Source organism: Collinsella sp. LCP19S3_A6, assembly GCF_052122015.1.
GTDB lineage: Bacteria > Actinomycetota > Coriobacteriia > Coriobacteriales > Coriobacteriaceae > Collinsella.
Genome location: NZ_JBQKDD010000007.1, coordinates 1 through 115,343, shown reverse-complemented (window position 1 = coordinate 115,343; position 115,343 = coordinate 1). Strand labels below are relative to the sequence as shown.

Genomic DNA, 115,343 nt, shown 5'->3' with positions numbered 1-115,343 from the left:
AATAGAGTGCGATGTCTTTGGCGCCTGCGGCGGCGTCGATAACCGATGTCGAGGCGACGCCATGGGACGCCGCCCGTGCAGCCAACGCCGCCAAGCGTCCGTCGGTGCCGGCGCGCCAAAGCCCCGCAATCGCCAGCACGATGGAAAGCAGCGCCATGGTGACGATGGCGTACTCAACGGTCGATTGGGCAGACTCCTCGCGCAAAACGTCAAGCATTTCACGATCCCTCCTTTGACCCCGATGCTTGCGGAACCAAGCGCACCGCGCGTAAGCGGCACGAGGCGTCGCCGGCATCCGCGGCAACCGTCACCATGTCGACCCAGCCGCGCCCATCGCGCACGATGGCGCCCCATACGTTGCCCTTGATGTCGAGGTAACCGCTTAGAGCGAGCTGGGCTGTGGGCACCTCGCGATAAACACGCAACAGGTCCGCGGCAGCCTCGGTCATCGGTCGCTCCTCGGCCCATGTCAGCCGGGCTGCGACTGCGTTGTCCGCAGATGGACCCGCCGCAGCATCCGCCCGTTCGTCGAGGGCGCGCAGAAAAGTTTGTGCCGTGACGGCGGCATCCCTGTCGGCCGTGTCCCGCGCTTTGTCATCGGGAGGCGCCACCGCGCCCGAGCTCCCATCCGCGACGGCCCCAGAACGCTGCTGTCGCACGGCATTCAGCCCCCAGAGCGTCGCCGCAATCGCCACAATCAGGCAAGCGAGCACCAGCAGCACGCCAACAGAATGCCCGCCTTCTACAGGCTGTTGATGCCGTCTTTGATCGCGTTCCATAGCTTTTCGACGTTGCCCTTAAATGCAACGATGGCAATGATCGCGATTACCACGAGCACGCCGACCAAGATGGCGTACTCGGTGGTACCCTGCGCGCTTTCCTCCTGCACCAGCGCCTTGGCACGTTGACAGGAACGCATTGCACGGTAAAGCGTCCGACTCCAAACCCTACCCATAACGTCAGCCATTTTGTTCATGTATTCCTCCCTACATCATCCCGCCTGCTCCCAGCAGCGGGCCCAATATGGATAACAGCAGTGCCGGCAAGATGAGCGTGCCGGTGGGAATCAGCAGCTTGACGGGCGCTCGTTCAATCTCGCGCTCGACCGCGGCACGATGGGCGGCGCGGATCTCGCGACTTTGGGCAGCAAGGGTCTCGGCAAGCGGGGCACCCAGGGCGAGCGCTTGACCCACCGTAATGGCAAAGGTCTCGAGCGCCCGCACGTCCAGGTCCTGCGCGGCCGCCAACAACTCGTCCTCGCGCGCTCCCACGCCCACCTGCCACGCCATGCATGCCCGTTCAAGCCGAACAGTCAGCGCCGATCGACGATTGGCGCAAAAGATCTCGAGCGCCGCATCGAACGAAAGGCCGGCGGAAAGCCCCAGACGCACCACATCAATCATCTCGGATACCTCACCGAGCGAAACCTGCGCTGAGTTGTCCACGCCAAATGCGCCCCTCACCCGCGCAATAGCGGCATCGATCATCGAATGGGCCGCAGCAACGACCAGCACCGCCTCGCCCCTGAAAATCTCCATGGTCTTGCGCACATCCGAGCGCTCCAGGCCCGTCGCGACAAATACGCCGAAGGCGCACAGGCAAGCCGCGGCGGCAACCAGGGCGCTCACAGCTCCACCCGCATAATGCGCCGGATAACCACCAGGGCGACGCCGTTAAGGGCAAGCCCCAGAACCACGGCGCCGGCGCCTACCGGCGTTGCGAGACCGTAGCGAAAATCTGCCGAAAGCAGGGCCAGCACCGCGCACATACCCGCCGGCATCGCCGCGACCATATGCGCCGACATGCGCGCCTGCGACGTTTTGACATCCAGGCGGCGCTTGAGCTCGATACGCTCCCCCACCATGCTCGACGCCTCGGACAGCAGATCGGCAAGCGGGGCACCGGTCCGCTGCGACACCTTGAGCGCCAACGCGACAAGCGAAAGCCCGGGGGCGTCGATGCGGACAAGCAGGTCGTCGAGCGCATCGGCAGCCGAAATGCCGCAGTCGATCGCCGCCGCTACCCGCAGAAACTCGGTATGCACCGGCTCTTGCACGTGAGCGCCCACAAACCGCATGCCCTGGGCCAGCGAATGTCCCGAGGCAAGCGACATGGAAAGTGCCGTAAAGGCCTCGGGCATGGCTTCCTCCACATCGCGCTGCTCGCGTCGGTGGTCAAAGATGTCGCGTGCGGCGCCCGCGGCAAAGGGCGCAACCGCCCCCAAAACAAAGCCGATGGGCGATAGCGACACCACGGCAAGTGCAAGGCAGCAGACGCCACTCGATAGCAACAGGAACGCCAAGCGTGAAGCATCATCCTCAACGACAAGACCGATGCGGCGCACGGGAACCAACGATACCCAGGAGCGGGCGATCTTTTTTAGCAGATCATTTTTCACCAGCTCGCGTGGCAGCTTCTCGGCCACCGATTCAAACATATGGCGCACCAGCTCCGCCGGCGGCACCCTCGGCACATGAGGCTCCACTCCGCATACCGTCGCGACCGAAAACCCGGCAAGGCCCCCTACGACGAGGGGCACAACGACCTCCATTCGTCCACCTCCTCCTGCGTAAGCGTTCCCGAGCGCAAGCCCTCTGCGATAAACGGCGGCTCGCGGTTGAGGGTCCAGGTGCGCTCGGCGGCATCGAAGGTCACGTAGCGCTCGAGTTCCACGCCACCCGACGCGCCGCGTCGCACCCCCGAATAGGAGGACACAAAACGCCGGCCGTCCGCATGGCGCTCGGACATCACGATGCCGTCGAGCGCCATAGCGATTTGTTCCTCGATGAGCTCGCTCGGCAGATCGATGCCATAGCGCGCAAGCAGCGTCAAACGCACCACGGTCTCTTGCTCGGTGCCCGCATGAAGCGTGGTGAGTACCAAGTGTTGGTTTTCCCTATTAAGTGAACTGTTAATCCGCAATATGCATTCTTGCAGGCAAAGGACTAAATCTCGCTTCTTGCCCCGTCTAACGGGGCAAGAAGCGCGCCCGCCGAAGCGAGCGCCATTTCACATTACGCCGACAAAAGATTCGGCTCACTTTCCCTCCCGATTCGTTCGCTCCCATACTTCGCCCGAATCTGCTTCATGCTCGTTTTGCCCCGGCTCCATTTGCAATCATCCTCCGCATGACGCCAATACCACTTGCGCTTGCTCCTGCTCCACATGCAGCCTACGGATTTCAGGATTTCGCGGCTCTCGTAGGTATCGCCGCCAATCCACAGCCAAGCGCCGCACAGCTCGACTTCAACGCCTTCGATACCGAGCAGAACATCGACGACAGCGCGGAACTCCTCGGGCGTCTCGGTCGTTCTGCGGACATCGCTGCCAGGCCTATCAGCCTCTTCGTTCTGCATATCGCGCAGAACCTCGAAAACGCGGTCGTGCTCGGCGTTAACCGCCTTCATGGTCGCCTCGTCGCCTCCCATATCGGGATGGTGCTTCATGGCGAGCTTCTTGTAGGCGGATTTGAGTTCGTTGAGGTTCTGGCAGTGGTCGAAGTACATTTCCGGCTCCCGTCTCTCTTGGGTTCGCTGCTTGCGAATCAAGCGGCTGCTTGATTCGCTTTCTTAAGGCGAATCCCTCGGGGAGGTTCGGGGTCAACTTCCGTCACAGGCGAAGCGCAAACCTCCACCAATCGGCCCCGGCCGATTTGTGCGAGGTTCTGTGACGCGTTGTTGACGTCGAGGCGACACGAGGAATGCACGGGTAAGCCTTCGCGGCATAGGGTGCCTTCACCCTATTGAGCGATGGGGTGAGCACAGCGGCAGGGGCAACGCCCCTATTGAGCTGACCCGGGTAAGCCGTCGGCTAGGGGCTAGCCCCTGTTGAGACCGGGAAGGCCCAGCGGCCCGGGCGGAGCCTGTTGAGTGTGGCAAGGAGCGCAGCGACGCGCAGCGCTTCGAATCGCAACGCGAGACGAAGCGCGGAGGGCCCCGCAGGGCAGGTGGCGGGACGAAGTCTCGCCTAACCTGCTACGCGAGACTTCGTCCCGCGTAGACCTTTCTCGATATGGGCGCAGATTGGTCGCTATGACCCCCTATGAGCTGGGATTTTTTCTTATTCTTGCCGTCAAGAAATCGAAGGACCTCGATTGAATTGGAGGCGAATCTTATGGCGAATCTGCAAGGCTACACTCAGGGCGCGGTCGGTCACATGCTCAACCACTACTCCCGGCACGACGGGGACCCGCATCAGGAGCACTACCGCTACGGCAATCAGAAGATTGACCCTTCGAGGACTCACCTGAACTACGCCCTCTACGAACGACCCGACCCGAGGGAGTTCATCAGCAGGAAGGTCGAGGAGGCCGACACCAAGCCGAACAAGACCACCAACGTCATCAGCGACTGGGTGGTGACGCTGCCGAAGAATCCCCGCCTGAAAGGGCGCGAGCGGGAGTTCTTCGAGCAGGCGTATGAGTTTCTTGGGGTCAAGGTCGGCGGAATCGGGAACGTCGTGGGAGCTTACGTGCACATGGACGAGACCTCCCCTCACATGCATTTCTGCTTCGTCCCCTCTTGCGAGACGGTCAAGATGACCAATGACAAATCTCGCCCCCTTCGCTGGACCAAGCGCGACGAGATGAAAAATCCCGAGCACAAGGCGGGCGAGGTCAAGCGCGACAAGAAGGGTACCGTCCGCTACAAGCGCGTCGCGGCGACCGATGATAACGGGAACCCCATCACGAGCAAGACCATTTCCCAGTCCAAGATGTTCAGCCGTTCCGACATGCAGGATTTCCACCCGGCCCTTTCAGCCCACATGGAGCGTCATTTCGGGTTCGATATTGGCATCGAGCTTGAGGACGAAGGCGACAAGCTGCTCTCCAAACTCGCCCACGGGGAGTACATCGAGGCGAAAACCAAGCTTGTGGCAATCCGAAGCGAGGTCAGTAAAGAGTGCGAGGAAATCTCCCGCCTCAGGGACCGACGAGAGGAAATCAAGGCGCTCGCCGACGAGGAGTCTTCGCGATTGGAGTCCCTTCAGCGCTCGCGAGAAGGAGCTGAGGAGCGCGTTGGGGTCTTGGAGGCCGTCCGTTCCGAATGCGGCGCCGCCGACGCTGCGCCTCTCAGCAGAAAGGGCTCGCTCCTCGGTCGCGTCGCTTCTCTCTGCTCTGGATTCATCGAGCAGCTAGGGGCGCGGGCGGGCAAGCTCGGCGCGGGCATCCGCGAGAGATTCGGCCAAGCCTCAAGGCGAAATGCCCCGGAGGCATCCGGGAGGAGCTTCGAACCTGCCAGCCGGCGCGCCTTCGCACAGCGCGCTCCATCGGCTCGGCAGACGCAGGCAGTTATTCAACCCCAGTTTTAGGGAGGCAAACAATGGCTCGTATTGAAATCATGTACGAAAACGGCTGTGTCTGGCAGTGTGACACGAGTGGCATCGGCGAGGGCGACGTAGGCAAAGTGGTCGCTTGTAGCGAGGCTGTCTGGGTGCGCGGCGGTCGGCTCCTCTACGCCGCCTGGGTCCTTCCATGGAACGGCACGAGGTGGCGCAAGCCCCTCGCCGTGACGAAAGAATGGTCGAGCAGCACGACGGATTTCATCCAGAGCGGCAAGCAACGCATCGAGAGCAAGGACGGCTCGATGCGCACCGAGCGTCTGAAGGACCTTGAGCAGTACCCGCAAACCTTCTATACGCTCCGCACGAACAAGCAGCTGGAAAATGCTCTCTCAATCACCGTCAACGGCGTTCTCGCGTACGTCCGCGAGGACGGCGAGCTTGTTCCAGCAGCACGCATCGGGATGGAAGACAATGAGCCCGAGGCAACCACATCCGAGACGAGCGAGGATGAGCGATGAGCGTCCTGTTGCCCTTGAGGTCGGCAAGCTCGACACGCGAGCACGACTCCCTGTGGGAGGATGCAACGCTCGCGCTGGCGTCCCGCCAGCTCATTGGTCGAGTGCGCCGCGCTGAACGACGCAAGGCCTCGACCGAGGGCCTAAAGCGCGAATATGATGGCAGGGAGGCCTCCCAGAACCGCAAATCAAGGCTAAGGAGCATTGAACTGCGCTACCGTGACCTCCTCAACCCCACGATAGCGGACGATTACCAATACGAATAGAGAAGCGCCCGCGATGCGGGCGCTTCTTCGTTTACTCGGATATTTTATCGGCTCCAAACGACCAGAGAAGAAGCTCGTAATCCTTTTCATCTTTCGGATACGAGTCCGGGTCCAGACCGGCGGTAAGCTCGGTCCACGTCCGAACTTTTCCATCATCGCATCTGTAGGCCTCATCAGGTTTCGGCTCAGACCATTTCCTCGATTCCATGACGCCTCCTCTCATGAGCTAACATCGCAGATTCTATCGCCATATGGGAGGGATTTCATATAAGCATCCATCCACGTCCAATCGGGTCGGCCCTTGCCATCAACCGGGAGATGCAGATTGAGTGTCGGCAGCGTTTTGTTGGCCTGCCTCCCGTAATTAAAGCGGTATTTCTCAGCCCGAAGGACAGTTACAACAAACAACTTCGCATGGTCACTTATCTCCTCCTTTGGATAGAGAAGATAGAGGTCTCGACCGCTATAGAATGGCCTAATCTGCAAGAAGGTTGACAGCACGCTCCCGCCACCAGCAACAGTAATGGTATGAGCGGGCTGAGGGCTTTTTCCTTCAACAGGTTTGACGTAAGCGCTAATCCCGTTGTTTTCGGCAGTTCTAGCAACAAATGCAATGCCTTCCGGGTCGGTCTGCGACGTTTCATCGCAGGCATTCAGCTCCATGTTGATACCGTATTTAACATCAAACAAGCTAGATACAGGAAAATTGCCCCACTCCTTACTCCCAAGTGAAGGAGATTCGGACCCCCCCCGTTTTGTTGTAATCGGCTTTGAGTGCAGGGATTTGACGAACGATTCAATCCACTGCCAATCAGGTTTTCCCCCATCTGTAACAGGCAGGCGAATAACCGTTGCCTCCATAACCTCTTTCGTCCACTTTCTACCGTAAGAGTAACGGTACTTCTCTAAGCGTAGAATAGTGCAGAGGAAGAGACCGACTGCGGGAGTCAACACCCCAACCTCAGGACGCATGTACAGGACGTTCACATCATCAGTAGCCCAAAATGGCTCCGGCTGATAGAAGGCCTCTGCAATCGACCCGTTATAGCTCAGAGAAATGGTGTTTCCCTCATGGATGGGGGTTTGGCCGATATGATTGGCGACACCGTTATTTGAGTCAATTGCGCCGATATAAGGTGTGGAGCCATCCGTCTGCTGTTCGGAAGTCAGGCGTTTTCCCTTTTTTACCTCGAATAGGCTGCCCAAGACGAATCTGCACCAATTGCTGGTATCAAGCTTCATAGATATTCCCCTCCTTTACAAGGTAGGCGAGGTAATCATTTATGGTGTGCTGAAAATCTTCTTCCGTTAGAACCGAATAGTCAGTCTCCATGTAGGCCTCTGCAAGCCACTCGTCACAACCCTTAACCGCCTGCATGGCAGAATAACCTGCCTCAACCGTCCGATTCCTGAATAAGTCGAGCCATTTCGCCTCTATAGCCTTCCAAAGACTATGACCCTCTGAATCGAATTGCTCCACTCTCCCCAGATTCTTTTTCTTGATGAATCCATCATCTTTGTAGTAACCGAAAAAAGTCTTTTTGCGAGGCGTTACACCGTCTGCATCATAATGAGAACGATTCAGAGTAAACAGCATACAGCACGCTTGAACAGCCGCACCGGGATAGAAAATCTCTGCGGGTAGAGAAAAAACCGCTTCAAGGGTGTTATCGCGGAGCAAGTCCTCTTTTATCCCGGACAGGCGCGAACCCGTGCCAATCGCAGCAGCCATAGGCAAGAGAACGGCGAGCCGGACGCCATCCCAGTCTTCTTTATTAGCAATATCAGATAGATACTTTACAAAGACCGTTCCCTTGGTAGGGTCAGACTTGCCGCTCTTTTCTGAGTCAGACCAATCCCTTTTGTACGATTCAGGTATGGTTCTCGGCTTCGCATTGTAGGGAGGGTTCATCAGAATGACCGAGGGTTTAGCGTTGACAATGAATCTCCTTTTGTCAAAGCACGAACCCAGCTCGACATTACTGTTGCCGTCTCCATGAATGAGCATATTTGTAGTGGAAAGGCCGTAAGCCTTTTCCTCGCTCTCAATACCGAAGATATGATGCTGCTTGATTTCATCGGCAAGCTCTTTGAACTCTGCATCCGTACGCCCTCTACGGGCATCCGCGAGCTCCTTCACCATAGCCTGCACTAGGAACGAGCCCGAGCCACAGCATTCATCAAGCACGACATCCTTGAACGACACCTCGGTGAGCTGCGTCATAAAGTCGGTGATATGGTCAGGTGTAAACGCCTGGTTCTTATCGGCTTTGCCGACGTATTTATTGAAGGTAATGAAAAACAGGTTCAGGATATCCTGTCCCTCGGAAGAATCTGCGTCGATGAACCGGTAGATGTTCATGAGGATATAGGAAAGAACCTCGACCCAATCATCCTTAGTGAGCGCACGCACTTTCTGGTCACCTAGAACGTCTCGATTGAGAAGCTTCACCTTCGTATCTTTGTTTTTCGACCCGTCTAGAAGGCTTTCGAGGACTTCGCCGATTCCATCGCGGATTTGCTTTGCAGAAAACTGCTCCCATCGGGCCTTAAGCTTTGCGTTCATCAATTCGTTCACGCGACCGCCGCGGCACTGAGTAGCGACCTCATCCTTCACGTACAGAAGGCATGTTCCAACGAACTGGCTGCGATTGCGCTCATCGATATCTTTTCTATGCAAAAGCTCGTTAAGCGCATAGGTATTGCGCATGACGGCCTCACGGTCGTTTTGGCGGTCAACGGAGAAAAGACGCTTGTAGTGGCCCATCGAATCAAGCACCGTCTCTTCCGGCAGAAGATGCTCCTCATTGACCTCCGACTTCCAAACCCTGATGCGGTCGTTGGAAGTGTTGGCGAGAATAGCTATTACTTTTGCGCCTTTATGGAGGGCATACTCCTCCTCCACGTATGCAGCCAGCTGCCTAGCATCATCGTCGGTAAAGTTTTGCTTCGTCTCCACGAGGACGGCATACGAACCAGTCTCGTCCACATCCGTAAAACGACGGTCTAGCTTAAAGTGTTGCGGGCGCTTGCCTCCAAGCGCATCGGATAGCTTTCCCAGATTGCCCGCATCCTTAGCATAGCTCCATTCATCCTCTTCGATATTTGCTCGTAGATACTGCGGTCCAATCACTTCAACGATTCTATGGCGATTCACTGTTCTTAGTCCTCCTGCTCGGCAGCGTCCAGCACCTCGCGCAGGAGCGCCTCGGTTTTTAGAGTGGGAAGGGGCTCAACGTACAGGCAGACGAGTTCGTTTTCGACAGTTCCGTCAGAGGCCATGCTCCCACGAACCTCACAATCGAACCTGCAATCCATACCGCGCCGCAAATCCTGCCAAGGGTCGTAATTGGAGGATGCATAACACTTCAGATTGATGAAGGCCCTTCGCCTGTCCTCGCGCTTCACGGCAACGCGCACGTTGTAGTAAGTCCCACCATCGTCAGAGGTCTCGCTGGTAATTTTGCTGATGCTCCCCTGAAGGTGGAGACGATTGAAGAGCGACATGCGAGCTCTCCTTCTACTATCATCGGAAAAGATACAGTGTTTCATTTTAATTCATAGAGAACCGTTGCGCCCAATCTGAGGCCTGTGCTATCTTGTCTTCAACATATAAGCCAAGACGGCTCTCTATGAAGATTTCCCCCTCGGCGCACAAAGGCGTGAGAACGTCGGGGGTGCGACCAATCGGCTTGCAAAGGCGCAGGTGTCAATGGTCGATAGGAGGCACGAAGCGGACAGCCCGCATCGTGTCGGCTATCGGCCATTTTTTATGGCTCTAAGCCGCCGTCAGTATCCGAAAGGTACTGACGATGCAAGTCAATCTCACGCCCGACCCCCGACACCTCCTCACCATCGAGCAGGCAGCGAAACGCGCCTTCAGCTCGGCTTCGACCATCAAGCGCCGCATCAAGGCAGGAAAGCTCCCGGCGGTTCGAAACGGTCGCAAGCTCTATGTCAGCGAGGAAGACCTCGCCAAGCTCTTTGACGTCGTTCCCGTCTCCGAGGAGGAGCGCTTCGAGGAGCTTGCCAAGCAGCTGGCAGCTCAGGCACCCACCCTCTCGGCCGAGCGCAAGGCCCGCCTTGCGGCCCTGCTCTCCTAGGGGGCGGTGGACATGCCGTTCGACTTCCGCACCCCCGTCAACGCCTCACAAGGCCTCTTCAACGATTCCGCGAGCCTTCGGGCACTCATCAACGCCGGCTGGGACAACGACACCCTGACCAACACCAAGGGCAATCCCGAGTTCGGCGTCCTCCACCGTTCTTGGGTCTGGACGGCCCAAGGGGCGTCAACCTCCCCCATGGGGTTGACGGCGGGCCAGAGCATCGCCCCAGCTCAGGGCACGGGGTCGAAACCCGCTATTGGCACCCAAAGCGTTGTTTCGACCCCGACCCCCGCCCTCGACGTGACCGCCCTCCCCACCCTCGCCCGCATCCGCAGGAAGGAGACCCGCCTTGTGGTCGCAGTGGACACCGAGTTCTACTACCCCGGCGGCTCCCGGTCCCGCGAGCGCGAGGTCCTGACATGGCAGCTCACCTTCGCCGAGCCCGCCGACCCCGCCTCCGTCCACAGCCTCGTGTTCTACTCCGCCACCGGCGCTCGCCTCGGCCTCGGCAGGGCGCTTTCCTACTGCATCTCCCGCTTCGGCCTCGCCCAGCAGATGCAGGACGAGCGCGCGACGTGCTGCGAACCCAACGGCTACCGCTTCTCCGACTCCCGCCGCTGGGTCGTCCCCACCTACGACACGAAGGGCGCTCACTGGAACGACTACGCCCTTGGCGGCTCGAACCCCGATTGGGTCTCCTGCACCAGCATCGATGACGCCCTCGGTGCATGTGCTGACCCCGACTTTCTCCGGGAATACAAAATGTTGAAGTCCTCCCGCAAGCAGCCCGGGCGCGTCCGGCTCAACCGCGAGGACCCCTCCCAGCTCGCGGGGTACGTCAACGACTTCTCCGAGTACCACCGCGAGAAGCGTGCCATCCCCGTTACCGTGCTCTGCCACGCAGGCAAGGCCGACCTCTCCGCCTTCTCCTTCGGTTACGGCGAGAAGGACGTGCTCCGTCAGGTGAGCGAGGTGCAGGGCGGTCTCGTGAGCATGCGCGACTTCACCATGAACCCCTCAATCGCCTCTTCCATCGCCACCAATGGCGAGTGGTGGCGCTTCTTCCCGCTCAATGTCTCCGTGAGGGACACCATGTGCTTCGCTCCGGCTGGCCACAAGTCCCTCGGCGAACTTGGCGAGGCCGTGGGCTTCTCCAAGCTCTCGCTCAAGCATGGCTACACCAAGGACGCCATGCAGGACTACCTTGCCAACGAGCCGGTTGCATTCATGGACTATGCCTCCCGCGACTCCGAGGTCACTCTCCGCTTTGCGGGAACCCTCTTCGACTACAACCGCGCGATGCCCGTCACCGCCTCAGCTGCCGCCGTTTCCTCAATCGTGCAGACCATCTCCTCGGAATGGGGAATTAAGGGCTCCCGCGAGTTCGACGAGGAATGGCGTGGCCTCTGCCGCGTGCCCGACGGCAAACACGTTTCTCCCAGTGGCAAGCTCGTTCAGGACTACCGCGAGGACGTTCCCGTCAGCGCCGAGGCCGAGATGATTCAGCGCTTCGCCCGGAACTCCTACAAGGGCGGTGCCAACGGGTGCTCTTTCGTGGGCTGGGTTGACGGCCTGACCTACGACCTCGACCTGTGCAGCGCCTACCCGACCGCCATGTCCTGCGTCTTCGACGTGGATTGGAAGGCCCCCAAGCTCATCACCCGCGAGTGGGTCCGCGAGGAGGCCCTGCTTCAGGACTTCCACACTCCGTTCGACCCCGTGTGGGCGTACGTGGACGAATTCGAGTTCCCCGAGACTGTGCCCTACCCCTGCATCGCGGTGAACGTCGATGGCTGCATCACTTTCCCCCGCACCCTCGGCGAACGCGACGGAATCTACGTCACGGGCGTGGAAATCTGGCTCGCCCTCAAGCTCGGTGCCCGCGTGCACATACAGCACGGGTATCAAGCCCGCTACCGACTCGACGAGAACGGAAACCCCACCCGCTCTCTCTTCCTCGGAGTCCGCGAGTTCGTGAACGACCGTACCGAAATCAAGCGCGCCATGAAGGCTGGGCAGCCCGGCCTTGAGGTCTTCGAGCAGCTTGAGAAGACGATGGTCAACTCCTCCTACGGGAAGACCGCACAGAACGTAGTCGAGAAGACCACTTGGGACGCCAAGGCCCAAGAGATGGTTGACCTCGGCATGTCCCGCATCACCTCGCCCACCCACTCCTCGATGACCACCGCAATCGTCCGTTGCGTCCTGATGGCCGCGATGAACGAGCTTGCCTACGCCGGATACCCCTCCTACAGCTTCACCACCGACGGCTTCATCACCGACGCCACGGAGGACCTCGTCAACGGCCTCGACCTGTGCGGCATGGCCCCCTACCTCCGCCAGGTGAGGTCGAACCTCTCCGGGTCCCCCAAGGTCTGGGAGGAGAAGCACCGTCAGGACGGCTTCTACAACGTCACCACGCGCGGGAACATCTCCCCCGACCCCAAGGGCGTCTGCGCCCACAACAGCTACGTTTCCCCCTACCCCTCGAAGAGCGTCGAGGACAGGCTCTACTGTCTGGACGTCTGGCTCCGCAGGACTCTGAAGGTGGACTGCACCGTGGGGGTGTGGGCTCGCTTCAAGGACATGGCCGACTCGACGCTCCGCGATGACTTCTACGTGGAGGACAGGCCTCGAAGCCTCTCGATGGACTTCGACCTGAAGCGCAAGCCCCTGAAGGACTCCCTCAGGACCGCCCACCCCACCATCGGCGGCACCACCTACGAGGTGTGCAACGTAGAGACCGCCCCGTACGAGTCCCCTGAGGAGTACGAACTCTACAAGCGCAAGGGGCGCGACAGCAAGTGCCTGAGGACCGAGAACGATTGGAGGGCCTTCTTCGTCAAGGTCTCCTCCTCCGCATCCGGGATTCGCCGCCATGTCGCAGACTATGACTGGTCGCGCATCTTCACCTGCGTCATGGGCCACCGGCTCGGGGTATGGAACATCCCGACCCTCGATGACCCGGCCCTCACGGTCGACGACAAGTGCCGCTGGATTGACCAGTTCAATGAGTCCGGAAAGCCCTTCAAGGCTTCCCACTGGAAGAACGCCCGGAGGCAGGAGCGCCAGACCCAGATGCTCGAACGTTCCGAGGTGGATGATTTGCTCACCTCCATGGGGGCAATTCTTCCGTAGGCCCTCACTTCCACTCGATTTTGACGTCCTCCGCCATGCTCTCCGCCGTGACCCTCGTTCCCGCCTTGTGCGGGTAGAGGGTCACAGTGCACAGCTCGTCAATCACCCTGGAAATCTGTGCAGGGTCCGTCAGAGCGTCGAATGCCTTGGCCGGGTCGGGCGAGCTAATGATGCCCGAAGAAGCGTTGCGGGGCATAAGCTCCTCGCGCTCGTCTTCGAGCTTCATGATTTTCGACGTGAGCTTGCCGATTTTGCGCTTCCTCGTGGATGCGTCTATAAGGTCCTCGTCGTAATCGTGCTCGGTCTGCTTGACTCGGGCCTGAAGGGACGCAATCTCGTCTTGAATCTCCTTAAGCCTAGGAGTGGAGTCTGCCTTCGCGCACAACAGGTCCCTGAGGTCCTCCCTCGCCAAGCGCTCGCGGACCACGGCGCACACGAACTCGTCTATCTTCCCGCCCATGCGGTTGACGTGCCCGTCGCATCTATAGGTGTGGGTGTGGGTGTAGCCCGCTCTCTTGTCTGTCGCCCCGCTCTTCACCTTGCCGCCGCAAATCCCGCAGCGGTAGACGCCCGCGCCTATATGCTTCTTCTGATTGCCCTTCTTCTCTATGTGAGTGCCGTCGGCGCGGCTCAGGTTGGAATCCCTGCGCTCCTGACACTCCCACCAGACATCCTCCGCCACTATCGGCTCCCAAGTGGTCCCCCTGACGATTTCGCCGTTCTCGTCCCGGACGATATAATCCCTCCACGTCGAGTTGTAGCTCCTGCATTTCCCCCGAGAGTCAACCGGCGCGTAATAGGCGTACCCGGCGTACTTCGGGTTCCTAAGGATGCTTTGCGTGGTTGAGAGTGACCATTTCTTGTTGGGTGGGGTCTTGCCACGCTCACGAGCCACGATGACCGACGGTGCCTCGGAGGTCGGCATGTCGGGAAGAGTGCCGTCATCATCGCCCGCAATGGCGCGAGTGATAGCCCCCATGCTGCTTCCCTTTCTATAGGCGTCGTAGATGGCCCTCACCACCTCGGCCTCGGGTTCGATAATCCTGTTCTGCCTGTCGTAGCCGAAGCATCGCGAGCCTCGCCTCATGATGCCTTCTTGGGCACGTTGCAGATTCGCCCGCCTTGTACGCTCACCCTTCCTCGACGCCTCGAACTGAGCAAACGAGGCCATAATTTGCGCTAGCATGACCGCGTCAGCCGTGCTGAGGTCCAGCTCGCTACCGCCAAGGTCGGTGGTGCATATGCGCAGCTTCTGAGATGCAAGCTCCTTGAGCATTTCCTCCAAGCCGGAAACTGAGCGAGTAAGACGGTCGAGCTTCCAAGCCACGATGACGTCGAATTTTCCGCGTTTGAAATCCGAAAGCATTTTTTCGTACTTCGGGCGCTCCTTGCCGTGCTTTGTTGCGGTAGCGTGAGCAGAAATCGAGTTGTCCTCGTAGACCTCATAGACCTCATAGCCGTTCAGGCGGCACATCATCTGGCAATCCTCGTACTGCCTCTCAACGCCTTCGCGCTTGCCGGTCGAATCGCGGCTAATGCGGCAGTAAATCGCCGCTTTCTTCTTTCTCTCCACGGAAGCCCCTTGAATGCTGTTGGATAATCTGCTTTACACGAATTGTATCAGCATATAGGGATTATCAGCATGTAGTGAGCGACCCATCGTGCCCGGTGTTCATGGCCTGCAGCATGTCGCAACATTCCGCACCGCGTACCTCACCCACCACAATACGGTCGGGACGCATACGCAGGGCGTTGGTCACCAGGTCGCGGATTGTCACCGCGCCCTCGCCCTCAATTGAAGCCTCGCGCGCCTCCAGGCGAACCACATGCGGGTGATGCGCGAACTTGAGCTCGGCGGAATCCTCGATCGTCACGATGCGCTCGCCGGTAGATATCTCGCACGATAGCGCGTTGAGCAGCGTAGTCTTGCCCGACCCCGTACCGCCCGCAACCGCCAAATCTTGGCGCAGCGACACCGCACACGAAAGCAGTTGCGCATACCAAAGCGGCAGCGACCCCAGGCCCACAAGCTCATCCAACGAACAGATGCGATCCGAGAACTTGCGGATAGTGAGGATCGGCCCATCGATCGCCACGGGCGGAATCACCGCGTTGACGCGATAACCTGTCTTGAGGCGGGCGTTGACGATGGGACTGCGCTCGTCGATACGCCTGCCCAGCGGTGAGATGATGCGGTCGATGAGCACGCGGATCTGCTCGTCATCCTCAAACGCATGCTCGATGGGGTATAAGACCCCGTCGCGCTCAAAGAAAGCCGAGCGGCAACCGTTGATCATAATCTCGGTGACGGTGTCGTCCTCGATGAGCGGCTGCAGCGGGCCCAAGCCCACCACGTCATCCAAGATCTCGTTGATGATGGTCTCACGCTCGGGCGTCGCCAGGTCGGTCGGTTCTTCCACGTTGAGTGCCGCCTCCACCGCAGGACGCAATTCCGAGCGGGCAAGAACCGGATCGACGTAGGCACTGATGCGTGCCACCTCGTCGTAGCCCACGCGGTCCATCACGGCCCGCTTGGTGCGGCGCTTGACCGCACGGCGCCGTCCCACATCGATAGGTGCCGTCGCCGCTGCCGCACCGGCTGCTTTGATTCTCGTTTGCAGGCTCATCGCTGATCACCCTCACGCGACCAGGGAAGGCGAATGCGCGGGCGTTCGGCACGCGTCGCGCGGTCGATGACCGTGTCGCTCCAAGGCCCAACGGCGCAGCCCAGCTCCACGAGCATCTCGCGCGTGGCTTCGCGCACACTGGTCGCGAAGGCGCTGGCCTGGCCCACGGCCTCGTCGGCACGACCAAACGCCATGAGTGCAGCCAAATCCTGCCCGCCATCGGCAATTCGAATTTTGGAACTGAGCGAGCACGCGATCTCAAAACGAATGGCGACATCCTCGTCGGCCCCACGCGCGCCAAATCGGTTGAATACGGCGCTCATGCGCGTGCGCGGCACGCCCACACGGCTCGCCAGCTCAATGACGCGCGCTGCAGACGTCGCGGAAGAAACTGCCGCATCACCCACGACGAGGCAACGGTCGCACGCCGCCACCGCAGCCGCCACCGCATCGCCCCAAAAGACCGAGGTATCGATAAGGACCACGTCGGACTCACGACGCAAGATGTCGAGCAGCAGCTCTACCGGACGTGCCATGAGCTCGGCGCGCTCGGGCGCTGCGACAGGCCCCCAAAGCGTAACGCCTGGGGCAACGCGCATCGATGCAGCGACCACGTCTGGCTCCGCAAGGGCGCCCGCGACCGACGGCTCGATAAGTGTCGCCATGTCATGCGGGGCATCGGCGCCCAGCAGGTCGTAGAGATTTCCAAACATTAGGTCCAAATCGAGTACGGCAGCTCGCAGACCCAGCAACGAAGCGGCATGCGCCATCGTGGCGACAATCGTCGATTTGCCACAGCCGCCCGATCCCGAGACGGCGCAGATGACCGGAGCTCGATGCGACGTCGACGCAGTGTCTGCCAGCGGCGCAGGGGCTGACGACGTGGGCGGCAACGTCCCCGTCTCGCCAGCCGCACCCAAGTGCTGCGTCCACGCCGGCACGGCAGGCTGCTCAAACTGTAGGGGCGGAACTGGGGATTCCGCTGTCACGTCGACGTGCGGACCATCACCCGCGACAAGGCCCTCGACCTCATCGAGTCCATCGGCCAGGCTCACGCCGTGCACGTATCCCATATCTACGGCCAGGAGGTCTTCGCCATACGGCGCCGACGCTCCGGCGTCATCACATGCAAGGGGGCCCGGGGGGCGCCGAACATGCTCGGCTTCCGCTTTCCCATAGTCATCAACACGCGGGCCTCTTGTAGCGCGAGGCGCCCCGGGTTCCCTATCAACAAAAACATCGGGCTCAGGCGACACGCCCCAATCGGAATCAACCGCTCCCTCGCCCACATGTCCGCTGCCGCATATGCTGTGCGCAGCGATGACCTCGGTCGCCCCCGCGCGAAACAGCCCCTCGATATCCGACGGATCGAGCGCCTCTATCAACACGACGACGCGGCTCACGCGTCCTTCGGCAGTCAGGCGCGCAACGGTCTCTCGCACATCTTTAGTATCAAACAGGGATGCCGCGATAATGGCAGCGCCACGGCGCGAAGGAAACGCCCGAGCCATAGACACCAACCCGTCTAGGTCGCCCACGCGAAGCACCTGCGCGCCCGCATCGCGGCCCTCGACTTCCTGCTGCAGCAGTCCGTAATCGCCACACGCGCAGCACGCAAGCCAGATCGCTTTCATCACTCGTCGCCTCCGCTCTTTTTGCCGCGTGCCGTGGCGGGAATCGTCAAGCTGACCGTTCCCTTGCCCGAGGCTCCCAGCAATTCCTTGACGTCTTTGGGGTCGGCCGCCAGCGTCACCCACTCGACCTTGCCTTCGCGCGTGGCACCGGCCTCGTCGCTGGTATCGATCACATACGCGCCGCACAGCCGGTCGGTCACGCCGTCTTTTTGCACGTACACATCCACGTAGCTGCCCACGCCTGCGGCTCCGCCCACCGAATGCTCGGCATCGACCGCCACCGAAACGGCAACCTTGCCCTTGGGCACCTCGAGCGTATGGCTCTCGGCTTTGGTGTAGACATCGCAGACCACGGCATTTTTGGGAATACGCGAGGTCGTCACGTCGCCACGCACCTGGCGCAGCTCGGTCGCCGCATCACGCGGAAGCAGGCTCGCGAGCCACTCTTGGGTTACGACATTGGTCTCGTCGAGGGTCTCACCCACATCGATATCACGTGCGGCAACGCAAACTTCGACGCGATCGCCGCCGTATTTGGCCAAGGTTTTGGCCTGGGCCTGCTCAGCCCGCGAACGAACCGATGACCCGTAAACCATGCAGAGTGCCGCGGCGAGCACGCCCGCTGCCAGACTGATGGCGATGCGCTTGCTCTTGTTCACGGCAGCTCCTCTCAAGACAGCACTGGGCGGATGGGATGCCCGTACCACTATTGTCCGAGCGGCCAAGCAACAAAACAGCGCGATCACCATCTTGGTTTTAAGTGTCAAACCAATTACCAGCCAAGAGCTGACCAACCCGTCAAGCCCGCGGCAAGGTTTTGGTCAGCGCGTCGGCAAAACGCTCATTTAAGGGCGCATCGCCAGTAAAAAAGCCGCCTCCCGCACAGTTGGAAGACGGCTGTCATAGATAAATTCAATTACAGATGGATATCGGGATCGAGCATTTGGGCACTCACACGCATGGATGACGCCAAGTTTTGGAACGTTTCCAGGCGCAGGCCATCGATCTGCCCGGCATCGGCGGCCTCGCGAACGGCGCAGCCCGGTTCGTGGGTATGCGTGCAGTCGCCAAACCGACACGCACGCGACGCCTCGACGATCTCGGGGAAGGCACGCGCTAGGCCCCGCTCGTGACCAACGAGTGGCAAACTGCGCAGGCCCGGAGCGTCGGCAATGACGCCGGCGTCGCCCGGCAGCGCCACCATCACGCGCGCGACCGTGGTATGGCGGCCTTGGTCGTCGCGCTCGCGCACGCCACCGGTAGCCAGCGCATCGTGGCCCAGCAGCGCATTGAGCAGCGTCGACTTTCCGGCCCCCGACTCACCCAGGATCATGGCGCACGTTCCCGCCGGCACACAGGCGCGCACCTCGTCCAAACCACGGCCTTCGGCAGAGGACGTCACGATCACGCGCACGTCCGGACCCACCAGACGGCGCACGCGATCCAGATCGCGCTCGAGTTCCGCGGCCTCACAGCGGTCGGCCTTGGTAAGCACCACCACCGGCTCGGCATCGCAGTCGAGCGCCAACACCAGCGAGCGCGCCACGCGGTCGAGCAGCACTTCGCCGGCGCCAAGTGCCTGCACGATCAGCACGCTATCCACGTTGGAACAAAGCACCTGACGCTCGCCGCGGGCGCGGCCACGCCAACGCTCAAAACTCGTGCGTCGCGGCAGGACGCATTCGATTACGCCCATGTCGTGCCCGGGTGCACGACGCACCGCCACACGGTCGCCCACAGCCGGCAGCAGTACCTCGTCCTCGCCGCGCGACTTGGCAAACCCCACGGCATGCTCGGCACGAAAGGTATCGTCGGCCGTCGCCACCAGCGGAAACCCGCGATCTAAGCGCACCACGGCGCCCAGTTGCATCTGCTCGGGCTCCTCGGCTTGGGCGCAAAAATCGTCAAATGCTGCCTGCTGAGCCGCGGCGACCGGCAGATCGCCAAACGCCGGAACATCCTGCAGCGCATCGAGTCCCGGCACGCTCGCCAGCAGCTCCTCAGCAGACGCGGGGGCTTCGGTCGCAAGCTTCCGACGACGATCACGCTTGGCCCGCGCCCCCGTCGTCTTTTTCTTCGCCTTAGCCCTAGCCTTGCCCACAAGCGCCTCCCAGCACCACAAATCACAACTGAGCAGGTATTTTAATCAAAAAGAGCTGGCCGGGCAAAGCCCGACCAGCTCACACACTTTCCCTCAGCCCTTTATCATCCGCGCGGGAGAAAAGCCAGCAAGGATACCGCAGGGCCCGCCCCGGAAGCCCTTTCTCCCGAACGATCCCGCAGCGCGAAGCGCGAGGACCAGTGAGGGAGAAAGGGCGTGGGGCGGACCCGGACAGGTACGTTACTCCTTCTCGACTGCGCGCATGATCGCCTTGTAGATCTCCATCAGCGGAATGATCAGGAAGGCAAGGCCCAGCGCGGCGATAACGCCCTTGAGCTCAAGCGTCACGGGGCCAAAGAACATCTCGGCAAGCGTCGGCTGCACGGTTACGATCACCGTCAGCACCAGCGCCAGCGCGGCAGAGGCCCACAGCCACTTGTTCTGCTTCTTCATCTTAAACAGCGACGTGCGGCGGCTACGCATGTTAAAGCAGTGGAAGATCTCGACCATGTTGAGCGTGATGAAGGCCATCATCACGCCTTCCTCGTCGGCGACGCCGGCGATCATATCGGAGATGTGGATGTAGCCCATGTCAAAGTACACGCCCACAAAGAAGCTCGCCAGCACCAGCGCGGCAATGATCAAGCCCTGGACCACGCAGTCCAGGCCCATATTGCCGGCAAAGACACCGTCCTTGGCGTTGCGCGGCTTGCGCTTCATGATGTCGCCCTCGGCATCCTCCATGCCCAGCGCGAGCGCGGGGAAGCAGTCGGTGACCAAGTTCACCCACAGCAGCTGCACCGGCTGGAAGATGGTAAAGCCGATGAGCGTGGCGATAAACACCGAGAACACCTCGGCAAGGTTGGCCGAAAGCAGGAACTGGATGACCTTGCGGATGTTGTCGTAGATGCGGCGACCCTCTTCGCAGGCACCGATGATGGTGGCGAAGTTGTCGTCGGCAAGCACCATGTCGGCAACGTTCTTGGTAACGTCGGTACCGGTGATGCCCATGCCAACGCCGATGTCGGCACGCTTGATGGACGGGGCGTCGTTGACGCCGTCGCCCGTCATGGCCACGATCTGGTCGCGCGACTTCCAAGCCTCGACGATACGGGTCTTGTGCTCGGGCTGGACGCGGGCGTACACGCCGTAGTCCTCGATGTGCGCGTCGAGTTCCTCGTCGCTCATGCGATCGAGGTCGGCACCGGTGATGGCATGGCTGCGATCGGTGACGATGCCCAGCTGCTTGGCGATGGCCACGGCGGTGTCGATGTGGTCGCCCGTGATCATGACGGTGCGGATACCGGCATCGTGGGCCTCGCGGATGGCGTCGGCGACCTCGGGGCGGACCGGATCAATCATGCCGGACAGGCCGCAGAAGACCAGGTCGTGCTCGAGCGCGGCGGGGCTGCAGTCGCTCGGGACCTCGGTGTAGGTGCGGCTTGCCAGCGCCAGCACGCGCAGGGCCTCGTCGGCCATGGCCTTGTTGGCGGCCACGAGCTCGGCACGACGCTCCTCGGTCAGGGGGACGACCTTATCGCCCTCGTAGATGTGGGTGCACAGGCCGATCACCACGTCGGGCGCGCCCTTGGTGTATTGCTCGTACTCGCCGTCCAGGGTCTCAACGACCACGGACATCATCTTGCGGCCCGAGTCAAACGGGGCCTCGCCCACGCGCGGGTGCTCGGCAGTCAGACCAGTGAGGCCCGCCTTTCCGGCATCGTTGACGAGCGCGCACTCGGTCGGCTCGCCCACGGCCTCGCCCAGTTCCTCGTCCCACTGGGCATCGGAGCACAGCGCCATACCTGCCAGGAACTTCTCCTTAGGCGCAGCGAGCTCGTGCTTGACGACGGTCATCTTGTTTTGGGTAAGGGTACCGGTCTTGTCGGAGCAGATGGTCTGCGTGCAGCCGAGAGTCTCGACGGCAGAGAGCTTGCGGATAATTGCCTGGCGCTTGGCCATCTTGGTCACGCCAAGCGACAGCACGATGGTCACGACGGCGACCAGGCCCTCGGGGATGGCGGCGACGGCGAGCGAGACGGCGACCATAAAGGTGTCGAGCAGGGCAGTCGGGTCGGTAAGGACGTTGCCCACGCCGTGGCGGACGATGTCGACGCCAAAGATCACGACGCAGATGACGATCACCATAATGGTGAGGATACGGCTGAGCTCGGCGAGCTTCACCTGCAGCGGCGTGAGCTCTTCCTTGGCCTCGGCCAGGGCACCGGCGATCTTGCCCATCTCGGTATCCATGCCGGTGCCGACCACGACGGCGCGGCCACGGCCGTACACAACGGTGGAGCCCATGTAGCACATGTTCTTGCGGTCGCCGAGCGGCACGTCATCGGTGCCCGCGGCAAGCTCGATCACGTTGGCGTGCTTCTCGACCGGCACGGACTCGCCGGTGAGCGCGGCCTCTTCGATCTTCATCGTGGCGCTCTCGATCACGCGGCAGTCGGCCGGGACGGAGTCACCCGCCTCGAGCATGATCACGTCGCCGGGTACGAGCTCGGCGCTCGGCAGGTGCACGAGTTTGCCGTCGCGTAGAACCTTGGACTGCGCCGCGCTCATCTCCTGAAGGGCCTCGAGGGCCTCCTCGCTCTTGGCTTCCTGGACCACGCCCAGCACCGAGTTGACGATAACGACGAACATGATGATGGCGACATCGGCAAAGTCCGCCTCGCCCTTAACCATGCCCGTGAGCGCGCTGATAACGGCGGCAACGATCAACATGATGACCATGGGGTCGGCCATCTGCTCAAAGAAACGCTTCCACAGCGGCGTCTTCTCGGCTTCCTCAAGCTTGTTAGGGCCTGTCTTGGCGAGGCGCGACGACGCCTCGTCGTTGCTCAGGCCGAGGTTCTCATCGACACCTTGGTCGCTGAGCACCTCCGCCGCGGCGGACAGGTATTCCTTTTGCATATAGAGTCCCCTCCTGGGATTCGGGCCACTCAGCAGATTGATGCCCGATCATAATTCCCAGGAGAAGGGCAAGGGCTCATCAAGGCTGCCGTGCTGAGCGGCAGTTGATAGTGGAGCTATGGTACCCCAAAGCGACGCGTCTAGCCAAAACAATCCATTTGGAAATATGGTCCATATGCAACGATGCGGACCGTGTGATGCTCAATACTGGTAAAACGTTTTTTCTTTGGCGCGTCGCCAAACTAAAATATCGCCCAGATAGCAGCGGTTAGAGCGGTTGGTAAAGTTTTTTCATATACCGTTTTTCCCGTAAAAAATGAACTTCTAATTCGACATACGGTCGATTTTTTGGGGTATTCGGTCGGCATTTCGTTATAATCAACTCAGTTTTATTTCTTATGGTTTATCTATCAGCGCAAGACGATGTCAGATGGAGGTCTGAATGTACAAGCGCACTAAGATTGTATGCACCATGGGTCCCGCCTGCGATAGCGACGAGACCATCCGCGAGATGATCAAGGCGGGCATGAACGTCGCCCGTTTTAACTTCTCGCACGGCTCCTACGACGAGCACCACGGTCGCATCGAACGCGTCCGTCGTATTTCCAAGGAGCTCGGTATGCCCGTCGGCATCCTGCTCGACACCAAGGGCCCCGAGGTCCGCACCGGCCTTCTGGTCGACGGCAAGAAGGTTGCCGTCAAGACCGGCGACAAGATCGTCGTCACCGCTCAGCCCACGTCCGAGGATTTCCACGGCACCGCTGAGCACATCTCCCTTGACTACCTGGCTCTGCCCTCCGAGGTCGAGAAGGGCTCCCTCATCCTGATCGATGACGGCCTGGTTGCTCTCGAGGTCGAGTCCGTCGACGGCCAGGACATGACCTGCGTCGTCAAGAACGACGGCCTGATCGGCGAGCGCAAGGGCGTCAACATGCCCAACGTCAACATCTCGCTGCCCGCCATCACCGAGCGCGATCGTCAGGACATCCTCTTTGGCCTGACCGAGAACATCGACTACATCGCCGCTTCCTTCATCCGCGATGGCGAGTCTGTCCGCGGCATCCGCGAGCTTTGCCGCGAGAACGGCGGCGAGCACGTGACGATCTTCCCGAAGATCGAGTGCGCCCTGGGCGTCGAGAACTTCGACGAGATCCTCGAGGCTTCCGACGGCATCATGGTCGCCCGTGGCGACCTGGGCATCGAGATCAAGCCCGAGCTCGTTCCGCACATCCAGAAGGAGATCATCGCCAAGTGCAACGCGGCCTACAAGCCCGTTATCACCGCTACGCAGATGCTCGACTCCATGCAGCAGAACCCGCGCCCGACGCGCGCCGAGGTTGCCGACGTTGCTAACGCCATTTACGACGGTACCGACGCCGTCATGCTGTCCGGCGAGTCCGCTGCCGGTAAGTACCCGGTCGAGGCCGTCAAGATGCAGGCCAGCATCGCTCTCGAGACCGAGAAGTACCTCCCGGCTCACGCTCCGCTCGAGGTTCCGACCGATGCTCACGGCACCCGCGTCGTCAACAACGTTGTGGGTATGTCCGCTGTGAACATGGCCACCACCGTTGGCGCCAAGTGCATCACCGTGCCGACGACCACCGGCCGTACCGCTCGCCTGATCTCGCACTTCCGTCCCAACATGCCGATCTGCGCGTTCTCCCGCCACGAGTGGGCCGTCCAGCAGATGATCATGTACTGGGGCGTTATCCCGCACAAGGCCGAGATTACCCAGGGCACCGTCAACGGCACGATCGTCAAGGCGATTGAGACCGCTAAGGAGCTCGGCTACGTCGAGGCCGGCGATTTGACCGTCGCTACCGCCGGCGATCCCCGCATGAGCGTCCAGCTTGAGGACAAGGTCTCCTCGACCAACGTCGCTTACGTCGCTCAGGTGCGCTAAATCGCACTTGCAAGCACATTTGCATTGCAAAGGGCACGGAAGGCGAAGCCTTCCGTGCCCTTTTTAAGACCTACTTTATATGCCGCTTCATCGATTTGTGTTCGGTCGCGAACCTTTCCGATGCCGAGCACACCACCGAAGATGCCCTGCGGCGGGGAGCTGTTGGTCGATTGGAATGAACTGTTCACCGTTAAGTCAGCCGGCTAGCAGCTAGCGATCAGAGGGACTGCGGGGACGTCAGAAGCGGCAACGCGGGCGGCAAAACCCGCCTCAGTTAGCTCGACGACCTCGGTAAACGTTGCGTCAAAGAACCCTTCGGTCAGCAGACGGTACGGCGGATGATCCGGATCGCCGGGGTTTTCGCGCACAATCTCGTGCATAACGCCAATGGTCTTGAGCACATACTCTTGTGGAATCGAATACTGACCAAACTGGGCCGCCGCGGTATAGAGGCGATCGGTCGCACGCGGGATAGAAACGATGCCGAGCGTCTTGCCAAACCAGTCAAAGTCTCCCTGCTTCTTAATGCGGAACTCCTCGCACGGCTTGCCGCCGCGCGCCTCGAGATATTGGTTCACTCGCGTGTTCCACACGGTATCGGCCACCAGATGCGACCAAACGCCCAGCGTCAAATCGAGCAGCGACTGCGCCACGTCATCGGGCGCGAGCGAAAACTCGGCGGCGCCGGGGCCGTCAACCGGCTCGGCGTCTTTGTAGCGCTGCGGATAGTGCACCCGATTGAGCCTTTCACGCTCTTCGACAATCGAGGTCGCTGCAGCCGGCGCACCCGCCGGCGCACCTTTAAGCAACGGCGCCACATAGGTGTCCCAAAACTCATGCTCGCGTGGCTTAGGAATGGGCTCGGGCTTGGCAAAGTGCGTGATGCGATACGGGATGGGGTCGGCAATACCGGGAACCATGTACCCCACAAAAATGTCCGGAACCACGCTGCCAAACAAAAAGGCATTGCGGTCGCGCACGTTATCGGCAAGCGCGCCGGCACGCGCCAGAAGTCGTTCCGTCTGAGCGATATGAATATTCCAACTTGGCATAGCTACCCCCGTAAAAATCCGGATAACTATACCATTCGCAGCAAGTCACGTGCGCGGCCGCAACCCCACTATGCGGCAACTATTCTGCTGCACCGTTTTCGGTTCCATATGACGGCACGGGAGCCTCGACCACGTGGTGATATCGATCGATATAAATCGCACGGGCCCCAAGACGTCGTACTAAATCCTGATGATGCGTGCTCATCAAGACCGTCTTACCGGCAGCAACATAAGCCAGTAGAAAGTTGACCACGATGTCGCAAGAGTCCTCGTCAAGTCCGTTGGTAGGCTCGTCGAGCACCAGAATATCGGGGTTCATCGACACGACGGCAGCCAGCGCCACACGCTTCTTTTGCCCACCCGAAAGCTGATAGGGCGAGGCATCGACCAGATCGGCAACCTGAAACAGCTCCATGGCATCACGGACGCGGCGCCCAAGCTCGTCCGCCGAAAGCCCCATTTGAGCCGGGCCAAACGCGACCTCCTCGCCGACCGTGGCGCAAAAGAGCTGTGCATCGGCGTTTTGGAACACGAAGCCCACGCGCTGATGGAACCGCTGGGCCGTCGCGGAATCCTTGAGATATGCCGCATCGACCACATGTCCATCAAACAGGTACGTACCCGCATCCGCAAGCTCAAGGCCGTTGATAAGCCGCATGATCGTCGTCTTGCCGCAGCCGTTGGGTCCAAGCAGCGCAACCAGCTCACCGCGATTAACCTGCAGCGACACGCTATCGACCACCGTATGGCCCGCATAGGAAAACACCACGTCGCGAAACTCGATGAGCGGCGTGGCCTTGGCACCGGCAGCACCGCTCGCACCCATCGCACCATTTGTATCGTTTGCCAAAACGTCGCCCTTCCCTATTCACATCGACGGCTTGACCGCCCGCGCTACAGCACCGCGCACAACACGGCGAGCAGCACCACAACGGCCGCATAGACCGCGTCGCGCCAGCCAAATCCGTTCCGTGCAGGCGCCGGATATGCGCCGGCAAAACCGCGGCAAAGCATAGCCTCGTCCATCGCGCGGCTGCATTCCATCGCCTTGATAAAGGTCATGCCCATGATACCCGCGATCGAATCGGTACGCGAAAATCCTGCAGGCGCGCGGCCCACACTGCGAAGCATGACCGATTCGCACAGGTCGTGCGCCGTGCGACCCAGCACCTCGATGTGTTTGAGCGCCATATCAAACGTAAAGATAACCTCGTCGGGCAGGTGCAGCATCTTAAGCGCCGCCGACATGCGACTCCAGGTAAGCGTCCACGAAACGCCCAACACCAATGACACATTAACAAAGGTCTTGAGCGCAATCTTGAGCATGGCGCCCGTGGCAGAAGCACCCAGCAGCAGGGCAGGCAGCGCCAAAACCACGGCAAACCCCGCGGCAGCCAACGCCGGCACAAGGGTCGCGCGCAGCCCGCGTACGGGGCGCACCGCAACGAGCACCAACGCGATCGCTGTCATCAGCATCAAGTACAGCGGGCTCTGCGTCAGGCATACGCACAGGACGCAGACGAACATCCCCACCAAACGCACTGGCGCCGAAACGGAAGAAAGAGCGCGGTCGATAATCGACCCGCCCTTATGTGCGCCGCCACCTAGGCGAACCCGCTCAAGCAGGCTCGCCAGGTGCAGGACATTCTTTTGCATCACACGATGCCGAGCCCCCGCGGGCTCATAACGCTGCTCGGCCGCAAGCCAGCTAGGCAGCTCGACCGTCGCCATGGGCTCCGCTTTCCTTGACCGTTAGCGAGACCAGACGGAATGCGATGGTGAGCACCGCCACGCCAATCACGCCCGAAAGAATATACATCGCGGCCTGGCCGGCAAAGCCAAGGCCCTGCTCCTCGGAATAGGCCTGCAGATAATCGCCTGTGGGCAGGGTATCGGCAAAGGTCGGGGTATCGAGACCGACCGAAGTCTGCAGACTGTCGTCACCAGCCTCCTGAACGGCGGTCGCGGCGCCCTCAGCGTCCCACTCGCCCCAGGCGTCACCGGTGGCCAGCAAGCCGAGCGGCGTGGCCACGACAAGCACGGCGACCAGGATGAGCGTGGGGACCAGCGAGGTCTTCTTGGCAGTAGCGCCCTCGGCAGCAAGCTGGCCATCGGCGGCCTCGGGCCCGACGATAACGCTCGGCGCCGTCTTCTTAATGAAACCGTAGATGGCGGCCGTCGCCACGCCCTCGACCACGCCGGCTACCAACATGTGCGGGATCATCATGGCCGGAATGGCAATAGAGAGCGGGAAGGGGCAGTACAGCGGCGCGCCCGAAGCGTTGGTAAAGAACATCGGCTGAATACCAAACTCGATCGCCGTGCACAGGGCCGCCAGGCACAGGCCGACCCAACCGCTTACGACGGCCGAAACCGAGGTGCCCCAGCTCTTGTCGTGCAAACGGCTGTTGAGCGCACGGAACACGATAGCGGCGGCAAACGGCAGCACGAAGGCCATGTTAAAGCAGTTGGCGCCAAAGGACAGGATGCCGCCGTCGCCAAACAGCAGCGCCTGCAGCGCCAGCGCGACCGAAACCGCGATGGCCGCGGCCTCCGGGCCCAGCAGCAGCGCGATGAGCGCGCCGCCGACGGCGTGACCCGTGGTACCGCCGGGCAGCGGCACGTTGAACATCATGAGCAAGAAAGAGAATGCGGCGCAGATGCCCAGGAACGCCATGTGCTCGCGGTCGAGCGTGGCGCGCACCTTTTTGATGCAGTGAACCCAAACGGGCACCATCGCCACTGCCATGACGACATCGGTCTGCGGGGACAGATAATTATCTGGAATGTGCATGTACGCCTCCCGGTTATCGGCGCACAGAATTACAACGCCGCTTAAATCACCTTGCCAGTGTTACGTATTGTCAGATTCGTAACACGCCACGGGCTATCATAGCAAAACGGCGCACTGCCGACAAAGCAGCACGCCGTTATGCAATGCGCGTGTCATATATGCAGGCTCAGCAGTGCCTTATACCGAGGATAGCAGTCACGTAAGGCTCGGCAGCAGCCACCGCTGAACCATACCCCAGTGCAGGACCTAGCCGCGGACCTCGCCGTTTACGCCCTTGCACACCTTGGTGACGATCTTCTGGTGCGCTTTTTCGACCTCTTCGCTGGTAAGCGTGTGGTCGTCGGAGCGATACGTAAGCGCAAAGGCCATGGACTTCTTGCCCACGCCCACGCGGACCGGATCGCGGTAGACGTCGAACAGACGCACACCCTCGAGCAGCTTGCCACCGGCGCTGGTAATGCGGCGCTCAAGGTCCTCGCAAGTCACGGAGTTGTCGACCACGATAGCAAGATCGTGCTCAACAGCCGGGTACTGCGAGAACTCGCGGTAGTTCTCCTGGTTGCGGGCGCCCTTGATCAGCTTGTCCAGGTCGAGCTCAAAGGCAACGACGACCTCGTCGATGCCCATGGCTTCGCGCGCCTCGGGGTGGATCTCGCCGACCCAGCCCAGCACGGTGCCGCCAGACAGAACCTCGGCGGCACGGCCCGGCTGCAAGAAGGCATAGCCCTCGCCCTCGACGGGACGGAAGCGAACCTTCTCGATGCGCAGCTGGGCGAGCAGCTCCTCGACAATGCCCTTGCCAAAGAAGAAACGCAGCTTGCGGTACTTCATGTTCCAAGACCGCTCGCTCCACTGGCCCGAGAGCACGCCCGCCACGGACTTAGTCTCCTTGGGCAGGCTGGCGTTCTCGCGGCCGTGGAACAGGCTGCCGACCTCGTACAGGTGCACGTTGGGCGTGCCATGGGCCTCGTTATAGGCCACAGACTGCAGCAGGCCCGGCAGCAGTGAGCGGCGCATCTCGGTCTGCTCGGCCACCAGCGGGTTCATAAGTACCACGGGGCAGCCGCGGCCCTCGGTGGACATGCCGATCTTCTCCAGGTCGCCCGGCGCGGCAAAGCCAAAGGTCGTGGTCTCGTTGAGGCCGCAGGCGCGCAGGATCTCGCCGACCTTGCGGGTAAGCTTCTGCTCGCGGGTCAGGCCGCCGATGTGGTTCTTGGCAGCCGGGATGGTCGCCGTCACGCGGCCCATGCCCCACAGGCGCAGGACCTCCTCGATCAGGTCGATCTCGCGCGGCAGGTCGGGGCGGAAGCTCGGCGGGGTAACCATAAAGTCCTCGCCGTCGCGCTCGACGGTGCAGCCCAGGCGGGTGAGCGAGCGCTCGATAAAATCGGGCTCGATGTCGGCGCCGCAGATGGCGTGCACGCGGGCCAAACGCAGCTTAATGCTGTCGATGGTCTTGGGCGCGGGGAACACATCCACGTAGCCGGGAGCGACCTCGCCGCCGGCGATCTCCTCGATGAGCGCGCAGGCAACATTGGCCACATCCACGCAGCCGGTTTCATCGACCTGGCGCTCAAAGCGGATGGAGGCGTCGGAGATCAACGACAGGTCGCGGCTGGTGTGCGAGGTGCGGCCGGCGTCGAAGCAGGCGCTCTCGAGCATCACGTCGACGGTGTCGTCCTCGATCTCGGAATCCATGCCGCCCATAACGCCGGCCAGCGCCACGGGACGCTCGCCGTCGGTGATAAGGCCCATGCCGGCATCGAGCGTGCGCTCCTCGCCGTCGAGCGTCGTGAACTTCTCGTCCTGCTGGGCGGCGCGAACCACCACGCGGCGATGACCATCGCGCTCGGCAAAGGTGTCCAGGTCAAAAGCGTGCAGCGGCTGACCGGTGAGCATCATCACGTAGTTGGTGATGTCGACGATGTTGTTGTGCGGACGCACGCCCAGGGCGTTAAGGCGCTTGACCATCCAGTCAGGCGAGGGGCCGACCTTCACGTTGCGCACGATGCGGGCGACATAGCGGTCGCACAGGCCCTCGTCGGCGATCTCGACCGAAAGCTCGTCGTCGGTCGCGCGGCCGGTCTCCGCCTTGATGGCGGGCAGCTCAACGTGGAAATCGCGGTCGAAGATGGCACCGGTTTCGCGGGCCATGCCGATCATGGACAGGCAGTCGGGGCGGTTGGGCGTGATCTCGCAGTCGAGCACGGTATCACTCGAGCCCACATACTCGGCAAACGGCATGCCGCAGGGCGTATCCTCGGGCAGGATCATGATGCCGGAGTGGTCGCCACCCAGGCCGAGCTCGCGCGCGGAGCAGTTCATGCCCATGGACACGACGCCGCGAAGCTTGCTCTTCTTGATCTTGACGTCACCGGGAAGCACGGCGCCGATCATTGCCGTGACGATGTGGTCGCCGGCCTCGAAGTTCTGCGCGCCGCAGACGATCTGCAGCGGGGCGGGGTTGCCGTCGGCGTCGAGGTTCTTGTCACCCACATCGACCGAGCACACATACATATGGTCGCTATCGGGGTGCGGGGTCTTGGTAAGCACCTTGGCGGTCACCACGTGGTCGAAGGACTCGCCCACGGTGTCGATCGCCTCGACCTCGGTGCCGGTACGGATATATTCGTCCGAAAGGGTCTTGGGATCCTCCGGAATATCGATCATGGTCTTGAGCCAGTCGTAAGAAACGCGCATCTAACTGGTCTCCTTTCATCTGTAACGTCTGCAATAAACAGACGGAAAACTCCAGCTACGGAGACGGGTTTCCGAGGTGCCGCAGATTGCCCCGAAAGAGGAGCGCCGCGTACTTGGGTACGCAAGCGACGGTTTGAGGGGCAAGGTGCGGTGGCTCGGGAAGCCGCCGGGACAGGTCAACTTAAAACTGATTCAGGAAACGCATATCGCCTGTCATGAGCGTTCTGAGGTCGGGCAGGTCGTAGCGCAGGGCAGCGACGCGCTCGGCGCCAATGCCAAAGGCGAAGCCGGTGTACTTCTCGGGGTCGATGCCGCAGTTGATCAGGACGTTGGGGTCGACCATGCCGCAGCCCAAGATCTCGATCCAGCCGCTGTGCTTGCAGAAGTTGCAGCCCTTGCCGCCGCAGACGTGGCAGCTCACGTCCACCTCGCAGGAAGGCTCGGTGAAGGGGAAGAAATGCGGACGGTAACGCGTCTTGCGGTCCTCGCCAAACATGCACTTAACAAAGTAGTCGAGCGTGCCCTTAAGATCGCCAAAGGTGATGCCCTCGTCGACGACCAGGCCCTCGATCTGGTTGAACTGCGGCAGGTGACAGGCGTCGGCCGTGTCGGGACGGTAGACGGTGCCCGGGCAGATCATGTAGATGGGCGGCTTCTGCGACTCCATGGTGTGAATCTGCACGCCCGAGGTCTGGGTGCGCAGCAGCACGTCGGACTCGCCGTGGGCATGCGCCTCGGGGTGCGCGACGCTGCCGGGGTTGTTGTCGACCACATAGAAGGTGTCGCGGGCCGAGCGGCTCGGGTGATCCATGGGGGCGTTGAGCGCGGTGAAGTTGTAGTAGGAGGTGTCGACCATGGGACCGGACTCGACGGTGTAGCCGATACCGCTAAAGATATCCTCGGCCTCCTCGATGATCTGCTTGATCAGGTGCTGGTGGCCGATCTGCGGACGAATGCCCGGCAGCGTGATGTCGACGGCCTCGTGCTCCAGTGCGTGCTTGAGGGCGGCGGCCTTCATCTCGGTGGTGCGCTCGTCGAGCATGCCCTCGATCAGCTGGCGCATCTCGTTGGCGCGCTTGCCCATCACAGGGCGATCCTCGGGGGCGAGCTTGCCCATCATGCGCATCAGGCCGGTAATACGACCCTTGCGGCCGAGCAGCTCAACGCGCGCAGCCTCGAGCTTGGCGGCGTCGTCGGCGCCTGCGACGAGCTCCTTGGCCTCTTCCTCGAGTTTGACCAGATCATCAATCAGACTCATGTCTTCCCTTTCGTCTCTCGCGTTCCCCGCTCGCCAGGACGACTGCCGCCGTCTGGCGTTGCAAAAACGCGGCCCGGTTCGGTAACAAAAAACCGTCCTCGGGCATGTGCATTGCCCAAGGACGGTTGAATTCCGCGGTACCACCTTGTTTGACCCGGCGGATGTCTGGCCCGCCGTGCCCACTCTATGCCCCTTATCGCGAGGCTCACGGCTTCCCTACTGGGGCTTCGCCGCCGCTGGCCGCGCGCCCGTTGAGGTTGCTGCTCGGGAGTGAACGCTTGGCCCTTGCCACCGCAGGAAGGCTTGCAGCCCATGACCTTCCCTCTCTTGCCGGCGACGCGGCGGGCAAAACCCTCTCCGTCAACGCATTGGGCTATAGGATAACACATTCTGCGAGCATATCGCCGCGTTCCGTTTTGTTCGCACTGGGTACAAGGCAGGTAGCTGTGCAAACTGGCCGCACGCCCACCCGTGGCGTCCGGTCTGCGAGATCAAGGATATAGGTATGGGAAAGAAACTCGATAAGAAGGCCAAGGCCGCCGTGGCCAAGGCCTCTAAGAACGCCAAGGCGGGCAAGGGCATCAAGAAGCTCCGCAAGCTCGAAGGCAAACTATGGACCCGCGAGTACCTGCTCAAGATTGCCGAGTTCGATGGCGCGACGATTGCCCCCGCCAACGGCGCTGCGGCCCGCGCCGATGCTATGGGCACCCTTGCCGGCGAACATCACAAACTCCTGACCAGCAAAAAGTCCGTCGAGCTTGTAGGCTCGCTGGCACACGAGACCGTCGCCGGCGGCAAGATCGACGACCCGCAGCTGCTCGACGAGATCCGTGTGCTCGGCCGCGACCAGCGCGAGGCCAGCGTTATCCCTACTGAGGAGGCCGAGGCCTGGACCAGGCTCACCTGCGAGGCCGACGCCGTGTGGCACAAGGCCAAGACGGCCAACGACTGGGCGAGCTTTGAGCCCTACGTGGATAGAATCGTCGCCCAGCTCAAGCATCAGGCCCAGCTCATGGACCCCAAGCGCGACCCATACGATGTTTGGCTCGACCAGTACGAACGCGGCCTTTCCGCCAAGAGCTTCGATGCGTTTTGTGACGAGGTCAAGGCCACCGTCGTGCCGCTCGTTCACGCCATCGGCGAGCGCGGACAGCAGCCTACTACCGACTTTTTGCACGCGCATGTGCCCGAGGCCGCCCAGCGCGCCATGAGCTTCGACCTGATGAAGCTCGTCGGCCTTAACCTGGACGACACCACGCTCGCCTTTACCGAGCACCCGTTTAGCGAGGGCTTCTCGGTGGGCGATGCGCGCATCGCGACGCACATCTACGAGGACGACTGCATCTCCAACGTCTATAGCATCATCCACGAGGCGGGCCACGCCATGTACGAGCTGGGCGTGAACCCCGCTTACGCGCGCACGTGTCTGGAGGGCGGCACCTCCATGGGCATTCACGAGAGCCAGAGCCGCTTTTTCGAGAACACCGTAGGCCGCAGTCGCGCTTTTATGGGACCGCTGCTCGAAGTGCTGCGCCGTCACGCGCCCGAGGTCTACGGCAACGTGGACGAGGACACGCTCTACCACGCCGTGAACATCGCTCAGCCGTCGCTGATCCGTACCGAGGCCGACGAGCTCACCTACCCGCTGCATATTATGGTGCGCTACGAGATTGAGCGCATGCTGTTTGCCGGCGAGGCCACGGCCAAGGACATCCCCGCGCTTTGGAATCGCTTTATGGACGAGTACCTGGGCATTCCTGTTCCCGACGACACGCGCGGCTGCCTGCAGGATACGCACTGGAGCGGCGGCTCGTTTGGCTACTTCCCCACGTATGCGCTGGGCAGCGCCTACGATGCCATGTTTGTGCCGGCCATGTGCCGCGACGGTGTCGACCTTAACGGCGCCTGTGCGAGCGGCGACCTGACACCCGTCCGCGCTTGGCTGGGCGAGCACATTTGGCAGTGGGGCCGCGCCAAGGACGCGCCGGAGCTCATCAAGGGCGCGTGCGGTATGGCATTCGATGCCCGCTACTACTGCAGCTACCTGCAGGACAAGTTCACCACACTGTACCAGCTGTAAGGATTGACCAGCACGCCATCGCCAACGCCAACCATGTTGACGTCGATGTCTTGGCAACGTCAGCGAAAACGGCCCCAAGCGAGCAAGGTGACGTGAAATGAAAGGGCGCTGACCTTCTGGTCGCGCCCTTGAAATTGAACGCCAGATTGCCGCTTGGGGCCGTTTGTAGCGTCGAGCGGTTACGCGGTTTGGTAAAACCGCGTAACTACAGAGCTTCGAGTGCAGCGGCGATGCGCTTCATGGCGGCGTCGGCGGCGTCTTGGTCCGGAGCCTCGGCCAGCACGCGAATCACCGACTCGGTTCCGCTCTTGCGCACGAGCACGCGGCCCTCGCCCGCCAGCGCGTCCTCGGCCTCGGCAATGGCGGCCTGCACGCCCATGTTGCCCAGCGCAGCATCCTTGTCCGCCACGCGTACGGCAACCTGCGCCTGCGGCAGCAGCTTACACGGCACCGCGAGCTGCGAAAGCGTCTCGCGTTCGGCACGAATCACTTCCATCACACGCAGCGAGGTCATAATGCCGTCGCCCGTACGCTCGATATCGCCAAAGATTGTATGGCCCGTCTGCTCGCCACCCAGGCTGTAGCCGCCCTCGCGCATCTTGGCATACACGTGGCGGTCGCCCACGCCGCTGGTCACGGCACTCAGGCCGGCAAGCTCCAGCGACTTAATCAGGCCAAAGTTGCTGGCGATCGTCGGCACCACGGTACCGCCCGAGAGGCGCCCGTGCTTGTTAAGATACACGCCGCACACGTACAGAATCTGGTCGCCGTCGACCACGCGGCCGCGCTCGTCCACAGCCAGGCAGCGGTCGGCATCGCCGTCGTAGGCAAAGCCCACGTCCAAGCCTTGCTCCACCACATGGCGCTGCAGGCGCTCCATATGCGTAGAGCCGCAGTCGACGTTAATGTTAAAGCCGTCGGGTGCGGCGTTAATCACGCGCACATCGGCGCCGAGCGCATCGAACACCGGCTTGGCGACAGAGGACGCCGAGCCGTTGGCGCAGTCAATGCCAATCTTGACGCCCTGCAGCGAAAAGTTCGCGCTTGCAATGAGCGAGGCGATGTAGCGGTTGCGACCCTGCATGTAGTCAACCGTGGCGCCAATGTGGTTGCCCGTGGCCAGCGGCACCTCGCTCTTGCCATCGATGTAGTCCTCGATGAGCTCCAGCACGTCCTCGTCCATCTTAAAGCCGTCGCTGTTGACCAGCTTAATGCCGTTATCGCAAAACGGGTTGTGGCTCGCACTGATCATGATGCCGCAATCGAAGCAGCCCTCCACGGTCTGGTGCGCCACGCCCGGCGTAGGAATCACATGCAGCATATAGGCGTCTGCGCCGCTCGCAACCAGACCGCTCACCAGCGCCGCCTCGAACATATAGCTCGAGCGACGCGTGTCCTTACCCACGATCACGCGCGCCTTGGCCCCGCGCCTGGCGCCGTAATACCAGCCCACAAAGCGGCCGATCTTGTACGCGTGCTCCACGGTCAGCCCAACGTTGGCCTCGCCGCGAAATCCGTCGGTGCCAAAGTACTTCATAAGAGGTCCTTTCCGTAGACAAAGGCGCGCCGCCAAAGCAACGCGCCGCCAGCCCATTATCCTTTAATAGCAACCGCAGAGGCTACACCGTGAGGAACATCATCACGATGATCATGGCAAAGCCGATAAGGTCGGTCGGCAAAAATACCGTGCCCAGCATAACGGCGCTGGTAATGGTTGCCGAGACCGGCTCCACGGTCCCGATGAGGCTCGCGCGCACCGAGCCGATGTCCTTGACGCCCTGCATATAGAGCATGTACGCCAAAAACGAGCCCACGACCACAAACACCGCGAGCGCCTCGACGCCGGTGGCATCGAGCGCCGGCATATGGGCCCACGGCTGCACGAAAACGCACGAGACCACGCCTGCCGTGAGCATGGCAGAGCCTGTAACGATGGGGCTGCCGTATTCGGGCAGGATCTTGGCGGGAATCACCGCCATGCAGGTGGCGCTCACCGCGCACATAAGACCCGCCACCAGACCGAGCGGCGAGATGCTCAGGCTCGTGGGGTCGCCGCCGGTGGCGATCAAAAACGTGCCGCCAAGGGCCAGGCCAATACCGATAACCTCGCGCATGCGCGGTTTGCGGCGATCGGTGATGCAGGTATATCCCATGATGATGACCAGCTGCAGGCACTGAAGGACCGTCGCGGTTCCGGCGTTGGTCAGGCGCACGGCCGAAAGATAGCAAAACTGGTTGAACAGCAGGCCAAAAGCGGTAAAGAGCAGCAGCTGCTTGCGATCAGCGGGCGTCGTCCAAAGCTTAACCAGGCGTGCGCGGTCGCGCGTGACAACCACAGCCATAAAGAGCAGGCCGGCGAGAATCTGTCGTATGCTCATAAGCCACAGCGTATCGACATGGTAGGTATCGAACAAAAAACTCGCGCTGGTGCCCGAGAAGCCCCAAAACGAGCCGCCCACGAGCGTAGCCAACATGCCCACGATCATCTTGCGCGTCTGGGCATCGTTGAGGCGGTCGCGCCATGCACGGCGGGTGCTGCGGCTGAGCTCATCGGTGCCCTCGGGCACATCAATGTTCGATATATCGGTCATCGGCACCGAAGTCCCTGCGCCTTCGACCTGCTCGACACGCTCTTTGCTCATCCCGCTCCCCCGAAACAGCCTGGAAACAATTCGGCTTACCTTACCACGGCGAAGGCACCAGCTGGGGGCTTGTCCGCTTATCGGTAGGACAATTCCGCAGACGTCTCTTCCATGGTTCGGCATCGCAACGGCTTTGCATTATGCGACAGCCAAATCACGGCAGCGAGCTCTTTTAAAATGGGCGCGACAAAGCCCTTTGATTCCATAACGTTAGCGATTTTAAAAAATATTCTTGCCACCGAGTTCAAGCTCCGTTATATTATCCCTTGCGCACTTGCGCACCCTTGATCGGGCGTTTAGCTCAGGGGGAGAGCGCTTCCCTGACACGGAAGAGGTCAGAAGTTCAAATCTTCTAACGCCCACCAAATGTTCGCAGCCCAGAGGCTATGCCTCTGGGCTGTTTTGTTTTATCTGCTAAGCCAAAAGGGCGCCGTGGCACCCAAAACCGCTTCGGCAGCTCCAATAACCATCCCAATCGAGGCTGATACCGCCTCTACATAACCGGCAATCATCCCGGCAGACCCCAAGTTGCTTCGGTATCGCCGGCAATTACCCCTGCCACACCCAAAGTCGCCCAGACAACCTCGGCGACTGCCCCAATCAGCCCCAAAATTACCCAAACAGCCTTGGCGACTGCCCCGATCTGGCCTTCGCAAGCCTCGCGGCCACATCCGGACAGCCTTCCCATAATCAGGTCTAATACTTTTCCCGAGAAGTGAACGACCTTATTTGGACCCCCGAAGCATCCACACTTTTTACAGCCAAAACCGCAGGATTCCAATGATAAAACCGCAGGAAATAAGCCACCAAAAGTGTCGATGTTTCGGGGGTCCGTTTTGACTCGTTCACTTCTCGGGAAAAGTATTAGACCTGACAATGAGGCCCTTGGTCCCATGCCCAGCAACCGCCCCTACCAATGTTGACGCGCCTCGATTACGGCCTGCCAAAGCTTAAACCGCTTCGCTTCGACGCGCTTGAGGGCAAAGTATCGCTGCTCCTCGCTCATGGGCTTGTTAAAAATGGGTCGCTTGTTCCGATGCAGCTTCCGTCGGATGCGTTCGCACAGCCGGATGAGCTTGTCGTAGTCATTTGCCTGCTCAGTCGTCACGGTGAAGTGTGCCACGCCGCTTAACAGCTCCAACTCGTTGCGGCGCTCGGCATCCTTGTAAATCTTCTCGCGTCCGTCATGAATGGCATCGCTATCGTAATCGACCATCGCGGTCAGCACCTCTGGCAGCAGCCCGGCCTTTACTTTATCCATGCCCACCTCGACTTTAGCCGTAAGCGTTATGTCGGGTGTGCGCTCCAACACGCGAAGCTTGTGATCACGTCCGTCATTGTATCCATCGCGAATGAAGACCTTCTTGTTAAGTTCGGCCTTGCCCAATGCATACCCGCCGTAGCGCGCAGGCAGCGACATAAACATGCAGAGCCCCGACTCCCTCGGAGAGCGCGACCCCTCGATCACATATGCAAGCAGCGCCTTTGCCTTCGCGATACCCCTCACCTTGGGTGACTTCTCGATATACGCCTCGATGAGCTCCTTAGTCGTGAGCCTGCTATCGCGCATGCCCGCATCCCTGCCTGTTACCCCACCGGGAGCAAGGTTATCCAGCCGGTAATCCGATGTCATCGCATAGCCGGCATAGACGGCCGCTGCCACATCGCCATCGTGCACAGCCTGCAAAAACGCCAGCTCCGGAGAGCACACATACGCATCAAGGTCGCCCATCCAGTGGCCCAGCGAGATAAACGAACCCGCCGGGAGCTCGTTGGTGCACAGATGCGTCTTAACATGCTTGCTCTGCCGACGGCCGGCGCGCGACGGCACCAGCAAATCCAGCGTTTCGATCCCCAGGTCATAGCGATCGATAACCTCCTGCGCTTCTTGATCCAAGAGCGCACAGGCACCTGCAATCGACACGACCTCTGGCTCCGAATCCCCAAAGCGAGGGTTCGGCATGTGCGCCAACAGCGCCAATGCGGCGTTATGTGAAACGATAAAGTACCTCATGGCGCGAAGATAGCACGCACGCCGGCGGCGGCTGGCGGTTCTGTTAAGTTTCCGGTAAACGACCGGCGGTTTTTTCGCCGAGGTGCGCCAAAGTGTTCATTCGACGATGCCCAAACCGCAATCCGTCAAGTTTTTGGCAAGGTTGCCGCCCAACTGGCCAAAAGCCGACCATCTACTTGCCAGTTTATCCAAGGCGTAACCAACCAGTCCGCACCGCAGCTTCTCGGCAGAACGCCACAACGTCCACACCCTGCGGTATCCTTGAGCCACTTACACCTGCAGCACCAAGGAGCCACCATGCGCACCGAGCTCGATGTTCCCTTTTCGCGCAAAGAAGAAGCCAAGGCGCTGGGCGCCAAATGGGACCGGACCAAGAAGATCTGGTATGTACCCAGCGGCGTCAACCCCGAGCCCTTTGCCGAGTGGCTGCTCGGTGTTGACCGATCCGACCCCTCCGCGCCGTATATATATCTAGTACTGGGCAAGCGCGAGTGCTGGAAGTGTCACAAAGAGACCTCGGTCGCGGCCTTCGGCATTCCCTATCGAGCCGATGACGGCGAGGGCATCGCCATCGCGCACGCACCCAACAAGGCCGGGCACATTGCCATCGACACGACCAATGCCAACGCGCTCGCCATTGTTCCCGCTCTTGGCTGCGTGCCGGGCGAGATCCGCGACTATCTTTCTAAGCGCTGTGGCTACAAGCCCGTAGGCGCGCGAGCCTCCAAAGCCCCGTCATTCGGCAACAAGTGCACCAGTTGCGACGCGCTGCAAGGCAGCCGCTATCTGTTCGAAGAACCCACGTCCCCGTTTGCCCTCACTGCCATCAACAAGCTGCCGGCACTGGAGTTTGTGCGCGTCGAAGTTACCGGCGTCTTTGGCGTTCCGGCCACGCATACCAATTTTGACCAGGCACTCTTTACCTGGGCACGCGACCATCACGCCAAGTTCCACAAGCAACTCGGTGAGGGAATTTATTTGTAGAGACGGAGAGGCCTTCACAGCCAGCTCCTCCGCATCACCTATCCCCCGTCGCAAACGTCATACACGATATCGAGGCCGCAAACAGGGCATTTCTCCGGATACACCGGCATATGAACGCCCGTCCGTTTTCTCACTTCGTCGCTGAGTCTGTCGCGCGCATCGATGAACCGAATATCGAGACACGATATTTGCGAGCCGCAACAAGGACAGGCGACAGCAAACGACCCGCAATCAACCTCTACGCCCGGAAACATATTGTTGTCGATAAGGGCACACGGCAGTTTTCCGTACTTCCCCATCGCAATATCGCCTCGCCAGCTCACACGCGCTCCTCTCTCGCTATCCAAATCAGGAAAAGCATGCACCGGCAGGCGTGCACGAGATTGCATCGCCACGCGATCCGATCAAACAACACGATCGTAAAAGACCGCCAAAGCCAAATACGCTAATACGGCAGAAGCCCCGCCTTTTCACGCTTCTTTTCCGAGCGATCGAACTCAATGCGATGGGCCTCGAGAAACACCGCATTGGGTCGCCACTGACGCTCATTCGGCTGCCTTAGCGTCGCACCTGCAAAGGAAGCGTAGTCGGTCTTATCCAGCAGGTACGATCCGCACAGTCGATATTCGCCGCAAACAGGCTCAAACGAAATCAGATGAGCATCGAATAGAGCATGAAAGTCGCGCCGAAGTAGAATGCCGTTGCTGGCAACCTGCGATTTGGGTCCCGAGTAATTCTCGATATGTGCAGCCTCCAGTGCCTCGTTAACCCCACAACCCGACACCGCGCAGCGACCATCATAGGCGGCAATGAGCTGCTTGCGGAACCATTGCTGCCCCAATCGCTCGCGTCTCAACGCATAGCGAACTTTTTCGTCATCGGTCGCACTCTGTCCGGCAAACTCAATGTCGACTGGCATGTGCTTCAGATAGCTCATATCGGACGCAAAACGAGGATCAGGCCCGCCTTTATGAACGGGACCATGCAGAACAAACCAGCCGTTTTCGGGCTCAAACCGTTCAACAAACGCAAGGCCAAGCACCTTATAGCCCACCTCGGTTGCAAATATGACTCCGACTGGTACGCCATATTCCATGCAGTTGAGCATTTTACGGTTGTAATTCTGGTCTCGAGAACCAACGGCGCCTGGCGCTTGAACCGAATACTTAATGACCCACGTACCGTCATCCAAATAGAGCGGAGGAACATCGATGTAGAAGCTCTTTTTAGAGTTATGGACCGAAAGCGCAAAGATCTTATTGGGATCTTGCTTCACCCGATCCTGGCCCGGCCAGAAGATCCCTGAATCCCGCGTTACGGGAAAGAAGTCCGCGCCAATTCTCAAACGATACTGATACTGAGGGCTATCTTCCTTGGTGCGGTGCGGAAGGTTGGTCCAAACGCCGCCGCGCTGCTCCTCACCCAGAAACCACTCCCATGCCTCAACGTATTCGGAAGGCACGAGACTGCAGGCACGGTCATAGCTTGGTCCATCCATCAACGGAACAGCAAGGTCAATGTCGTTCATCGCCAGCACCTACAACCATACGAACGCGAGTCATGCCCCTCAATAATATGGCCGAGAGTCAATTATTACGAGATCTCTTCCGCGATCGGCACATCGTTGATGCTCTCGGTTTGCCGCTGGCGCGCTCGTACCCCGCTATCCCACTCCCCTGTATACTGATGTAGCACGTGTTTCATCCGGGCTTATTGGGCCGGATTGTTCATGGGAGGGTCTTATGGCTGCTTCGAATCCGCCTAAGGGAAGCGTTTCTTCTTCGTCCATCAAGCCGGTGACGCGCAAGGCCGTGCGTTGCCAGCGCGAGGTCGCTTGGCTTGTCACGCAGGCAGCGGGCAGGCTTGTGGCGACTACTCAGGACGTCAATGCGCCTACGCCGAGCTTTGTGTTAGCGGCGGCGCTGGATTTTATGCGCCAATTGGAGCTTGCCGCACAGGATGCCAGCGGCCACCTCGACTACCAGAATGTTATGGCGCCCGACCTGCAAACGTTCTGCCACATGGCCAAGTTGCCCGCCGCGCCCAATGCGCTTTCGGACGCAGGCTACATGTTTACGCTTTCGGGCGCGGACCTTATCCGCGATATCTACGCATACTGCAGCGAGCTCACCGAGCGCCACGTCTTTGACGCGGCAGAAATCAAACCGGGATATGCCATCAAGCTGGTTCTTAGGCTGTTCCTGATGGATGGGTTCGGGACTATGCCAGCGTAAGCCGGATTTTTAACTTCGCCGTCGACTGGGCAACAACCGCCTTACCTTAGCGGGCGCCAATCGAGAGTCGATTATTGGGTCACCTCGTCCGCTGGCGCATTTATTCCGCACGCTCCGACAGTCGATACTTGCGGTTGCGACTCGTCGCCGGCGCTGTAGGCTCAAGCTCGCCTTGAGCAATGAGTGTGTTGACGCGCGACCTAACCTGGGAAATTGTGAGCCCTGTGTGCTCCGCCAACTCGCGCGTACCCAGCTCACCGCAACGCTTAAGTGCCGCCACAATTAAGTCACCGCCGTGGTCGACCGGCTCGACCTTTGAGCGATAGAGAACCACTTTGAACCGTTCGAATCCCGGGCAGAACAGGGGCTCGGCCAAACCATGAGCACACATGGCGTCGATCATCATCGGAATGCCCGAGCCATTGCCCTCAGCCGGCGAACCTGCGCCATCCGGCAGCGGAACAATCGACATGAGTTTCATGAGCGTCGCGTTGCGGCACCGGGAGCTGCCGTCAAACAAGTTCTCGCGAGTCTTTCCTCCGTATAGGCCGCCGGGGTTCGTCACTTCGATACGGTCATCAAAGACGTCAACAGCGACCGACTGCCCACAGAACCGATCTCCGTATTCTCGGTGGATTACGGCGTTGGCGATTGCCTCGCGCAGGACCTCCTCGGGAATCTCCAGCGAGTCGACACGCGAGACGCCTTGGATCGTCGAGGTTCGCCGCAAATTCTTGGCGACGGCCGCGACGGCATCCGAGATCATTTCGCCCAACGTTCCCTCGCAGATCGTACGGTCCATGAACCTCAACGACCCCGCCGCACCCTTCTGCGTTCCGGCATAGACCGCCACATCGATAAAGAGCTTAGGATAGAACTGCTGAGGATAGGCACCCGCAGCCAGGAGCCCGGCCTTAGTAACTTTGCCCTGGGAGTCGAGGAAATTCAGGCGCTCCAGCTTCGTTTTCTTGTCCGGCGCGCCGCGCATTGCCCGAGGTGTCAGCGAGAAAGCACGCTCTATCGTGCGATCGACCAGTGCCTCGTCAAGATCGCCTGCAACCGCGCCGGGCACTGCATCGCGATCGCTAGGACTCGTCCGCTCGTATGACGACAGTGCCAAAACCTCGGTCGATGAAAGTGGCACGTCTTTGTCATCGATGCGCTTGTAGCTGCCGCCCTGGGCGCCGCGTTCTATTACATAGCAGGGCTTGCTCGACGGGTCGAGCTCCTCAATCGTGATAACGAGAACCACGGTGCCCCGAAGCTCCACGCGCTCAATAGTGTATTTGGGCGGATTGGCCAGTTTTCCGCGACCGCCGGCATCACCCATGCCTGCGACAAATTGGTTGAGCACCTTCTCGGTCTCAAAGTCCTCAACCGGGACAAAGCCCGCGCGCTCGCTCACGCCGAGCACGATAATTCCGCCGGCGGTATTCGCGAATGCGCTAACCGTTTCCCATACGTCGCGAGAAAGCGTCGTGGCGCTCTCCTTGACCTCGACGCTAAGATCGTCCGAGCCCATGCGCCTTAAAGACTCGAGCAGACCGATCAGTTCGTTCTCGTTCATCTGCACGTCCTTTCGCTCGGTCCGGCGGAGAATGCCGCGAATAGATTTCCTTCGTCTCTCAGTTATCTCTCGTAATTATCTCTTGTCTCTCTGTTATCTCTCGTATTAGAGATGAGTGAAAGATGAGAGATAAGATATCTACCATCTGTTTCATTTAAACATGTTTTTGCTGGTAGAACAATCAGTATTGAGACAATACCGTGATTTCTTGTCTCTTTGCTGCTCAGTTATCTCTCATATTCATCTCTCGTCTTTCTGTTATCTCTCGTATTAGTGACGAATGAGAGATGAGAGATGCGTAAGCAATGGACGAGCGTGGATTTTTGGACAGTCGGAAAATCCCTCAAACAAAAAACGGGGCCGGCCTTACGCCGAGCCCCGTTTTCAAACGGTCAGTTAGTTATCCAACGCGCGAGCATAGCAGTCAACATTACGCCGCCGCGAACACTCCCAAGCCCGTTCCGATGATGCAGATTGCAAAGATGCCCAAGATGATCCAAATGGTCTTGCGCCCTTTTTGTACAGGGCGACGCAGGCAAAGGTTGCCAGCAAGGGCAGCAGACCGGGGAAGATCGAATCGAACAGATCCTGCAGGACAATCTCCGAACCACCCACGTCAAAGGTCAAAGCAGTGGACAGGGAGACCTGTGCCGCAATCATGGCGCCGATAACGGTCATTCCGAGGACACCGGCAGCATGCGTCATGCGAGACATAAGGTTGTTCTCTTCGGACTGCTGCAGGAACTTGGTTCCCAGGTCGTAACCCAGATGGGCTGCGACGATACGCGTTGCAAAGTTAATAACGGAGTAGAGAAGGAAGACGGAGACGGGAAGGGCGAGCGCGACGGCAGTTGCCGTGCCCGTACCCGTAATGACGGCAAACGCGCAGCCAAGCACGCCTGAGACATAGACCTCGGGAGGAACCGCCGCGCCGACCATGATGGCGCCCATGAACATGGACTCCAAAGCAGCGCCGACGATAACGCCCTGCTGGACATCGCCAAGGATCAAGCCGACAAACAGGCTCGTAAACAGCGGACGAGCAAGCATCGTAATGCCAAATGCTTGCTCGTCCACAGACGCCATAATGCGACCAGCGCAACTAGGAGTTACTAGGCAGCTATTCTGATTAACCCCAGAAATAAGCCTGCAGGCGAGACGTTCAGAACAGCTCGCCTGCAGGCAACAGCAGCAATTTGAAAGGATTAGTAGTTCATCTGGTGATAGTAGCGACGCGTGGTGAGCGGGTGGTTGCGGACGTGCTCGAGATGGCAGCTCAGGCGCTCGGTGATGGTGTAGGTGACCATCGGGGAGACGATCTTGCGGAACTCGGGGTCGCTGAACGGCAGCTCGACCTCGGCGGTGTCGAACTTGTTCACGCGGACGTTGACGCCCTTCTCGTCGGCGAGCATGTGGGTGAAGTTGTCCACGCGGTCCATGAGCTTGCGGGTGTCGTCCTCGCCGTAGAGCATGATGATGCTCGTGCCCTCCTCGCACAGCTCGATGGTGCCGTGGAAGAACTCGGCGGCGTGGATGGACTTGGTCTTGATCCACTGCATCTCCTCGAGGATGCACATGGCGTAGTCGTAGGCCTCGCCCCAAAGCATGCCGGAGCCGATCACCATGTGGTAGTCGGTGTCCTTGAAGTCCTCGGCCATGGCGGCGCAGCGCTCGTCCTGGGCGTCCTTGGCCTTGATGAGGTACGGGGCGATGTTGCCGAACTCCTCCATGAAGGTGTCGTACTTGGGGAAGGCGCCGGCGTTCTTGAGGAAGCGGGCGACCAGCGTGATCTGGTAGGTGTAGATGGCCTCGCACAGGACGTCGTCCTCGGCGAAGCTGAAGAACTTGTAGTCGGCGTACTCGGTGGCCGGGGTGTTGTCGTTGGAGACGTACATCAGCGTGCGGGCGCCCTGCTCCTGGCAGAACTTGGCGGCCTCGATGATCTCGGGGGTGGTGCCGGTGCGGGTGGAGAAGACGCAGACCGAGTCCTTGTTGAAGGCCTTGGGCGGGCACGCGAGGAACTCGGCGGCGATCTCGCAGTGGACGTCGACGTCGGCCGTGGTGGTCTCGACCCAGTACTTCATCGGGAGCGTGTGGGCCCAGGTGCCGCCGCAGCCGATGAAGAAGATGTTGGAATAGCCCTGCTCGCAGACCTTGTCCACGGCAGCCTCAATCTGAGGACGGAGAGCGAGGGCATCGCTCACAACCTTCTCGTAACGAGGCTCATCGAAATTGAACATATCTAATATCCCTTCGTTTAATAGAGTGAAATTCGTTTCAATTGACAACTTGTCATTTCACTACGTATTAATACTTAATGACCTAAAAAAATACCTTTCTAGGAAATGGAAGCTTGGCCGTCTTTCATCTCGGCGAGTTTATGCTCGAATCCAAAGCCGCCGGGTTTAAGGCAATTCTTAGCTGAATAGTCAGCAGCGAATTCCATTGCATCCCGAATGATCTCCACATCGAGCGGTTGCTTTTTACTCCAGCCATGCGAGAGACAGCTCACAACAAACGCAGTGATATACGAATCTCCCGCGCCCATGGTGTCAAGCGCATCTACGGGTCTTATATTTCCCTGGTACCATCGGGACCCGTCAAAGAACACAGGCCCTGCAGATCCCCGTGTAGCAATCGTGTAGCGACAACCATGCTCTATGGCCCTCTTCAATAGAACTTGAATCTGTTGATCGCTCTCGCCGGAACAGGAAAACAGACCAAGGGTTGTAGCAGGGCAAACAAGATCGAAATATGCGTCGGTTCGATACTTATCTTTAACGGAAAAGTCGTAAATCACCACAGCGGGAAGATCTTGAACTAGGTGCACATCATCCTGCAGCTTTGCATTGACGCTGGTAAAAACCGCATCGAATCCCTGAAGAAACTTGACATCAGAATCGTTGATATGGGTTTTGTGCGCCCAGCAAGCCCCCGTATCGTAACCAACTTCGACACGTTCACCGTTGTAAACATTTACATCGCAAGTCTTGGTTGTTGCTTTTTCAGGCATGCATGATTGCGAAAGGTCAACGTTCAGCGAAGAAAGGGCATCGGTGATTATTCGCCCTCCCAGGTCGTTGCCGATCTCCCCAATATACGCAGCCTGTGCGCCAAGCATGCTTGCATGGGCAGCGACGTTTACGGCATTGCCACCAGGATACATAACGCCTTTGTTGAGATAGCGATCAATAACGTTGTCACCAATTGCTGCGATTTTCACCTCAACGCCTCCCATCACGTACGGTCTTTATTAGTACTCGACCTTGCGGTAATAACGGCGGATGTCGAGCGAATGGTCACGAATTTCCTCGAAATTCTTGCTCACACGCGAGAGAATGGCATTGAGCACCACCGGAGAAAGCATCCAGCGGAATTCATCACTGATACCCGGCAACTCATAATCATGTGTATCGAATACGGTGAAATCATCCGCATATTGCTTACAGAAGCGTGCAACGCGCTCATCAAGAGGCCTAGTCTGCGCCTCCGTCATTGCGAGCGCGACACAAACGCCCGGCTCAACAAGTTCGATAGTGCCATGGAAGAACTCAGGCGATGTAACGGATTTGGTGCGCAGCCATTGGGACTCCTCGAGCACACACATGGCAAAAGAATACGTGGGGCCCCACAGATTGCCAGAACCAATCCAAATCTGATACGGATCGTCCTTGTGCTTCAGAGCATATGCGCGAGCCATCTCGTCAGCGTTCTTGCCGACGGAAACGAGAGCAGCGGGGAGATTCACAAGCTCATCAGCGAAGCGATCGTAGTCATCGAAAAAGCCCCTGTTCTTGAGAATCTTTCCAATCAGAAGGTACAGCACGAGTTCCATAGGACGGCCCTGCTTATAGATCACTCCATAATCGGAAAGTTCACCAAGCGGTGAACCGTCCACGCCAAGCGTAGAGACAATGGTGCAGCCTGCGTCTTTTGCCGCCTTTGCCGCCGCGACCGTCTCTTTGGTGTCGCCCGACTTAGACGCCATGAACGCCAAGGTCCCCTTACCGATGCGCCGATTGCCAACCGTGAGGAAATCTGCCGAAACTTGGGACTGGACGGGAATATCGGACATAACAGAAACCATATAGTCAAACGGCTGCATCATCGCAAGCGAGCCACCTGACGAGGTGAAGAAAATCGAATCGAAACCCTTTTCGCAAATTTCGTCAGCAATGCGTTCAATTTCGGCACGTTGATTGTAGATATAAGCACCGTTATCGAGAATTGCCTGTTCATCAAATGAAACCATGAGATATGCCTTTCTAATTCAATTGGGCCAGACGGCGAAATCAACCATTTAGATTGCAAACACTCCGAAGAAGGAGCCAACGATACCAACCGCCATGAGAATAACGAGAATCCAAGCAATCTTGACCTTGTGCTGGACGAGTTCGTAAACTCCAAGTGTCACAAGCAGCGGCAGCAGGCTCGGCATGATACCGTCGATGATGCTTTGGATAGTCTGCGCACTGTCGCCGGTACCGAGAGAACCAGCCACGCTGACCGATACAAGGTTGGGCACCATAGCGCCGATAACCATAAGACCGAGAATTGCAGCCCCCATAGTGAGCTTTGGCATAAGACCAGATTTCTCGATCTTGCTCAAGAAACTGGTTCCGAATCCATAGCCCCATTTAAGGCAGAACCAACGAATCAGATAATGCGGAACATTGAATACGACAAGGAAGAGAAGCGGGCCGAGAATGTTACCCTGCATAGCAAGCGACACACCCAAGCCAGTGGCGATGACACGCAACGTTCCCCAGAACAGAGAGTCACCGATGCCGGCCAGCGGACTCATAAGAGCGGCCTTTACGCTGTTGATGGAGGATTCGTCAAAATCCTCTTCGTTAGCGTTTGCCTCTTCCATCGCTGCCGAAATGCCCAGAATTAATGTTGAGACATAAGGAGTGGTGTTGAAGAACTCCATGTGACGCTTAGCAGCAGCAGCCTGGTCATCCTTATTCTTATACACGCGACGAATGATGGGAAGCATAGAGAAGCAGTATCCCATGTGCTGCTGGCGCTCGTAGTTCCAGGAGTACTCCATCGTAAGCGAACGGAAAAATACCGATTTTAGATCACGCTTTGTAATCTTGTTGGAACTGGTGTCATTAGAAGTCGTCATCGTCGAAGCTCCCTTCCGAACTAAGCTGTGGCGTCTGAGCAATGAAGTTTGGCTGGACCACCACGAGGATTACTGCGAGGCAAAGCCCAATGATGGCAATACCAAGGATTGGAATGCTCATGTAGGCACAGAGCGCAAACCCGAGCACGAAGAAAATAGCAGTCTGCTTGTTGACAATCATTGAAGCGAGCAGTGCAATGCCGAGCGCAGGGATGAATCCACCCGCAATAACCAGGCCGTTACTTACAAACTCGGGAATTGCGTTAAGCACCGCGTTCATAACCGGCGTTCCGAGATAGAAAGCAAGGGAGCACACGAAAAAGCGAGGAAGCGATTTGACGATGAATCCACCAAGCAGATGCATCCGCTCCATACCTTTGAGGTCGCCCTTTGCCACACAGTCGTCCGCTTTATGGACGAAAAACGGCATCACGATCAGCGTAAGCGCGTTATCGATGATGAGATAAAGCGACGCAATCGGAAAAGCGAGCGTCAGCGCAACTTCAGCGCCTTGACCCGTCGAAATTGCAAAGGCAGTGCCCAAAATACCACCGGTGATAACGTCAGGCGGAACGGCCGCCCCGATGGTAACCGATCCAATGAACACCATTTCAAGCGTGGCGCCGACAATAATGCCCGTCTGCAAATCACCCATCACAAGACCGATGAGGACGCCCGTGACAATCGGGCGAGAAGCAAGGCAAGTGCCAAGTGCCCACTCAAATGTCACGCACATTGCGACGAGGCCGATAAGGATCGCTTGAGTCAACATGAGAGATCCCCTTTCTATTGTATGTGCTTAAATCAAAATCTTCTCGTCTCTAGGTACCTGCCTGATCTCCACCTCGATTCCGGCATCACTGAGCTCATGTAGAAGCTCCACGTCGCGATCGGTAGCGAAAACCGTTGAAGATAGGCGTACATCTGCACCCTCACGCGGCTTCGTTCCTCCAATGTTGATATGCTCGATTTCGCTGTAGCCCTTTGCCAGGCGGTAAGCATCTTCGATGCTTTCAACGACAATGAACAAACGGTACTTATCGGTCACACCGCTCCTAAGAGCCTCGATAGAATCATCGACCGATTTGATAACCAATTTGACGCCTGCCGGACGTGCCAGCTTAAGCGTCGTCTTGCGCACGTCATCTTTCACAACCGCATCGCAGGCAATCAAAATGCAATTGGTGTCAAGCTCTTGCGTCCAAGTCATGGCAACCTGACCATGAAGCAAGCGATGGTCAACTCTCAGCAGCTTAATCATCTTTGTTCCTTTCTCAAAAATCCTCGTCTTCTTCTACCGAATTTGGCAGCGAACATAGGCATGTGCCCTTTTGGCGGACACTTGAAACCAATGCAGCGAGCTCGGCGTCATCAAGTGTGCTCAATTTCGAAAACACTTCGAGCACTAGTGGTAGCGACATGCCGGCAATGAGCCTTAGAGAATCGTCACCCAACCTTTCCATAAAAGCGTTATTCACTGACCCACCATAGACATCAGTGATGACAATCCACTGGTCTGCTGGGTCGCGGGAACGATCCCAAAAATCTATCAACTCGTTTACATCCATCGTGTCCTCATCGACATATGCGCATAGCACCTTAACGCGAGGATCTTCACCGCAAAATAGCTGGAGCGTTTCACGCATCGCTCTAGCAAGTGGCCCATGGCTGGCCAAAAGCAACTTCCTCATATATCTCCCAATCTCAGTCAATCATCTGTTAATAGAACGTTATATTTTGTATTGTTATCTACAGTATCCTCGAAACTTTCGCTTTGTCAAGACAGATCAATCAAGCTTCCTAAGCGGTAATAATTCGCCCGCAAACGGCAAAAAAATGCCCCTTTGTCGGGGCGTTTTCAATCTCTTGTTATTCGGTTAAGAAAGATCCGGGGTTTGGCTTTCGCTAGAGATAAAACTTTAAGCGCTCAGTGCAGTACACCTGCCGCGAAATAAACAATGGCACTCCCTGCGCGCTGCAACGCTTATCTACAAATAATAAAAGGGCAGATCCCGGCTTTACATTCAAATGTTCTGCCTCGTAAGCACTTGCAAAGCACACCTGCAACGTTCGCTCGTTATTGCCAAGTTCGATATGGTGTCTTCCCAGCACCTCAAGTAGAGAACCCGATAAATCTTCATGTTCCAAAAAGGCAAGAGAAGGATTGTAGCTATTGGTTTCCAACATCGTTGGCACGCCATCGACTAAGCGCAAACGTCTAGTCTGAAGAATATTCTCGTCCTCCTGGACCTGAAGAAAACGCACGTCGCGCAGCGTAGGATAAATCCAAGCTACTTCGAGCACTACGGTCGAAGGCTTTTTATTTTCTTGAATGCAGGAATGGGTGAAGCTTTCCTGGTCATCGGCTGCATAGGCATTGCGCGTCGTGGTAACAAAAGTACCTTTCCCTCGCGTGCGCTCAACGATATCGGCATCCTCTAGTTCCTTGATCGCTGATCGAACAGTAATACGACTAACGCCATATTCCTCCATAAGCTCCGTCTCAGTAGGAAGCTTATCCCCTTCGCTATATACGCCGCTTTCTATTCGACTCACAAGATCATGAACGATCTGCTTATACAATGGAACAGCGCTCTCCACTTTAACCATTATTCAACCTATTGCTTTCTACACTCAACGGCTTCAAGTCCCTGCCAATTGATGCCGAGTTGATTAGCCTTAATCGAAAAGAAGTATTTGAAATAATCACCCAACATCACCTGCTTAGTAAAGTGCACTGGCTTACCAGTGCTCATATAAACGGTCTCACTCAATATAAACATCGCAGCTTCTCCTGCGATGTTAAGGATGCGCTTCTCCTCATCCGTAGCTAGCCCTGCTTCAAGCACAATAGACGGGAAACAATTATCCTCTAGTCGCAGCCCCGTCTCTCTCTCAATCGTTTCATAAAGTGATGCGTTCTCCATATCGACACCCAGTAAAAACCCGAAGTTCTTTACTGGAAGATAAATATGTTCGATCATTGCATTTATGTGGTTAATTGACCTCACGCGTTTGAGGTAAACCGCAGATTCGTTCTCTTCCATTCGCAAATGACGACGGACGGCAACGGGCGGCTCGACCTCCTGAAGAGCGAGAACACGAGACGAGGTTTCGATATTATTTTCATGGCAAAAATAAGTGAAACCCTTAAACGTGCTCAAGCTCGAGACGATTTTAGGCTGCCGGATAAATGTGCCCTTGCCATGACGCGTATCAAGCACGTCGTCATCCACAAGAGTTTGAATTGCCTTCCGTATCGTCGCACGGCTAACCTCGTATTCTTCGCAAAAACCATTTTCGCTAGGCAACACGCCACTTTCGGAAAACTCGCCCATCTCAATACGGCGGCGCAAATCATCGGCCACTTGCACATATAGCGGCACAGCACTAGTCGGGTTAATCATAACGTTCTCCGTACAACATTCTATGAAACTTCTATACGTTATAAGATAACCTATTACGTATTATTTTGAAAGAAATAGACGGTTCAATCTTATTTTTGAACCGTCTACAATATCAAACACTTCATATGAAGGTGTCGAATGCCACTTGTGGCGCAAACAAGAGGGGCATTTGGCAAAAAATGCCCCTCTTCGCCTTGAAGTCGCTACCGTGAAATGCCAACGAGCCGCATGGTCGAGTCCAAGCAAATACGACCTCAAGCGGCCAGCTACGGCATGGCTCCCTAGAACGAGACTGCGACATTTGTTTGCATTGTTTTACGAACGCAACATAACGAATTATTTCCGAGCAAAATAACGGCCGCTGAAAGCTGCTTTAGTAGTTCATCTGGTGATAGTAGCGACGCGTGGTGAGCGGGTGGTTGCGGACGTGCTCGAGATGGCAGCTCAGGCGCTCGGTGATGGTGTAGGTGACCATCGGGGAGACGATCTTGCGGAACTCGGGGTCGCTGAACGGCAGCTCGACCTCGGCGGTGTCGAACTTGTTCACGCGGACGTTGACGCCCTTCTCGTCGGCGAGCATGTGGGTGAAGTTGTCCACGCGGTCCATGAGCTTGCGGGTGTCGTCCTCGCCGTAGAGCATGATGATGCTCGTGCCCTCCTCGCACAGCTCGATGGTGCCGTGGAAGAACTCGGCGGCGTGGATGGACTTGGTCTTGATCCACTGCATCTCCTCGAGGATGCACATGGCGTAGTCGTAGGCCTCGCCCCAAAGCATGCCGGAGCCGATCACCATGTGGTAGTCGGTGTCCTTGAAGTCCTCGGCCATGGCGGCGCAGCGCTCGTCCTGGGCGTCCTTGGCCTTGATGAGGTACGGGGCGATGTTGCCGAACTCCTCCATGAAGGTGTCGTACTTGGGGAAGGCGCCGGCGTTCTTGAGGAAGCGGGCGACCAGCGTGATCTGGTAGGTGTAGATGGCCTCGCACAGGACGTCGTCCTCGGCGAAGCTGAAGAACTTGTAGTCGGCGTACTCGGTGGCCGGGGTGTTGTCGTTGGAGACGTACATCAGCGTGCGGGCGCCCTGCTCCTGGCAGAACTTGGCGGCCTCGATGATCTCGGGGGTGGTGCCGGTGCGGGTGGAGAAGACGCAGACCGAGTCCTTGTTGAAGGCCTTGGGCGGGCACGCGAGGAACTCGGCGGCGATCTCGCAGTGGACGTCGACGTCGGCCGTGGTGGTCTCGACCCAGTACTTCATCGGGAGCGTGTGGGCCCAGGTGCCGCCGCAGCCGATGAAGAAGATGTTGGAATAGCCCTGCTCGCAGACCTTGTCCACGGCAGCCTCAATCTGAGGACGGAGAGCGAGGGCATCGCTCACAACCTTCTCGTAACGAGGCTCATCGAAATTAAACATCCCTTACTCCTAACTCACTTAGATGAACCTTTCATTCATCCCATAACGTTATAATACTTTATATAACTAACTATGCAAGTACTATTTTGATTCTGTTCTTTCATCAAGCCCCTTAAAACAACAATCGGCATTGTTGGACACAGCGTGCAAGTTCATTGAACGATTCAATATGCATCGTCCCTAGTTAAATGACGTCTTATGCAAATACCTTTAATCCGCTTGGGGCCGACGAATCTTTTGACTGCCCGCAGAAGCTTTCCCGGAATTCCCCATGGATAGACGCACCGGCAATCGCTTTGTTATCTGGCTTATTGCGCATTGCCGGGGCGTCTGGGAGAAAGCGCAATCTACCGCGTGGTCAACTAGCGTTTCATCGGAATCGACCGCATCCGCGCCAAATACTAAATCGCAATCGTTGAAACTCGTCCGATCATATGACGGCAATTTTTCGCCTTAAAAATGAACACGAAATAAGGGGCCAACTGTTTGCAACTTGCTTTATTCGTGACTGTTTTTACTGAAAAACAATCACCAACCAAACAGCACTATTAATTGTTTGGCTCTTTGCGGCACAGCCACCTCTCGTATACGTCTCTCGTCTATCTCTTGTCCCACGGTTTAGAAACGAGAGCTGTGCGGGAGTGGATAATTGGACGGTTTTTGAGCCTGCAGCGGCTTATTTCATCCGAATATCCACGCTCGTCCGTCGGGATATCCAACTCTCGTACGACAATCTGAAAAAGACCTCGCCCAATCCGCCAGCATCGTCTCCAGTTCGCCGCAGAGCCGCGGCCCCATATGGGTATACTCACGAGGATTCGACTCGATTCGCCCCCGCTGGGGCGTCAAAGGAGACTGCATATGCCCACCACCTCAACCGACCCGCGCGCCGCTGCCGCCGCGCTGCTGGTGCCCGGCACCACCTGTCACGGCTTTGCCGTCGAGCGCTGCGAGACCGTGCCCGAGCTCGACTCGGACGCCTACGTGCTGCGCCACACCGCCTCGGGCGCCCGCCTGCTGTACTTGGCATGTGACGACGAGAACAAGGCCTTTGCCATTGGCTTTAAGACGCCGCCGGCCGATTCCACCGGCGTGTTCCATATCCTCGAGCACTCGGTGCTGTGCGGATCGGCCAAGTTTCCCGTCAAGGAGCCGTTCGTCGACCTGATCAAGAGCTCCATGCAGACGTTCCTCAACGCCATGACCTACCCCGACAAAACCATCTACCCCGTCGCCACCACCAACGAGCAGGATCTGTACAACCTGATGGACGTGTACCTGGACGCGGTGTTCAACCCGGCCATCTATACCAAGCCCACCATTTTTGAGCAGGAGGGCTGGCACTACGAGCTGGACCTGCCGAAAGGCGCCGAGGGCGAGGGCAACGGCAGTTCCGCAAGCCTGCGCGAGGGAACCCTACGCTATAACGGCGTGGTTTTCAATGAGATGAAGGGCGCACTGTCCGACCCCATGAGCGTGCTGGACGATGCCGTCAACGCCGCGCTTTATCCCGACACCGCCTATGCGCACGAGAGCGGCGGCGACCCGCGCGCGATCCCTGCGCTCACCTACGAGCAGTTCCTGGACACGCACGCGCGCCACTACAATCCTTCCAACTCCTACATCACGCTCTACGGCGACCTGGACGTGGACCGTGCACTGGCCTTTTTGGACGAGCGCTATCTGTCGCAGCCGAGTGCCGCGAGCCGCCGCATGGACGCTGCCGTTGCAGCCGGCGAGGACCCGTCCACGCTGGCGCCCAATCCGCTGGTCGTGCAGGCGCCCGTGACCTGCGAGTACAAGCGTGTCGAGATGGCAACCACACCCGAGAACGCCCTGGTGGGCCTGGGTCTTGTGCTGGGCAGCGCGCTCGACCGCAAGCGCACGATCGCGGCAGACATCCTGTTCGAGGCACTGCTGGGTTCCAACGAGGCACCGGTTAAGAAGGCCATTCTGGCCGCCGGCCTGGGCGGCAACGTGGTGAGCTACACCGCGGCCGAGAGCCTGCAGCCCTACGAGCTCATCATGCTGCAAAACGCGCAGCCCGGCGTGGCGCGCGAGCTGCGCCGCGTGTTCCAGGACGCCTGCCGCGACCTGTGCGAGCACGGCGTTCCGCGCGAGCGCCTGGAGGCCATCATCAGCAGCAACGAATACGACCTGCGCCAGCGCGACTACGGTATCGCCGACGGCGTGGCCATTGCGTGCGACGCGCTGAGCACCTGGCTCTACGATGACGACGCCGCGACGCTGGCGCTCAAATACGGCCCGGTGTACGAGGAGCTGCGCGGCGAGCTGGACGGCAGCTACTTTGAGGACCTGCTGCGCGAGCTCGTGCTGCAGAACGACCACATGGCGTTGGTCGAGCTGGTTCCAGTGGACGCTGCCGAGGGTGCGGAGGGCGCCGAAGCTGCCGAGCTGGCAGCCAAGCGCGACGCCATGACCGATGCCGAGCTGGCCGACGTGGTCGAGCGCACGGCCGCGCTGCGCGCCGCGCAGGAGGCGGATGACGCGCCCGAGGCCAAGGCCACGCTGCCACGCCTGCGCGTGTCCGACATTGGCGAGGCACGCCCCGAGCCGCCGTTGGTCGTGGACACGACCGCGCCTATCCCCTGTCTGCGCCATGACATTCCCACCAACCGCCTGGCCTACGCCATGCAGTACTTCGACCTGAGCTGCGTCGCGTTTGAGGATCTGCCCTATGTGACGCTGCTCTGCCGCCTACTCAAGCAGCTGCCTACGCGCGAGCATTCGGCCGAGGAACTCGACAACCTGCTCGCCGGCAAGCTGGGCTTTTTGAGCTTTACGACCGAGGTCATGACCCAGCCCGACGTGGACGGCGTGCGCCCCTACCTGCTGGTGAGCGCCGGCGCCCTGTCCGAAAAGATCGATGCGCTGGCGAGCCTGCCGCGCGAGGTGTGGTCGAGCACGCTGTTGCTCGATGCCGACGCCGACCGCGTGCGCGACGTGCTCACGCAGATTCGCATTGGGCTTGAGCAGGGCTTCATTAACAACGGTCACTCGGCGGCGCTTGGCCGCGCGATGAGCTACAGCTCGCCTTCGGCCGTGGTGCGCGAGCAGCTTTCGGGCGTGGACTTCTACTTGTTCCTGCGCGATCTGCTCGACCACTTTGACGAGCGCCTGGACGACCTGCGCGCCAAGCTTGCCGAGCTGGCAGGCCGCATCTTTGTGTCCGATGGCTGTCTGGCGAGCTTTACCGGCAGCGATGAGGACTTTGACGCGTACTGGGCCGCCGCGGGCGACCTGGGGTTGGGCGCGGGCGACGGTGCTGTTGCCGGCCGCGACACGCTCGTGGTGCCGACGCCGTGCGACCGCCACGAGGCTTTTGTCATCCCCAGCGACATCTGCTTTGCGGCAAGCGCATGCGACCCGCGTCGCCTGGGCATTGACGTGACGGGCGCCTGGGCGGTTGCCGCCAACGCGCTCTCCTACGACTACCTGTGGAATGAGATCCGCGTGAAGGGCGGGGCCTACGGCTGCGGATTCCGCGCGGCAGGCGAGCGTCAGGCCGCGTTCTACACCTACCGCGACCCGGCAATCGACCCCTCGATTGAGCGCGTGGCGCGCGCAGGCGAATGGCTCGGCAGCTTTGAGCCCGACGAGGCCGCCTTTGAGGGCTTTATCGTGAGCTGCGTGAGCGGCATGGACGCGCCCGTGAAGCCGTACGCGCTCACCAAGCGCCGCAACACGACCTACCTGGCTGGACTCGATCCGCACGCCCGCGAGGAGCGCCGCGCCCAGATGCTCGCCGCCACGCCCGGTGAGCTGCGCTCGCTCGGCGCCGACGTGACGCGCATCGCAGCCGTCTCGCCCACCTGCGTCTTTGGCGGCCGAGACGTCATCGCCAAGAGCAACGCCGGCTTCAACGTCATCGACCTGCTGGGCTAACGCACAGCAAAGGTAGATTTTTGGGACATGCCTGAAAATCTACCTTTTCTTTTGCCGCTGCTTGGGCGGGGCAGCTCAGCCCGTCACACCAGTTTGTCTAAATCTGTAACATCTAGGCGGCAATATTGGCTCCAGATGTTACAAATCGAGACGTTTTCGGATGACGCCGGCCCTTTGTCTCAATCTGTAACATCTAGGCCCGATTTTGCCGAGTTACTGTTACAGATCGAGACACACCGCCGCGAACACCCACTCTTCGTCAAAACCCACGAAGGTGTCCATGAACTGCTCCCCTTGCGATGGTTTGCGTGGTGGTTTCGACATTTGACCAGATAAAACCTACCAAAATAAACCTGTCCCTTTTTGGTAGGTTTGAGAGAGGGGCCGGGATGGATAAGGCCGAGTTGCGGCGGGCGGTAATTGCCCGGCGCGACGCTCTAGATTTGGATATGCGGGCGGCAAAGTCTGCTGCTGTATGTGCGCGGCTCGTTGAGTTGCTGGGCGGCTCGGGTCCCGTGGCCCCGCGCACCGTTGCCGTCTATGCCGCCATGGGCTCCGAGGCAGATCCTGCCGCGTTTGCCGCAGCGGCCGCAAAACACGGCTGGCGCGTGGCCTATCCGTGCATGTTCTCGGCAGCTGACACCGTGGCTTGTGGCCAGCGCATGTGCATGCGGGCGGTCACAGCCGACGACGTCGCCACGGCCCCGTTTATCGCCCGCCCTACGCGGGCCTTCGCAGCCACGGACGTCGACAGCAGCCGCTTTCCTATCGTGCCTGCCGAGGCGCTCGATATGATCGTCGTGCCGCTCGTAGCCTTCGACCACACCGGCGCGCGCCTGGGCTATGGCGGCGGCTGCTACGACCGCTACCTGCCCACGCTCTCGCCCGCATGCCAAATCATCGGCATCGCCTTTGACGAGCAGCGTGTCGACCACGTTCCCACCGACACCCACGACCTGCCGCTACCCCACATCATCAGCGCCTAACTGCCGTTGTATCGCACCCGCAAGATGGGCATCCGAAAATCCACGCTCGTCACGCCGCAGCCGCAGCCACAACCGCAACCGCAGCCGTAGCCTAGTGCTCCTCGCCGGCGCGGGCCAGGTCGTAGGGCGTGGTCTGGTAGACGTAGTAGTTGAGCCAGTTGGTGTAGAGCAGCTGGGCCTGGCTGCGCCAGACGTTGCGCGGCTCGGCGGTGGGGTCGTCACCTGGGAAGTAATGCGCCGGCACCTGGGGGTTGAGCCCGCGCTTCACGTCGCGCTCGTACTCCAGGCGCAGCGTGTCGGTATCGTACTCGGGATGGCCAAAGACAAAGAAGCGGCGGCTGTCGGTCGACTTGACGATGTACAGGCCCACCTCGTCTGATACGGCCACGACCTCAAGCTGCGGCTCGGCCTCCACGTCCTCACGGCGCACATCGGTATTGCGTGAGTGCACGGCATAGAAGCGGTCGTCAAAGCCGCGGACCAGCGGGCTTTGCGGCTTCACCAGATAATGCTCAAACACGCCGCTCGCCTTGGCCGGCAGGTCGCACTTCTGGATACCGTAATGATGGTAGAGCCCTGCCTGTGCACCCCAGCAAATATGCAGCGTAGAGTGCACGTGCGTGGTGGACCAATCCATGATCTGGCAGAGCTCGGGCCAGTAGTCGACCTCCTCGAACGGCATCTGCTCCACCGGCGCGCCCGTGATGATCAGGCCGTCGTAGTGGATATCGCGGATGTCGTCGAACGTACGGTAGAACGTCTCCAGGTGGCCGGCACTCACGTGCGTGGCCTCGTGCGTCTTGGTGCGTAGCAGGTCCACCTCTACCTGCAGCGGCGTGTTGGAGAGCTTGCGCATGATCTGCGTCTCGGTGGCGATCTTGGTTGGCATGAGGTTGAGGATGAGCACGCGCAGCGGACGGATGTCCTGGTGCAGCGCGCGGTACTCGGTCATGACAAAGATGTTCTCGCTCTCGAGCTGCGCGGCGGCAGGGAGGGCGTCGGGGATGCGAATGGGCATGGATGCTCCTTACGAGTCAGTTGCAGCTATGGTACAACGAGCGGCCCCATCCGCGCGAGTGCATCGCCCCGAGACACCGTCAGCGGCCCAAATCACTCCAAAAGTAGAGATTAAGGCATGTCCCAAAAATCTACGGCGCTTTAGCCTAGCAAAGTGGCAGCAGGACGCTACAATGGTTCGATGCGAAATACTCGGCCGAAAGGATATGAATATGTACCAGACGCGTAAGATCGGTGTGGTCGGCCAGGGCCACGTAGGAGCACATGTCGCCAACAGCCTGCTCATGCAGGGCATTGCCGATGAACTGTACCTCTGCGATATCAGCGAAGCCAAGGTGACGTCCGAGGTCCAAGACCTGCGCGACTCCCTTTCGTTTGTCCCGTACAACACCAAGATCGTCAACTGCTACGACCACTACGAGGAGCTGGCCTGCTGCGACGTCATCGTCAACGCCGCCGGCAAGGTCGCACTGGCCGCCGGCAACCGCGACGGCGAGCTGTTCTTTACCACCGACGCCGCCCGCACCTTTGCCAAGCGCATCGTCGATGCCGGCTTCGACGGCATCTTCGTGAGCATCTCCAACCCCTGCGACGTCGTGTGCACCGAGCTGTGGCACCTGACCGGCTACGATCCCAAGAAGATCATCGGCTCGGGCTGTGGCCTGGACTCTGCCCGCCTGCGCACCGAGATCTCCAAGAAGGTCGGGGTGAGCCCCAAGTCCATCGACGCCTACATGATCGGCGAGCATGGCTTTAGCCAGCTGGCCGCCTTTAAGGCCGCAACCATCGCCGGCAAGAGCCTCAACGAGCTTCAGGCCGAGAACCCCGACAAGTACGCCTTCGACCACATGGAAGTCGAGGAGCTCGCACGCAAGGGCGGCTATGTGACCTACGCCGGCAAGCAGTGCACCGAGTACGCCGTTGCCAACTCCGCCGCGCGCGTCTGCGCCGCCGTGCTGCACAACGAGCACGCCGTGCTTTCGGCCTCTACGCTTATGACCGGCCAGTATGGCGAGGAGGGCATCTTTACCTCCCTGCCGTGCGTGATCGGCGCCGAGGGCGTCGAGGAGGTCTACACGCTCGACCTTTCCGAGCACGAGCTCGAGGGCTTCCACAAGAGCTGTCAGCACATCCGCGACAACATCGCCCAGCTCGACTGGTGGGACGCCGAGGCCTACGACGCCAAGTAGTCCGCCGGTTGATGCGACAACTCACTCATACGGACACAATGTAAAGCGGGCCGCGCCGGAAACCCACCGGCGCGGCCCGCTTTTTGACTCACGCGACACGCTTGCAGATTTAGGTCTAATACTTTTCCCGAAAAGTGAACGAGCAAAAACGAGCCCCCGAAGCATCGACACTTTGTGGAGACCATTTCCTGCAGTTTCATTAAGATTTTCCTGCTGTTTTGGCGTCAAAAAATGTCGATGCTTCGGGGGTCCAAAATAGGTCGTTCACTTCTAGGGAAAAGTATTTGACTTCGTTTTCGACAAACAGAAAAGGGCGCCGTGACGCAAACGGGGCCCGCGCTTGGCGAAGGCCCCGTCATGAAAAATCGCGTTCCCCGTTACCTAGTACCGCTCGACGCCCATGTAGCGGCGAACCTCGGGACTGTGGTCAAATACCTTACCGCGGGCGGCGCGCAGCTCACAGCTCATCGCATAGAAGAAGATCGGCTCCAGGTACGAACGCACGCTGGCAGGCACCTCGCCCACGCCGTACTCAAGCGCATCGAGCACCATGACTGTATCGGTGTGCGTGTTGAGGAATGCCAGTGCGCGTTCCTCCATGGGACGACACTCGCCAGCGCCAAGCTGCACAAAGTAGAACACGCCGGGCTCGGTAGCCTCGAAGGGACCGTGGAAATACTCGCCGGAGTGGATGTAGCAGCAGTGCTGCCACTGCATCTCCATGAGCGAGCAGATGGCCATGGCGTAGGTCTGGCTAAAGTTGGGGCCGGAGCCCAGGATATAGAAGAACTTGTGCTGCTGGCAGAGCTCGGCAAAGCGATCGCCCAGCTCGGCGTTGACCTTCTCGCGGGCAGCGGGCAGCAGTGCGTCCATCTGCTTAAGGCCGGCGTACATGTCGGCGAGCGCCTCGTAGCCCTCCTGCTGGTCGAGCAGCTCGGCGGCGATCAGAGCGCCGATGCCCTGCGGAACTTCGGCCTGCGACTCGCCCTTGCCCCACGGGTAAACCCAGGTGGTCCACTTGCCGTTATCGATCTTGGAGCCCGCGTAGTCAGTCATAGTCACGACCTCGGCACCGGCGGCCAGCGCCATCTCGCAGCCGTCGACGACCTCTTGCGTGTTACCGCTGTGGCTACAGGCGATGACGAGTGACTTCGGCCCTAGGCTCTTGGGGGCCATAAGGCAAAACTCGCGCGCCGTGTAGACCGTCGAGGTAAACGTGGTTGCCTCGCGCTTGAGCAGCTCATTGGCCGGCATAAGGTCAATCATCGAACCGCCGCAGGCGATCCAAAAGACACTCTCGATCTTACCCTTGCGCTCGATAATTTCCTGAACCAGATCGTGTGCGTTCACGGTGACGTTCCTCCCTGTGTGGCGGCTTTGAGCGGCGACAGCTCGTACCTGCGGTCGTTCTATGTTGTCCTATTTATAGCACGCAGGCTGTCGCAGGTGAATTCATTTCACCAAACTTGTTCTGTATTGTTCTATCTATGGACGTTAGATGTCGAACACGTAGCGCGACCCCACGATCTTTTGGCGCCCGAGCAGCAAGGGCCGCTCGTCCGCATCGGTAAAGTACGCCTCCATATAAAAGAGCGGCTCGCCGACCGGCACCTCCAACAGCGGGGCCGTCTGAGCATCGGCGAGCGCGATCTCCACGGTACAGGGATCGGACTTGAGCGGTGCGCGGCCCGAATGCACGGCAACAAGCGCAAAAATCGAATTGTCGGCGAGGTCCTCGTCGGCAAGCTGCTGCAGATAGGGATGGTCGGCCAGCACAAAGGCGTTGTTCTCGAGCATGACGGGCACGCCATCGGCCGTGCGCACGCGCTCGACCACGATGAGCTCGCAGCCGGGTTCCACGCCAAAAAACGCCGCGTCCTCGCGCGTCGCCGCAACCACCGTGCGCGACACCAGGCGCGCTCCGGCCGCCATGTCGTTGGCAGCGCAGGCCTCGGTAAAACTCTGGACGTCGCCTTTCTGGACAATCTTGCGCTTGAGCTTGGGCGCACACACAAACGTGCCCCTCCCCTGCTGACGGTTGAGATATCCCGCGCGCGACAACTCCTCAATGGCGCGACGCACGGTAATGCGCCCCACGCCGTAGGACTTCGCGAGCTCCATCTCGGAAGGAATGCGCGAGCCGGCAGCGTACACGCCGCGCGCGATCTCGCCCTTTAGGTCGTCCATAACCTGCTGGTACAGCGGCACGGCGGGCACGTCAGTACGGTCGGTCTTGCTATCGGCTACCATCGTTACGCTCCATCCCGTGCATGCTCGGATTCAAACTCTTCAATCGCCGCCATAAACTGCTCGCCAAAGGCGTCGGCTTTTTTCTCACCAATGCCGTTGACCCGGATAAGCTCGTCGCGCGTCTGAGGGCGCAGGCGGCACAGACCGCGCAGGGCCTTATCGGAGAAGACCATGTACGGCGCCATCTCCAGCTCGATCGAAATCTCCTTGCGGAGTGCCCGCAAGCGCTCGAACAGCTCGGCATCGTCGCCCACGCGCGGGCGCTGATCCAGCTCGGCCTCCTCGCGCAGCAGATCCACCGCACGGAGGGCGCGGGCCGAGGCCTTGCGCTTGGATGCACGACGCTTAACGGTAAAGGCAAACGCCTCGTCCTCGACCTCGCCGGCACGCGGGCCCAGCCCCACGACCGGGTACTGTCCCTGTGAGGTTGCCAAATAGCCGCGGCCGCACAGCTGCCCGATGATGTCCTTGATGCGCCCGACCGATTCGCTCGACAGCTCACCGTAGCCGCGGTCCTCGTCCAGATGCATCTGGCGAATGCGCTCGGTGTTGCCGCCGTGGAGCACGTCGGCGATCAGCGACTTGCCAAAACGCATGGGACGCGTAGCCACATAGCGCACGGCGGCGCGGGCCATATCGGTGACGTCCTCGACCTCGAACTGCGTGAGGCAGTTGCTGCAGTTGCCGCAGCCCTCGGCGTCGTCCGTGGCGGCACCGCTAGCACCGGCTGCGGCGGTATGCTCGGCCGCAGCCTCGTCGCCAAAGTAGCGCAGCATGTATTCGCGCAAGCAGCCGGTGGTATTGCAGTAGCCCTCCATCTGGCTGAGCAGGCGGTATCGATTCTGGAGCGCCCACGCGCGTTGCTCGTCATCGAGCGCCTCGTCGGCAGCATCACCGCGGTCGATCAAAAAGCGACGCATGCGAAAATCATTGCCGTTCCACAGCAAATGGCAGCTGGCTGGGTCGCCATCGCGGCCGGCGCGGCCCGCCTCCTGGTAGTACGCCTCGATGCTCTCGGGCACGTTGTTGTGAATCACGTAGCGCACGTTGGGCTTGTCGATACCCATGCCAAAGGCGTTGGTGGCAACCATTACCTGGATATCGTCGTCGATAAAGGCGCGCTGGCTTTGCCGGCGGGCGTCGTTGCCCATGCCGGCATGGTAGCGGCCAATGCGAATGCCGCTGGAGCCCAGCGCCTCGGCAAGCTCGCTTGCCAGCGCATCGACGGTCTTGCGAGTCGAGCAATACACGATGCCGCTTTCGCTCGAATGTGCGATCACATAGTCGCGCACCCACGCGGCCTTGGCCTTGTCGCCCATCTCCTCGCAGCCAAAGTAGAGGTTCTTGCGATCGAAGCCCGTCACCACCGTCGCGGGGTTTTGCAGGCCGAGCATCTGCTGAATGTCCGCGCGCACGCGCTCGGTCGCCGTAGCGGTAAAGGCCGCCACGATGGGGCGCTGCGGCAGGGAATCGATGAACTCGCGAATCTGCAGGTAGGCGGGACGGAAATCCTGGCCCCACTGGCTTACGCAGTGGGCCTCGTCAATGGCCACGAGCGGCACGCCAATGCCGGCGGCGGCCTCCCGCGCAAAAGCTAAAAAGCGCGGCTCGAGCAGACGCTCGGGCGCCACGTACATAAGCTGGTAGCGGCCCTCGCGCGCCCGCTTGAGCACGGTGTTTTGCTGGGCCGGAGTAAGACTGGAGTTGAGATAGCTGGGTCGCGCACCCGCCGCGAGCAATGCACGGGTCTGATCCTCCATAAGCGACAGCAGCGGACTCACCACAAAGGTGATACCGGGCAGCATGAGCGCGGGCACCTGGTAGCAAATGGACTTGCCGGCGCCCGTGGGCATAACGCCCAGCGCATCGCGGCCGGCAAGGATCGCATCGACCATGCGGTCCTGCCCCGGGCGAAACGAGGTGTAGCCAAAATAGGCGCCGAGCGTATCGAGCGCCATCTGCTGCATGCTATCGGTCATGGTTTCCTAACGTCCAAGTCATCTGCCGCCGATTATACGCCGCCACGCGGACCGGTGCCGCACGGCTGCCGGCCACGGGCAATGTAATCCGATGGGAACGAGCGTGGATAATCTCCCACTTTGAGCCCGTACACAGGCCAAAAACGGTGGGTAGTCATTGGGGACATTCTTGACAAGCGCGGAAACGTCGCTGGTTGAGCATAAGTCAGCGAAAACGCCCCTAAGCGAGCAAGGTGACGTGAAAGAGGAGGGAAGCGTACTTTTGTACGCGACCGACGATTGAACGTCAGATTGCCGCTTAGGGGCGTTTGCAGCGTCGACCGGTCCGCCGTTCGTTAGAACGGCGGAACCAAAGGCGTAGCGTCAAGCCGTTACGCGGTTTGGTAAAACCGCGTAACTTATATGACCATGACGTAGCGGCTGCCCACGTAGTACTGCTTGCCGAGCAAAACCGGCTCGCCATTGGGACCGGTAAAGCCGGCACGCAGGTTGAGCAGCGGATCGTGCGGAGCGATGCCCAGCTCGGCCGCCTGCTCGGCATTGGCGCGAACGGCCTCGACCGTGCGGTAGCCAACCGAGGCAATCGGCGTTCCACCAACACGCTCGACCTCGGCAAAAATCGACTTGTCCTCAAGATCGGCCGTCAACAGCTCACGATATGCGTCAAAGGGCACAAAGATGTTCTCCTCAAAGATGGGCTCGCCGTCGGCCGTACGCATGCGCTTGATATGCAGCAGCAGCGCATCCTTCTGCAGGCCAAAGAACTCCATCTCGTTTTGGCGCGCCGGAACGATCTGGCGATCGATTACATGCGCGCCGGCCTTCATGCCATTGTCGGCACACAGCGCGGTAAACGTCTGCAGCATCGAGGCATGAAACTGGCGGTTGATGTGCGGCGTGGAGACAAACGTGCCACGGCCTTGCTGTTTAACCAGATAGCCATCGGAACACAGCTCCTCTACGGCGCGGCGCACCGTAATACGGCTCACCTCGTACTGCTCGGCAAGCTCAAGCTCGGACGGGATACGCTCCTTGGGTGCATAAACACCCTTCTCGATCGAATCCTTGATTTCGTCGTAAATCTGCTGGTACAGCGGCGCATTTTTGGGTGCAGGCATATCTAATCACCCTTATCGAAATATCGGAATAACAAATACGTATATAACGTCTAGTTTTATGTTACCTCATAACGATAAAACGATACACCCTCCCTACCAAAAAGGGACAGGATTGAGCAGAGCCGGCAAAATGCCAAATACCTTACTTGCCGTCGTCCTGCTGCAAGCTGTCCTGTTCGCTGAGGCGCACCTGCCTGCTGGCCATGCGTGCGGGCTTGTCGGGATCGGGAACAGCCGTGGGCATGGGTTCGTCGACATGACCGCCCCACCAACCGCCCACAAAGTTGAGCGTGTGGAATACGTTGATCACGGCGCCGGGATCAACCTCGCATACCAGCCTGATAATGTCCTGGCTCTCGTAGGTCGAGACAACGGTGTGCAGCAGGTACATCTTCTCGCGGCTGTATCCGCCGACGACCTCGGCGCAGCTAATGCCGTGCTGAAAATGGTTTACGTAGGCAGTCATGACCTCGTCTGCCTTACGCGTCGTGATCTGCAGCGTCACACGATCGTAGCGATGATAGAAACTGTCGATGGTCTTGGTCGAAATAAACTGAAACACAATGGAATACGCCGCCTTGTCCCAGCCAAACATAAAACCAAAGATTGCCAGGATAAAGCAGTTGAAGCCAAAGATGACGCCCCAGATGGTCTTGCCTGTGTGGTTGGAGACCCATAACGCGATAAAGTCGGTGCCGCCGGTGGATGCGCCGGACTTAAGCGCGATGGCAGCACCCAGGCCCGAGACCACGCCGCCAAAAATGATGAGCATGATCTTGTCGCCCAAAAATGGAGCGAAGTGAAAAACGTTGAGGAACAGCGACGAGAGCACGACCTGCATCATCGAGAAGATGACAAAGCGCTTGCTAATGCCGCTCCAGCATAGGAGCGCCACGGGGATGTTGAGTGCGAGCATACCGAGCGAGATGTCGATGTGAACGCCGCCTAGCGAGGTAACGCGATCGAGCAGGACGGCGACGCCGGTAAAACCGCTCGGAAGCAGGTCAGCGGGCCGAATGAACGCCTGGATCAGGAATGTCTGGAGAACGGCAGAGACCGTGACTGCCACGGCAGTAATGGCACGGCGGACGATGGTGAGGCGGCCGAGTACGAGCACTCGGTCCGTGAGCTGATCGATGGCATCCGCCACGCAGGCTCCTTTCGAAGGCAGATATAGTTGTGGGGCATGCCCGCGATTGTAGCATGGAGCGTGCGGGGGCGCCTCAATTCACCCTCTCTCGACAACCATCAGAAGGACCGTGAGGCCGCTCAAAAGAAAAACGCCGTGAAGAGAGCGATCCCTTCACGGCGAATTCGGCATTTGCCCAGATAAAACCTGCCAAAATAAACCTGTCCCTAAATGGCAGGTAGGATGTCACACAGATTGTCAATGACAACGTCGGCGGCAGACTGGTCCAGGTTGACGCCCTCGTGCGGACGCAGCGCCAGGACGCGGGCGCCAGAGCGCTTGCCAGCCTCGATGCCCAGAGGCGAATCCTCGATAACCAGGCACTCGGAAGGCTCCACCCCCAGCGCCTCCATGGCACGCTGGTAGATCTCGGGGTCGGGCTTAAACGCACTGCACTCGTGACCGCTGATGGTGTAGTCCAGCACGTCGGCGATGCCGGCAATCTCCACCAGCTCGTCGATCAGCTCGCGATAGGACGAGCTCGCGATGGCACACTTCACACCGCGCTCATGCAGCTCACGCATCACCGGCTCCGTCTGCTCGTTGAGAAGCTCGGCATACGGAACGGGGTGGTGCGGGCTGTAGACCTGCTTGTACTCCACGCGCAGGCGCTCACGCAGCTCAACATCGTCGGGCACCAGCGCCTTCCAAATGGCCGGCTCGTTAGACCCCGAAAGGTCGGGGATCTCGTCAAAGTGGAACCCCTTCTCTTCCATAAACGCCACGCGGCGACGGTTGTAGAACCACTCGGTATCGACCAGCACGCCGTCCATGTCAAACAGCACTGCCTTGATCATACGCTCCTCCTTCCACCTGCCAAAAAGGGACAGGTTTATTTTGGTAGGTTTTATCTGGGGTTTGCGGCGCGACAAACACGCCCCCAAAGCAAAAAAGGGGACGGGGCGAAAACCCCATCCCCTCTCAATCAACCCGTAAGGTCTACTTACTTGTGATTAGTAGGAAAGCTTCCACATGTAGCGACGCATGGTCAGCGGGTGCTGACGGGCCTCGGCGATCTGGTTGCCGTACTCGCGCATAACGGCGAGGTGCAGCAGCGGGTTGAAGTAGGTGACGACGCTCGCCGGCACGGCGTCAGCCAGGCCGTAGTCCTTGGAGTCGATCAGAGCGACCTTGGCGCCCATGCGCTCAAGGAAGGTGAGGGCGCGGGCGTCCATCGGACGGGTAGCGCCATCGGACATGAAGAAGACGTAGGGCTTACCCTCGGTGGAAACCTCGAACGGGCCGTGGAAGTACTCGCCGGTGTTGTAGGCGGCGGCGTCGATCCACTGCATCTCGGTGAACAGGAAGGCGGCGTGAGAATAAGCCATCTTCTCGGAGGCACCGGAAGCCATGAAGTAGATCATCTTGTCGTCCTTGAAGTCCTCGGCGAACTTCTTGGCGAGCTTCTTGCAGGACTGAGCGGCGTTCTCGCAGAGGTCGAAGACGTTGGTGAGGCCGGTGATCATGTCCTCGTAGTGGTCATAGCCCTCGGTCTGCTGAAGGATCTCGAGAGCAAGAGCGATGGCATAGCCGGGCTTCTCGCACTTGGCAGCGTAGTTGGCGTGGAAGCCGTGGATGATGACGTGGTCGGCGTCGACGGTCAGAGCGGAGCCGGCCTTGTTGGTGAGGGAGACGACCGGGCAGTTGTGCTTCTTGGCGGTCTTGTTGGCCTCGACGGTCTCGGGCGTGGAGCCACCGAGGGAGCAGGTGATCACGAAGGTGTGCTCGTTGACCCAGGAGGGCGTGTCGTAGTTGAACTCGTTTGCGGTGAAGATCTGAACGTTCAGCTTGTCCGTGTTGTTGGCCAGGAAGTACTTGGCGGGGTAAAGGTCGGACATGGAAGCGCCGCAGCCAACGAAGGCGACGCTGTGGATCTCGTGGTTGGACAGGACGTCAGCGACGATCTGCTTAGGGAGGTTAAGGTCGATCTCGTACATCTGACACATTCCTTTCGATTTTTGCGGCGCCACTTTGCCGGACGTGCGCAGGATTACCGTGATTTGGACCGATTCGCCGGCCCATTGAAGATGTGACATAGGGACTGTCCCTTTGACACATTTAGGGATGGGAGCCTGCCTGGGGTATGGGATGCCAGGCAGGCTCCCCGGGGAAAGCGGTTAGACGCTTGGGCGCGACTAGGCCAGGATGCCGGCCGCGGAGAGGGCGATGCCGCCCACGATGGCGATCACAAGAAGCCAACCGGTGTTGACGTTCTTCTTGATGAGCCAGTACATAAGGCCGGTGAGGCCAAGGGAAATCATCTGGGGCATCATGCCGTCCAGGATGTCCTGGATCACGACGGTGCCGTCAGCGAACTGCAGCGGGGTGGTGGCGCCGATCAGCGTAGCGATCATGCCGCCCACGGACATAAGACCCACGATGCCGCAGACATACATGAGCTTCTCCATGAGGTCGCCGCCCTGAAGCTTGCTCAGGTACTCGTGGCCGCCCTGATAGCCCATCTTGGCTGCGAACCAAGTGATCAGCACGGAGGGCACGATGGAGATGAGCATGGCCAGGATCGGGCCCATGATGGAGCCCTGCTGAGCCAGCTGAACGCCCAGACCAAAGGCGATAACGCGGATGGTGCCCTGGAATAAGGAGTCACCAATACCGGAAAGCGGGCCCATGAGGGAGGTCTTGACCGCGTTGATCGAATCGGGATCGAAGTTCTCGGGATCCTTGGCGTACTCCTCCTCCATGGAGGCGGCGAGGCCCAGGACGAAAGCGCTCGTCTGCGGAGTGCAGTTGTAGAACGCCATGTGACGGCGGTAAGCCTCTTTCTTAGCAGCAAGCTGCTTGGGGTCGGACTCATCCGGATAGAGGCGATCGAGCGTGGGAACCATGCCATAGAGGAAGCCCATGTTCATCTGACGCTCGTAGTTCCAAGAGGCCTGGATGGCCCAGGAGCGCCAGAAGAACTGGCTGACCTTCTTGTTCAGGGACACGTCCTTGGTTGCGGTTGCCATAGTGTGTTCCTCCTTAGTCTTCGTCGTCTTCGAGCGGATCGTAGTCGGAATCGACACCGGCGGCTGCATGGGAACCGTTGAACTTGAAGCCCATGAAGACGACAGCCAGGCACACACCGATCAGAGCGACCGCGATGACGGACAGGTTGAGGTAAGCGGCGAGCAGGAAGCCGATGAACAGGAACGGAGTCATACCCTTCTTGATCATCATGGTGAGCAGCAGGGCCAAGCCGTAGGCGGTCATGATCTTGGTCGAAACGTTAAGACCAGTGGACAGCCACTCGGGAACCATGTTGACGATGGCCTGAACCAGGTCGGTGCCAACAAAGACGGCGAGGAAGATCGGCAGGAAGTACATGACGGCGTACAGACCAGTGCCGACGCAGATGTGCATACGGTAGGCAGTCTTGAACTTTCCGTTATCGATCGCGCTATCTGCCACATGGGTGAGGGCGGCGATGATGGAACGGAACACGATGCCGAGGAGCTGACCCAGGACGGCGACCGGGATGGCGATCGTCATGGCGGTCTCGGCGGAAGCATCGGTCAGGCACGCAAAGGCAGCGGCCACGATGCCGCCCAGGACCATATCGGGCGGAACGGCAGCACCGACCTGCACCAGGCCCATGGACACGAGCTCGACGGCGGCACCGACGGCAAGGCCGGTGGGCACATCGCCCAGCAGCAGACCGACGAGCGTAGCGCCAACGAGGGGCTGCTCGAAGTTAAGACGACCGAGCAGGCGGGAGTCCCACATGCAGAACACGCCGACGAGGCCGACGAGCACCGCACTGATGAACGTATTCATACCCTTCTCCTTTCAGTCAGGCAAAAGCCTGGTTGACTACAGCTTGGCGTCGATGTCGACGCTCTGATACGTGGGGGTCTGCTGGACATAGAGCTTGATGCCCATGTCGAGCAGCTGGTTGATGTCGGCCTTCTGCGTGGCGTCGAAGAAGACGGAGCTGTCCTTGCCGCCGACCTGATCGGCACCGTCGTGGTTGGCGGTGGCGCCCAGGTTGATGGCGTCGAGCTTGTAGCCCTGGCAGAACTGCAGCATCTCGGCAGTGTTGCCAAAGACGAACATGACGCGCTCGCCGAGGGTGTTGAGCTTGTCCATCTTGGCGAGGGCACGCTCGACGGTGAAGACGTTCAGGCGCACGCCCTGGGGCTTGGCCAGCTTAAGAGCGCCCTTCTTGATGTCATCGTTGGCGGCAGCGTTGTCGACGACGATGATGCGCTCGGCCTGAACCTTGGTGGTCCAGGTAAAGACGACCTGGCCGTGCAGCAGACGGTAGTCAAGACGTGCGAGGACGATCTTGGCGGGACCGGAGCTGTGACGGGACGCCTTGGCCTTCTTGGCGGGAGCCGCGACGGCCTCGACCGGTGCGTTGGGGTTGGTCAGACCAGTGCGGGCCTCGTTGATGAGGGCCGCGAGCTCGGTGCCCTTGACGGGGGCGGGGCTCATAGCGAGCGTGAGCGCCAGCGGGATGTTGAAACCGCTGACAACCGTGAACTTCGTGCCGTTCTTGGAAAGCTCGACCATGCTGTTGTTGACCGAGCTGCCGAGCATATCGGTCAGCACATAGACGGTGTCGTCCGCGTTGAACGTGGCGATCATGGCGTCCACCTTATTGGTGATGGGCTCCTTGTCGTCACGAGCAAGCGACACGACGTGGACGTTCGACACGTCGCCGAGAACCATCTCGAGCGTGTCTTTGGCGCCTGCGGCCAGGCCGCCATGAGATGCGAGAATGATCTGATTCATCTTGCCTCCTCCTTTTCGTTATGGTCATTATAACGTCTTATACGCTACTTACATTGATAATTAGTATAAAGACCGTTCGCGGTTAAAAATCGACCGTTTACGGGTTTAACGTGCTCGAAACATTGGGGCTGGGTAGGCGGGCACTGGCTGGATAACCCCAGGTCGGATGCCGCACGCAATTCCCTATCGCACGAAGTACCAGGGACTTTCCTGTACGGTGGGCTCCAGCGCGATGCCGGTGCGTTCCTTAAACAGATCCATGTCCTGCGATTTCTCCGTCCACCACGCGTTGGGCTTAAAGGTCATGCTCTCAATGACATGACCGACAAACACACTGTTGCGCAGCTTGGAGAAGTCGGTATTCATAATCAGGATGGACGCGAGCACCAGCACGATGCCCAGGACTTTGATCGCGCCGGCGGGCTCGGCGTAGACACCAATGCCCAGCAGTACGGTGACAACTGTCTCGAATGACATTACGACGGGAACTTTCGACGTCTCGAGCCCCATGGACAGACCCTGCATATATAAGATGTAAGCCACGGCTGTGGGGATGAGTCCAAAGCCAAGGAACAGCAGCAGCAGCTGTGGCGACATTGCCGCGGCGACATCCGGCCACGGAGCCGCGATAGCTGCCATAACCGCACCGCCAAAAACAAAGCCCCAAAACGTGACAGCCAGTGGGTGGACCGTCTTGGTTGCTATTCGGCTAAACACCGCGAGCGACGCACCACAAAGGCCTGCAATCACACCCGACGTGACGCCCCAAACCGAAAAATGAAAACCGGAAAGGTCGCCATTGGTCACTGCAAGCACGCAGCCAACGATATTAAAGACAATGGCAACGAGCTTGTTAGGGGTCACGTCCTCGCGATAAAGCACGCGGCCGAGCATGACGCCAAACACCGGCGAGGTGTAGAGCAGCACCGAGGCCGTGGACATGCCCACCTCGCCCATGCACTCGTAATAGCAGGTGTTGGCGGCGGCCAAACCGACGATACCGACAAGCGCGCAGGGAACAAGCTCTTTAGGGCTTGCCTTGAACAGGGCCAGCGGACCCTGAGCCACGGTAGACCCCTCACCCGGGCGGCAGCCCATAAACATCAGGACCGGCGCCAAGATAAGCGCTCCGACCAACAAGCGAAAGGCAGCCATGCTCTGGGACGAAACGCCCATGGCCGAGATGCCGTTTACAAAGATTCCGATGCTGCCCCACATAAGCGCGGCGATCAGCACCAGCACATAGCCCAGATTGCTTTTCTTCAACGCAGCCTCCTCGGTATTGTTTCCAATATGTTTCACACTACGTTATAGTCGTTATATACATTTTTCAAGCCACAAATCGCCGAACGGAAAAATCTGCTCCCCCACATACTCATTGGGGACGTACTTAAACGACTAGTCCTTAAACGACTAGTCATTGGGGACGTTCCTGAATGACTAGTCGTTTAAGAGCGTCCCCAACGACTAGGACCAACTTGGTGCAAAGTAACCCGCCCCCAATGCACCGGCCCCTTGACAGACACGGCGACGCCGACGTTTTGGCAACGTCAGCGAGCGCCCGTCATTTGAGCCAAGGTGCCGTGAAATGAAAAGGCGCTGACCTTTTGGTCGCGCCTTTGAAATTGAACGGCAGATTGGCCAAATGCCGGGCGCGCAGCGTCGGCTGGTCCGCCGTTCGGTAGAACGGCGGAACTAATACTCGAGCTTCCACATGTAGCGGCGCGTCATATAGTCCTTGTGGGTGACGGCAGAGAGTGCACGCATGTAGACGTTGTTGAGGATCGGCGCGAAGATCAGGTGGTTGAAGTACTCGCTCACGCTGTCCTTGATGTCGTTGAGGCCGAGCTCCTTGGCGTCGAGCTGATAGACGCGCTCGCCACCGTACTGGTTGACGAAGCGGATGCCGCGCTCGTCGTTGCAGCGGCTGCGGCCGACGCTGATGAGCTGGAACAGCGAGGTACGCTTGTCCAGGATCTCGAAGGGGCCATGGAAGAAATCGCAGGTGTTGATGGTGCAGGAGTCGATTTGCAGCATCTCCTGCACGTTGCAGATACTAAAGACGTAGGCGGCACCAAAGAGCGGACCCTGAGCCATCACGTTGATGCAGGGCTTGTCGGCGTTCTGCTCGGCCCACTTGGCAGCAAGCGGACGGGTGTACTCGACGGCCTTGCGATAGATGGGGTCGACCAAGTCGAAGGCGGCCATGGCGGTCTCGTACTCGGCATAGCCCTCGGTCTGCTGCGTGAGCTCCATGGCGATCATGGTCACGACGGCGGAGTTGGTGCGGCCCATGCAGGACTCGTCGACGGCCAGGCTGTCGTACTGGATCTTGTAGTCGCAGACCTCGGTGAGGGCGGATTCGTCAACATAGATGGCGATGGTGCTGGCGCCGTGGTCCTTGGCGACCTGGGCGGCGACGATAGTCTCCTTGGTGCCGCGCATGGACACGACGACGGCTAAGGTGTTCTCGTTAACGTAGGCAGGGGTGGCGTGCACGAACTCATTGCTGGTGTAGCTGGAGCTCACGACCTGCGTGGCCTCGTGCTCCATAAAGTACTGGGCAGGATAGTTACCGCCGTTGGATCCGCCGGCGCCAATCCACACGACGCGCTTGATGCCGCCCTTGTCTGCCTTGTCGGCCAAAACCTGGGAGACGACATCCTTAACCTGTTCCTGAGTAGTCATCATGCATCAGCCTTTCTTCTCGTTTGATGCTCATCACAGGCATACAAGTTACATACATGTTTTGGTTATGTCGACTAGTTGTATGCTATATTTGTCTTAGAAATTTTACTGCTGTGATTTTCGGTAGCTTGTTACCAGCAGTTTTATTGTTTTATTGAATACATGCTTGCTTAGGTAAGCATACAGGTTAGATATAGGTTGGCAATATGGGCGTCACATCTAAAAAGAAACTGACCCAATACGAGCGCTTGGCGAGCACGCTGCGCGATCGCATCGCTGCCGGCACGTATGCGCGCGGAGACAAGCTGCCCTCCGAGATGGAACTCATGGACGAATCGGGGCTGTCACGCAGCACCGTACGCCACGCCCTTAAGGTGCTCGTTGATGAGGGCCTGGTGCGCACCGAGCGCGGGCGTGGCGCCTTTGTGGCCGACACGCCCGCGCTCCACGAGAACAACCTGGTGTTTTCGAGCTATACCAAGCAGGTCGAAGGCCAGGGCATGAAGCCCACCACGCGCACCGTGGACTCGGGCTTTGCCAAGGCGGCCGGCAGCATAGCTAAGTTCTTTGACGCCGCCGTGGGCAGCAAGCTCGTCAAACTTGTCCGCCTGCGCTACCTGGACGACGCGCCGCTGTGCCTGGAGACCACCTACCTGCCGCCAAGCTTCGAGACGCTCATCGATCGCGATATCAACGGTTCGCTCTACGCCACGCTGCGACAGGAGTTCCATCGCGCACCGGCACAGGGGCATAAAACCTTTGAGGTGTGCTATGCCTCGCAAAACGAGGCGTTTTTGCTCAACGTTGAGCGCGGGCAGGCGCTGATCCTAATCACCGACTACGTCTACGACACCGACGGCCGACCGCTCCATGTCTCCAAGCGCATCCAACGCACCGACCGCGCCAAATACACCGAACCCATCGGCTAACCTGCCAAAATAAACCTGTCCCTAAATGGTAGGTTTGGGGAGGTCGGGGAACCAGGTTGGTTTGGGCTGGTTGGGTGTGCGCTCGGCCAGGACCAACTCCATCCAACACATGTCGTACCAGCGACCGAACTTTTGGGCGCAGCGGTCGAAGGCACCCACCAGGCGGTAGCCCATATGGGCATGGAAATCCTGACTGTTGTGCGTCAGATATTCGTCGTCCTTGTCGTGCGGCACGGCGATGAGGGCGCACATGTTGGTGATGCCCATCGCAATCAGGCATTGCTTGAGCGCATCGTGCAGCTTGCGGCCCAGCCCGCCGTGGCGCACATCGCGCGCCAGGTAGATCGACGTCTCGACCGACCAGTCGTATGCCTCGCGGCTGTTGAGCGGGCTCACATAGGCATAGCCTACCGGACGCCCGTCCAGCTCCATCACCAAATACGGGTAGCGCTTGAGCGTACGCTCGATACGCCCGGCGAACTCCTCAACGCTCGGCACCTCGTATTCGCAGGTAATCGCCGTATGGCGCACATACGGCTCATAGATGGCAAGCAACGCCGGCGCATCGTCGGGCGTCGCCAGGCGAATCGTCGGCTCGGACATTTCGGTCATACAACCCTTCCCCCTCAAAAACAAAGGCTGCCCTGCGCCAAGCTCAGGCGCAGGGCAGCCCCTTGTCACTACATCAGGCTACAGGACAGCCGCCAACGCGTCGATGTCCTCCTGCGTCGTGGCCCAGCTGGTGCAAAAGCGCACCACCGTGTGGGTCTCGTCGTACTTTTCCCAGTACTCAATCGAGGCATGCTCGCGAATGCGGCCCATGTCCTCGTTGGGCAGAATCACAAACTGCTGGTTGGTCGGCGTCTCCAAGAAGAACTGGTAGCCGCGCTCGTGCAGCACGCGACGCAGCGCCTGAGCGGTCTCGATCGCCTGGCGACCAATCTCAAAATACAGGCCGTCGGTAAAGAGCGCCTCAAACTGCACGCCCGTCAGGCGGCCTTTGGCAAGCAGCGCGCCATGCTGCTTAATACGCGGAATGGGATGCGCCGGGGCGTGCATACCGCAGAACACCACAGCCTCGCCGCAGAGCGCGCCGCACTTGGTACCGCCGATGTAGAACACGTCGCACAGCTGCGCCAGCTCGGGCAGGGTAATGTCGCACTCATCGGCCGCCAGCGCATAGGCCAGGCGGGCGCCATCCACAAACAGCGGAATCTCGCGCTTCTGGCACACTGCGTGAATCGCCGCGAGCTCGGCCTTGGAGTACAGCGTGCCGTACTCGGTCGATAGGCTCACGTACACGGCACCCGGAAACACCGTGTGCTCGTAGCTCTCGTTTTCGTAGAACACCTGGATATAGTTCTCAAGGTCCTCGGCGTGCATCTTGCCCTCGTAGCCGGGGATGGTGAGCACCTTGTGGCCGCCAAACTCGATGGCGCCCGCCTCGTGGCAGGCGACGTGGCCGGTCTCGGCAGCAACGACGCCCTCGTACGGCGCGAGCAGCATGTCGATCACCGTCGCGTTGGCCTGCGTGCCGCCCACCAGAAAAAACACGTCGGCATCGGGGGCCTGACAGGCCTCGCGGATAAGCTGCTTGGCACGCTCGGTATGCGCATCGGTACCGTATCCGGGCTGCGGCTCCATATTGGTGTCGACGAGCGCCTGCAGCACCGCCGGGTGTGCGCCGTGGGAATAATCGTTGTTAAACGCGAGCATGGCAATCCTCTCTTACCGGGTATCGGCCAGATGATTCAAACGGAGCTATTGTACGCCGCTGGGATAGGCAATGCGCGCGGCAAGGCACTCAAGTGCCAGCACCAGAGCAAAACCGCAGCTCACATCACTCAAAAAGTGCGCTCCGATCACGATGCGGCCAAACGCGACGAACGCCACAACCGCAGCCGCCGTCCAAAAGACCACACGACGACGCGACGGCTTTTCCTTAAAGGCCGCTGCGGGAAGCCCGGCGAGCATAAGGCCGATCGCCGCGTGTGCCGCGTGTCCGCTCGCAAACGACTTAAAGCCGTCCTTGACTACACCGGCGGCAATATAGGCCCGCTTGTCGGGGTTGCCGATCACCCACCACGGCTGAAACTCGAGCCCCGGCGTCACCTCGACCACGCGCATGCGCGGGCGCGACCACAGCGGCTTGACGATCACGTTGAGGATGATGGCCTGAGCGACCCACACGGCAAGCACCATGAGCGCCCAGCGTGTGAGCTCGTCGGTCTCGGTCGTGCGCGTGAGGCGATAGACGATAAGGTTGGCGACGATGGCCAGCACAAACGTCAGCACCAACTGAGCCACGATGAGTTTGCCGCCAACCCTCAGGGACGAAACGATCTCGTAGCCGGTCAGGCCAACATTGACGAGGATGCCGAGCACGGCGAGCCATTTGCTCCCCCTGGAGTCGGGACGCACCGCGCGCACGAGCATAACGCCCGCGACGCTCGCCGTCAGCTCAAACGGCAGCTCGCCGGTCGCCTCGATAAAGCGGCCGTACATACTGCCGATGTTGAACAGCGCGCTCGAGATCTGATAATCGAAGAAACTGCCCACGCCCAGGCAGAGGGCAAGGATAACCGCGATAGCAGCGGCATCTTTCTTATAGATGTACCCGAACATGCTTTCCTTTCGATGGAACCAGATTGCCCAAATGGGGCGTTTACGACGTCGACCCGTTAGTCATCGTCGGACGTACCCAGCTGCTGCAGCAGCATGAGTGCCGCGGCCACGGGGCCGGTACCGTCGTTGGCGTCGAGACCGCGACCCAGGCCGCTGCCCGCGCCGGCGCCCGCCTTGTAGGGCACCGACAGTTTGCGGCTCTTGGGGAAGTTTACCGCGCCATAGCGGGTCTTAAGCTCATAGGCCACCTTCTTGGGAACGTCGACGCCCAAAAACGTGATGCGACCGCCGCTGAGCGTAACGCTCTCGAGCCCCAGGCGCTCGCCGCGAATGCGGATTCGCGCGCGATTGAACAGGTTGAGTCCCGCCAACGGCAGCTCGCCATGCGCGGCCTCGGTCTCTTCCTGCACCTCGTCGATGCTCTCCAGGTCCCCGGCCGCCGCAAGCTTACGGTATACGAGCACGCGCTGATCCACCGCCGGCAGGTACTCCTCGGACAAGAAGTAGTCGGCCGGCAGGTTAATACCCACGCTCGCCGCCTCCACACCGGCATCGTCGTCGCCGCGCGCCTCGACCACGGCCTGGCCCAGCATCTGCGTAAACAGGTCAAAGCCCACGCTCGACAGGTTGCCGTGTTGCTCGGCGCCCATGAGCGAGCCGGCGCCGCGGATCTCCAGGTCGCGCATGGCGATGCGCATGCCGCTGCCCAGGTCCTGGAACTCGGAGAGTGCGGTCAGGCGTGCCGTAGCCTCCTCGGTGAGCGGCAGCTCGCCCGGGAACATAAAGTACGCGTAGGCTTGCGTGGCAGAACGGCCCACGCGGCCCTTGAGCTGGTAGAGCTGCGCCAGACCCAAGCGCTGCGAATCCTCGATGATGAGCGTGTTGGCGGTCGCGTTGTCGATGCCGCTCTCCACGATGGTCGTGGCGATGAGCACGTCGATCTTTTTGGTCGCGAACTCGATCATCACGTCCTCGACCTCGCGCGGGCTCATCTTGCCGTGCGCCACGCCCACGCGCGCCTCGGGCGCGGCCTCGTGCACGCGTGCCACGGCGTCGTCGATGGTCTTGACGCGGTTGGACACGTAGTACACCTGGCCGCCGCGGCCCACCTCCAGGCGAATCGCCGCGCTCACCACGTCGGGGTCGTACTCCCCCACGTGCACGATCACGGGGCGTCGCCCGGTCGGTGGCGTGGTGATCAGGCTCATGTCGCGCACGCCGCTCGTGGCCATCTGCATGGTTCGCGGAATAGGCGTTGCCGAAAGCGTGAGCACGTCAATCTGCTCGCGCAGGTTTTTGAGCTGCTCCTTGTGCTGCACGCCAAAGCGCTGCTCCTCGTCGATGATCACCAAACCTAGGTTCTTGGGGTTCACATCGGCCGAAAGCAGGCGGTGCGTGCCGATGAGCACGTCGATCGTGCCCTCGGCAAACGCCTTGAGCGCGCGCTTCTGCTGCGCCGGCGTGCGAAAGCGGCTGAGCACCTCGACCTCGAGGCCAAACGGGGCAAAGCGCTCAAAGAAGGTCTCGTAGTGCTGTTGGGCCAGAATGGTCGTGGGGCAGAGCACCATGACCTGACGGCCGGAGTCCACGCACTTAAACGCCGCGCGCAGGGCAACCTCGGTCTTGCCAAAGCCCACGTCGCCGCACAGCAGGCGGTCCATGGGCTTGGGCGCCTCCATGTCGGCCTTAATATCGGCGATAGCCTCCAGCTGGTCGCGCGTCTCGTCGTAAGGAAAGCTCTCCTCCATCTCGATCTGCTCGGGCGTGTCGGGCGGGCAGGCGATACCGGTAATCGAAGAACGGCGCGTATACAGATCGACCAGGTCAAACGCCAGCTTTTTGGCGTTCTTGCGCGCCTTGTTGGTGGCACGCGTCCAGTCGGCGGTGTTGAGCCTAGTCAGGCGCGGCTTGTCGCCGTCGGGACCAACATAGCGCGTGATGCGGTCGACCTGCTCGAGCGGCACGTAGAGCTTGTCGCCGTCGGCATATTCCAGCAAAAAGTAGTCGCGCTCCTTGCCGCCCACTTCCTGGCGCGCGATCTCGCTAAAGAGCGCGATGCCGTGGGTAGCGTGCACCACGTAGTCGCCCGGCTTAAACGGAAACGTAATCTGCGTAATGTCCACCTTGCGACGGCTGCGCACGCGGTTGGCGTCCATGCGGGCATTGAGATCGGCGATCGAGAACACGGCTAGGTTGGCATCGGGCACCACCACGCCCTGCGGCAGGGCAGCATCCACAAAGGTCACGCGTCCGCGCGAGATGGTGGGTACGGCAGCACCGGCGGCAGCCTGGGCGGCGCCCGCCTCGAGCGATCGGGCGTTGAGCGCATCGACGCGGCGCTCGCGGATCGAGGCATGGGCCTCCTGGCGGGCAGCACGGTCGGCAGAATCTGCCGCTGCCACGCGTACGCGCTCGCCAATAACACCGGCGTTTTCGGGGGCGGCCGTCAGCGACTCCTCAAAGGTAATGCCCTCGTCGCCAAAGGTGAGCTCCATCGACTCGCGCGCTCCGCGGTCGGGAATGGCAAACACGCAGGCATAGCGCTTGCCCACGACTTCCTGAACGCGCGTCATAAAGCGGTTGTCCGAGCCCGCGATAGCCGGCTGCTCAATCTTGAGCTCTGCCGTAACCGCACCGCCGGCGCGGATCAGACTCACGTAGTTCAGGCGCTGCTGAGCACCAAAGTCGAGCTGCTGGGCGCGCACGTACAGGCCGTCCAAGCGGTCAATCCCCGCCTCGCCGGCGCGCGCCTCGATATCCTCGTAGGCACGCAGGCAGTCGTCGAACAGCGAGCGCGGCTCGGACAGAACCACAAGCGCCTTGCCGCTCACGTGCGCCAACGGGCTCACGGTCTGGCCGTACATCACCGGCAAAAAGCGGTCGAGCTCGGGTGTGACGATACGCGCATCAACCATCTCGAGCAGTGCCGCCAGCTTGCTGTCGCTCTGGCTTGCGCGATAGAGCGCCACGTGCATGTTGTGAACGGCTTCGTCGGTAAGCGCCAGCTCGCGGCACGGGAAGATCTCGATGCTGTCCTCGTTGCCGATGGTTTGGCCCGTAGAGCTCACCATACGGCGAATGCGATCAATTTCGTCGCCAAAGAACTCAATGCGCACGGGCGCTTTCTCTTGTGCGGGGAATACCTCGACGGTGTCGCCGTGCACGCGGAACAGGCCGGGTGCGTCGGCGGCGCCGGCATTGGTATAGCCCATGCCCACCAGGCGCTGCGGCACTTCGCCAAAAGGAATCTCCTCGCCCACCGCAAAGGTCGTGGACTCCCAGTAGCGGCTCTCGACTGGCGGCACGCAACGCAGCAATGCACGGGCCGAGGCAACCATGATGCAGTTGTCCCCGCGCACGATACGCCCCAGAGCCTCGCAGCGCTGCGCCACCACGGCATCGTCGGGCGCCTGCTCGCGCCACGGATAGTCCTTGCGCTCGGAAAAGCGGCACACGTGCGCCAGGCCCACGTAGGCGGCCAGGCTGCGCGCGGCGCGATCGGCCGCGTCCTCGCCGCTCACAATGTAGACCGTAGGGCGCGGGCGGCGCGCAAACTGAGCAGCCGCCATAAGCGTGCGGCCCGACTGCGACACGGCCAGCGTCACATCCTCGCCGGCGTCGAGCCCGGCCTCGACGGTCTGCAAGGCCTCGGCAGTGTAGAGCTGCGCGGCTATACGGTGAATGAGCATGCTGTTCCTCCGGCATCGCAACGCCAAAAGCCCGCCGGGGCAAGCTCGGCGGGTCTTACGTCAAAAGTATTGATTATCATTGTAGCGCATGAGGTGAACACGCCAGCGCACGCCAAACAGCTACCCCAAAACGCGCATGCTCGGGCAAAGATCTGCCAGCGGGCACTCGTCGCACTTGGGTTTGCGGGCGTCGCAGATCTCGCGGCCAAAGGTGATCCACTGGTGGTTGACCGACTCCCAATACTCGTGCGGCAAGATCTTGAGCAGATCCTGCTCGGTCTTGAGCGGCTCTTTGGCGTGCGTCTTGGGACTCAGCATCAGACGGTGCGCGATGCGGTTGACGTGCGTATCGACCGCGATGCCCTCGACAATGCCAAACCCCACGTTGAGCACGATGTTCGCCGTCTTGCGCCCAACGCCCGGCAGCTTGACAAGCTCCTTCATGTCGGCCGGCACCTCGCCGCCGTAATCGGCGACAATCATCTGTGCGGCCTCCACGGCGTGCTTGGCTTTGCTCTTATAGAAGCCGAGCGACTTAATGGTATCTGCCACATCGGCAACGCTCGCCCCCGCCATGGCCTCGGGCGTGGGCCACTGGGCAAACAGCTTCGGCGTCACCTTGTTGACCTGCGCGTCGGTCGTCTGCGCCGAGAGCAACACCGCTATGAGCAGCCTATAGGGATTCTCGTGGTCCAAAAAACACTCAACCGGGCCATAGCGACGGTTAAGGCGCTCGCACACCTCAACGGCGCGCTCGCGCTTGGCGGCATTGGTCTCGCGTGGCATAACGACTCCTCGAATCAGCGGCATAACTTACCTATGGGCACGATTGTCCCACGTATGGGGTCTTTACGCCTCCAAAAATGCGCCGGTCTGGCGGCCCCACAAGCTTGCGTACTCGCCGCCTGCCTCGACAAGCTGCGCATGCGTACCGTCCTCGACAATCTCGCCGTCCGCCAGCACCACGATGCGGTCGAGCGCCGCCACGGTGGACAGGCGATGTGCCACCACAATGGAGGTACGGCCGCGCATCAGGTTCTCAAGCGCCTCCTGCACCAGCGCCTCGGACTCGCTATCCAGGGCAGAGGTCGCCTCGTCGAGCACCAGAATCGGCGCGTCGGTGAGGATGGCACGGGCGATGGCCACGCGCTGGCGTTGGCCGCCCGAAAGCTTAACGCCGCGCTCGCCCACCATGGTGTCAAAGCCCCGGGGCAGGCGGTCGATAAACTCCAGGGCATTGGCCAAGCGGGCCGCCTCGCGGATCTGTTCGTCGGTGGCGTCGGGGCGGCCGTAGGCGATGTTCTCGCGAATGGAGCGGTGAAACAGCAGTGCCTCCTGCGGCACGTAGGCAACCTGGCGGCGCAGGCTCTGCTGCGTGCAGCGCGAGACATCCTGACCGTCCACGAGTACGCGACCCCCCTGTACGTCGTCCAGGCGCAGCAGCAACTTGGTGAGCGTCGTCTTGCCCGAGCCCGATTTGCCCACCAGGCCCACGCGCTGACCCGCCGCCACATGGAGCGTCAGGTCGTCGAACACGCTCTCGCCCGCCGCGGCGTCACGGTATGCAAAGCTCAGGTGCTCAAAATCAATCGCGCCCTCGCCCACCTTGAGCTCGGGAGCGTTCTCGTCGTCTGCCACCAGACGCGGCTCGTCCAGCACGCGCGTCATCTCGGCCGCATCGCCCAGCGCGCGGTTGATGCGCTGCATCATGGAGCTTACGTAGTTCAGACGCATGGTGAGGTTGTACGTATAGGTAAAGATCATGACGAGCGCGCCGGCAGAGATGCCAAACCACGCGTTGCCGCCCGCGACGAACACGCTCACCACGGCCATGGTGATGACGATAAGGCCCGAGGTCGTAAAGTTGCGCTGCATCATGGCGTGCATCGAAACCGTCTCGGCGTCGCGCGCGGCGCGGTCGGCGCTATCGAACAGGTCGCGCTCAAAGTCTTCGCGCCCGCAGGTCTTGACGGCCAGGATGTTCGTGACCGCGTCGGAAAGCACGCCCGACAGCTTGTTCTGCGCGGCGGACGTCGCGGCCGAAAGCGGCATGATGCGCTTATACATGAGCCAGACAAACGCAATGTAGACGACCATAATGCCCACCAGGATCACGGTAAACGTCGGTACCACCGGAGCGAGCGCCGCCACCGTGCAGACAACCGAGGTGATAGTGGGAATGAGCGAATACACCGTCACGTCCACCAGCCCCGTGTAGCCGCTCATAAAACGGCTCGTCTGGCTCACAAGCGATCCACCAAAACGGCTGGTGTGGAATGTCATGGATTGATTGGAGAGCGTGTCGAAGCACAGGCGCGCCAAGTGATAGTTACCCGCAATCTCGAGCTTGTAGACGGTGTAGTCCTGCAGCTTGGAGAGGATTTGGCCCACTAGGTTAACGAGCACAAGCGCCAGAATGTAGGGGCCAAAGACCTCAAACACCCGGTCGCCCGCCACGGGGCCGGCCTGGACGCGGTCGACGATAAGCGCCATCACGTAGGTGTTGGCAAACGTGAGCAAAAAGATGTAGCCCGCCGACGAGAACACCGAGAGAAAGACGATCAGCGGCTGCGTGCGCGTGACGCCCCAAAAACGCTGTAGCGTGCGGCGCACGGTTGAGCGTTTGAGCGGACTGGTGCTTCTCTGTGACATGGGCTTCCTTTCACATCTGGCGGGGCTAAACGTCATTGTTGCATACTAAAGCGCACTTCAGGCAAGCACGATGCGAAAAGCAGCGGGGTGCCCGCGTTTGCGCCGGCGCCCCACCGTCTTGTTGTAATTATTCCTCGTCTTCTTGATCTGTGAGAAGGCCCGCGGGCGTGAGTCCCAAGATCTCATCAGCTTGGTCGGCGTCTTCCAGCGCGTCGATGTCCTTGAGCTTGCGCTCCATGACGTTGGTGCGCGTGGTGATGATGCCCTCGACCGTCTTTCCCGCGGTCTCGATTTGCTGCTGGGCGCGGCGCAGCGCCGCCTGATAGCGCGGCAGCTCGGCCTTGACGGCAGAAAGCACGCGCAGCACGTCATCGGTGCGTTTTTGCAGCCTAAACGTCTGGTAGCTCATCTGTAGACTGTTAAGGATAGCCGCCATGGTGCTGGGACCGGCAACGTTGACGTGATAGTCGCGGCCCAGGGTCTCGATAAGTCCCGGACGACTGACAACCTCGGCGTACAGCCCCTCAAACGGCACGAACATAATGCCAAAGTTGGTCGTTGCCGGCACACTCAGGTACTTTTCGCAGATGTCCTTGGCCTCGCGCTTGACCATGGCGTCGAGCGTCTTACGCGCAGCGGCGACGGCCTCAGCGTCACCCGACTCCTGGGCGTCGAGCAGATGCTCATATGCGTCACCCGGGAATTTGGAGTCGATCGGCAGCAGCACGGGATCGCCCTCGTCTACCGGCAGCTTGACGGCAAACTCAACGCGCTCCGAGGCGCCGGGCTTGGTGGCGACGTTTTCCAGATACTGGTCGGGCGTGAGGATGTCCGCCAGGATTGCACCCAGCTGCACCTCGCCCAAAATGCCACGCGCCTTTACGTTGCCCAGCACGCGCTTAAGGTCGCCCACGCCGGTGGCGATGGACTGCATGTCGCCCAGGCCCTTGTACACGGCCTCGAGCTGGTCGCTCACCTGCTTAAACGATGCCGACAGGCGATCGTTGAGCGTGCGGGAGAGCTTCTCGTCCACCGTCGCGCGCATCTGATCGAGTTGCACGTTGTTGTCTTTGCGGATAGCACCCAGCTGGGCATCGACCGTCTCGCGCACCTTGTCCAGGCGGTGCTCGATGCCCTCGCGGTTGGCACCGAGTTGTTGGGCCGTCTCGCGGCGCAGGTCATCCATCCGGTCACCAGCTTGCGAAAACTCGCGTGCGATGTTCAGGTAACGTTGCTGCTCCACGGCCGCATCTGTCGTCTGCTGCTGCGCGATGGCATTGGCCGTGCGGCGGGTTTCTGCCAACGCGACGTTCAGGGCATCGAGCGCGTTGTTGGCCTGCTCGAGTGCCGCCATCGCCTCCGCACCGCCATCGCTGCGCTCTCGCAGCTCGGCGCGAAGGCCCTTGAGCTGCAGGGCGCAAGCCACAGCCACTCCTACCGCTACCAAGGCGATCACGACCAGCACAATATCAACAGCAGACATAGACTCCGCCCAACAAACCCAATCGAACAATAATCGAACCGCAATCAATCTTACCCTGTCATATGCAGCGCGTGGCCGGCGGCGCATCAAGTTACCTTTGCGCTATGAATACTGGCACGCTAACTCTCCCAGCCGGCGCGGATGGTTGTTACGACATCGCCCAGGCGCTGGCCGAGAGCTGTCAAATGTTGGAGCACTTCGCTGGGCGAAGCGCCGTTGAGAATGCACGTAAGGGCATATGAGGCCAAGAAGATTGCCGCGAGTCCCAACGGGATCAGCACGATCATCGCCAGCGTACGCAGGCGCTGGGCCCAGCGACGGCGACGCGCACGACGCTTGTCGAACGCAAGCTCCTGCGCATATGAATCTTGCTGTACGGAATAGGCTCCTGGGTCCACCTCACCCGCAGACGATACCGCGGGCGCGGCGTTTTGCGCAGGAGGCTGGACGGCTGCCCCTTGCATTTGCATCTCCATAAGCCGCTGCTGTTGGCGCAGCATGCGCTCGGCTTGTTGCTGCGGGGTCTCAAGAAACAGATCCATGTTGGCCTCCTCAATAGGAGCATTCGATGCTTGCGCCCAGCATCCCGCACCATCGCGGCCGCGACAACGAAATCCGCGGCAATAGCCGCAAAGATTCTTTTGTCAGAAAACTGTCGAAAAGTTCAACAACTCCCCTACCAGCACTTTCTTTGAGCTTTTTTCGCCAGCAATCTTTTACCCTTTCGCCCTTGCGCCATCCGACCAAAACCTAACCAAAAGCTTGACGGAAATTGTGAAGACAGGGACCCCACACAAAAACGTGCCGCCCCAAAAGGGGCGGCACGCAAACTTCTAATCAGCTTTTCTGTAGCGAGCACGCAACGACCCAACGCCGGGGCGCGGGGAGGGAGGCCGGATTGCCTTCCCTCAACGCGACCCTGCGGAGCCGTGAGCGGGGAGGGAAGGCAATCCGGCCTCCTGCCCCGCGCCCCGCAGTCCACGTTCGTATCGGCGCTAGTAGTTCACCACCTGCTCCTCAAAGTACGCCTTGGGATGGTTGCAAACCGGGCACACCTCGGGCGCCTTGGCACCAACATGCAGGTGCCCGCAGTTCAGGCACTTCCACACCTTTACGCCCTCGCGCTCAAACACCTCGCCCGATTCAATGCGCTCGACGAGCTTGTTATAGCGCTCCTCATGAGCCTTCTCGACAGCGCCAACGCCACGGAACTTCGCGGCGATCTCGGCAAAACCCTCCTCTTCGGCGGTCTTGGCGAACTCGTCATACATCGTGGTCCACTCGTAGTTCTCGCCCGCGGCGGCATCGCGCAGGTTGTCCAGCGTATCCGGAACAGCACCGTCGTGCAGGTACTTAAACCACAGCTTGGCATGCTCGGACTCGTTGCCCGCCGTCTCGGCAAAGATATTCGAAATCTGAACGTAGCCGTCCTTTTTGGCCTTGGATGCATAGTAACGATACTTGGTGTGCGCCTGGGACTCACCGGCAAAAGCGGTCTCGAGGTTCTTCTTGGTTTGAGAATTCTCAAAATCCATAGGTGTACTTCCCTTCAATACGCGCCGCCCATAGACTTTGAGCGGCATTGCCTTTAGGATACCCTCATGCCGAGAATCTAAACCTTACTATCCTGTTCTGCAAATTCGCGTCATTACACACTCAGCCAGCGCTCGCCTTCGGCACGACAAAAGCCTTCGCGCTCCAGGTCGGCAAGAATGCCCGCAATAAAATCGCAACCAACCGGTTCGCGACCCGCTGCGGCCTCCATCTTGTTAACGTCTGCAACAGCTTCAACAAGCGTTATGCCCGCCGGCTGTCCGTCGCGAGCTGCAAGCAGCATGCGCACGATATGGGCACGCTTTTGCCGACGCGAGCCCTCAAACTTGGACTGGCGGCTGTAGCCCGCCGAGCGCCTAGACGGATTGGGCAGCGTCTTTTTGAGATACGCGCCGTAATCCAGCAGCGCGTAATACCACGCGCGCGGCGTATCGGCATCGTCGAGCGGCACGGCAAAGGGAGCGACCTCATCCGCCGCCGCACCGGGCGCCGCCGGGCAGGCCGCCTGGATCAACGGCACCAGCTCGCGATCGGGAACAGACGGAACGTCAGGAAAAAAGTGATGCAGAAAGACCGTGCGCACATTGGTCTCCAGGTACACTCCCGGAAGATCAAACGCAAACGACCGAATGCCCTGCGCCGTTGCGGGCCCAATACCGGGCAGCGCGACCAGGTCGCGTGTATCACGCGGAAACTCCCCATCCCAGTCCTCCACGAGTCGCTGCGCAGCCTTATGGAGCGCCAAAGCACGGCGGTTGTAGCCCATGCCCTGCCAAGCGTCCAAAACATCAGAAGGAGCGGCCTGGGCGAGAGAATGCACGGTCGGAAAGCGGTCGAGCCATGCCGGCATGCGCGTCTCTACGCGTGGAACCTGCGTCTGCTGCAGCATGACCTCGGAAAGCCAGATGATGTACGGGTCGCGTGTGCGGCGCCACGGAAGGTCGCGATAACGCAGAACCCCTTCCGAACGAATCATCGAACGAAAGGGGTCCTGAATCATAGCTATGCTCCTTATGCGGCGCTACTCCTCCCGGCAAGCACACGCGCAAACGGCATACTCGGGAAAGGCGTCGCGGTCGGCGAACTTGGGATCGACGGCGGGGAACTGGCGGCGAGCGACGACATCGTCCAGCGAAACGGAATCGAGGTAGTCACGCATCAGCGCCTGGGCCCCAGCCCACAGGGGATGATAGCAGCACGTGCCCCTGCGTGCACAGTCGCCATCGAGTGCCGTGCAATCATTCATAACCATAGGGCCCTGAACGGCCTCGACGACCTGACGGATAGTGACCTCGCTCGGGTTGACCTTAAGACGCATACCGCCGTGGACGCCACGCAGGCTCTCCACAATACCGGCCTGAACCAAACCGTGTTGGATCGAACGGGCAAACGAATACGGAACATTGACCTCTTCGGCAGCAGTGCGAACAGAAAGCAACCGCTCCGGCTCCTCGGCAAGCATCGCAAGCATGCGGAGGGCATAATCAGTCTTCCTCGATATGTCCATGTTTCCCCTTTCAAGGAATACGAACAGCTCGAACGGGCTCCGGGGCCGAGCTTACGTCGAGACGCTAAATAACCGCCGGGACAACCAAATAGTGAATTAGATGTCCGCTGAAGGTCGAATCCAAAGCAAATTACATCAGACTAGGCCTGCAGTGGAATTTAGTATAACCTAACCCCCTGTTTCATTGAACGAGTGTTGCGCAACAAACCCCCCTTGTTTAAACCGATATACTTAATTCTCTTCCGCATCTCGGAAACAAGGAGCTGAATGAAAGGGGCGACCGAGCGGTTGTCCTATTAAACGCAAAAAGCCACGTCCGAAGACGTGGCTTTAATTGCGTTGGCGGGAAGTACGGGGCTCGAACCCGCGACCTCCGACGTGACAGGCCGGCGCTCTAACCAAACTGAGCTAACTCCCCAGACAGTCGTTCGCGTTTGTTTCCGCTCGCGCGCGCTGCGGGGATTAGTATACACAGAAGTCTGTTCGCCGCGCAACAACTTTTTTGAAAATATTTTTAGGGTCCCTCCGGGAGGGTCTCCGGGGCCGGCTGGCGCGGGTTAAGTTTGCTGCTCTACAGTCCTGCGCAAGACGGAAAGCACATTAAGTGCTTTCCTTTGCGTGCGGAACTCGCGACAAACTTAACCCGCGCCAGCCGGCCCCGGAGACCCTCCCTGTCGTCACTATGTTCAACCAGTTTTGCGGGCGTGCGCCGCTGCGCGGCTAGCCCGCGTGCTCCTCGGCGGGGTTGGTCTGATTGTTCTTGTTGAAGCTCGGCCTTTGGCTCAAATGGAAACGGGGGATGCATTGTGCATCCCCCGTTTTTGTTGCGGTTAATCTAAGTCAATAAACTTGACGCTTAAGACCTTGCCGTCCTTGACGAGCATTCTGGCCATGGTGGGGCCTCGGGTGCCTCTGGGGTAGCTAGCACTGCCGGGGTTGAGGACCAAGCAGCGGCCTACTTGAGTTTCTTTGGTTACGTGAGTGTGACCGTTGATGGCTACGTCCACGGATCCCACCGGGAGGTCTTCGCGGTAGTGGGCTACGGCAAACTTAAGGCCCTCGTAGCTAAAGAGCGCCAGACGGTCCACTTCGGGGCCGTAATCACGGTAGTAGTCGTTATTGCCCAGAACCGCTCGCACGGGGGCAATGGTTCGCAGATGTTCGTAGTCCATCTCCGACGTAAGATCGCCGGCATGGATAATCAGGTCCGCGCCGCTCAACTCATCTAAAAGCGCGGGCGACAGATAACCGTGGGTGTCCGAGATGATGTCGATGCGCTTGGCGCTTGCACTGTTCATGGGATCCCTTCCGCAAAACGATTTGGTGCATTCATACAAAAGCCCCGCGGCTCCGCAGACGATTTTGGTCTACAGGGCTGCGGGGCCGGTGTGCTAGAGGCTCAGGGCCTTCTTGAGCGGTACGACGCGACGGCGCGAAACCGGTACGCGTTCGTCGACGCCCGTAATGCCCAGCTGGATAGCGCCCGAGGGAACCGTCTCGACGTCGGTAACACACGCCAGGTTAACGATATAGCGGCGGTGAACGCGGAAGAAGCCAAAATCACAGAGCTTGGCCTCGAACTGTGCCAGCGAGGTCGTCGACAAAAAACGGTCGTCGACGGTATAGATACAGGAGTAATCGTCCTTGGCCATAATGAAGCGAATGTCGTCCACGGGGATGAGCACCTTGCGGCCGCCCTTCTCCACCGGGATGCGCTCGATGGTCACCTTGCTGTCCGCAACGGGCTTCGTGCGCTGCATGACCTTCTCGATTGCACGATCCAGGCGGGCTTCCTCTACCGGCTTCATCAGATAGTCGACGGCATCCACATCAAACGCCTCAACCGCATGATCGCTGTACGCGGTCACAAACACGATCGCCGGCGGATTCTTAAGCTTATGCAGCGCCTCGGCAAGTTGCAGACCCGAAGCGCCAGGCATCGAAATATCGAGGAACACGACATCAACGCGACTCTCCATAAGCATCTCGATGGCGGAGCGAACGCTCGACGCTTCTGTGATCGTGCCGATCTTGCCCGTCTGCTCGAGCAAGAAGCGAAGTTCCGAACGGGCCGGGGCCTCATCATCCACAATCATCGCACGCAGCATGGGGATAAAACCTTTCGTCAACTAACTACGTCGGGCATACGCCAACCGGCGTTAAGCCCGTGACCAATTATTCTACTCTTGAATGTCGAAGATGCTCTCCGACAAATCGAGATGTAGGAGCACTTTAGCGCCCTTACCCGGCGCCGATTCGACGCGCGTATAGGAGTGCGGCCCATAAAAGCGATGAATGCGCTCCGAAATATTGTGCATGGCAACGCCGGCGCCGCCACCCTGCGGGGAGCTGGCGTCGGGGCGGGCAGAGCGCTCGTCAAACAGTCTGGCAGCGATGCCCTCGTCCATGCCCACACCGTCATCGGCCACCGAAATCAAAATCGCATCGTCACCATCCCTGCGCACCGTCACGTCAATCTTCAGCGCACTGGCATCACCCATGCCGTGACGCACGGCGTTCTCGACAATCGGTTGGATCACAAATGCCGGAACCAGCGTGTCCTCGACGTCCTCGGACACGTCAAAGGTCGCCAGCACGCGATCCTCGCCAAAGCGCGCCTTCTCAAACGTCAGGTAGCGCTTGGTCTGTGCGACCTCGCGCGACACGGGAATGAGCGAACCCGAATTGTCGAGCGTTGCGCGATAGAACGAGGAGAACTCGCGCAGCAGCTCGCGGGCGCGCAGCGGGTCGGTACGCGTAAACGATGCGATGGTGTTGAGCGTGTTGAACAGGAAGTGCGGGTTAATCTGCGCCTGCAGGGCACGCACCTCGGCACGGGCCGTGAGCTCCTTTTGCACCTCGAGCTCGTGAATGGCGAGCTGCGTGGACAGGATTTCGGCAAAACCCGAGGCGAGCGCATACTGGGTACGGTCGACGGCACGCGGGGTCTTGTAATAGAACTTGAGCGTGCCGACGGTGCGGTCGCCCACCTTGATGGGTGCGATGATGCCAGCGGGGACCTGGTTGTGTGAGCCATCCGAACCCACCACGTCCACCACGCGGTTGAACGACTGGACGATACCGTGTTCGATGACGTAGCGCGTGGCGAGCGTATGAATGGGAGAATTGGGCAGCAGCTTTTCCTCAAACTCGCCCGCGCAGGCCAGTACGTTGCTCTCGTCGGTAACGGCAACTGTCATGGCGCGTGTCTCGGGCAAAATGCGCTGGCACACCAGACGTGCCGACTCCTGCGTCAGACCGCCTTTAATGTCCTCGAGCATGGCCGAGGCCACCGAGAGCGTCTCCTCGGTGTACTGTGAGCGAACCGAATCGGGATTGAGCGTCAAAAAGATAAAGATACACAGAAAGATGCATAGCAGCGTACAGGCGACCACGGTCGCGATTGGCTCGATTCCAGTCGCCAGGGCAAAAACAAAGTACACCAGCACACAAATGGCGCAGGATACGGCAATGATGCGAAAGATTGACATTGAACTATCGCGCTGGGCGCGGCGGTCGATCATTCAGTCCCCTCCAGGATGCTGGTCAGCTGGGCGTCACGCCAGAGCCCATCCATAATCTTGGGCCAGAAGCTCTGGAAACGCAGGTAGCTTGCGGCGTTTTGGCGTGCGTAGGTCCTGGCCTCGTCAATACCGTGGCGCCAAATGCGTAGGTATCCCTCGTGCTCGCGGGTAAACATGCTGCGGACCATGGCAGTCTTACGCACGCGATCGTCAAGCTCGCGCGAAATCCACGGGCCCGGATAGGGCATGAGAGACGCGGCTGTAACGGGAATGAGCTCTTTCTGGTGCGCGGCAAACGTTAGCTTGGCACGTTCGTAGTACCAACGGTACACGTCCTGCATAAAGCGCGGCGAGCGTTTCTCGGACTCGGGCGGCAGATGGCGCACGGTCCACTCGTTATCAAACCATACGTCGTAGCCAAACATGCGCATATTAAAGAGGTAGTCCAGGTCCTCGCCACGAGTGATAAACGGGTCAAATGCCACGCGGGTAAAGGCGCGGGCATGGAGGGCCATAAGGCCGCCGCACACATAGTTTGAACGCGAAATACGGGTGCCCGAGAGCGCCTTTTTCATCCAGCGATTGAACTCAATACGCTTGGTCCACCAACGGTGGCAGATGCCCACCTTGTCCGTGGGGGCCAGCGGCGATCCGTCTCGATCGTAAAAGTAGCCGCTCTTAGCCAAGATTGGCAGGCCCTGACGCGTCTGCTGCCCCAACGCGTAAGTCGCGCGTTTCATAAAGTCGGCATCGATGACAGTCTCGTCGTCATCCAAAAAGATGACGGCATCGTGACCCAACACGGCGGCACAGGCAAGTCCCATATTGCGGATGGCGCCATAGCCGCGCAGGCTCACGCATTCTCCCGAACCCTTGGGCGCAATCTGCGCTACGCGGTCGGCGATACGCGATGCCTGGGTATTGGTGACTACGGTAACTTTGAGCGTAGGGTGCGCGTCGACGATTTCGCGTACGCGCTTCGACACATCCGCCGTGGCCGAGATGGGACAGACCACCAAAAGGATGATTCGCGGAATATCGCGTACCTGCTCGAGCGAAGCAAGACAGTGATCGAGCTCGGGATTGGCGGCGTTGAGATTCGTCGAGTGGTCATAGACACCGGGAGCGTTTGCATGGGCATCATCGCCCGCCCAATATGTTGGAATCACAACCGTGGCGTTCATGCCTTCCCTCCCTGCAACACAAAAACGAGGCGCCGCCAAACACAGGCGACGCCCCGCGACCTAGCTGATTCCATCATACCCACTTGGGCAAATCATTGCTCGCAAGTCGCAATGTTTATTGCGGATAACCCCAAAAGAGTACCGCGGACAGGCACAATAGCCGCCCGCTCCTATGCGGCATGCTCTGCCGCTCGAGTCATGCGAGACAGGCGGGCCAGCAGCATAAAGCCAACGACCAGCAGCACAGCAATGGAAAGAACGCCCAGCGACGGGTTGCCGGTCAGCGAGGTGACGACCGACACCAGAAAGGTGCCCATAACGCTTGCATAGCGCCCAAAGATGTCAAAGAAGCCATAGTACTCGTTGGACTTTTCTTTGGGGATGATGCGGCCAAAGTAGCTACGGCTGAGTGCCTGCACGCCACCCTGGAACAGGCCGACCATAATGGCAAGCACCCAGAATTCAAAGGCGGTCTTGAGGAAAAACGCGGCGAACAGCACAATGCCCATGTAGGCGGCGACCGCCACCAGGATCATGTTGAGCGTGCCCACGCGTCCGGCGAGCTTGCCGTAGATGATGGCGGACGGAAAGGCCACGAACTGCGTAACGAGCAGGGCCAGTACCAGCTGGGTCGAGTCGATACCCAGAGCCGAACCGTAGCTGGTTGCCATGGAAATGACCGTGTGCACACCGTCGATGTAGAAGAAGAACGCGATCATGTAGACCAGCACGGTCTTGTTGTGGGCGATCTCGCGCATGGTGTGTACGACCTCGGAGAACACGCCGCCCACGATGTGGCCGATGGTGTCCTCGGGACCGCGCTCGCGACCGTACTTTTGCTTATAGGTGCGAATGAGCGGCAGGGTAAAGATGAGCCACCAGGCACCAGTGATGACAAACGACAGACGCGTTGCCAGCATGGTGGGGACGCCAAGAGCGGGACCACCCATGATAAGCGCCAGGCAGATGATGAACGGCACGGTGGAACCGATGTAGCCCCAGGCATAGCCCGAGCTGGACACGGCGTCCATACGCTCGTCGGTGGTAATGTCGGGCAGCATGGCGTCATAGAACGTCATAGAAGAGTTAAGGCCGATGGTGCACAGCACGTACACGGCCAAAAATGCCATGGCGGACATTGGGATAGCCTGCGCCAGGCAAAGCACCAAGCCCGTGAGGAAGAAGCCCAAGAAAAACTTGATCTTGTTGCCGGCGTAATCGGCAAGCGCGCCCAGAATGGGCATGAGCATGGCAATGACCAGCGAGGCAATCGTCTGCGCGCTACCCCAAGCGACCACCAGGTCGGCCGAGGAAGCACCGGTATTGATGGCGTTAAAGTAGATGGGCACCACCGAGGTGTTGAGCAACACGAGGGCCGAATTGCCCACATCGTACATAACCCAGTTACGCTCGAGCTTGGTGTATTTCATGGACAGGGACCCTTCGTGTTCGCCCGATATGCAGCTAGTTCATCGTACCCCAATTGTCCAGAACCGCCGGTAAGGATTCGGCAAAGGGACACGCACGAACCCTACTCCTCGCGGTCGAACTCTTCATCAGCGCCGAGCACGCGACCGCTGTAATTGACGTGGTTGGTCACGGCCTCCATGTCGCCGGTCTCGATAAAACGTGCGACCGTGCACTCGTAATCGACCAGCGCGCGATCAAAGACCTCGGGGAAACTCTCGTTCGAGACCTCGTCGGTAAAGGGATTCTTCCATGTCAGATGGCCCAGATTGCCGGTGCGCTCGGGCGGCTCGGTCGTCACGCGGTGAGCAAGGCCATCGAGCAGGGAGTAGTCGTGTACTAGGCCCTCGACCAGGGCAATTGCACGCGTCTTGGCCGAGCCCGCCGGTTCAATGGCGCGATAGAGCAGCTGCATGTCGGCAACGGCGGCACCGTACTCCCCCGCTGGGATATCGATACCGTACACACGCCCGGCAACATAGCTCATCAGCACGCCGGCCACGCGATTGATGCGGTCGGTGGTGACGATCTCGCCCGCCGGCGGATAGTCCTCGACCGTGGCCCCGTCGCGCTTGAGCTGCAGCATCAACACGTCCAGGTCACTTTCGAGCACCGCATGGACCTGGCTGCCCGAATCCCCCAGCTCGGGATCGGACTCGACAATGCCAAACTGCTGCTCGTAGACAAAGGGGTGGGCATTACGGTCGAGCACGTAGTGCGACAGCAGGCCCAGCGCAAAGGCGCGGCCCAAGTTGGCATCGCGCGGGAGCAGATGGGACACGCCGTCGCGCAGGCACGAGAACTGGCGCGACATGCGCGAGCGATGCATGGCCTGCGCCAGCAGCGTGCAGTCGGAAACGCGCGGCGTCAGGATGTGGAAGAAAAACGGGTCGGGACCCTGGTTGCCCAGGATAAAGGCAATGCGTTCCTCGTCGGACGTAATGACGCCCTGCGGCAGACGATCGATGCTTTCCTCGCCAAACAGATGATGCGTAATAAGCGCAGGCATAATGATCCTTTCGATTTCATTCGATGTCACCCATTATGCCCACCGCGCGCCCATGCCAAACCTGCGTCGGCAAACGATGGCATGCGGACCGTCTACACAAGCCCCAGGCGCGCCTTAACCTCGGCAGCGCGACGACGGGACACGGGCACCGTCGAGGTTACGCGATCGAGCCTGAGTTCCATAAGACCCGTAGAACCGATCTCGACATTGTGCACGTCTTCCAAATTGACCAGATAGCTGCGGTGGACACGGATAAAGCCCTCGGAGGCCAGGCGCCGCTCGAGCGATGAAATCGACTCATTGATCAGATATGTTCCCTCGGCGCAGACGGCGTTGCAAAAATCGGCGCGCGCCTCAAAGTAGCAGACATCCGCCACGGGAATGAACACCTTTTTACCCCCACGATCCACCGTCAGGCGCAAAGGCTGGTGCGGAGCATGGACGACACGGCGTGCGCCCAGGGCGGTCTCGATCTTGTCGAGCGCCTTTGACAGGCGAGCATCCTCGACCGGCTTTACGATGTAATCGACGGCATCGAGGTTATAGGCATCGGCCGCATACTCGGCAAATGCCGTCACAAACACCACGACCGGCGGTGTCTTTAGGTTCTGAAGCGTCTCGGCAAGCTCAATTCCCGAGCGACCGGGCATGGTAATGTCTAAAAACAGCACGTCGGGCTTGTTCGACAGAATCGATTCCACGGCTTCGGTGACATTGCCCGCCTCAGCAATCTGGCCCACACGCGCATCCTTTTCCAACAGATAACGTAGCTCAGCCCTAATTGGAGGCTCGTCATCAACCACCAAGATATTCCAGCCTTCGGACATATGCGCTTCCCCTCTTTTTTCTCTCAATCCAACCGCGTGCTACACCGTTAGCGGCGCCGGCTCATGCGGCTCGCCGTTCAACTCAACGATGACCTGCGTTCCCACGCCCTCCTGGGACTTCACGCGCATGCCAGAATCTTCTCCGTAAAAGAAATGGATGCGCTGAAGCACGTTGAAGAGCGCCAGGCCGCAGCCTCGCTTGACGGAGCCGTCGGCGGTAATGCTTTCGGGCTCCTCTCGGCGATGCTGCTCAAACAGATGCGCGCAGACTTCTTCGCTCATACCGATGCCGTCATCTTCGACGATGATCTCCAAGCCGTCATCGGTCTCAAAAGCCCTAACACGAATGGAAAGCGGCTCGGTCTCGCGCTGCGCATGCTTGATACAGTTTTCGAGCAGCGGCTGCAAGATAAACGGCGGCACCAGGCTGTCGCGCACCTCAAAGTCGATGTCGACCGAAACGCGCAGACGGCCGTCGCCATACCGGGCCTGCATAAGATTGATATAACGCGTGCCCTGTTCCACCTCGTGCTCGAGCGTGGTGAGCGTATCGGAGTCAGAAAGCGTCTGACGATAGTAGTTGGAAAAGTCGATCAGCAGCGATCGTGCCTTGTCGGGCTCGGTTCGAACGAGCGAAACGATCGTGCTAATGGTATTGAATAGAAAATGCGGATCGACCTGCGACTGCAGAGCGCGGAGCTCAACGCGGGCCGTGAGCTCATCCTGGCGCTCGAGCTCAAAGCTGGCGAGCTGCGTGGAAATGAGATCGGCGAAACCCGAGGCAAGCGCCGTCTGGCGCATATCGATGCTGCTCAGGCGGGGGTAATACAGCTCGAGTGTGCCCACGCAATGACCGCGCACGCTAAGCGGCGCGACAATACCAGCACGCAGACGGGGAAAATAGCCGCCCGTCTCATTGGAGGCATCACGCGAAAACACGCTCTGCTCGCCCGTCTCAATCACGTCGAGCGTGGTCTTGAGCACTACCGGGGTTCCGGCAGGGCACTTTGCCGAGTCCTCGCCCCAGCTTGCCAGCACCTGCCTGCCGTCAGTAAAGCAGATGGCAGAAGCGATGGTCTCGGACAGGATGATTTTAGAGGCACCCAGGGCCGCTTCGGGCGTAAGGCCGCGCGACGTGTAGGCAAATATTTTTGATGCGATGGCGAGCGTGCGGTCGGTTGCGCTCGATGTGAGGTCATCGGGGACCACAAAGACATACGAGAAGAAGAAGCACAGCATGACCAGGCCGGCAATAACGACAACGCCTGGAACGGGATTGGGATTATCGGTTAAATCCCAGATAAGCAGCAAGATAAGCGCCGGAACGACAACACCGAGTAGGATGGCCTGAACCACATGCTGGGCCGTACGAAAGACCTTGGTAGAGTTGTAACTCTTGCCCAGATTCAGCCTGTTTAAATCCACCGTCATCCCCTCTTGTCCGTAGTACCGATAGCAATAAAGAGGGCCGCAAGCGACCCTCTCCATTGCATTATGCAATCAAAAACTGTGTTTTACATCCAGCCATCGACAAACGGTAGCTTAGGCGCTGTACTTGTTTGGCTCGCCGAAGGTGCCGGCCTCGACAATCCAGCCGTCCTTCATGATGACGTCCATGTTGTCGGTGTTGAGCACGTGAATGTCGGCGGCGACGTCACCGTTGACGACCAGCAGGTCGGCGCACTTGCCGGCCTCGATGGAACCGGTCTCGTCCTCGATGTGGCACATCTTGGCACCGTTGAGGGTGGCGCAGGTGATGGTCTCGACCGGGGTGAAGCCGATCTTGTCGACGAACTCGTACATCTCCTCGATGGAGCAGGTGCCGTACGGGGTGACGAAGGAGAAGGAGTCAGAGCCGATCGTCATGACGACGCCGCGCTTCTTGGCCTCGCGCAGGCAGTCATAGTTGCGCTGCAGCTCCTTCTCGACCAGGGTACCCTCGTACTTGTCGTGCAGCTCGGGGACATAGACGGGAGGATAGGTGGCGTACCAGGTGGGCAGGAAGGCGATCGTCGGGGTGAAGAAGGTGCCCTGCTCGGCCATAAGGTCCATGGTGCGCTCATCGATATCGAAGCCGTGAATCAGCTGCTCGCAGCCAAAGCGAACGGAATCGTAGGCGGCGGCGTGGTTGTTGTAGCAGTGGCTCCACACGGGGATACCGACCATCTTGGCCTCTTCGACCACGGCCTGGATCTCCTCGGAGCAATAGTGCTGGTCGCGACCGGAGTCCCAGCGCCAGATGCCGCCACCGGTAGCCCAGATCTTGATGGCATCGGGGTTCTCGCGCAGGCGACGACGGACGGCCTTGCGCAGATCCCAAGGACCGTCGACCTGGTCGCCCCAGGGATGGGATTCCTTGTTGAGCTCCTGGGTGCAGTGGTGGGAGTCACCGTGACCGGCAACACGGCAGAAGCCGAGGCCGGTGGCCAGAACGCGCGGGCCCTTAAAGACGCCCTTGTCGATGCAGTCGCGAATCTGGATACCAAAGCGGCCGATCTCGCAGACGGTGGTGAGGCCGTGGGTGAGGCAGTCGTAGGCCTGCTTGACGGCGACGGCCTGCTTCTCGAGGAGCGGCTGCATGACCCAATCGGTGTCATCGTCGGTCAGGTTGCCCGAGAAGTGCAGGTGGGTGTCGATCAGGCCGGGAAGGACAGTCTTGCCGGCGGCGTCGATAACCTCAACGCCCTCGGGAAGGTCCTGCATAACACCGGCGTACTCGATCTTGCCGTTATCGTCGACGAGAACGAGGGAGTTCTCGACCGGCTCGGCACCGGTACCGTCGATGAGCTTGCCGCCAACGATTGCATACTTAGTGGACATGGTTCCTCCTTATGGATCCATATAGTGGGTGAGGCCGTGTTGGGTTAAGGCCTCACAAAGCTACCCAAGTGATGCCGGGTTCGGTACGCGGGAGAGAGGGCACCGCGCACCCAATCCGCCCCGGCTCGGCGTTACTTTTTACGGGAATTGGTGAAAGCCATGAGAGCCAGGCCAATAGCCAACCAGCCGATCACGATGCTCCACTCCACCATGTTGAGGGAGGCGGGAGAGAACGGAATCACGAGCAGGCCGATGATGATGGCGCAGGCAGCGATGGCGAGGCTGATGCCAAACTTGCCGCCGGGCACCTCGTAGGGACGAGGTAGGTCGGGCTCGGTGAAGCGCATGCGCAGGCAGGCAAGAGCGACCATGCCGCAAGAGAAGATGAAGGCGAGAGCCGACACATTGGTCAGAGGGATGAGCATGTTCTTGCCCAGGAACGGACCGACGACGGTGATGATGGCCAGAACGACGCAGGCGAGCTTGGGAGCGCCGGAATTGGGATCGACCTCGGCAAACTTCTCGGGCAGCTGGCCCTTGCGGCCCATGGCGAGCATAATGCGGCTCGTGGCGCCGTAGAAGGAGTTCATCGGGCCCATGGGTCCAAGCGTGGCGATGACGAGCATGGCCAGGTACAGGAGCATGTTGATGCCCTTAAGACAGGCAAGCGCGGGAACCGGGCTCTTAACAAACTCATGCCAGTCAAGGATAGTGCCGAACGAGTAAATGCAGACCATGTAGAAGCCGCCGGCGGCCAGCAGGGCCAGGGAGATGATCTTGCCGAACTTGTTCCAGTTAAGGCCCTCGGCTGCTTCCTCAGCCTGCTGAGGAATGGTGTCGAAACCGGCGTAGAAGAATGGGGTCAGAACCAGGACCGACACGATACCGGCGAACAGGCTGGTGCCCTCGGTGGCGGCCTTACCGCCGCCAGCACCGGCGACCTGGGAGAACACAGGCATGGCGTTGTTCGGCGAGCCGGTGAACAGCGAGACGCCCATGGCGAGTAGCATGCCGCAGAGCAGGGCCTTGGTCAGGAAGGCTTGGAGCTTGGCGGCCGAGCTGGCACCGCGGAAATTGAGGAAGATGACGTAGACTGCAAAGCCGAGCGCGATCAGCGTCGGGAACAGGTAAACGTCGGCGCCCAGGATGGTGTAGAGCTTGATGGCGCGCAGCCACTCAAGACCGGGCAGGCTACCGAACATCTCGGACACGAGAGTCGAAATGGCAATGGCCTCCCACGGGCACAGGATGCCGTTGCCCAGGGCCAGGAGCCAACCGGTAATGTAGCTCATTGTACGGCCAAAGCTACGATCGACATACTCGACGATGCCGCCCGAGATGGGGATAGCAGCCGTAAGCTCACCGAAAACAGCTCCGACGGGCACGAGGAAGATTGCACCCAAGAGGAATGCGATCATAGCGGGAACGGGACCGCCGCCCACGACCATCCAGTCGCCGACCTGCAGAACCCAACCGGTACCGATGATGGCACCGAAACCGATGGTGAAGAAGTTCCAGAGCGAAAGCGTTTTCTTCATGCCGCCGGTATCCTCGACTGCAACTTCTGCGTTCTTGTCCGCCATTGTTCCCCTCCTTTCCTTTCTGACGCCCCTTGGCGTCACCCCTTGCACGGCCTGTTTTGCCGCGCACTTTTTATTTCATGGCTTTAAGATACGGCCTTGGCACAGCAACGCCACTCGTAGCTCGACCGAAGGCAGAACTGCAAAACGAGCGGCGCCGTTTTTGGGACGAACGGCGAGGGGCGCCACTCGGTGCGGGCGTCCGTTTTGATGACGCGACTCAATCGCTCGCGGAGGGCGTCGCTTTATGACGCCAGGCTCGCTCCCGTCCATGCCGCTTACCGAGGTTTTGGTGTATGTCCTCATTTGCTGCACGTCTTTTTTGTAGGATGGACGGGTTATACATGAGACGAGGCGGTGCAAATGGCATACGAATACAACGGCGGCGAACGACAGCGAAACGTTCGCCTTGCCGGGCGTACCACGCCAGCATCCAGGAGTGTTTCTGACAACGACGGGCCGCAGCGTCCGCAGGATCGCCCCTTGTCGTCTATGCCGCAGAATACCAGCACGCGTCAAGCGGATCGCCCACGCTCGGGCACCCGTCAACGCCGGGCCGAAGTGCCTCGGCGGCAGAAAATCGATCGGCGAAAGTCTGACAACCACATCAGCCGTTTCTTTTCGAAGCCCCGCGGCGGACGCGGCGCAAAGCAGCCACGGCCGCTGGGACGCGGCCGGGCCGCCAATCCGCAGATTCATCGTCTCTGTCTTGCCCTGTGCTCCATCATGGCATGTCTGGCATTTGTGTATCTGGGGTCGTGTGCCTCGCATGGCTCTGCCGGCCTAGAGCCCACCGCCGAGGAAAAGCTCCTCAAAGCCCCAGTCGCACCCGGCTACTCGTTTGCTTTTTCGACCCCACGTTCGCAGTGGAGTGCCGGCACCATGCCGCATATTTACCAGATCGACCCCGCATGGTCGGAGCTGCCCTACGCCGGCGGAACTATCCGCCAAAACGGCTGCGGACCCACCTGCCTCACCATGATCTACATCTTTAAAACGGGGCGCACCGATATGACACCGGTCGATATGTGCGCCCTTTCCGAGGCGGGCAACTATGCCCCCACCGGTGCCACCGAGTGGTCGTTTATGACGAGCGGCGCCGCGCAGCTGGGGCTTAACGGGACGCAGCTCTACAACAACCGAGACTCGATGGCCCAGGCCTTGCGCTCGGGTGCCCCCGTAATCGCCGTCGTGCGTCCCGGCACGTTTACCAACGTGGGTCATTACATCGTGCTCTACGGCATTGACGACGCCGACCAAATCGGTGTCTACGATCCCAATTCGCCCAGCCGTAGCGCCCGCCGCTGGGGCGTCGTAGAAGTCCTCAACGAAATCGAAGCCATGTGGGCCTACTACTAGTCATTGGGGACAGACTTAAATGGCCAATACTAGTCATTGGGGACAGACTTAAATGACCAGCCATTAAATGACTAGCCACTGGGGACGGTCTTTGCAGACGACCGCTCGCGCTGCCGAAAAGGACTGTCCCAAGATGCCGGCAGAAAAGGAACGTCCCCAAGTGCCGGGTTTCCGCGGTCTTCAGCGCTTCTCATGAACAGTCACCTCAATAGCAAAAGCCCCGCAGTCGGAGCGGACTGCGGGGCTCATGAAGAGAGGCTAGTTTGTGGGCGCTTTGCCTGGCGCCCACAAGAGAGGCAACAGAGTAGAGACTACTCGTGGATGCGAGTACCGGAGAGGCCGGCCATGGTCTCGGCGGCCTTGTCCAGGGCGCCGATAATGCAGGTGCGGCCCTTGCGGGAACGGGCGAACTTGATGGCAGCGCGGACCTTGGGCTCCATGGAACCCTTACCGAACTGGCCCTCGTCGGCCAGGCGCTCGGCCTCGTCGGCGGTGAGGTCCTCGAGCTCCTCCTGGTTGGGCTTGCCAAAGTTGATGGCGACATGCTCAACGGCGGTCAGCAGGAACAGAACGTCGGCGTCGCAGTCCTCGGCCAGCAGCTCGCCGCCCAGGTCCTTGTCGATGACGGCGGGAACGCCCTTGTAGCAACCCTTGTTCTCGTAGTCGCGGACGACGGGGATGCCGCCGCCACCGCAGGCGATGACGATGAACTCGTTGTCGAGCAGGTTGAGGATGGAGTCGGCCTCGACGATCTTCTTGGGATCGGGGGAGGCGACGACGCGGCGCCAGCCGCGGCCGGAATCCTCGACGAAGACCTTGGAGGGATCCTCGGCCATGAACTGCTTGGCCTGCTCCTCGGTGTAGAAGGGGCCGATCGGCTTGGTCGGGTTCTTGAACGCGGGATCGTCGGGATCGCACTCGATCTGGGTGACGACGGTGGCGGCGTGCCAACGCTTATAGCGCTTGTGCATCTCGCGGCCGATGCCCTGCTGCAGGTGATAACCAATGTAGCCCTGGGACATGGCGCCGCACTCGGGCAGCGGCATCTCGGGGGTGCCGATGGCGTCGTGGGCGGCGGCGAAGGCATTCTGGATCATGCCGACCTGCGGGCCGTTGCCGTGGGTGATGATGATCTCGTTACCCTGCTCGATGAGACCAAGGAGTGCGTGGGCGGTGTTGCTCACGGCCTCGATCTGCTCGACGGGGTTGTTGCCGAGGGCGTTGCCGCCAAGGGCGACGACAATACGATCGGGCTTGCCAAGAGGCTTAGACATTGCTGGAATCCTTTCTGTAAAAGGCCTACATCCCATTAATAACCCACGTCCGTGCAATACGCGAGTTTATTAAGGTTTATATTCTCTTTATCGCTCATTTTATTCATTTTGAAAACAGTTGAACGGTGAACGGTCGTTTTTACCCGTTCAGCGTAAAGATGCCCAGCTCAAGCATATCTAAGCTATTTACGTGCGACTTTATTTTGATATAGCAGGGATTAGACCAGATTATGCAAACTATATCCTTGCTAAACACAAAACAGACAGCGCAATATCTTACTCGCACTATACGAGATTCTATGCATTAATAAGACGAGTATGCACCCTTACAAAAACATGGGGCATTTCATCCAGCATAAGGAATAAGCCGCTGAAAACGGGACGGCCCCGTACGGGCTATGCTCGCGGACCGGAGTCCAGCAGCACCTCCCGATCGATTCCGTCGGGCTCACTCGCTGCGACCATGAGGGCACAGTACACGTCGGAGTCGACATTCAGGATGGTGCGGATCGCACCGACGGGATACGTGAGCCCCGCGAAGATGCCGATGCTCGAGAGCGGAAGCCCGAGCTGCGGCACAATCATGGTCAACGACACGAGGTCGGCGCCGGGCGCGACGGCGTTGGCCAGGGACAGCAGCGTGGAGATGATAGTGAGGTACACGAAATCGAGCCCCTCGAACCCAACGCCGTAGATTTGGGCGATCGTGATCGCCGTAATCGCCAGATGAATGGACGCGCCGTTGGAGTTGAGCGGCATGCCCAGGGGAAGGACCAGGTCCGCGATGTCATCGCGGATGCCAAGACGGTTCTTCGCATCATCCATCTCGACTGGGAGGGTCACCGCGGAGGAGATGGTCGCGAGGGCCATGACGGACATGCGCCACATCTTGCGGATCAGCAGCATCGGGCTGACGCGGCATACCGTGCACACCACGATGTTCCAGAGCACGAGGAACGCGGCGACGGTACCGCCCAGGACGATCAGGTATTTGAGCAGCGGTATGAGCACCTCTGGGCCGAGCTTGCCCACCATCGCGGACACATAACAGAAAATACCGATGGGGGCGGCCTTCATGACGCCGCGGATGATGCTGAGCAGCAGTTGGCCGAACTCGACGACGAAGTCGTACACGAGGCACTCGCCGTCGCGCGAGTTGCGCCAAAAGCTGGCCACCAGGCCGAGCGCGACCGCGAAGACGATGCAGGGCACCATCGCGCCGGCGCCCATGGAGGCGACGACGTTGTTGCCGAAAAAGCCGAGGAGCGTATCCTGCACGGTGACGGCACCGATGCCCGCACCCTCAAAGCTCGCGCTCTCCACCAGCGCGGTGCCGGCAAGGCCGGCGCCCGGCTGGAAGATCGTGGCCACGGCGACCGCGAATGCAGAGGCGAGCACGGAGGAACAGGCGAACCAGGCGATGCCCTTGAGGCCGATTCCGGACAGGTCGCGCGCGGTCAGACCGCCCACGGCCTCGATGATGACACACATGACAAACGGGACGATGCCCATCTGCACCAAACGGAAAAAGATGTCGCCGATAAACTGGATCTCGCCCATGACCGGGCCTGCGATCGCACCGACGAGAACTCCGGCAACCATGGCGATCGCCATGGCAAGCGTCGCGTTGTAGCGGTGCTTCTTGGGGGCCGGGGCTGAAAACTCTTTCATAGGATCACGGATTCCTAAAGAGGGGGGAACCTAACGCTCCCCCCTCGACGAGGTTCACACGTTACGCCTGGACTTTGTCCTCGAAGACATCGTGGTCGATGCCCTTGTCGCCAGCGACGAGCAGCGCGGCGAAGACGTCTCCGTCGACGTTGAGGATGGTACGGATGGCACCCGTGGGGTATTCAAGGCCGGCAAAGATGCCGATGGCAGCCATAGGCAGGTTCAGGGCGGGAACGATCATCGTGAGAGAGACCAGGGAAGCGCCCGGGGACACGGCGTTGGCTAGGGACAGCAGGAAGGAGATCACCCAAACGGTGAGGAGCTCGGGGCCGGCGAAGGTGATGCCGTAAATCTGGGCGATGGTAATGGCGGTGACGGCGAGGTGAATGGCGGCGCCGTTGGAGTTCAGCGGCATACCCAGGGGCAGCAGCAGGTCGGAGACCTCGGCGTCGCAGCCGATCTTGTTCTTCGTGTCCTCCATGGCGGTGGGAAGGGTGACCGCGGAGGAGATGGTGCCGAGGGCGAGTGCGGACATGGGCCACATCTTCTTGATGAGCTTGACCGGGTTGAGGCGGCAGCGCACCGAGACGAGCACGAAGTAGAGCACGAACATCACGACGGTGGCGAGGGCCATCACGCCCAGGTACTTGACGAGCGGGATGAGGACCTCGGCGCCCAGGGAGCCGACCATGGAGGAGACGTAGCAGAAGATGCCGATCGGGGCGACGGTCATGACGGCGCGGATGATGTTAAGCAGCAGGGAAGCGAGCTCGCTCATGAAGTCGTACACGAGGCACTTGCCGTCATGAGTGTTGCGCCAGAAGGAGATGGCCAGGCCGAGGGCGATCGCGAAGACGATGCACTGGACCATGGCGCCGGCGCCCATGGAGGAGACGATGTTGTTGCCAAAGAAGCTCAGGAGCGTGTCCTGGAAGGTGACGACCGAGGCCTCACCCTCGAACACCGCGTCCTGGACCAGGGCGGTCTCGCCCAGGCCGGCACCAGGCTGGAGAACCAGCGAGAGGCCGAGGGCGATGCCCGCCGCGACGAAGGACGAGGCGGCGAAGATGCCGATGCCCTTGAGGCCCACGCCGGAGAGCGACTGAGGGGTCAGGCCGCCCACGGCGACGATGATGGTGCACATGACGAACGGTACGATGCCCATCTGGACGAGGCGGAAGAAGATGTCGCCGATGAACTGGATCTGAGCCATCGCGGGGCCGCCCGCGACGCCGGCGACAACACCGACGACCATGGAGAGCACGATGAGATTCGTGATGTTGACTTTCTTTTTCTTAGTCTCAGCCATGCTAATCCCTTTCAGATTACATGTTGATATAACCGAATGCCGCGCCGAAGCCCAGAAGGCCGTCGGCGCCCGAGGTGTGCCCCATCGAGAGGATCGTCTCGAGCCGTCCCGAGATCTCCTCCGTCCTGCCCTTCTCGATCGAGGTGAGAAGCTCGATGTAGTCCTCATTCGCGTACCCGGCGCACATGGCGCGCAGGTACGCCTCAGACACCGCGGTGGTCTTCCCGGGGAGCACATCGAGCAACATGCTCGTGTACCCACCCCAGGCATCGCAACCCAACGCACCGTGGCGCCAAAGGTAGCACAGGCCACAGCCAAAACCGCAGAGCACGTCGTCACCAGAGGGGGTGAGACCCAGCCCGCGGCCCAGCAGATGCTCGATGGAACTACCAGCGCCCCTGAAGGCGGCATCGATGCGGGCACGGGGAACGGGCGCACCCATCCGCCCGGCGTCCCACGCGGCGCGACAGGCTGCCGAAAGGCGCGCCAGCCCGGCCAGTGACCTGGCGGCGTGCTCATCCCACGGCAACCCGATGCGTGCGGGGAGGCTGAGCTCAGAGAGCTCCCGACACACCAGAATGTCCGTCTCCCCTTCCAGCGCCACGGTCGCCATGGGCACCGATAGACACCGGATGGGAGCGGAAATCAAGTCGATCTCGACGACATCGCCGCGGCCGTACAGGCGAAGGACGCCGTTGCGGGCCATGGCGCGGTCGCCGGGCTCGACGAGGTTGACAAGAGCGGATGCCCCCTGTTCGGCGACCGTGATCCCCAAGCAGGAGAGCGGCGCCTCAGCCGAGCCCATGTGTAGCAGGAACCCGTCGAGCATGACGTTCAGGCTCGTGCGGAACACGCTGTGCACGGCTCCCGTCGCCTTGAACGCATCGAGGTTCACGGCGGCGTAATCGCTGATGTAGAGGGCGTCCAATTTCACAAGGTGCCTCGCTTACTCGATGCCGAGCTTGGCGCAGTAGGCCTCGAGAGCCTTCTCGAAGCAGGCGAGCGGGGCGCGGACGGTGCCGGCGCCGACCTGGCCGATGCCGGCCTCCTTATGGGCGATGCCGGTGTTGATGATCGGCGTGATGCCGGTCTCGACGACCTTGCGGATATCGATGCCAAGGCAGGCGCCCTTGAAGTCCCACGTGGGGATGGCCCAGTTGGGGTTATGGGTGACGCAGATCTTCTCCATCTCGTTGGAGATGTTCAGGGCGTCCTCGAAGCCGCCGGCGCCGACGAAGCGGGTGACGCCGGGGGCCGCGACCATCGCCATGCCGCCAACGCCCACGGTCTCGCAGATCGCGGAGTCGCCGTTGTCCGGACAGCCGTCCTCGGCGGTAAAGCCCGTGAAGTACAGGCCCACCGGGGTGTTGACGGGAGCCACGAACCACTCGTCACCGAGGCCGGAGACGCGGACGCCGAACTCGTAGCCGTTGCGGGTCATCGTGGAGACCACGCAGCCCTCGACGTCCTTGCGGACGTAATCCACGATCGCCTTGCCGGTGGCCATCATGACGTTCAGGAAGAACTGGTCGGTGTCGGCCAGGAACTGGATGACGCGCTGCTTGGCGTCCTCGCTCGCGTCGGTCTTGACGATGAGCGGCGCGACCTCCTTGAGGAAGTTGAGCGTGGCGGCCATGTTGCGCTGGTGGAACTCGTCGCCCTGGGTGATGGCGCGGGCCATCAGGACGTTGAGGTTGATGCCGCCGTCAGACAGCTTGAGGGCCTTGGCGAGCACCGGGCCGAGCTCGTCGGCCATCCAGTGCAGGCGGTCGACGACCTCCTGGCTGTAGGCGCCGAAGCGCAGGACCTTGCCGATGCCCTCGTTCATGGTGCAGTAGGCGACGGTGTCGTCGGCGAGGTTGCGGACGACCATGACGGCCATGTTGGCGGAGGTGATGCCGCCCATGGGGCCGACCGCATGGCAGTGGTGGCAGGGGATGAACTCGACCTCGCCGGCGGAGAGCATGGCGATGGCCTCATCCTCGGTCTCGGCCCAACCCTCGAAGAGGGCGGCGCCGATGCAAGAGCCCCTCATCGGGCCCTGCATGTTCTCCCAGCAGATTGGAGGACCGGCGTGGAGCAGGGTCTTCTGGGCGCGATTGAGCTCGGGGATGACCGTCTTGGCGGGCACGACGTCCACCAGGACCGGCTGGGACTCCTTGAAGCGCTCGCAGATGCGGGCGTTGGCCTCGTCGATCCCCTCGACCTTCTCAAGCTCGTTGAGCAGGTGGATCATGCGCTTGTTACCGCCGGCCTTGGGCTTCCAGGTGTACTGGACGCTCTCGGCGCCGTAGGCGCGCAGCGGGTCGTTGAAGCTCTCCACGCCCACGTTGATCACGCGGGGCTTGCTGGTGAGGAGCTCCATGACGGCCTCGGAGGGCTCGGGCAGGGGGCTGTCGTCCTTGACCTCGTAGGGCGCGACCTCGCGGTCGGCCTCAGTGAAATCGATACCCTTGAAGGCCAGCGCGACGCGGACGGCCATGGCGTTGCTGGGCTCCATGATGGCACCGGCGTCCTCGAGCAGCTTGACGGAGCGGTCGTAGTCCTGCGGGTCGTTGTGGGTTCCCACCACGGTGCCCACGAAGCGGACGTCGCGGCCGTCGGCCTTGGCGGACTCGATGCACTCGGCGATCACCGGGGCGAGCTCGGCGGCCATGTCGGGATGACAGCCATAGCCCAGGACGCAATCGAAGAGGATGACGCCCGTGGTGACCTTGGAGGCGTAGTCGCGCATCATGCGGATGCGGACCTCAGGGTCGATCATGGGATGAGGACGGCCCTGGGTGTACACGTCGTCGCCGAGGTCGATGACGTCGTAGCCGCCGTGGCGCAGCATGTAGCCGTCCTCCTTGATGATGGAGCCGAGCTCAAGGGCCTCGGTAATCATCATCGCGGCCTCGCCGGCCAGGGTGCCGCCGGAGTACAGGCCGATGACGGTCTTGTCCTGCGCCAGCGGGGTCTCGACGGTCACGTCGAGCGGCTCGAGGTAGTTCTTCTTGACGGCCTCACCGTTGGCGAGGTCGACGGCGATGCGGGCGGCCTCCTCGAGGGTGTGGGCTAGGTGCACCTTGCCCAGATGGGCCTCGGGCTTCTCGCCGATGAAGATGGCGACGACCGGCTTCTCGCACTTCTCGAGCAGGTCGACGACTTCGTCGCGGACGGCGGGCGCCGGCGGCTTGGAGATGACGCAGATGACGTCGGTAGGATCGTGGTGCTCAAGGGCGACGATGGCGTCCTTGACGGTCACGGCGCCGACCTTCTCGTTGAGGTCGCGGCCACCGGTTCCGATGGCGTGCACGCAGCCGCCGTCCAGGCGGTCGATCATGCAAGTGACCTCCTGGATGCCGGTGCCGGAGGCGCCCACGATGCCGATGTTGCCGGGGTTGATGACGTTGGTGAAGGCAACGGGCACGGAGGAGACCACGCCGGTGCCGCAGTCGGGACCCATGAAGAGCAGGCCCTTCTCGTGAGCCTTCTGCTTGAGGCGGACCTCATCCTCCAGCGGCACGTTGTCGGTGAAGGAGAAGACGTTCAGGCCCAGGTCGAGGGCGCGCTCAAGCTCGGGCGCGGCGTACTCGCCGGGGATGGAGAACAGGGCCATGTTGGCCTCGGGGAGCATCGCCATGGCCTCTTCCCAGCTGCTGGCCTCGGCGGGCGCGCCGGCGGCCTCCTTCTTGGTGGAGAGGTCGGCGAGGAAGGTCTCGGTCTCGGCCAGGACGACGTCCATGATGCCCTCGTCCTCGGTCTCAACCACGATAACCATGTCGCTCGGGGCGGCAGCCTCGGCCTCGGCGGTCAACAGACCTGCGGCGCGGTAGATGTCCTTGTTGGCATCGGTGCCCATCATGATCTGGCTCTGGATCACGCCGTCAAGCGTGTTGATCTTGTTGGTCAGCAGCATCAGGTTGATTGAATCCTGATAGGAGTTTTGCTTGACCACGGTCTTCAGCATAGGTTCCTCCTTGATTGCGGTTTGCCTTGCAAAAAAGCTCTTCCGTTCGGAAACGGACCGCGCTGCATTCCCGGGCTGCAGCGGCCTTCTCGCGCTGCATAAAATTGAAGCATGGGCAAAATGGGAATACACTTCCCTTACGGATAAGATTTGTGCCGTTTTTTTGACCTTTTGGGGCATGCCACAAAACGAAAAGCTCGATAGGCTGTCAAGTAAACTGAAGGAGTTGGCATGATTGTTCGCGAAGCCCTATTGCTGCCGTCCTTCGCGGAAGCGAAGGTAATAGCCGGTGCCGGTGGACTCGACAACGAATTGTCGAGCGCCATGGTGCTCGAGGCGGCCGACATTGAGAATTGGGGCAAGAGCGGGCAGCTCATCATCACGAGCTTCTTTGCGCTCCAGGAGCTCTCCGAGAGCGAAGTGGCCCAGTTCTTCCACACCATGAGCGCCATCGGCATAGCGGCCATGGCATTCAAGCCCGAACGCCTGCTGCTCAACGCGCCCCAAAACGTCATCGCGCTCTGCGAGGATTTCGGCGTGCCGCTCATCGAGCTGAGCCCATCGGTCAAATACGAGTCCATCATGCTCGACGTGCTCGGACACGTCCTCGACTCGAACCTGACCCTCCTCAACCGCTTTTATGACGCCCACAAGCACACCATGGCGCTCGCCCTCAAGCAGCCCTCAATCCCGTATATCCTCAACACGCTCAAAAACACCTTGCGCATGGACGTCAGCTACCTGGACACCACGCGCGACCGCAGACTCGGCACCGATCCGACCCGCACGTGTTTTGACGCGTATTCGCTCATCAGGCGCGAGCCCAAGCCGTTCCAAACGCATGCGTACTTCGACGCGATGCTCTTCTTCAACCGAGCCGCCGCGAAGGAGGCGGACGACAATCGACCCGCAGACGAGGACCGCGCGGAAAAGGCGCTCGCCGTGCGCATACCGAGCTCGGATGGCGTCGACTATTACCTGCTCGTGCACGAATCCGACGTGGAGCTCACCCCGCTCGACACCATGACCATAGAGAACATCGTCGGGCTCCTCCAGATGAAGATCCTCGAGCAAAACGCGATCAAACAGAAGCTCTTCATCCAGAACAACAACGCGGTCCACGACCTGCTCCTCGAGCGATACGGAACGCCCGAGCGGATCAACTCCGCCCTCACCGTCCTGGGCATCGACGAGTTTCCCTTCTACGAGGTGCTCTTTGTCCATGTGAGCCTTGTGGACTGCGCGGACATCGACCGCCTGGATGAGCTTCAACAGGCCATCAGGCGCAGAATTCGCTCCGCGTACCCCGGAATCGTCTACTTTGTGAACAACGACCGCCTCGTGTTCCTCCACAACTTCCGCAGCCCGCTCACGCGGTTCAACCTCGACCTCATCCAGGACATCCTGGACAAGCTGCACGCCTCATCCACGCTGCCGCCCTTCAAGCACCTCGTCGCGCTGAGCAGCACGGTCGACCGCTATGCGATCGGCCAGGCGAACACCGAGGTGCTCAATGTCTACAGGCTGTTCAACGGCTCCACAAGCAGCGACCGCGCCATCCGGTTCGAGGACCTGGGCGTCTACAAGCTCATGCTCATGGCCGACGACCTCTCGCAGCTCGCAGAGTACATGGACCCGCGCGTGGTCGATCTTGCCAAGAAGCAGCCAGAGCTGCTCAGCACCCTCATCTGCCTGTGCGAGAACGGCATGGACTTCTCCAAGACAGGCGAGCAGCTGTTCATCCACCCCAAGACCGTCCGTTATCGCGTGGAGCGCGCACGGAAGGTCTACGGCATCGACGTCAAGAACCCCGATGACTTCCTGCAGGTCGTGCTCACCAACAAGATCATGGCCCTGGGCAGGGAGAGCTGAGACCCCCTTCTAGGCTGGGCGATCCCCCACCGCCCGGCCACCCCCCATGCCGTACCGCGCGGAGCACGCGCACGCATACACATGAGAAAGGCACGAACGTGAACTTGGCCGACCTCCTTACCATCCACCATCCGCTCGCCGCGCGCGACCGCCACATCGCCGTGTTCTACCTGCACGGCGGCGGACTACTCTATGGGGAGCGCGACGACCTTCCGCAACCCTATATCCGCCAGCTCACCGACGCGGGTTACACGCTCATCTGCGCGGACTATCCCTTGGCGCCGGAGTCCTCCCTGCCCCAGATCGTCGATGCGGCCTTCGAGACATGGCAAGCGGCGGTGGCCGAGCCGCAGACCGCCGGGGAATACAAGGCACACTTCCTGTTCGGCCGATCGGCGGGCGCATATCTCTCGCTCCTGCTTGCACGCAAGATCGGACGCCGCGAGGACATGCCGCAGCCGGCGGGCATATTGGATTTCTACGGCTATCACACCATCACCGACACCGCCTTCTCCCAACCGGCGAAAGCCTACGCACGTCTGCCCGAGGTGACACGCTCGCAGGTTGATAAGCTCGCGGGCGACGGCTCCCGAATGGTGACCACGGGGCCGAAGCCCCTACGCTACGCGCTCTACGTGTACGCGCGTCAACACGAGGGAGCCTGGCTCGACCTCATGGGCCTGGGCGGCGATGACCCGATCCACTCCCCCGACGCCTGGTCCCTCACCGATGACGAGGTGGTGCAGCTGCCGCCGTTGTTCATCACCGCCAGCAGCGGGGACGAAGACGTCCCGTTCCGCTTGTCAAAGGCGCTCTCGCGCATGGCCCCGCGTGCGGTCAAGAAGCCTGTGTACCACCTCCCCCACGACTTCGACCGCGATGTGAGCGATCCCGCGGGAGCCAAGGCGTACACCCAGGCGATCGAGTGGATGGATGCGATCGCGGGCTGACGCAATCGCAGGCCCCGAACGCCCCGCATGGCCAAGCGGCCCCCGGCGCACTTGAGTTGAACTGCACCCCAAAAATTGGACGGCTTAAATAAGAACTACGCCGCAAGGGACTGTCTCCGGAACTCCTCCGGGGTCAGCCCCTTCAGTTTAACCTGCCTTCGCCTCGTGTTCCAATGGGCGACGCACGCGTCCAGGTCCGCCTTGAAGGACTCGAAGTCGGGCCATGTCCTTCCCCGGAAGAACTCGTCCTTCATGTGGCCGAAGACCTGCTCGGTGGCGGCATTGTCGATGCAGTTGCCCTTTCTGGACATGCTCTGGACGATCCCGGCGTCCCTCAGCCTCCCGCACCACGCGGCGTGCTGGTACTGCCAGCCCATGTCGCTGTGAAGCACCGGCTTCGCGCCCTCGGGCATCTTCGCCAGCAGCCGGTCGAGCAGCTCGGCCTGCTGCGCCATGTCCGGGCTGGTCGACGTCGACCACGCGACTATCTCCTTGCTGCCGAAGTCGTACACCGGCGCGAAGTAGGCCTTGCCCCAGGGCTGCTTGAACTCGGTGACGTCGGTGCCCATCTTCTGCCACGGCCCGTCGGCGGCGAAGTCGCGCCCGATGACGTCCTCGAACGTCTCGCCCGCGACGCCCCTGTACGAATTGTACCTATGGTAGTCGGTCTCGCGGCGGATGCCGCAGCGGACCCCCATCTCCCGCATCATCTTGAGCACGGTCTTGTCGGCTATGCGAGTGCCCAGCTCGGCGCGCAGGCACATGGCGACCTGGCGGTGGCCGCACCCGTTGGCCGTGCGCGAGAAGATCTCCGCCACCGCGTCCCGCAGCTCCGGGCGCGTCGGCCTGGCCGGGTGCGACAGCGCGTAGTGGTAGCTGGACCGTGTTAGCGTCAATCTATTTTTCACCAGTTTCGCTAAACAGGCGCGCCGTTTGCGCAAAGGCGGTTTCACCGGTTGCGCTAACGTATTTTCACCGATTCCGGTCACGGCTCGACGGGGCCGTCCCTCGGCAGGTCCTTCAGCCTGTAGGACCTGCCCGTTATCTTGACCAGGTGGCAGTGGTGGCACACCCTGTCCGCGATCGCGCTCGCCGCCACGTCGTCCCCGAACACCCTGCCCCAGCCGCTGATCCCCACGTTGGTGGTGATGATCGTCGAGCGCTGCTCTTAGCGCGTCGATATCAGCTGGAACAGCAGGTCCGCGCCCGCGCTGCCGACGTCGAGGTAGCCGAGCTCGTCGATGATCAGCAGCCTCGAGTGGGCGTAGTACCTGAGCCTC

General features: G+C 60.2%; 97 protein-coding genes, 2 tRNA genes and 3 pseudogenes (2 of these 102 only partly in view). 20 read left to right on the top strand and 82 right to left on the bottom strand.

Annotated features, from left to right (window positions below; translation table 11 throughout):
• A protein-coding gene (locus ACTQVX_RS06180; RefSeq protein ID WP_441031694.1) for a TadE/TadG family type IV pilus assembly protein crosses the window boundary here: on the bottom strand, nt 1–63 show its 5' portion. 474 nt of this gene lie to the left of the window's left edge; the window shows 63 of its 537 coding nt (coding positions 1–63); its start codon is at nt 61–63; its stop codon lies off the left edge, out of view.
• Nucleotides 1–217: the 5' portion of a hypothetical protein gene (locus ACTQVX_RS06175; RefSeq protein WP_154517649.1), read on the bottom strand. The gene continues 2 nt to the left of window position 1, outside the view; only the first 217 of its 219 coding nucleotides appear in the window; its start codon is at nt 215–217; its stop codon straddles the left edge of the window (only 1 of its three bases is visible, at nt 1). The genes ACTQVX_RS06180 and ACTQVX_RS06175 overlap by 65 nt, the downstream gene beginning before the upstream one ends.
• A 1-nt stretch (nt 218) precedes the next feature.
• The gene (locus ACTQVX_RS06170; RefSeq protein WP_154517646.1) at nt 219–449 is read right to left on the bottom strand and encodes a hypothetical protein; all 231 of its coding nucleotides are present in this window, start codon (nt 447–449) and stop codon (nt 219–221) included.
• 293 nt (nt 450–742) lie between these two features.
• A complete protein-coding gene (locus tag ACTQVX_RS06165; protein ID WP_427719148.1) occupies nt 743–976 on the bottom strand; it encodes a hypothetical protein in 234 nt (77 codons plus the stop codon).
• A gap of 10 nt (nt 977–986) precedes the next feature.
• Nucleotides 987–1,628: a type II secretion system F family protein gene (locus ACTQVX_RS06160; protein WP_441031696.1), complete on the bottom strand. Its 642-nt coding sequence runs from the start codon at nt 1,626–1,628 to the stop codon at nt 987–989.
• Complete coding sequence (locus ACTQVX_RS06155; protein WP_441031698.1) at nt 1,625–2,551, bottom strand: type II secretion system F family protein; 927 nt, start codon at nt 2,549–2,551, stop codon at nt 1,625–1,627. Before ACTQVX_RS06155 ends, ACTQVX_RS06160 begins: the two co-directional genes overlap by 4 nt.
• Nucleotides 2,524–2,883: a hypothetical protein gene (locus tag ACTQVX_RS06150; protein ID WP_441545584.1), complete on the bottom strand. Its 360-nt coding sequence runs from the start codon at nt 2,881–2,883 to the stop codon at nt 2,524–2,526. The genes ACTQVX_RS06155 and ACTQVX_RS06150 overlap by 28 nt, the downstream gene beginning before the upstream one ends.
• Before the next feature lie 131 nt (nt 2,884–3,014).
• A complete protein-coding gene (locus ACTQVX_RS06145) occupies nt 3,015–3,506 on the bottom strand; it encodes a hypothetical protein (RefSeq protein ID WP_441560588.1) in 492 nt (163 codons plus the stop codon).
• Nucleotides 3,507–4,113: 607 nt separating this feature from the next.
• On the opposite strand from ACTQVX_RS06145, the gene ACTQVX_RS06140 reads away from it, so the two are divergent.
• From ACTQVX_RS06140 to ACTQVX_RS06130, 3 genes are read left to right on the top strand one after another with little or no spacing between them, the layout of a single operon-like run.
• A complete protein-coding gene (locus ACTQVX_RS06140) occupies nt 4,114–5,310 on the top strand; it encodes a plasmid recombination protein (RefSeq protein ID WP_441560586.1) in 1,197 nt (398 codons plus the stop codon).
• 11 nt (nt 5,311–5,321) lie between these two features.
• Nucleotides 5,322–5,801: a hypothetical protein gene (locus ACTQVX_RS06135; protein WP_441560584.1), complete on the top strand. Its 480-nt coding sequence runs from the start codon at nt 5,322–5,324 to the stop codon at nt 5,799–5,801.
• Nucleotides 5,798–6,064 carry a hypothetical protein gene (locus tag ACTQVX_RS06130; protein WP_441560582.1) on the top strand — a complete coding sequence of 89 codons (267 nt, stop codon included), beginning with the start codon at nt 5,798–5,800 and terminating at the stop codon, nt 6,062–6,064. Before ACTQVX_RS06135 ends, ACTQVX_RS06130 begins: the two co-directional genes overlap by 4 nt.
• A gap of 31 nt (nt 6,065–6,095) precedes the next feature.
• Here ACTQVX_RS06130 and ACTQVX_RS06125 read toward each other — a convergent pair whose 3' ends face one another.
• The 4 genes from ACTQVX_RS06125 to ACTQVX_RS06110 are packed head-to-tail and all read right to left on the bottom strand — an operon-like array spanning nt 6,096 to nt 9,571.
• Nucleotides 6,096–6,272, bottom strand: coding sequence for a hypothetical protein (locus ACTQVX_RS06125; protein WP_441560581.1), 177 nt, complete (start codon nt 6,270–6,272; stop codon nt 6,096–6,098).
• An 11-nt stretch (nt 6,273–6,283) separates the two neighbouring features.
• Nucleotides 6,284–7,306: a restriction endonuclease subunit S gene (locus tag ACTQVX_RS06120; protein WP_441560579.1), complete on the bottom strand. Its 1,023-nt coding sequence runs from the start codon at nt 7,304–7,306 to the stop codon at nt 6,284–6,286.
• Nucleotides 7,296–9,221, bottom strand: a complete 1,926-nt coding sequence (locus tag ACTQVX_RS06115; protein WP_441560577.1) for an HsdM family class I SAM-dependent methyltransferase — start codon at nt 9,219–9,221, stop codon at nt 7,296–7,298. Before ACTQVX_RS06115 ends, ACTQVX_RS06120 begins: the two co-directional genes overlap by 11 nt.
• A gap of 5 nt (nt 9,222–9,226) precedes the next feature.
• The gene (locus tag ACTQVX_RS06110) at nt 9,227–9,571 is read right to left on the bottom strand and encodes a hypothetical protein (protein ID WP_441560575.1); all 345 of its coding nucleotides are present in this window, start codon (nt 9,569–9,571) and stop codon (nt 9,227–9,229) included.
• A gap of 305 nt (nt 9,572–9,876) precedes the next feature.
• Here ACTQVX_RS06110 and ACTQVX_RS06105 point away from each other — a divergent pair, with 305 nt between their 5' ends.
• Together ACTQVX_RS06105 and ACTQVX_RS06100 are read left to right on the top strand one after the other, a co-directional pair.
• Entirely contained in the window at nt 9,877–10,167 is a 291-nt protein-coding gene (locus ACTQVX_RS06105; protein WP_441545576.1) for a helix-turn-helix domain-containing protein, read from the top strand.
• A 12-nt stretch (nt 10,168–10,179) separates the two neighbouring features.
• Nucleotides 10,180–13,308, top strand: coding sequence for a DNA polymerase (locus ACTQVX_RS06100; RefSeq protein ID WP_441560573.1), 3,129 nt, complete (start codon nt 10,180–10,182; stop codon nt 13,306–13,308).
• A gap of 4 nt (nt 13,309–13,312) precedes the next feature.
• On the opposite strand, the gene ACTQVX_RS06095 is transcribed toward ACTQVX_RS06100, so the two are convergent.
• From ACTQVX_RS06095 to cpaB, 4 genes and pseudogenes are all read right to left on the bottom strand, one after another.
• Nucleotides 13,313–14,881 carry a recombinase family protein gene (locus ACTQVX_RS06095; RefSeq protein WP_441560571.1) on the bottom strand — a complete coding sequence of 523 codons (1,569 nt, stop codon included), beginning with the start codon at nt 14,879–14,881 and terminating at the stop codon, nt 13,313–13,315.
• A 70-nt stretch (nt 14,882–14,951) separates the two neighbouring features.
• Nucleotides 14,952–15,935: pseudogene (locus ACTQVX_RS06090) on the bottom strand (CpaF family protein); the annotation flags it as partial.
• On the bottom strand, nt 15,932–17,569 hold the full coding sequence (locus tag ACTQVX_RS06085; protein ID WP_441031702.1) for an AAA family ATPase: 1,638 nt from the start codon (nt 17,567–17,569) through the stop codon (nt 15,932–15,934). The pseudogene ACTQVX_RS06090 and the gene ACTQVX_RS06085, both read right to left, overlap by 4 nt.
• On the bottom strand, nt 17,569–18,228 hold the full coding sequence (cpaB, locus tag ACTQVX_RS06080; RefSeq protein ID WP_370450646.1) for a Flp pilus assembly protein CpaB: 660 nt from the start codon (nt 18,226–18,228) through the stop codon (nt 17,569–17,571). The genes ACTQVX_RS06085 and cpaB overlap by 1 nt, the downstream gene beginning before the upstream one ends.
• On the opposite strand from cpaB, the gene ACTQVX_RS06075 reads away from it, so the two are divergent.
• Nucleotides 18,215–18,418, top strand: a complete 204-nt coding sequence (locus ACTQVX_RS06075; RefSeq protein ID WP_195838599.1) for a hypothetical protein — start codon at nt 18,215–18,217, stop codon at nt 18,416–18,418. The genes cpaB and ACTQVX_RS06075 overlap by 14 nt on opposite strands.
• 67 nt (nt 18,419–18,485) lie before the next feature.
• Here the strand turns inward: ACTQVX_RS06075 and rsgA are convergent, their stop codons facing one another.
• Nucleotides 18,486–19,439: a ribosome small subunit-dependent GTPase A gene (gene rsgA / locus ACTQVX_RS06070; RefSeq protein ID WP_427728468.1), complete on the bottom strand. Its 954-nt coding sequence runs from the start codon at nt 19,437–19,439 to the stop codon at nt 18,486–18,488.
• 471 nt (nt 19,440–19,910) lie between these two features.
• Nucleotides 19,911–22,592, bottom strand: a complete 2,682-nt coding sequence (locus tag ACTQVX_RS06065; RefSeq protein WP_441031705.1) for a cation-translocating P-type ATPase — start codon at nt 22,590–22,592, stop codon at nt 19,911–19,913.
• 442 nt (nt 22,593–23,034) lie between these two features.
• Between ACTQVX_RS06065 and pyk the strand changes: the two genes are divergently transcribed.
• Entirely contained in the window at nt 23,035–24,495 is a 1,461-nt protein-coding gene (gene pyk / locus ACTQVX_RS06060) for a pyruvate kinase (protein WP_427719104.1), read from the top strand.
• Nucleotides 24,496–24,698: 203 nt separating this feature from the next.
• On the opposite strand, the gene ACTQVX_RS06055 is transcribed toward pyk, so the two are convergent.
• The 6 genes from ACTQVX_RS06055 to pheS form a co-directional block, all read right to left on the bottom strand.
• Nucleotides 24,699–25,547 carry a hypothetical protein gene (locus tag ACTQVX_RS06055; protein WP_441054335.1) on the bottom strand — a complete coding sequence of 283 codons (849 nt, stop codon included), beginning with the start codon at nt 25,545–25,547 and terminating at the stop codon, nt 24,699–24,701.
• Nucleotides 25,548–25,626: 79 nt separating this feature from the next.
• Nucleotides 25,627–26,397 (bottom strand): energy-coupling factor ABC transporter ATP-binding protein, encoded by a 771-nt coding sequence (locus tag ACTQVX_RS06050; RefSeq protein WP_441054337.1) that lies wholly within the window; start codon nt 26,395–26,397, stop codon nt 25,627–25,629.
• Nucleotides 26,398–26,441: 44 nt separating this feature from the next.
• Nucleotides 26,442–27,278 carry an energy-coupling factor transporter transmembrane component T family protein gene (locus ACTQVX_RS06045; protein ID WP_441054339.1) on the bottom strand — a complete coding sequence of 279 codons (837 nt, stop codon included), beginning with the start codon at nt 27,276–27,278 and terminating at the stop codon, nt 26,442–26,444.
• The gene (gene cbiM, locus ACTQVX_RS06040; protein ID WP_441054341.1) at nt 27,256–28,341 is read right to left on the bottom strand and encodes a cobalt transporter CbiM; all 1,086 of its coding nucleotides are present in this window, start codon (nt 28,339–28,341) and stop codon (nt 27,256–27,258) included. The genes ACTQVX_RS06045 and cbiM overlap by 23 nt, the downstream gene beginning before the upstream one ends.
• 246 nt (nt 28,342–28,587) lie before the next feature.
• Complete coding sequence (pheT, locus tag ACTQVX_RS06035; protein ID WP_441560567.1) at nt 28,588–31,041, bottom strand: phenylalanine--tRNA ligase subunit beta; 2,454 nt, start codon at nt 31,039–31,041, stop codon at nt 28,588–28,590.
• A 181-nt stretch (nt 31,042–31,222) separates the two neighbouring features.
• Nucleotides 31,223–32,299 (bottom strand): phenylalanine--tRNA ligase subunit alpha, encoded by a 1,077-nt coding sequence (gene pheS / locus ACTQVX_RS06030; protein WP_154517607.1) that lies wholly within the window; start codon nt 32,297–32,299, stop codon nt 31,223–31,225.
• Nucleotides 32,300–32,804: 505 nt separating this feature from the next.
• On the opposite strand from pheS, the gene ACTQVX_RS06025 reads away from it, so the two are divergent.
• Complete coding sequence (locus tag ACTQVX_RS06025) at nt 32,805–34,379, top strand: carboxypeptidase M32 (RefSeq protein ID WP_441054345.1); 1,575 nt, start codon at nt 32,805–32,807, stop codon at nt 34,377–34,379.
• Between the two features lie 205 nt (nt 34,380–34,584).
• Here ACTQVX_RS06025 and glmM read toward each other — a convergent pair whose 3' ends face one another.
• Complete coding sequence (glmM, locus tag ACTQVX_RS06020) at nt 34,585–35,916, bottom strand: phosphoglucosamine mutase (RefSeq protein WP_441560565.1); 1,332 nt, start codon at nt 35,914–35,916, stop codon at nt 34,585–34,587.
• Between the two features lie 82 nt (nt 35,917–35,998).
• Complete coding sequence (locus tag ACTQVX_RS06015) at nt 35,999–37,021, bottom strand: DMT family transporter (protein ID WP_441560563.1); 1,023 nt, start codon at nt 37,019–37,021, stop codon at nt 35,999–36,001.
• A gap of 290 nt (nt 37,022–37,311) precedes the next feature.
• Here ACTQVX_RS06015 and ACTQVX_RS06010 point away from each other — a divergent pair.
• Nucleotides 37,312–37,386: transfer RNA gene (locus ACTQVX_RS06010), tRNA-Val, on the top strand.
• A gap of 545 nt (nt 37,387–37,931) precedes the next feature.
• Here the strand turns inward: ACTQVX_RS06010 and ACTQVX_RS06005 are convergent.
• Complete coding sequence (locus tag ACTQVX_RS06005; RefSeq protein WP_441560562.1) at nt 37,932–38,945, bottom strand: hypothetical protein; 1,014 nt, start codon at nt 38,943–38,945, stop codon at nt 37,932–37,934.
• A 387-nt stretch (nt 38,946–39,332) separates the two neighbouring features.
• On the opposite strand from ACTQVX_RS06005, the gene ACTQVX_RS06000 reads away from it, so the two are divergent.
• A complete protein-coding gene (locus tag ACTQVX_RS06000) occupies nt 39,333–40,019 on the top strand; it encodes a DUF5710 domain-containing protein (protein ID WP_441560560.1) in 687 nt (228 codons plus the stop codon).
• Nucleotides 40,020–40,464: 445 nt separating this feature from the next.
• Here the strand turns inward: ACTQVX_RS06000 and ACTQVX_RS05995 are convergent, their stop codons facing one another.
• Nucleotides 40,465–41,547 carry an HNH endonuclease gene (locus tag ACTQVX_RS05995; protein ID WP_441560559.1) on the bottom strand — a complete coding sequence of 361 codons (1,083 nt, stop codon included), beginning with the start codon at nt 41,545–41,547 and terminating at the stop codon, nt 40,465–40,467.
• A 214-nt stretch (nt 41,548–41,761) separates the two neighbouring features.
• Between ACTQVX_RS05995 and ACTQVX_RS05990 the strand changes: the two genes are divergently transcribed.
• Nucleotides 41,762–42,253 (top strand): hypothetical protein, encoded by a 492-nt coding sequence (locus ACTQVX_RS05990; protein WP_441560557.1) that lies wholly within the window; start codon nt 41,762–41,764, stop codon nt 42,251–42,253.
• A 100-nt stretch (nt 42,254–42,353) separates the two neighbouring features.
• Here the strand turns inward: ACTQVX_RS05990 and ACTQVX_RS05985 are convergent, their stop codons facing one another.
• From ACTQVX_RS05985 to ACTQVX_RS05930, 12 genes are all read right to left on the bottom strand, one after another.
• A complete protein-coding gene (locus ACTQVX_RS05985; protein ID WP_441560555.1) occupies nt 42,354–43,820 on the bottom strand; it encodes an ATP-binding protein in 1,467 nt (488 codons plus the stop codon).
• Between the two features lie 396 nt (nt 43,821–44,216).
• On the bottom strand, nt 44,217–44,906 hold the full coding sequence (locus ACTQVX_RS05980) for a PTS system mannose/fructose/sorbose family transporter subunit IID (RefSeq protein ID WP_441560553.1): 690 nt from the start codon (nt 44,904–44,906) through the stop codon (nt 44,217–44,219).
• Nucleotides 44,907–45,025: 119 nt separating this feature from the next.
• A complete protein-coding gene (locus tag ACTQVX_RS05975; RefSeq protein ID WP_441560548.1) occupies nt 45,026–46,060 on the bottom strand; it encodes an SIS domain-containing protein in 1,035 nt (344 codons plus the stop codon).
• 98 nt (nt 46,061–46,158) lie between these two features.
• Nucleotides 46,159–47,043 (bottom strand): PfkB family carbohydrate kinase, encoded by an 885-nt coding sequence (locus ACTQVX_RS05970; protein ID WP_055310760.1) that lies wholly within the window; start codon nt 47,041–47,043, stop codon nt 46,159–46,161.
• A 30-nt stretch (nt 47,044–47,073) separates the two neighbouring features.
• On the bottom strand, nt 47,074–48,072 hold the full coding sequence (locus ACTQVX_RS05965; protein WP_055310759.1) for an SIS domain-containing protein: 999 nt from the start codon (nt 48,070–48,072) through the stop codon (nt 47,074–47,076).
• Between the two features lie 48 nt (nt 48,073–48,120).
• On the bottom strand, nt 48,121–48,951 hold the full coding sequence (locus tag ACTQVX_RS05960) for a PTS system mannose/fructose/sorbose family transporter subunit IID (RefSeq protein ID WP_055310758.1): 831 nt from the start codon (nt 48,949–48,951) through the stop codon (nt 48,121–48,123).
• Nucleotides 48,938–49,723, bottom strand: coding sequence for a PTS mannose/fructose/sorbose/N-acetylgalactosamine transporter subunit IIC (locus tag ACTQVX_RS05955; protein WP_055310757.1), 786 nt, complete (start codon nt 49,721–49,723; stop codon nt 48,938–48,940). Before ACTQVX_RS05955 ends, ACTQVX_RS05960 begins: the two co-directional genes overlap by 14 nt.
• A gap of 27 nt (nt 49,724–49,750) precedes the next feature.
• Entirely contained in the window at nt 49,751–50,212 is a 462-nt protein-coding gene (locus ACTQVX_RS05950; RefSeq protein ID WP_099432598.1) for a PTS sugar transporter subunit IIB, read from the bottom strand.
• A gap of 13 nt (nt 50,213–50,225) precedes the next feature.
• Nucleotides 50,226–50,642 carry a PTS sugar transporter subunit IIA gene (locus tag ACTQVX_RS05945; protein WP_055287649.1) on the bottom strand — a complete coding sequence of 139 codons (417 nt, stop codon included), beginning with the start codon at nt 50,640–50,642 and terminating at the stop codon, nt 50,226–50,228.
• A 214-nt stretch (nt 50,643–50,856) separates the two neighbouring features.
• A complete protein-coding gene (locus tag ACTQVX_RS05940; protein WP_441560550.1) occupies nt 50,857–51,561 on the bottom strand; it encodes a GntR family transcriptional regulator in 705 nt (234 codons plus the stop codon).
• A gap of 8 nt (nt 51,562–51,569) precedes the next feature.
• Nucleotides 51,570–52,358, bottom strand: a complete 789-nt coding sequence (locus ACTQVX_RS05935; protein WP_099432597.1) for a GntR family transcriptional regulator — start codon at nt 52,356–52,358, stop codon at nt 51,570–51,572.
• Between the two features lie 373 nt (nt 52,359–52,731).
• On the bottom strand, nt 52,732–53,766 hold the full coding sequence (locus ACTQVX_RS05930; RefSeq protein WP_441560548.1) for an SIS domain-containing protein: 1,035 nt from the start codon (nt 53,764–53,766) through the stop codon (nt 52,732–52,734).
• A gap of 861 nt (nt 53,767–54,627) precedes the next feature.
• Between ACTQVX_RS05930 and ACTQVX_RS05925 the strand changes: the two genes are divergently transcribed.
• Nucleotides 54,628–57,672 (top strand): insulinase family protein, encoded by a 3,045-nt coding sequence (locus ACTQVX_RS05925; RefSeq protein WP_441560546.1) that lies wholly within the window; start codon nt 54,628–54,630, stop codon nt 57,670–57,672.
• A 389-nt stretch (nt 57,673–58,061) separates the two neighbouring features.
• Nucleotides 58,062–58,658: a 5-formyltetrahydrofolate cyclo-ligase gene (locus tag ACTQVX_RS05920; RefSeq protein ID WP_441545572.1), complete on the top strand. Its 597-nt coding sequence runs from the start codon at nt 58,062–58,064 to the stop codon at nt 58,656–58,658.
• A 91-nt stretch (nt 58,659–58,749) separates the two neighbouring features.
• Here the strand turns inward: ACTQVX_RS05920 and metA are convergent, their stop codons facing one another.
• A complete protein-coding gene (gene metA / locus ACTQVX_RS05915) occupies nt 58,750–59,676 on the bottom strand; it encodes a homoserine O-acetyltransferase MetA (protein ID WP_427719472.1) in 927 nt (308 codons plus the stop codon).
• A gap of 211 nt (nt 59,677–59,887) precedes the next feature.
• On the opposite strand from metA, the gene ACTQVX_RS05910 reads away from it, so the two are divergent.
• The gene (locus tag ACTQVX_RS05910) at nt 59,888–60,865 is read left to right on the top strand and encodes an L-lactate dehydrogenase (protein WP_441560544.1); all 978 of its coding nucleotides are present in this window, start codon (nt 59,888–59,890) and stop codon (nt 60,863–60,865) included.
• A gap of 381 nt (nt 60,866–61,246) precedes the next feature.
• Here ACTQVX_RS05910 and ACTQVX_RS05905 read toward each other — a convergent pair whose 3' ends face one another.
• The 3 genes from ACTQVX_RS05905 to ACTQVX_RS05895 all read right to left on the bottom strand — a co-directional run bounded on the left by ACTQVX_RS05905 (nt 61,247) and on the right by ACTQVX_RS05895 (nt 65,094).
• Nucleotides 61,247–62,215, bottom strand: a complete 969-nt coding sequence (locus ACTQVX_RS05905) for an SIS domain-containing protein (RefSeq protein WP_441560542.1) — start codon at nt 62,213–62,215, stop codon at nt 61,247–61,249.
• A gap of 144 nt (nt 62,216–62,359) precedes the next feature.
• Complete coding sequence (locus tag ACTQVX_RS05900) at nt 62,360–63,115, bottom strand: GntR family transcriptional regulator (RefSeq protein ID WP_441560540.1); 756 nt, start codon at nt 63,113–63,115, stop codon at nt 62,360–62,362.
• 2 nt (nt 63,116–63,117) lie between these two features.
• Nucleotides 63,118–65,094: a RecQ family ATP-dependent DNA helicase gene (locus tag ACTQVX_RS05895; RefSeq protein ID WP_441560538.1), complete on the bottom strand. Its 1,977-nt coding sequence runs from the start codon at nt 65,092–65,094 to the stop codon at nt 63,118–63,120.
• A gap of 308 nt (nt 65,095–65,402) precedes the next feature.
• Between ACTQVX_RS05895 and ACTQVX_RS05890 the strand changes: the two are divergent.
• Nucleotides 65,403–65,468: pseudogene (locus ACTQVX_RS05890) on the top strand (hypothetical protein); the annotation flags it as partial.
• A gap of 24 nt (nt 65,469–65,492) precedes the next feature.
• Here ACTQVX_RS05890 and ACTQVX_RS05885 read toward each other — a convergent pair.
• The 9 genes from ACTQVX_RS05885 to ACTQVX_RS05845 form a co-directional block, all read right to left on the bottom strand.
• Nucleotides 65,493–66,212, bottom strand: a complete 720-nt coding sequence (locus ACTQVX_RS05885) for a GntR family transcriptional regulator (protein WP_441560536.1) — start codon at nt 66,210–66,212, stop codon at nt 65,493–65,495.
• 142 nt (nt 66,213–66,354) lie between these two features.
• The gene (locus ACTQVX_RS05880) at nt 66,355–67,362 is read right to left on the bottom strand and encodes a YitT family protein (RefSeq protein ID WP_441547231.1); all 1,008 of its coding nucleotides are present in this window, start codon (nt 67,360–67,362) and stop codon (nt 66,355–66,357) included.
• Nucleotides 67,363–67,568: 206 nt separating this feature from the next.
• Complete coding sequence (locus ACTQVX_RS05875) at nt 67,569–68,198, bottom strand: HAD family hydrolase (RefSeq protein WP_441015582.1); 630 nt, start codon at nt 68,196–68,198, stop codon at nt 67,569–67,571.
• A 156-nt stretch (nt 68,199–68,354) separates the two neighbouring features.
• Nucleotides 68,355–69,338 carry an SIS domain-containing protein gene (locus ACTQVX_RS05870; RefSeq protein ID WP_229770738.1) on the bottom strand — a complete coding sequence of 328 codons (984 nt, stop codon included), beginning with the start codon at nt 69,336–69,338 and terminating at the stop codon, nt 68,355–68,357.
• A gap of 198 nt (nt 69,339–69,536) precedes the next feature.
• Nucleotides 69,537–70,370, bottom strand: a complete 834-nt coding sequence (locus ACTQVX_RS05865) for a PTS system mannose/fructose/sorbose family transporter subunit IID (protein WP_441540433.1) — start codon at nt 70,368–70,370, stop codon at nt 69,537–69,539.
• Nucleotides 70,371–70,383: 13 nt separating this feature from the next.
• On the bottom strand, nt 70,384–71,178 hold the full coding sequence (locus ACTQVX_RS05860) for a PTS mannose/fructose/sorbose/N-acetylgalactosamine transporter subunit IIC (RefSeq protein ID WP_154518546.1): 795 nt from the start codon (nt 71,176–71,178) through the stop codon (nt 70,384–70,386).
• 36 nt (nt 71,179–71,214) lie between these two features.
• A complete protein-coding gene (locus tag ACTQVX_RS05855; protein ID WP_154518543.1) occupies nt 71,215–72,138 on the bottom strand; it encodes a PTS mannose/fructose/sorbose transporter subunit IIAB in 924 nt (307 codons plus the stop codon).
• Nucleotides 72,139–72,321: 183 nt separating this feature from the next.
• The gene (locus tag ACTQVX_RS05850; protein ID WP_195838625.1) at nt 72,322–73,404 is read right to left on the bottom strand and encodes a DMT family transporter; all 1,083 of its coding nucleotides are present in this window, start codon (nt 73,402–73,404) and stop codon (nt 72,322–72,324) included.
• A gap of 429 nt (nt 73,405–73,833) precedes the next feature.
• On the bottom strand, nt 73,834–74,829 hold the full coding sequence (locus ACTQVX_RS05845; protein WP_441038994.1) for an SIS domain-containing protein: 996 nt from the start codon (nt 74,827–74,829) through the stop codon (nt 73,834–73,836).
• 203 nt (nt 74,830–75,032) lie between these two features.
• On the opposite strand from ACTQVX_RS05845, the gene ACTQVX_RS05840 reads away from it, so the two are divergent.
• Entirely contained in the window at nt 75,033–75,755 is a 723-nt protein-coding gene (locus ACTQVX_RS05840; protein WP_441545565.1) for a GntR family transcriptional regulator, read from the top strand.
• Between the two features lie 21 nt (nt 75,756–75,776).
• On the opposite strand, the gene ACTQVX_RS05835 is transcribed toward ACTQVX_RS05840, so the two are convergent.
• The 8 genes from ACTQVX_RS05835 to ACTQVX_RS05800 form a co-directional block, all read right to left on the bottom strand.
• The gene (locus tag ACTQVX_RS05835; protein WP_441049011.1) at nt 75,777–76,367 is read right to left on the bottom strand and encodes an N-acetyltransferase family protein; all 591 of its coding nucleotides are present in this window, start codon (nt 76,365–76,367) and stop codon (nt 75,777–75,779) included.
• Nucleotides 76,368–76,445: 78 nt separating this feature from the next.
• Nucleotides 76,446–77,471, bottom strand: coding sequence for a threonine aldolase family protein (locus ACTQVX_RS05830; RefSeq protein ID WP_441545566.1), 1,026 nt, complete (start codon nt 77,469–77,471; stop codon nt 76,446–76,448).
• 45 nt (nt 77,472–77,516) lie between these two features.
• Complete coding sequence (locus ACTQVX_RS05825; protein ID WP_441545567.1) at nt 77,517–78,380, bottom strand: phosphatase PAP2 family protein; 864 nt, start codon at nt 78,378–78,380, stop codon at nt 77,517–77,519.
• A 56-nt stretch (nt 78,381–78,436) separates the two neighbouring features.
• A complete protein-coding gene (gene mfd, locus ACTQVX_RS05820; RefSeq protein ID WP_441545568.1) occupies nt 78,437–82,069 on the bottom strand; it encodes a transcription-repair coupling factor in 3,633 nt (1,210 codons plus the stop codon).
• Nucleotides 82,070–82,189: 120 nt separating this feature from the next.
• On the bottom strand, nt 82,190–82,855 hold the full coding sequence (gene nth, locus ACTQVX_RS05815; RefSeq protein ID WP_427719497.1) for an endonuclease III: 666 nt from the start codon (nt 82,853–82,855) through the stop codon (nt 82,190–82,192).
• Between the two features lie 63 nt (nt 82,856–82,918).
• Nucleotides 82,919–84,721: an ABC transporter ATP-binding protein gene (locus tag ACTQVX_RS05810; RefSeq protein WP_441537361.1), complete on the bottom strand. Its 1,803-nt coding sequence runs from the start codon at nt 84,719–84,721 to the stop codon at nt 82,919–82,921.
• 127 nt (nt 84,722–84,848) lie between these two features.
• Entirely contained in the window at nt 84,849–86,204 is a 1,356-nt protein-coding gene (locus ACTQVX_RS05805; protein WP_427747827.1) for a DNA recombination protein RmuC, read from the bottom strand.
• Nucleotides 86,205–86,323: 119 nt separating this feature from the next.
• Nucleotides 86,324–86,746 (bottom strand): hypothetical protein, encoded by a 423-nt coding sequence (locus ACTQVX_RS05800; RefSeq protein WP_154518493.1) that lies wholly within the window; start codon nt 86,744–86,746, stop codon nt 86,324–86,326.
• A 26-nt stretch (nt 86,747–86,772) separates the two neighbouring features.
• Between ACTQVX_RS05800 and ACTQVX_RS05795 the strand changes: the two genes are divergently transcribed.
• Nucleotides 86,773–86,958 (top strand): hypothetical protein, encoded by a 186-nt coding sequence (locus tag ACTQVX_RS05795; RefSeq protein WP_441038974.1) that lies wholly within the window; start codon nt 86,773–86,775, stop codon nt 86,956–86,958.
• A gap of 241 nt (nt 86,959–87,199) precedes the next feature.
• On the opposite strand, the gene rbr is transcribed toward ACTQVX_RS05795, so the two are convergent.
• From rbr to ACTQVX_RS05725, 14 genes are all read right to left on the bottom strand, one after another.
• The gene (gene rbr / locus ACTQVX_RS05790; RefSeq protein ID WP_154518486.1) at nt 87,200–87,739 is read right to left on the bottom strand and encodes a rubrerythrin; all 540 of its coding nucleotides are present in this window, start codon (nt 87,737–87,739) and stop codon (nt 87,200–87,202) included.
• Between the two features lie 113 nt (nt 87,740–87,852).
• Nucleotides 87,853–88,758 (bottom strand): adenine glycosylase, encoded by a 906-nt coding sequence (locus ACTQVX_RS05785; protein WP_441038894.1) that lies wholly within the window; start codon nt 88,756–88,758, stop codon nt 87,853–87,855.
• A gap of 21 nt (nt 88,759–88,779) precedes the next feature.
• Entirely contained in the window at nt 88,780–89,265 is a 486-nt protein-coding gene (locus ACTQVX_RS05780; RefSeq protein ID WP_154518481.1) for an RrF2 family transcriptional regulator, read from the bottom strand.
• A 340-nt stretch (nt 89,266–89,605) separates the two neighbouring features.
• A tRNA-Asp gene (locus ACTQVX_RS05775) sits at nt 89,606–89,683 on the bottom strand.
• A gap of 412 nt (nt 89,684–90,095) precedes the next feature.
• Nucleotides 90,096–90,563, bottom strand: coding sequence for a YfcE family phosphodiesterase (locus tag ACTQVX_RS05770; RefSeq protein ID WP_441031870.1), 468 nt, complete (start codon nt 90,561–90,563; stop codon nt 90,096–90,098).
• A gap of 93 nt (nt 90,564–90,656) precedes the next feature.
• Complete coding sequence (locus ACTQVX_RS05765) at nt 90,657–91,373, bottom strand: LytR/AlgR family response regulator transcription factor (protein ID WP_154518646.1); 717 nt, start codon at nt 91,371–91,373, stop codon at nt 90,657–90,659.
• Between the two features lie 72 nt (nt 91,374–91,445).
• Nucleotides 91,446–92,789: a histidine kinase gene (locus ACTQVX_RS05760; protein ID WP_427794496.1), complete on the bottom strand. Its 1,344-nt coding sequence runs from the start codon at nt 92,787–92,789 to the stop codon at nt 91,446–91,448.
• Entirely contained in the window at nt 92,786–93,973 is a 1,188-nt protein-coding gene (locus ACTQVX_RS05755) for a glycosyltransferase (protein WP_441031873.1), read from the bottom strand. The genes ACTQVX_RS05760 and ACTQVX_RS05755 overlap by 4 nt, the downstream gene beginning before the upstream one ends.
• Nucleotides 93,974–94,143: 170 nt before the next feature.
• Nucleotides 94,144–95,403: an MFS transporter gene (locus tag ACTQVX_RS05750; protein WP_427728898.1), complete on the bottom strand. Its 1,260-nt coding sequence runs from the start codon at nt 95,401–95,403 to the stop codon at nt 94,144–94,146.
• Between the two features lie 101 nt (nt 95,404–95,504).
• Complete coding sequence (locus ACTQVX_RS05745; RefSeq protein WP_441031877.1) at nt 95,505–96,449, bottom strand: zinc dependent phospholipase C family protein; 945 nt, start codon at nt 96,447–96,449, stop codon at nt 95,505–95,507.
• Nucleotides 96,450–96,541: 92 nt separating this feature from the next.
• Nucleotides 96,542–97,276, bottom strand: coding sequence for a LytR/AlgR family response regulator transcription factor (locus tag ACTQVX_RS05740; protein ID WP_427728894.1), 735 nt, complete (start codon nt 97,274–97,276; stop codon nt 96,542–96,544).
• A 39-nt stretch (nt 97,277–97,315) separates the two neighbouring features.
• Entirely contained in the window at nt 97,316–98,701 is a 1,386-nt protein-coding gene (locus ACTQVX_RS05735; protein WP_441031879.1) for a sensor histidine kinase, read from the bottom strand.
• Nucleotides 98,702–98,818: 117 nt separating this feature from the next.
• Nucleotides 98,819–100,096 carry a metal-dependent hydrolase family protein gene (locus tag ACTQVX_RS05730; protein ID WP_154518625.1) on the bottom strand — a complete coding sequence of 426 codons (1,278 nt, stop codon included), beginning with the start codon at nt 100,094–100,096 and terminating at the stop codon, nt 98,819–98,821.
• Between the two features lie 131 nt (nt 100,097–100,227).
• Nucleotides 100,228–101,679 carry an APC family permease gene (locus tag ACTQVX_RS05725; RefSeq protein ID WP_441031882.1) on the bottom strand — a complete coding sequence of 484 codons (1,452 nt, stop codon included), beginning with the start codon at nt 101,677–101,679 and terminating at the stop codon, nt 100,228–100,230.
• Between the two features lie 723 nt (nt 101,680–102,402).
• On the opposite strand from ACTQVX_RS05725, the gene ACTQVX_RS05720 reads away from it, so the two are divergent.
• Nucleotides 102,403–103,035, top strand: coding sequence for a C39 family peptidase (locus ACTQVX_RS05720; protein WP_441049029.1), 633 nt, complete (start codon nt 102,403–102,405; stop codon nt 103,033–103,035).
• A gap of 311 nt (nt 103,036–103,346) precedes the next feature.
• Here the strand turns inward: ACTQVX_RS05720 and arcC are convergent, their stop codons facing one another.
• From arcC to fdrA, 5 genes are all read right to left on the bottom strand, one after another.
• Nucleotides 103,347–104,309: a carbamate kinase gene (gene arcC / locus ACTQVX_RS05715; RefSeq protein ID WP_441560533.1), complete on the bottom strand. Its 963-nt coding sequence runs from the start codon at nt 104,307–104,309 to the stop codon at nt 103,347–103,349.
• A 396-nt stretch (nt 104,310–104,705) separates the two neighbouring features.
• Nucleotides 104,706–105,980, bottom strand: a complete 1,275-nt coding sequence (locus tag ACTQVX_RS05710) for a dicarboxylate/amino acid:cation symporter (RefSeq protein WP_441560531.1) — start codon at nt 105,978–105,980, stop codon at nt 104,706–104,708.
• Between the two features lie 61 nt (nt 105,981–106,041).
• Nucleotides 106,042–107,289, bottom strand: a complete 1,248-nt coding sequence (locus ACTQVX_RS05705; protein WP_368145870.1) for a dicarboxylate/amino acid:cation symporter — start codon at nt 107,287–107,289, stop codon at nt 106,042–106,044.
• A gap of 16 nt (nt 107,290–107,305) precedes the next feature.
• Entirely contained in the window at nt 107,306–108,223 is a 918-nt protein-coding gene (locus ACTQVX_RS05700; RefSeq protein ID WP_441560530.1) for a DUF2877 domain-containing protein, read from the bottom strand.
• A gap of 12 nt (nt 108,224–108,235) precedes the next feature.
• Nucleotides 108,236–111,241: an acyl-CoA synthetase FdrA gene (gene fdrA, locus ACTQVX_RS05695; RefSeq protein WP_441560529.1), complete on the bottom strand. Its 3,006-nt coding sequence runs from the start codon at nt 111,239–111,241 to the stop codon at nt 108,236–108,238.
• A gap of 231 nt (nt 111,242–111,472) precedes the next feature.
• Between fdrA and ACTQVX_RS05690 the strand changes: the two genes are divergently transcribed.
• Nucleotides 111,473–113,113 (top strand): PucR family transcriptional regulator, encoded by a 1,641-nt coding sequence (locus ACTQVX_RS05690; protein ID WP_441560528.1) that lies wholly within the window; start codon nt 111,473–111,475, stop codon nt 113,111–113,113.
• A gap of 98 nt (nt 113,114–113,211) precedes the next feature.
• Nucleotides 113,212–114,063 (top strand): alpha/beta hydrolase, encoded by an 852-nt coding sequence (locus ACTQVX_RS05685; protein WP_441560527.1) that lies wholly within the window; start codon nt 113,212–113,214, stop codon nt 114,061–114,063.
• A 95-nt stretch (nt 114,064–114,158) separates the two neighbouring features.
• On the opposite strand, the gene ACTQVX_RS05680 is transcribed toward ACTQVX_RS05685, so the two are convergent.
• Both ACTQVX_RS05680 and ACTQVX_RS05675 read right to left on the bottom strand, forming a co-directional pair.
• Nucleotides 114,159–115,052 (bottom strand): IS3 family transposase, encoded by an 894-nt coding sequence (locus ACTQVX_RS05680; RefSeq protein ID WP_441560526.1) that lies wholly within the window; start codon nt 115,050–115,052, stop codon nt 114,159–114,161.
• Nucleotides 115,049–115,343, bottom strand: a pseudogene (locus tag ACTQVX_RS05675) (ATP-binding protein); the annotation flags it as partial. The gene ACTQVX_RS05680 and the pseudogene ACTQVX_RS05675, both read right to left, overlap by 4 nt.

Coding starts and splice junctions, on each gene's coding strand:
- ACTQVX_RS06170 (WP_154517646.1), bottom strand. CDS start 449: ATGACCGAGGCTGCCGCGGACCTGTTGCGTGTTTATCGCGAGGTGCCC.
- ACTQVX_RS06165 (WP_427719148.1), bottom strand. CDS start 976: ATGAACAAAATGGCTGACGTTATGGGTAGGGTTTGGAGTCGGACGCTT.
- ACTQVX_RS06155 (WP_441031698.1), bottom strand. CDS start 2,551: ATGGAGGTCGTTGTGCCCCTCGTCGTAGGGGGCCTTGCCGGGTTTTCG.
- ACTQVX_RS06145 (WP_441560588.1), bottom strand. CDS start 3,506: ATGTACTTCGACCACTGCCAGAACCTCAACGAACTCAAATCCGCCTAC.
- ACTQVX_RS06140 (WP_441560586.1), top strand. CDS start 4,114: ATGGCGAATCTGCAAGGCTACACTCAGGGCGCGGTCGGTCACATGCTC.
- ACTQVX_RS06135 (WP_441560584.1), top strand. CDS start 5,322: ATGGCTCGTATTGAAATCATGTACGAAAACGGCTGTGTCTGGCAGTGT.
- ACTQVX_RS06130 (WP_441560582.1), top strand. CDS start 5,798: ATGAGCGTCCTGTTGCCCTTGAGGTCGGCAAGCTCGACACGCGAGCAC.
- ACTQVX_RS06125 (WP_441560581.1), bottom strand. CDS start 6,272: ATGGAATCGAGGAAATGGTCTGAGCCGAAACCTGATGAGGCCTACAGA.
- ACTQVX_RS06120 (WP_441560579.1), bottom strand. CDS start 7,306: ATGAAGCTTGATACCAGCAATTGGTGCAGATTCGTCTTGGGCAGCCTA.
- ACTQVX_RS06110 (WP_441560575.1), bottom strand. CDS start 9,571: ATGTCGCTCTTCAATCGTCTCCACCTTCAGGGGAGCATCAGCAAAATT.
- ACTQVX_RS06105 (WP_441545576.1), top strand. CDS start 9,877: ATGCAAGTCAATCTCACGCCCGACCCCCGACACCTCCTCACCATCGAG.
- ACTQVX_RS06100 (WP_441560573.1), top strand. CDS start 10,180: ATGCCGTTCGACTTCCGCACCCCCGTCAACGCCTCACAAGGCCTCTTC.
- ACTQVX_RS06085 (WP_441031702.1), bottom strand. CDS start 17,569: ATGAAAGCGATCTGGCTTGCGTGCTGCGCGTGTGGCGATTACGGACTG.
- rsgA (WP_427728468.1), bottom strand. CDS start 19,439: ATGCAACTGGGCGCCGTGGTGCGCTTAGATCGCGGGTTTCCGCTGGTG.
- ACTQVX_RS06065 (WP_441031705.1), bottom strand. CDS start 22,592: ATGCAAAAGGAATACCTGTCCGCCGCGGCGGAGGTGCTCAGCGACCAA.
- pyk (WP_427719104.1), top strand. CDS start 23,035: ATGTACAAGCGCACTAAGATTGTATGCACCATGGGTCCCGCCTGCGAT.
- ACTQVX_RS06055 (WP_441054335.1), bottom strand. CDS start 25,547: ATGCCAAGTTGGAATATTCATATCGCTCAGACGGAACGACTTCTGGCG.
- ACTQVX_RS06045 (WP_441054339.1), bottom strand. CDS start 27,278: ATGGCGACGGTCGAGCTGCCTAGCTGGCTTGCGGCCGAGCAGCGTTAT.
- cbiM (WP_441054341.1), bottom strand. CDS start 28,341: ATGCACATTCCAGATAATTATCTGTCCCCGCAGACCGATGTCGTCATG.
- pheT (WP_441560567.1), bottom strand. CDS start 31,041: ATGCGCGTTTCTTACGACTGGCTCAAGACCATGATCGATATTCCGGAG.
- pheS (WP_154517607.1), bottom strand. CDS start 32,299: ATGAGTCTGATTGATGATCTGGTCAAACTCGAGGAAGAGGCCAAGGAG.
- ACTQVX_RS06025 (WP_441054345.1), top strand. CDS start 32,805: ATGGGAAAGAAACTCGATAAGAAGGCCAAGGCCGCCGTGGCCAAGGCC.
- glmM (WP_441560565.1), bottom strand. CDS start 35,916: ATGAAGTACTTTGGCACCGACGGATTTCGCGGCGAGGCCAACGTTGGG.
- ACTQVX_RS06015 (WP_441560563.1), bottom strand. CDS start 37,021: ATGAGCAAAGAGCGTGTCGAGCAGGTCGAAGGCGCAGGGACTTCGGTG.
- ACTQVX_RS06000 (WP_441560560.1), top strand. CDS start 39,333: ATGCGCACCGAGCTCGATGTTCCCTTTTCGCGCAAAGAAGAAGCCAAG.
- ACTQVX_RS05995 (WP_441560559.1), bottom strand. CDS start 41,547: ATGAACGACATTGACCTTGCTGTTCCGTTGATGGATGGACCAAGCTAT.
- ACTQVX_RS05990 (WP_441560557.1), top strand. CDS start 41,762: ATGGCTGCTTCGAATCCGCCTAAGGGAAGCGTTTCTTCTTCGTCCATC.
- ACTQVX_RS05985 (WP_441560555.1), bottom strand. CDS start 43,820: ATGAACGAGAACGAACTGATCGGTCTGCTCGAGTCTTTAAGGCGCATG.
- ACTQVX_RS05980 (WP_441560553.1), bottom strand. CDS start 44,906: ATGGCGTCTGTGGACGAGCAAGCATTTGGCATTACGATGCTTGCTCGT.
- ACTQVX_RS05975 (WP_441560548.1), bottom strand. CDS start 46,060: ATGTTCAATTTCGATGAGCCTCGTTACGAGAAGGTTGTGAGCGATGCC.
- ACTQVX_RS05965 (WP_055310759.1), bottom strand. CDS start 48,072: ATGGTTTCATTTGATGAACAGGCAATTCTCGATAACGGTGCTTATATC.
- ACTQVX_RS05960 (WP_055310758.1), bottom strand. CDS start 48,951: ATGACGACTTCTAATGACACCAGTTCCAACAAGATTACAAAGCGTGAT.
- ACTQVX_RS05955 (WP_055310757.1), bottom strand. CDS start 49,723: ATGTTGACTCAAGCGATCCTTATCGGCCTCGTCGCAATGTGCGTGACA.
- ACTQVX_RS05950 (WP_099432598.1), bottom strand. CDS start 50,212: ATGATTAAGCTGCTGAGAGTTGACCATCGCTTGCTTCATGGTCAGGTT.
- ACTQVX_RS05945 (WP_055287649.1), bottom strand. CDS start 50,642: ATGAGGAAGTTGCTTTTGGCCAGCCATGGGCCACTTGCTAGAGCGATG.
- ACTQVX_RS05940 (WP_441560550.1), bottom strand. CDS start 51,561: ATGGTTAAAGTGGAGAGCGCTGTTCCATTGTATAAGCAGATCGTTCAT.
- ACTQVX_RS05935 (WP_099432597.1), bottom strand. CDS start 52,358: ATGATTAACCCGACTAGTGCTGTGCCGCTATATGTGCAAGTGGCCGAT.
- ACTQVX_RS05930 (WP_441560548.1), bottom strand. CDS start 53,766: ATGTTTAATTTCGATGAGCCTCGTTACGAGAAGGTTGTGAGCGATGCC.
- ACTQVX_RS05925 (WP_441560546.1), top strand. CDS start 54,628: ATGCCCACCACCTCAACCGACCCGCGCGCCGCTGCCGCCGCGCTGCTG.
- ACTQVX_RS05920 (WP_441545572.1), top strand. CDS start 58,062: ATGGATAAGGCCGAGTTGCGGCGGGCGGTAATTGCCCGGCGCGACGCT.
- metA (WP_427719472.1), bottom strand. CDS start 59,676: ATGCCCATTCGCATCCCCGACGCCCTCCCTGCCGCCGCGCAGCTCGAG.
- ACTQVX_RS05910 (WP_441560544.1), top strand. CDS start 59,888: ATGTACCAGACGCGTAAGATCGGTGTGGTCGGCCAGGGCCACGTAGGA.
- ACTQVX_RS05900 (WP_441560540.1), bottom strand. CDS start 63,115: ATGGTAGCCGATAGCAAGACCGACCGTACTGACGTGCCCGCCGTGCCG.
- ACTQVX_RS05895 (WP_441560538.1), bottom strand. CDS start 65,094: ATGACCGATAGCATGCAGCAGATGGCGCTCGATACGCTCGGCGCCTAT.
- ACTQVX_RS05885 (WP_441560536.1), bottom strand. CDS start 66,212: ATGCCTGCACCCAAAAATGCGCCGCTGTACCAGCAGATTTACGACGAA.
- ACTQVX_RS05875 (WP_441015582.1), bottom strand. CDS start 68,198: ATGATCAAGGCAGTGCTGTTTGACATGGACGGCGTGCTGGTCGATACC.
- ACTQVX_RS05870 (WP_229770738.1), bottom strand. CDS start 69,338: ATGTACGAGATCGACCTTAACCTCCCTAAGCAGATCGTCGCTGACGTC.
- ACTQVX_RS05865 (WP_441540433.1), bottom strand. CDS start 70,370: ATGGCAACCGCAACCAAGGACGTGTCCCTGAACAAGAAGGTCAGCCAG.
- ACTQVX_RS05860 (WP_154518546.1), bottom strand. CDS start 71,178: ATGAATACGTTCATCAGTGCGGTGCTCGTCGGCCTCGTCGGCGTGTTC.
- ACTQVX_RS05855 (WP_154518543.1), bottom strand. CDS start 72,138: ATGAATCAGATCATTCTCGCATCTCATGGCGGCCTGGCCGCAGGCGCC.
- ACTQVX_RS05845 (WP_441038994.1), bottom strand. CDS start 74,829: ATGATGACTACTCAGGAACAGGTTAAGGATGTCGTCTCCCAGGTTTTG.
- ACTQVX_RS05840 (WP_441545565.1), top strand. CDS start 75,033: ATGGGCGTCACATCTAAAAAGAAACTGACCCAATACGAGCGCTTGGCG.
- ACTQVX_RS05835 (WP_441049011.1), bottom strand. CDS start 76,367: ATGACCGAAATGTCCGAGCCGACGATTCGCCTGGCGACGCCCGACGAT.
- ACTQVX_RS05830 (WP_441545566.1), bottom strand. CDS start 77,471: ATGCTCGCGTTTAACAACGATTATTCCCACGGCGCACACCCGGCGGTG.
- ACTQVX_RS05825 (WP_441545567.1), bottom strand. CDS start 78,380: ATGTTCGGGTACATCTATAAGAAAGATGCCGCTGCTATCGCGGTTATC.
- mfd (WP_441545568.1), bottom strand. CDS start 82,069: ATGCTCATTCACCGTATAGCCGCGCAGCTCTACACTGCCGAGGCCTTG.
- nth (WP_427719497.1), bottom strand. CDS start 82,855: ATGCCACGCGAGACCAATGCCGCCAAGCGCGAGCGCGCCGTTGAGGTG.
- ACTQVX_RS05810 (WP_441537361.1), bottom strand. CDS start 84,721: ATGTCACAGAGAAGCACCAGTCCGCTCAAACGCTCAACCGTGCGCCGC.
- ACTQVX_RS05805 (WP_427747827.1), bottom strand. CDS start 86,204: ATGTCTGCTGTTGATATTGTGCTGGTCGTGATCGCCTTGGTAGCGGTA.
- ACTQVX_RS05800 (WP_154518493.1), bottom strand. CDS start 86,746: ATGGATCTGTTTCTTGAGACCCCGCAGCAACAAGCCGAGCGCATGCTG.
- ACTQVX_RS05795 (WP_441038974.1), top strand. CDS start 86,773: ATGCTTGCGCCCAGCATCCCGCACCATCGCGGCCGCGACAACGAAATC.
- rbr (WP_154518486.1), bottom strand. CDS start 87,739: ATGGATTTTGAGAATTCTCAAACCAAGAAGAACCTCGAGACCGCTTTT.
- ACTQVX_RS05785 (WP_441038894.1), bottom strand. CDS start 88,758: ATGATTCAGGACCCCTTTCGTTCGATGATTCGTTCGGAAGGGGTTCTG.
- ACTQVX_RS05780 (WP_154518481.1), bottom strand. CDS start 89,265: ATGGACATATCGAGGAAGACTGATTATGCCCTCCGCATGCTTGCGATG.
- ACTQVX_RS05770 (WP_441031870.1), bottom strand. CDS start 90,563: ATGAACAGTGCAAGCGCCAAGCGCATCGACATCATCTCGGACACCCAC.
- ACTQVX_RS05765 (WP_154518646.1), bottom strand. CDS start 91,373: ATGCTGCGTGCGATGATTGTGGATGATGAGGCCCCGGCCCGTTCGGAA.
- ACTQVX_RS05760 (WP_427794496.1), bottom strand. CDS start 92,789: ATGATCGACCGCCGCGCCCAGCGCGATAGTTCAATGTCAATCTTTCGC.
- ACTQVX_RS05755 (WP_441031873.1), bottom strand. CDS start 93,973: ATGAACGCCACGGTTGTGATTCCAACATATTGGGCGGGCGATGATGCC.
- ACTQVX_RS05750 (WP_427728898.1), bottom strand. CDS start 95,403: ATGAAATACACCAAGCTCGAGCGTAACTGGGTTATGTACGATGTGGGC.
- ACTQVX_RS05745 (WP_441031877.1), bottom strand. CDS start 96,449: ATGCCTGCGCTTATTACGCATCATCTGTTTGGCGAGGAAAGCATCGAT.
- ACTQVX_RS05740 (WP_427728894.1), bottom strand. CDS start 97,276: ATGTCCGAAGGCTGGAATATCTTGGTGGTTGATGACGAGCCTCCAATT.
- ACTQVX_RS05730 (WP_154518625.1), bottom strand. CDS start 100,096: ATGTCCACTAAGTATGCAATCGTTGGCGGCAAGCTCATCGACGGTACC.
- ACTQVX_RS05725 (WP_441031882.1), bottom strand. CDS start 101,679: ATGGCGGACAAGAACGCAGAAGTTGCAGTCGAGGATACCGGCGGCATG.
- ACTQVX_RS05720 (WP_441049029.1), top strand. CDS start 102,403: ATGGCATGTCTGGCATTTGTGTATCTGGGGTCGTGTGCCTCGCATGGC.
- arcC (WP_441560533.1), bottom strand. CDS start 104,309: ATGTCTAAGCCTCTTGGCAAGCCCGATCGTATTGTCGTCGCCCTTGGC.
- ACTQVX_RS05710 (WP_441560531.1), bottom strand. CDS start 105,980: ATGAAAGAGTTTTCAGCCCCGGCCCCCAAGAAGCACCGCTACAACGCG.
- ACTQVX_RS05705 (WP_368145870.1), bottom strand. CDS start 107,289: ATGGCTGAGACTAAGAAAAAGAAAGTCAACATCACGAATCTCATCGTG.
- fdrA (WP_441560529.1), bottom strand. CDS start 111,241: ATGCTGAAGACCGTGGTCAAGCAAAACTCCTATCAGGATTCAATCAAC.
- ACTQVX_RS05690 (WP_441560528.1), top strand. CDS start 111,473: ATGATTGTTCGCGAAGCCCTATTGCTGCCGTCCTTCGCGGAAGCGAAG.